Source organism: Nostoc sp. LEGE 12454 (assembly GCF_056620565.1).
Map to the genome: position 1 here is coordinate 230,686 of NZ_JBWQXL010000001.1, position 115,343 is coordinate 346,028.

Below are 115,343 nucleotides of genomic sequence, written 5' to 3' on the forward strand. Positions count from 1 at the left end.
TCAAAGCCGTTAAACCATAGACTTTTCTGGGCAAGTTGATATTTGCCCCAGCATCGAGCAGCGATCGCACAATTTCGGTGTAGCCTAAATTGGCAGCAAACATTAATGCCGTAGTGCCTTGGCGATCGCACGCGTCCACCCTCGCACCAGCAGCCAGTAGCGCATGTAGCCTCTTTATATCGCCACTTTTAGCAGCTTTGAGCAGCAAAGTATCGTTGTTTTCAGTCATGAATGAGATCCCACACACGGGGTTTTGTTCGTCTACCCTCAAAATTTAGTCTGAGATTGTTTATCCACTTTGGCAAGAGGGTGAAGGAAAATAGTTAGGGATATGCAAGGTCTCTTTATAATTTGTGCAACATTAAGCACAGAAAATAGAGTTATGCTAATTTTTATAAATATTTAATAATTAATTAGGCGAGAACACGATGAGTCTGGAACTTTCTACGTCGGTGAAATATTGGCTGAACTTCTTCCACCCGGTGCTCATGTGGGCGCTATTAGTACTCTCAATTTATGCTGCCTATTTGGGGCTGCAATTACAGCGTACCAGAAATGCTCAGGGAGAAGAAAAGAAAGAACTGATTAAAGGTAGATATAACGTCAGACACTACCAAATCGGTTCTATACTCCTAGCTTTGATGGTGGCAGGTGCGATCGGTGGGATGGCTGTCACTTACATCAATAATGGTAAGTTATTTGTCGCGCCTCACCTGCTGGCAGGACTTGGCATGACAAGTTTAATTGCATTTTCTGCTGCTTTGTCCCCTTATATGCAGAAAGGGGCAAATTGGGCGCGTGCAACTCACATTTTAATAAATTTCACCCTTTTGGGACTTTTTGCTTGGCAGGCTGTTACTGGGGTGCAAATTGTCCAAAGAATTCTCACTCAAGCATAGTCTGTAAGTTAATAGTCAGTTAACAGCCTGATAACTGTTAACTGACTATTGACTCAACGCTTTTGCTTAAAATTAGCAGGAAAAGGTATTTCCAAAGATTTATGAAAATCTTCCTGAACTTTGCGAGTTAAGCGGCGGGAGACTTGGCGGACAATTTGATTAAGTAAGCGATCGCCTGTAGATTGAATTATAGACTTGGGTAATCGCTGAATAAACCGGGGAAAGTGAAGATAAACTATTAAATCCAATTCCCATTCAACTCTTGTAACCTTACCAATGCTAGTGGAAACATCGGTTTCTTTTAACTCTAGAGATGCGCGATAGTCTACGTCATAACCAGGCGGTTGGTAGTCAGGAATGGGAATTGTACGGATGCGGTAAATACCCTCCTCTGGGGGCAATAATTCCAAACCTATTTTAGGTTCTACTTCATAACCAAAAGAACCAAAACGACCAATTGTTAAAGCATAGCCATTTTCCCCAAGTGATTGTACCTTCATGGGTTCAGCGCAGCGCGAAAACCATGAAGCATGAGCATTGAGATACTCAGCAACCTTCTCTACTGGGGCAGCCATTTCCATAAAATCTTGATAACGACCGTAAAATTTTGTCAGCGTCGCTACATTTGGTTCTGTTAATGTGTCCTCGGCTTCTTGGCTGGAGGCTACAGGTAAAACTGCTTCTGTTATTTCCCAGGATTTATATTCGCCTTTTCTTGAAAGCATAAATGCATTACTGTATATTTTGGCGTTAGTCTATATTAATGATTCCCCACACACCTGGGTCATTTCGCATTCAGATCCCATTTTGACCGAAACCTCATGAATCTGCGATCGACTCCATAGAATTACTAAAATAAAGAACTGAACAAGCACACAATAGTTTCCCAGGATAGCATTTATCATGAAAGCATTTGTAGCAGGGGCAACAGGTGAAACAGGTCGCCGGATTGTGCAAGAATTGATAGCGCGGAATATTCCCGTCCGAGCCTTGGTGCGGGATATAGAGAAAGCTAAGGGTATTCTGTCTCCTGAAGCCGTATTAGTGGTAGGCGATGTGTTACAACCAGAAAGTTTAACTGCTGCCTTGGGGGATAGCACAGTTCTGTTGGTTGCGACTGGGGCAAAACCTAGCTTTGATCCCACTGGCCCCTATAAAGTGGATTTTGAAGGGACTAAAAATTTAGTAGATGCTGCTAAGGCAAAGGGAATTGAGCATCTTATCTTAGTTTCTTCTTTGTGTACTTCCCGGCTTTTTCATCCGCTGAACTTATTTTGGCTAATTTTGTTGTGGAAAAAACAAGCTGAAGAGTATATTCAGAAAAGCGGTCTTACTTATACAATTGTCCGGCCTGGGGGGTTGAAAAATGAAGACAACTCCGACCGCATCGTGATGCAGAGTGCAGATACACTGTTTGATGGTAGCATCCCCAGACAAAAAGTCGCCCAAGTTGCTGTTGAGGCGCTGTTTGAAGCAGATGCACGCAATAAAATTGTCGAAATTGTTGCTAAACCTGAAGCAGTCTCAAAAAGCTTTAAGGAGCTATTTCAGCAGTGCTGATATTCCACAGGATTTTATTGCTTCTGTCTCTTAATTCTCATCCCCAAGATTATCGGCTCACATATTTATGGAAAAGTGATTCCTATGGCTCTGCCTACGCACTTTTTCAATTCGCCCCTTGATTTTGCTCCTTAAAGCGATCGCTCTATTTTCCCTGCAAGGGCTTGTTCCCAAATCGGCAGATCCTCCGGTCGGTCAACATCAGCTAAGGGTAACAAGTCCACGTATGACAAACTAAGTTTCTGGGCAATATCCACGGTTTTCTGGAATACTTGAGCAGTTCCCCACTCGATGTTAACGAATAGCTCCGGGATGGGTTGGCGCAAAGCAATTAAGTAATATCCACCATCGAGCGCAGGGCCAAGTACGAGGTCAAAAGCGTGTAACTTCTCAAAGGCTGTTGCTAAAATCTGAGCATTCACTCCAGGACAATCTGTACCAATGATAATTACTTTTTCTGCACCAGATTGAAAAGCATCAAAAAGCGATCGCGCCATCCGCGAACCTAGATCCCCTTCACCTTGAGACTGGTAAACCAAATCCAACCCCAGCCAATCTTGCATAAGTTGCGAATCGCCACCTGCAAAACGCACTTCCACAGATATGTCAATGGCTTTTTGCAATTCTTGAACCTTAAATATTGTATGCTCAGTCATTTCCCGTTGAAGATTGGCAGCACCAACACTTCCCAAAGCAGGAATCAATCGGGTTTTTGTCCTACCTGGTTCTGGATAACGGGTGAAAATAATCAGGTGCTGTTTTGGGCTTGCTGGTAAGTTCAGCACAAAATACCTTGTTTGAATGAACTAATAATATCTTAATAGCAATACTTATTGTCTTTAGCTATCGCATTATCTTTACCCATTCGCATTGCTCCTAAAATCGTAGAAACAATCACACAACGCTTAGTTTTACCGCCAGACTTAATCGATAGCGCGATCCGTCCTAAATCTTTAGCATTACCTCTGTAGTCAAATCTAACTTCTTGTACAGTACTGAGTGATGATTGAAAGTTTGTCTCAGAATCTAAGCGAACATTGGCATCTAAATTATTCCAGTTAGCGTTAGATGGGTTTACTGTAGCAGGATGAACCGCCCATTGAACGATACCGTTTTGTTCACGAAAGCTGGCTTGCCAAGTCAATTTATCCTTGGTGGCTTGCCTTTGAGCTTGGCGCATAGCATAATAGACTTCGTTTTGAGCAGTGTTGAGACGGCGAGTCTCCACAAAAGCTAGCCAGTTGGGTATTACCAGCGTAGCCAATATACCAATCAATACAATAACTATTAACAACTCTGGTAAGGTAAAACCACTGTTAGAGTGCTTATTTTTCAAGAGTGTTTTTGCATAAGCTAGCGATAGTAGATGCACCAGGCTATCCATTTTTTCTTCTGGTCGTTTTTCAGCTACCTAGGTGTTGAACAATGTTTCAGCTTTTTGGCTTCTTACTTTGCGCTGGTTAGTAATACTGTCGAGCAACCTAGGCATTAAAAGGATTATGAGAATTTTTAATAATAGTTTTAAAGTGAAAGTTATACGCTTAAGTCTTGAAGAGTCATTCAGAACATAATTCCATAAAAATTTAGCCGCAGTTAAACCTTTTTGTCGATTAAAGGGCTTTTGTAAGGCTTTGCATGTTAGGTATTTGTATAAATTTGCCAAACTTAGATTCCGAATATTATTAAGTTCTAAAGACCTTTCCTTATATGCTCTCTCAAGCACCTGCAAGCAAGCTTTCTCTTGCCTAACAAGATTGGAAGAAACTGAATTAGCACTTATACGATATAGAATTTGTGGAGATGGTACGCATATAAAATCAAATTTACAGGCCAATCGCAGCCACATATCCCAATCTTGAGCAGCACATAGATATTCATCAAATCCACCTAATTCGATTAAAGCTTCTCTACGAATTAAAGGATTGGAGCCATTCTCCAAAAAATTTGTCACTAATAAATTTTCATAAACGTCTCCATTGACTGTAACGTGTGTACCAGAGAGTACTATTTCACTATTTTCATCGATATAATCAGTCCAACTGTAAGCAACTTTTGCAGTAAGATTTTCTTGCAAAGACTTTAATTGGCACTGAAGCTTATCAGGTGTCCAAAGATCATCTGCATCTAAGAAACTAATAAATTCTCCAACTGCATGGTTTAACCCTCGGTTACGACTTACATTTCCGCCAGCATTAGGGTAAGAAAATACTCTTATTCTGGGATCTTTAATTTCTGTAATAACATCTAAAGTTGAGTCTTGTGAACCATCATTTATTATAATCAATTCAAAATCCTTAAAAGTTTGGTTTAAGACAGATTGAACTGTTTCAATAATGGTTTTTTCGCTATTATAAGCTGGTATAATTACAGAAATAAATATTGTAGTTAAAGTTGAGTTACTCATTTTCTATAGTTGTATTTTCTAAAAGTTTATCTATCCTCCATTTTAAAGAATAAAAAGGACTGAGCATACTAGCCCAGTAAAAATTAATTTCAAAAAGTGCAATTAAATTGCTTTTTAATTGACCTCGATACTTAATAATATGTTTTAATAATCGGTGTAAACTTCCCAATATAGTTTTGATCGCAACTATTGGTTTTTGCCAATTTTTAGCATTGATTAAGCGTAGCTGGAAAATACACAGACCACAACCACGCGCTAGCACTAGTAAGTAATCTTTTTCTAACCGCCAATGTGGAATTTGATGATTGATATGCATTGCAGGATTATACCAGATTTCCCAACCTGCTTTGTGTAAGTATAAGAGAGCTTCTGTATCATCTCCGCCAACCATCAATTTACTCAGTCTACCTTTAAAAACCAATTCTTCAGGAACACTTTCACACCAAGCTTGCTTACGAACAACCAACGCAGCACCTGGAGGAAGCCTTAAATTATCTGCATCAAATAAATATGGTTGTAGTCCATGTTCCCTGATAGCTAGAAAGGCTTGAATTCTTGTAAAATCTTTTGGGGGGCTTACTTCAAAATCACCGTGAATTTGACCACTCCAGGCACCAGATTGAGGATGCTCTTTCCCAAAATTATAAGACTGAAAAACCCAATCAGAGGCTGGGAGATTATCATCATCTATGAATGCAATAAACTCACCTCTAGCCTCCTTGATAGCCCGCATTCTTGCAAATGCTATTCCCTGTTGTTTTTCTTGAAAATACCTCAATTTAAAATTTTGATTAAATTTTTTTTGGTAATAATCAGCTACTTGATTAGTCTCATCTTTACTATTATTGTCAATAATAATAACTTCCCAATTTAGGCTTTCTATACCTGTCTGATTGAGTAGCAAATCTAAAACTTTAGGTAAACGTTTTGCGCCATTGTATGTAGGGATAGCTACCGTAAAATCCAATTTTTCCATATTCATATAAATTAAATAAAATACTAATTTCTAATTATATTTTTTAGTTAAATAGCCATTTTTCCAGAGATAAAAAGGACTAATAAAACTGCTTAAAAATAGTTGCATTTCGCAAGCAGCTACTAAATCAGTTTTCAGGACAGTTCGATATTTCAGTAAATGTAAAATAATTTTACGCAGGTCATTTATCAGATAAGCTAAAAAAGCAAATGGTCTATATATCTGTTTGACATTAACCATTCTAGTTACATAACGGCTAAGTCCAATACCTCGAAAAAATGGAATTAAATAATCTTTTTGCAAACGAAATTTTGGTATTTTGTGAAAAATTTCCATTTCTGGGTTATACCAAACTTCCCATCCTGCTTTTTGGATATAAGACAACATTTCTAAGTCTTCACTGGTAAGCATACTGCCTTTAACTCTCCCAGTTAAAATAGGCTTATCTGGTACACTTTCTAACCAGGCTTGTTTACGGACAACAAGTCCGGCAGATGGTGGTAGCAATTTTTTAGCCGCTTCATATAATAGTGGTAAATTACCTCGCTCTGTAATTGCCAAGAATGGAGCAATTCGCTGAAAATTTTCAGGTGGTTCTACTTCCCAGTCAGGATGAATTTGGCTGCCATAAGCTCCCGCTTTCGGATATTTGTCCCCAAAAGTATAAGCTGCTGATACCCAATTTGATACTGGGTAGTTGTCATCATCTAGAAAACCTATGAGTCTACCTTTCGCTTCTGCAACTGCCCTTTTTCGCGCATAAGCTGCACCTTGTTTTGGTTCAAAGCAATACTTTAAAGGGTAAGGGCATCGCCAATCTTGTTGATAGGTTTGAACAACTTTAGCTGTATTATCAGTGCTGTTATTGTCTACAACTATAATTTCCCAAGATAAATTTTCGGTGTGAAGTTGGTTTTGTAGTCGTTCTAGTAGTTCAGGCAAACGACTTTCACCGTTATAAGTTGGGATAGCTACAGTAAGATCAATATTTCCAATCATTTGACTAAAAGTATATTTTATTAAAGTTATTTTTTTGGTACTTAAAATACATCAAAAAACTGTACTTACTGTATGTTACAATTTTGCTCTTAAATTGCAGTTTTATGTACCGTATTTATATGGAATTTTTTATAGTTTTCGCTACAAAAAACTATTTAATTGTTGCAAGCAGTGTCTTTAGCTGTCCGCATTCCCCCAATGAGAGTTTCTACTATGACACAGCGTTTAAATGCACCAGCCTCAGTAGTTCCTGTTTTGGGCGCAGCTACCATGACTTTTAAAGGTGTATCAGCGTTATCACTACCGCTAGGTTTATCTGCCAAAACACCTATGTAGTCGAAGGTAATAGTACCAGTTCCTGGAGTAGTCTCAACTATGTTACCAGTAGCATTTTTTGTATTGGAAGCAGAAATATTGGTATACAATAGAACTTTTCCTGGATTAAAGGCCATATCCTCGCCTAAAGATTTCCACACAACACCTGAAGTTGGCATAACAGCACCCTGATAAACAAGGAACTTCGGAATGTTGTTTTCAACTTTAAAACTAACACTGTAGCTGAGTTTTTTGTTTTTAGCTTCGCGCTGTGCTTCTTGTAGTGCAGCAAAAACAGCGTCGTTAGCCTTATTTACTTGCTGTCGATTTACAAAGGCAACCCAACCAGGAGCTGCTATCGCTGCTAAAATTCCTACCAAGAGCATTACTACTATTAATTCTATCAGGCTAAAACCAGCATCCTTTTGGAAGTATGCAGATGTGTAGCGGAGTCTGTTCGCTGAACATTGCAGTTTTGGTGTTTCCACTAAAAATCGTTTAGGAATTTTGTTTAACCTCAATAAAGCTTCACTGTGCATACAATACCTTTGATTGATTAGCTAGAGGTTATTTAGTAAATAAAAATCCGTGGCCTTGCACTCGAATGCTTGAACTTGGAAAATAAGTTTTTGTGTTAGCAGTGTAAGCTAAGTTATTATTTTGCAGACGAGCAAGTGCATTACCTCTAATGTACACCTGTGCTAGTACTTCGTTGGCATCGACACAAGCAAAAAATCCACTTGTTTGACTGCCTACAAGGTTTGGACTAGTGCAAGGTGTGCTGCTAGGTGCAGTGGTACTAATATAATCAACCAAAGTTACGACTTGATTACTAGTAGAGTAATTAGCTAATGCACCTAATGCAGTTTGCCATTGATTCATTTTGTCTTTGAGTGTAGCACCGCTCTTACTTAGTGGTGGTGGATTAAATCCAGTATCACTTGCACTGCCTGTTGCATTAGCATAAGCTGCATTCACTGGGCCTCTAAGTTCAAACCTGCCAATCCGTGATTCTTGAGACCAGGTAGGGTTGTCCTTATTTGGATTTGTGATTAAGTAGTATGCTACCAATGAATAAGCAAAGCCATCATCTGTATTTGCGGCACTAGTCTGAGTTGTGGCAGTAATTCCAACACTATCAGGCTTAAGCTCACGTTTCCAAAAAACAAGTATTGGTGTGCAAACACTCGGATTGCTGCCGCTAGTAGGGCTACAGCTAGAAGCAGATTTCACTGGTGGTATTTGGTCTGCAATGCCTGAACTACTAATAGTAGTAGTATTTGTGTTTCGAGTAACACCATCAGCATCATAGATGTAAATAGCTTGCTCTAAGTCACGAGCAATATAATCTAGTGCTGCTTGGATTTCTTGCTCAGAAGTTGCCTTGGCTTGTTCTTTGCGATCGCCATCTAGAATATTAATCATAAAGGCCATTAAAGGCGTTATGATTAGTACTGCCATTATCATAGCTACTAGCAGCTCAATCAGGGTAAAGCCGCTAATTGTCTTATTTATTCCAGAGCGTTTTAATTGAGTACTCAGGATAAATTTTAGTGAATTTATCATGCTGCGGTTTCCCTTTTATTGAGAGATATTTAAGAATAGACTTCTTGCATAGATATTTATTTGCCTCACGCAGAGGCCTATGAGAAAGATGCTAAAATCGGAAGTTTTGCAAGAAGTCTAATTAAAATTTAATTGCAACCACCTGTGTAGCGCGCGCAAAGGTCGCTGTATTTAGGCACAGTGTCGTTGATATCTGTTGTTATTTCCACTAAAGGAGCTTTGCGCTGACCTGCGCCTCCGGTGAAAGTAGCTTGTGTCACATTTTTGTAATCACCCGACTCATTATTTCTAGAAAGAGTAGTGCTTTCTTTGAAAGCATCAGCTCTGTAAACCCGCACACCTAAAGCATATCCACTAGTAGCACTACTACTAGCTGAGTTGTAGCGAAAACCCTGTATAATCATGTCTGTAACACTGGTGTTTTCGCAGCTACCACTACTATCAAAATCAACGCAGTACAAAGATGTACCAGTTGGGGCTGTGCAGTAAGAGTTTGCTGTTATGCAAGTTAGAGTTCCTGTAGCTGTGGGAGCGGTATATGCTGTTAGGGTATCAGTTCCCGTAGAGGTGGGGGCGGCAATTTTCTTTGTCTTCACCGCATCAATGTATGATTTGGCAGCTTGTGTGGCTAATTCTATCCGTCTGGATTGTATACGAGTTGCTACTGACAAGGAAAGAACAGGTGCGATCGCAACTAGCAAAATGCTAACTACAAGTATCGCTACCAAAGATTCAATAATCGTGAAACCCCCTTCGTTATATCGTAGGTAGGATACAGATGTATTACCTACTTCAGTTGCCTGTAATCTTTGTTTGTTACCTTTTTTCCCTATCAACATGGCAATTTACCTAATATTTACAGGATTTACAGCGAGTCAGATGGTATATCTGATGGAGATGGGCAGCCGCTTGGGCGATATTCATCAGGAACTGCTTTTGCATAAGTTACTGTCACTCCTGTTGTAGGGATACCTGTCTGGTTACTAGCTTCCCCGGCACAAAGCAATGTTTTCACCCAGGTATCATCTCGACCAACTTCTCTAAAGAACTCATTTGGGCGACCTGTTGGAGGTGCTGTAAACCTTTGGGCAAACAAGTCTGGTTGCTCTGACAACAGACCAACATCAAATCCCCACTTTCTATTTGGTGCTGCATAGAAAGGTAAGAGACCACTAGCGTTTCGGGTTGGGTAAGTATCTAATGAGTAGTCAAAAATGCTGAGATTATCGTCTTTAGAAGCAGTAGCACTAGATTGTCTGTTTGTGAAAATGGGTGCAATTGGTGCAGTGGAGAAGCTACTCCGTTTTAATTGAATAAAGCTACCGCTGATTTTGGCTGTTCTGGTATCCCAGTTTTCCAAAAACCGCACAAAGTTTTGCAAACCTGATGAGATTTCATCTGTTCTACTGGGACTATTTCCTACTACAAAGGTGGCGTTAAATATAGTGTCACTTGCCTGCTGTAGCCAATTAGACTTAAAGTCATCTCCTGAGGCTACATCGAGTGCATCCGTTCTCAGGTTAGGGGGATTCTTTTTTGCATCATGAATTTCTAAGACTGGTACTAAGAGTGGTTGATTGTCCAAATCAGGACTACCATCACCGTTAGCATCAATGGGGGGGAAATAGAACAGTGGTTTGTCACTTGCGTATACTGCTTGGTCTATATCTCTTGGGTCAGTTGTACTACTTGTGGTTCTAAACCAGAGGGCGCGGGTGCTGCTTTCTGTTAAACCGTAATTAGTACCATAAGTACATCCATTATTGCTATAACCAGTACCAGTAGTATCCAAAGGGCAACCTACACCCATAGGTTTGTAAATACCAGGACTGCTTGTAACCAGGTTGTTGCTATTATCACGGGCAAATGCAACTCGACGGGGATAAAGGCGATCTGTAGCCAGAGCACTTTGCAGGGATAAATAAGTTGTACTTGTATCCCCAGACCCCAGTCGCTCTCTGATTTTCTTGTTACCAGTTCCAAATGAAGTATTCCAATTGATCGGAGTAGATACAGTACCACTTGAAGCGGTACCACCGGCAGCAAGTATGGCTTTACCCAAATGATAGGTTTTAAGATTTTTCTCTATTAAGCTTTCACCGGGGTCGGTTGTGTCCCCATCGCCATTCATATCTAAGTTAACTGTATCGTCTAGGTCAGAATCTCCATTAACATTAAACCCAACGACCCAATCATCAGGCGTACATTCTGAAACTAGTAACTTACGGCACATTTCCATAACATACAAGGGTTGACCAGTAACCTTGCGCTGAACTGGAGTCACTCCATTTACTAAGTAAGAGCCAAGAGAAATGTTAGGAGTAACGGTAGTGTCTAGTCTGGGATTACCATCACTTGTCCAAAAAGAACTGGTAGAATAGGCATTTTCCCAAAAACCATTTTTCAGGCGATTTCGTCTTCTATCATCTAAAGTGGCTAAGAAAGTGGATGAAAGTGTGGGACGGGCACTTAAGCCATCCTCTACAGTAATGCCAGTGTTATTGTTCAAATCGTAGTCTGCGTATCTCCGTACACCATCTACGAAACTGCCAGAAAGCAAGGTCATTGAATCGGCAATAATCGTTGCTGGTCTCCAAAGGTCGCCCCCTGTAGTAGGGCATCCGGTTCTTCCTGCACGACAGGCAAAGTCAGTATTGGGAGTACTGCGCTCATAAAAGTTGGTACTTGCTGATTCTTTTTCTGTAAATTCCTCAATTTCTGTAGTGCTTGTACTTGTACGGTGCAGATTGAAGTCTCCCTTAATATATGCGGGCAAATTTGTTACTAAAATCAAACCTTTTTCTTTAGCAATGTAAGTATTAGCACTAGTTCTTGCTAAAGTTCCCCCATTAATCAGACGAATACCATTTGGGCGACGAGTTGAGTCTAACCGAAAATCAGTTGGGCTGAGTAACTCTGATTCGCTGCTTGTATCACTTGCATCACGCAAGGCATCATCTCTAGAGGCATAAATAATGCCACTGTAAGGCAATAGATACTCGTTAGCTGTTATTGCTGTGGTGGCTATACCATTCGCAGTGGAACTTAAATCAATGTCTGTAACCCTAATTTCTAAAGGTTGACGCTGTTCTAAGTCTAAGTTGTATGTGGTTGGTGAGCCTGATGTACTTATCTGCTTAACTTCCCTAGCATCAAGAAAAGTTGCTTCTCTGATTGCACCGTGTTTAGGTTGATTACTGGGAGTAGCAACAAAACCATTTGGAGTAGTCAAAATTGAAATAGCACAAAGCGCTGTATCAATTGCTGAATAATCTGCTAGCTGCAAACCAGTACTAGGTACTGTAGTACCAGTTCCAATTTTGTCTAGAGCATCTTTTAAAGGTTTATTAACCCAACGCCCGTTGGGGAATTTCAAGTTGGCTTGTAGTTGTAGACGAGTTTTGTTACTCGTAAAAAATGTGCCTCTTCCATTTGCCGGGTAACTGTAAACAACGCCATTGTTTGACCTGCCGTCGGTAGTATCTACACCATATCCACCATCTTGATTAACTTTGTTTTTAGCTGTAGTTTCGTTTGAGGGATCGTAGTAGCTACTTACACAAGCGATCGGTTCTTGGTCAGTGCCATAGTCTACTTTGTAGTGATAAACAGCCGTGGCTCGCATTTGGAGATCGCCTTTGCGAACATTTCCAGGTGTTGACATCGGCATTGTGTCGGGCCAGACAACTGTAATATCACCCAGAACTGGTGCTGGTAAAAATGAACCAAGTGTACTAGAACCTCTTGGGTAAAACGGGCCAGTTATTAAGTTTGGAATATTACCAGAACCATCTACATAAATACCTGCACCAGTAACAATCCGCACACCACCCACGCTGTCTAAATCATTTATGGGATTTGCTGCGGCATTTTCTTCCCAAAAGCCATTACGGTCAGATAGACCTAAATCAGCAACTGCCTGTATTTGAGTGTTACGCCATCTTGCTGGTGGTTCTGAACCATATCTAGTCCAGTTAATCGCAGTGCCAGAATTGTTCAAAATTGGCTGTTCAGCCTCTGAACCAACATATTTTCCGTCTTTTAACCACAGAGCAGGGAGGTTATTGCCGACAAAAACGCGATCGCCTAATGAGGTTTGAACACCTTCTTTCTTTTGTAAATTTGGTTGTGTGGCTTCTAGCTTAGATGTATTTATAGAGGGAGGTGATGTTGCTACACCAGTGAACTCGTTACTGGATGTTAGTGGTTGCCTCCAAACCTGTGGAGGATCTAAACTAGCAGTAATTGCTGTGATGGTACTACCATATCCAGTTGTTGCATCTGAGCCAGTGGCGTCTGATACTTCTGCAAAGGGTACTCGACGGGTACGATTTTGCAAATAAATTTGTATTTCGTCGGAGAGGATATTTTTGGCTGTCGTAGCATCGTCAGTATTTAGTACTTTGACATCGACGTTGGTTTTCACATCTGTCGGATAACCACTTAATGCAACAGCCGCTTTAAGAGTGGTACCGTTAGTTGCACTATTGCAATCTGTGCATAAAGCGATCGCAGTAGTCTTCATTGCAGCAATGCGTTGATTGTATGCCGCATCGTTGAATCCAATACTACTACCACCAGTAGCGCTTGTAGATTTATTGGTGCTGTTAATCGCAGCAGTGCTGATACTCTTCCCAAAACCTTTGTATAGGTCAACGGTTACATTATTATTACTAGTTTGAGCGAGACTACCATTTCCGACGTTTCCCCCAACGCTAACTTGCCCGTTTTCTTGATTGTAAAAACAGGATGTTTTACTGCTAACTTGGCGGAAAGTTATATTACCGTCACTGTCAATAACCCCTACTAGCAAGTTGCCATTGGTGTGAACTCTTCCATTTAAAAGTAACTCTGTACTACCAACTATGACTTCTAAATCATTCTCAAAGAAAACAGCATTATTTGCTAGAGGAATGCGACTGCGATCTTGCTGAAACTCTAATGCTACAAAACTTTTGTTTCCTTTATAGGTTTCATATTGTGTAACGTCTAGGGTGCCTAAGTTAGTAATTGGCACGTTAACGGTATAAACAAAGAAGCTTTTACCCAGATTGCCACTATTTAACTTATACCAACTGGAATTGCCCACTAAGCTAGAAAAACCAGATGCATTACACTGCTGGTTTGATGCATCATTATCCATTGGTGGAGTTCTAGCATCTAGAGGTTTTCTTTCGCGATTAAACTGCCCTGTAGTAGAGTCTCTACTCGGTGAGCGAAAGAAGATTCCATAAAGAGTAAAAGTATCTTTTTTGCCGTTATTGTCTGTGTCAACGGCATATTTCCAAGCACTTTTTAGTGTTTCATCATACTCTACTGGTGTGGTGCTCGTTGGATTTTGAATGCCAGCAGTATTAGCAGTGCCATCAGGATTTAAAGGAAGTTCAAAAGCTAGCTTCAGACGAGTCTCATCCCCAAGTCTATATTTGTCTTTTTTAATAGCATCATATAAGGCGCTATCAGTAGGAGTTCCTCGTGGTAATGTTGGGTCTTCTATTAATGCATCTAATTTAGCTCTAGCACGATCAATCGCTGGCGTAGCAGCGTTAAGCACAGCCTCATTAACACGGACATTACTAGCGTTTTTAGAGCGCTCAAAAGACCGAAATAAAATTGCAGTTGTTAATAGTACAACTACCAAAGTTACCATCGCCACTGTTGGTAAAATAAAGCCAGAATTCACAGAGCTGCGTCTTCTTCGAGTGCCAGAGATACTTCGCAGTAGACAAATAATTTGCTTGTTAATTGTAGATAAAAACTGCTTGCTAGTTTGCCTAAAGGTTTTTTGAATTGCCTTGACTAACTGACGTTTTCGAGACATAGCTGCTTCCCGATCAAGTGGATTATAGCGGATTTTCTATTTTTCCAAAGTCTTCATTGATGCCTATAAATTATTTTTACAGACCGAAAATGAGACTATATTTATTTAACTGCTGTATTTGGTTTTACTAACTTCCAAATAAAGTAGCTATAAAAAAAGATAATTTATTAAAGTTATATCATTTATGAATTGTTCATTTGATCCGGTAAACACTGATTTTTTCAGAATTATTTAGTTCAAGTCTGATAAATAATAAAAGCATTAGTTCACAGTAGAATTGCGTAAATGTGTTTTATTTGAAGACAAATTTATGAAGATGTTGTCAGCAGAGTAGGCTTATAATACCCATCTGTTGAAGGAAAGATATCAGTTAGGCGCAAAATAATAAGATGTGCGGCTTAGATTCCCGACTTTTTAATTAAAGAAGTCGGGAATATTGTTGTTCACATTGCTTTGATTAATTACTAATTACTCATTAGTACACCTTGGCGTAAATCCTACTACCACCTTTAAAGACAAACAAGCTTCTGCCACAAGGTACGCAAAATTAGTACCCTGTCGCAGAAGCTACTAGGCATCATAGATGCAACACGCAGTTACATTAATGTTAAAAGGATGGTTATAAACCCCAAATATACGGGGTTTACTCACATCCGTGGGTTTCAAATCCTCAATTCTTCTTAGATTTTGTTTGTGTATCCAAGCCAGTTCGATCTTCTCCCTACAGCCCTTTGGGTATGTCCCGTTGAGTGAAGGGGAGACGCTAGGTGTTATGTAGCAATTTGTGGTACTGACACCTTCACCAGCATTTTTTTGCTAAAAGACAGACCGTTTTCATTTTTGTCAATGATAATCGTGTCTCCAGAGATAAAAGTATTTTCCAATAATTTGGTGGCGAGGGGGTTTTCTACTTCTCGCTGAATTGCCCGTTTGAGTGGACGCGCACCATAAACTGGGTCATAGCCTGATTCGACAAGGTGATCGCAAGCTGATTGGGATATCTCAAAGAAGATTTTTTGCTCGCGGAGGAGATTTTCTACGCGTTTGAGTTGAATGCGGATGATCTGCCGCATTTCTGTGCGATTTAGTGTGTGGAAGAGAATAATATCATCGACGCGGTTGAGAAATTCTGGACGGAAATGCGATCGCAAGGCTTCCATTACCCTAACCCGCATTGTTTCATATTTGGAATCATCACCAGATATATCCAAAATATGTTCGCTACCAATGTTACTGGTCATCACAATAACGCTGTTACGAAAATCTACCGTTCTTCCCTGAGAATCAGTAATTCTCCCATCATCCAACACCTGCAATAAAATATTGAACACATCGGGGTGCGCCTTTTCCACTTCATCCAACAACACCACTGAGTAGGGACGGCGGCGAATCGCCTCGGAAAGTTGACCGCCTTCTTCATATCCTATATATCCTGGAGGCGCTCCCACAAGGCGAGAAACTGAGTGTTTTTCCATATACTCAGACATATCCAAGCGCACCAATGCATCATCAGAATCAAAGAGAAACTGAGCTAAAGCACGGGCCAGTTCGGTTTTACCCACACCTGTAGGGCCCATGAACAAAAATGAACCAATGGGACGAGAGGGATCTTTCATCCCCGCACGGGCGCGGCGAATTGCTGCTGCTACTGCTTCTACAGCCTCTTCTTGCCCAATGACTCGTTGATGCAAATGACTTTCTAGTTGCAGCAATTTTTGCCGTTCCGATTCCAACAGGCGATTGACGGGAATTCCTGTCCACTTTGCGACGATTTCGGCAATGTCGGATTCAGTAACTTGTTCTCGTAGCAACGTGGAACCTTGATTTTGAATTTCTAAAAGGCTCGCTTCTTTGGCTTCGCGCTCATGCTGCACTCCTTCCAATTTGCCATACTTTAGTTGGGCAGCTTTATTTAGATCGTAGGCGCGTTCTGCCTGTTCAATTTGCACTCGCAGCGCATCTTCTTCTTTCTTTAAGGCGCTTATAGCCTCCAATATCTGCTTTTCACCTTGCCATTGCTCATTAAATATTTGCTGTTTTACCGTTAAATTGGCGATTTCTTGTTCAATGCGCTCTAAACGTTCTTTCGTTTGGGGAGTACCCTTTTCTTCGCCAGCTAATGACAGCTTTTCCATTTCTAACTGCATGAGGCGGCGATCGATGGTTTCCAATTCGGCTGGTTTGGAGGTAATCTCCATTTTCAACTGTGCTGCTGCTTCATCTACTAAGTCAATAGCTTTATCTGGTAAGAAGCGATCGCTAATATAACGTGCTGACAGAGTTGCTGCTGCTACCAAAGCCGAATCAGAAATTTTGACGTTGTGATGCACTTCGTAGCGTTCTTTCAACCCCCGCAGAATGGAAATAGTATTTTCCACAGTTGGCTGATCCACAAATACTTGCTGAAAACGGCGTTCTAGGGCAGCATCTTTCTCAATGTGTTTGCGGAACTCGTCGAGGGTAGTAGCGCCAATACAACGCAGTTCTCCCCGCGCCAGCATTGGTTTGAGCAGATTTCCCGCATCCATTGCCCCTTGTTGGCTGGAACCTGTACCGACTACGGTATGTAGTTCGTCAATAAACAAGACAATTTGACCGTTAGATTCCGTAACTTCTTTGAGGACAGCTTTCAAGCGTTCTTCAAATTCTCCTCGCAATTTTGCCCCAGCAATTAAACTACCGATGTCTAAAGAGATGAGTTGGCGGTTTTTCAGAGATTCGGGAACATCACCGTTTACCATCCGTTGTGCTAAAGCTTCTGCGATCGCTGTTTTACCTACTCCAGGTTCACCAATGAGTACGGGGTTATTTTTGCTACGACGAGACAATACTTGAATTACCCGTCGAATTTCATCATCCCGCCCAATTACCGGGTCGAGTTTTCCAGCTTTTGCCTGTTCTGTCAAATCTCTGCCAAATTTTTGTAAGGCGTCATAGCGGGATTCTGGGGTTTGATCTGTCACCTTTTGGCTACCGCGAATAGTTTTGATAGTAGCTTCGAGTTTAGGTGCATCCGCACTAAAGCCTTTGAGTATCTTTCGTCCAATGCGATCGTCTTCAGCAAAGGCCAAAAGTATGTGTTCCACGGAAATGTAGGAGTCTTTCATCCTAGCTCTAGCTTCCTCGGCTCGGTCTAGTAAAATATCTAAATTGCGGCTAAGGTAAAGCTGATCGCTTTTACCAACTTTGGGCTGGCGTTGGGTAAAGGCTTCTAGCTGCTGCTGCAAGCGGATTGGATCGACCTCAGATCGAGCCAGGATACGTATTGCTAGACTAGTGGGTTCTTCTAACAGGGCAATAATTAAATGTTCAACATCTAGTTGCTGTTGTTGATAAGCACGGACTATATCCTGAGATTTAACAATTGCTTCCCAGGCTTTATCAGTAAATTTATTGGGATCTGTAGGTTGCATCTTTAAAATTTTGGAATTTGGATTTTTAGTTTAAGGATTGGGGATTATTAAAGGGAGTAGGGAGTGGTTGTAACCCTACTCCTTAATACCCAGATAATTATCCAAACATTCTTAGCGGATATCCGCGTGTATCTCCAGTGGCAATTTTGGATTGGCAATTGATGATAGTTTAATCCATTGCCTATTTCCTAATTTAAAACGAAAACACTGTTATGAGCAGACTTTCCCCGATGGTGTTATTGGAGCGATATCTACGACGGGCAATTCGGCGTCGCTATTAGTGTTGCTCATCAAGGGCAGTATTGGGGTAATCCTAATAGGATTTACGTAGAGGAGATCCCCTAACCCACCTAAAAAGGGAAAAGTCTGGCGCCTCTGGGTTTACTGACACGAGACGACAGTGTACGGGAAGAATCAATCTCTCTCTAACTCAACTTTTTAAGACATCAGTGTGGATTTTTCTATAGCTGTCAAGCATAAATTGCTACCCAGATTTCCGGCTTCTTGCAGAAGTCGAGGATCTGAATCTAGCTTAAATAAATGACATTCCACCCTACCGGATAATTAATTTTTCGGAAATCCCTGATAAAAATTATTGACTCACAAGTTGTTCTTGTGATTCCTTTTTGACTCCCGATCCTTGAGTTCCCAGTTGAATCAGTTCAATTTTATACCCATCTGGATCTTCTACAAAAGCAATTACTGTCGAACCATGTTTCATCGCCCCTGGTTCGCGCACAACTTTACCGCCTTGATTGCGGATTTCTTCACACGTTGCGTAAATATCATCAACGCCAAGAGCAATGTGACCATAAGCATTCCCTAATTCGTACTTTTCTACCCCCCAGTTGTAGGTTAGTTCGATTACCGAGTTGTCGCTTTCGTCGCCGTAGCCAACAAAAGCTAGGGTAAATTCTCCCCCTGGAAAATCTTTTCGGCGCAGTAATTTCATTCCGAGAATTTCACAGTAGAACTTTAAGGATTCTTCAAGGTTGCCCACCCGCAGCATTGTGTGTAGTAATCGCATATTGACCTTTTCTCTGTAATTGATTTAGTGTTATTCTCTGCAAACATTTTACCTAGCTCAAAGTCTTAAGGGAAAAATGCCGTCACAGAAAGAATTAAAAGCCGAAAGGACAGGATAAACAATTAGCCATTTTTGGCATTGCTCCCTATCCCTATAATGGAAATCTTATTTAATCTCAGCCGAAAAAGTCTCTTAACCGCCTATGCTAGCGATTGGGTTAGGCAACTGGACTGGATGCGTAACACACTCGAATAAAGGATAAAGTACAGATGAGTAAATTTCTAGATACTGCCATTGAGGCGATCGCAGCCCGTGAAATTCTTGATTCACGCGGTAGACCGACAATTGAAGCCGAAGTGCATTTAGCTAACGGTGTTGTCGGACTGGCGCAAGTTCCCAGCGGTGCTTCTACTGGCACTTTTGAAGCCCACGAACTGCGTGATGGCGATAAAAGCCGTTATGGGGGCAAAGGCGTACTCAAGGCAGTACAAAACGTCAGAGAAGCACTTGCACCACAATTGTTAGGCTTGGATGTCCTCAATCAAGAACTGCTAGACCGCACAATGATTGCGATCGATGGTTCTGCTAACAAATCCAAGTTGGGGGCTAATGCGATTTTGGGGGTTTCCTTAGCAGCTGCTAAAGCTGGTGCTGAGTCTCTAGAAATTCCTCTATATCGCTATTTGGGTGGCCCTTTAGCGAATTTGCTCCCAGTGCCGTTGATGAATGTGATTAACGGTGGCGCACACGCCTCAAATAACGTGGATTTTCAAGAGTTTATGATTGTCCCAATTGGCGCAACTTCCTTCCGGGAAGCGTTGCGCTGGGGTGCAGAGGTATTTGCTACCCTCAGTCAAGTGTTAGATGAAAAGGGTTTGCTTACTGGTGTCGGCGATGAAGGCGGCTTCGCCCCTAACCTAGAATCTAATCAGGTGGCTTTGGAATTGCTAGTTGCTGCCATTCAGAAAGCTGGTTACAAGCCAGGGGAACAAGTCGCTTTGGCGTTGGATGTGGCGGCTAGCGAATTTTACAAGAATGGTCAGTATGTTTACGATGGTAAACCTCACGCCCCAGCTGAGTTTATTGATTATTTAGGACAACTAGTTGACCAATACCCAATTGTGTCAATTGAGGATGGTTTACACGAAGAAGATTGGCAAAGTTGGCAATTGCTGACCCAGAAGTTAGGTTCGCGGGTGCAGTTGGTAGGGGATGATTTGTTTGTGACTAACGTTACTCGCTTGCAAAGAGGCATCCAAGAAAAAGCCGCTAATGCCATTTTGATTAAACTCAATCAAATTGGTTCTCTTACCGAAACCTTGGAAACAATTGATTTGGCAACTCGCAATAGTATCCGTTCAGTAATTAGCCATCGTTCTGGTGAAACAGAAGACACAACGATCGCTGATTTAGCTGTAGCAACCCGTGCCGGTCAAATCAAAACAGGTTCTCTGTGTCGCAGCGAACGCGTAGCAAAATATAATCGCTTGCTGCGAATTGAAGACGAACTAGGCGATCGCGCCGTTTATGCTGGTGCTGTGGGGTTAGGGCCGAAGTAGAGTTAAAAGTTAAGAGTTAGGAGTTAGGAGTTTTTAATTCATAATTCATCACTTTTAACTCCTAACTGATTTACGGATAAAACCCCAACTTGGGCAAACCCAAGGTTTCATCCCAGCCCATCATCAGGTTTAGACACTGAATAGCTTGGCCCGCCTGTCCTTTAATTAGATTGTCAATTGCTGACATGACAATTACGCGACCTGTGCGTGGGTCAACTTCTACACCGATGTAACAAAGATTGCTGCCGTTAGCCCATTTGGTTTGCGGGTAGACGCCGCTACCGCAGACTCTTATCCAAGGAGAGTTGCGGTAGAAGGCTGAGAAAATTGTAATTAAGTCATCTCGCACTAGACCGGGATCGCTCATTGTGGCATATATCGTTGCCAAAATACCGCGTACCATTGGGACAAGATGCGGTGTAAATTGAATCATGAGTTCGTGACCAGCTAAGTCACTGCAAATTTGCTCAATTTCTGGGGTGTGACGGTGACGACCAATATTGAAAGCGGCTATGGAGTTGTCGGCTTCAGCTAGTAATAAGTTGGTTTGAGCCTGCCGTCCGCTGCTAGATGTGCCAGACTTGGCATCGATAATAGCTGTTTCCGGTCTGATTAAGCCTTGCTTTAAAAGTGGCGAAAGTGCAAGGAGACTAGCAGTGGGATAGGAACCAGGACAGCCAATAAGTTGAGCTTCAGCAATGCGATCGCGATAAAGTTCTGGTAATCCATAAACTGCTGTAGCTGCAATTGTGCGATCGCTTCTCTCTGTACCATACCAATTGGTATAAGTTGTCAAATCACTAAACCGATAGTCTGCACTCAAATCTAGTACTTTGCATCCTTTTTCCAACAGTTGGGGTGCGATTTGGCAAGCCAGACCATTTGGTAAAGACAGGAAAACTACTTCACAGCGGTGAGCAATTATTTCTGGTTCTACTGCCTCTATTAGCAGGTTAGTTGCATGAGCCAGATGCGGGTAGAGATCCCCAAAGGATTTCCCGATACTAGTCTCACCTCCTAAATAAACCATTTCCACTTCTGGGTGATCCATCAGTAGTCGTACTAACTGCACTCCACCATAGCCCGACGCGCCAACAATCCCAACGGGTACGCGTCTAAATTTGCCCATGATCTGAAATCCTTATCCCATGAATGGTTAATTCGTTCTCAGCTATCAACAATATCAGCGACCAGACGCGCAGCGCACAAAAGGTCTTAAACTCCTCTACTTTCTTCTGAGAAGATGGGGGAGCAAACAAATGATTATTATTCCTCATCTTCATCCTTTACTGTCGCTGCACTTTATCACCATTTTTAATAACAAAAATTTTTGCCCCCTTATCAAATCATTGCTAGTCTACTTCTCTGCCTTATAAAGGAGCTACAATCTAAAAGAAGAAATTGTTAAAAAAATTTACGTTTATAGCTGGAAATCTTCTGTGTCACAGCCTAATCCTACCCAAGCTTTTAAATTTGATTCGATTGATGCCGCTTTAGCAGACCTAAAAGCTGGTCGCGTCATTGTAGTGGTAGATGATGAAAATAGAGAAAATGAAGGCGACTTAATTTGTGCCGCCCAATTTGCCACACCCGACACGATCAATTTCATGGCGGTGGAAGCAAGAGGACTAATTTGTTTGGCAATGACAGGCGATCGCTTAGACGAGCTAGACTTACCCTTGATGGTAAGCAACATTACAGATACTAACCAAACTGCTTTCACTGTCAGTATTGATGCCGGGCCAGAATTAGGTGTCTCCACAGGCATTTCAGCAGAAGACCGCGCTCGGACTATCCAGGTTACTCTCAACCCAGCCACAAAACCTACCGATTTGCGTCGTCCTGGTCATATTTTTCCCATTCGGGCTAAGGTTGGAGGCGTACTCAAACGCGCAGGACATACAGAAGCTGCTGTGGACTTAGCGAGGCTAGCAGGGCTATACCCAGCGGGGGTAATTTGTGAAATTCAAAACTCCGATGGTTCAATGGCACGGTTGCAGCAGTTAGTTGAATACGCTAAACGTCACAATTTAAAAATTATTAGTATTGCGGATTTAATCAGCTATCGCCTACAGCACGATCGCCTAGTGTATCGTGAGGTTATTACCAAGCTGCCTAGTCAATTTGGTCAGTTTGAAATTTACGCCTATCGCCATACCCTGGATAATACAGAACACGTTGCAATTGTCAAAGGCGATCCAGCTAACTTCAAAGATGAGCCAGTGATGGTGCGGATGCACTCAGAATGCTTAACTGGTGACGCTTTGGGTTCTTTGCGCTGCGACTGTCGAATGCAGCTTGTAGCTGCACTCAAAATGATTGAGTCTGCTGGTCAAGGTGTAGTTGTATACCTGCGCCAAGAAGGACGGGGAATCGGCTTGATTAACAAGCTGAAAGCCTACTCGTTGCAAGATATGGGACTAGATACAGTAGAAGCAAATGAGCGTTTGGGATTTCCTGCCGACTTGCGAGACTACGGTATGGGGGCACAGATGCTCATGGATTTGGGCATTAAAAAGATTCGTTTGATTACCAATAATCCCCGCAAAATTGCTGGAGTTAAGGGCTATGGGTTAGAAGTAGTCGATCGGGTGCCATTGTTGATTGAAGCAACTGACTACAATTCTTATTATCTGGCGACAAAAGCGAAAAAGCTGGGTCACATGCTGTTACAGACTTATCTGGTGACAGTAGCAATCCACTGGCAAGATGACCCAGAAGCTGTGACGGAACGTTATGAACGCTTAGAAAAACTGCGACACTTAGCGAAAAGTAACGATCTATTGTTACAGGAAGAAGCGCGTCCTTTGGCAATCGCTATATTTGACGAGCCATCTTTAACTGTACACTTGGGTTTCGATCAGGCAAAAGTTGCCAGCTGTGATTGGTATCAGCAGAGTGGTCATCCTTATATACAGGCAATCTTCCAAATTCTGGACAACCTAGCAACTGTGCCTTACATCCAGAAACTAGAATTTCTGATTTCTTCTGGTTGCGATCCTTTGAGTAATTTACAAGTTCAACTAGATCGGCAGACATTCCCGGATGGTACATTGCCTTCATCGATTAGCGATCGCTTGGAGACGCAGCAAATTTACAGCTTTAGCAAATAGTCACAACCCTAAAAGCCAACTTTTTAAGGGGTTGGAGGATTTAATTGTGTGTAAGTCCTACATTCCTCCCGAACTTTTCAGCCGTTCTTTTATATGACAATGAGAGCAATTAAAATTATTGTTGAAAAACATAATGACGGTTACGTAGCATATCCCTTGGGTATCAAGGGGATTGTAGTTGGCGAAAGTGACAGCTATGAAGAAGCACTAGCTGGTGTTAAATCTGCTATCCACTGCCATATATAGATATTTGGCCAAGAGGTTTTAGAAGAGGAATGACCAGTCCTAAAAGCTTTTGTGGCGGATTCATCTGTAGGTGGCAGGGTGTCAGTCTTCGCAATACTGATTAAACTTGTAGTTAAACCCTTCGGCTTTGAGGTTGGCTGAAGTTTTGGTTAGAGCGATCGCTCTCCAAACTTCTACTGTTTACCTCATACTAATTCAATTAATGATTGCAACACATCCTTGGCTAAAGACGCGATGAATCGCGTCTCTACAAATGGTCTATTTGTCGCATTCTTTTTCCAAATTGGTATCAGAACACGAAACACCGAGTTCGGAACTCGAAGTGTCGAGATCAAAACGCCAGAGTTGAGTTCTTTAAAGAAGAGTGGGGATTAGAGAGTGAGGGAGTGAGGGAGAAGAATTAATAACCAATGCCCCATGCCTCATTCCCAATTAATAATGAGTTGCCGACTTGCGATGATGGACGGCTGTAACGCCATCAGTATCTAACAATTTGCCACTCTCGACAGTTGCATAAACCAGCCAGTGGTCGCCAGATTCCATCCGGTTTTGTACGGAACATTCGAGATATGCTAGAGCATCGGTAAGTATGGGAGAACCGCTTTCAGTTTCTTGAGCGGCAACATCAGCAAATCGGTCTTGTCCTGGGCCGAATGGTTTAAGGAAGTGCTTCATCAATCCCAAATGATTGCCTTCTTTAAGAATATTGAGGACAAATTTATTTCCTGTATGCGTCAGTGTTTCTACTGCGCGATCTTTGGCAACGGCGATAGTTAAACCGGGTGGACTAAAGCTGGCTTGAGATACCCAAGAAGCTAACATGGCACTGGAACGATCGCCTTCTTTGGCTGTGAGAACGCAAAGAGAACCGACAATCCGACCAACTGCTTGTTCTACATTTGTTGCAGGTTGACTTGGCGATCGCACTTTTCTCGCTTTCTTCAGTGCTTGGGCAAAGTCTGTTCCAGCTTCTTCACACAATTGTAAGGTGGCATCGTCGGGTTTGAATTTTACGCGGATTGTATCAAAACCAAATCGATAGCCAGCATCTTTTAATTTACTCTCAATTAAATCAACCGCTTCTCCACTCCAGCCAAAGGAACCAAAAGCACCAGCGAGTTTATTGTTAGTAGCGGTGGATAGCACAATTCCTAAAGCTGTTTGCACAGGTGTCGGTGCATGACCGCCAAGGGTAGGAGAACCGATGATGAAACCACCAGCTTTTTCCACAGCCGCCCGGATTTCTTCTGGTTCAGTAAACTCGCAGTTAATCGATTCTACGGCAACGCCAGCTTTTGTGATCCCACGAGCGATCGCTTGGGCTAATGTGGCTGTATTCCCATAAGCTGATGCATAAATCAACGCTACTGTCAAGTCAGCAGAAGTTTGCTGTTGACTCCATTCCCGATAAGCTTTGGTCAGGTCGATTAAGCCATAGCGTACCAAAGGCCCGTGTCCATTGGCATACATTCGCACGGGAAAATCAGCAAGTTTATCCAATGCTGTTTCAACTTGACGAGCGTGGGGAGCCATGAGGCAATCAAAATAATAGCGCCGATCCTCGTTATATACTTCCCACCCTTCATCAAATACCTGATCTCCACAAACGTGCGCCCCAAATAACTTATCTGTGTACAGAATTTCTGTTTGTGGATCGTAGGTACAAAGTTGATCTGCATAGCGAGGATTGGGGGTGGGAATAAATTGTAAATTATGCCCATTACCCAAATCTAGAGTTTCTTCGCCCCGCATGACAAGAATTTGCAAGTCTGGATTTTCCAGCGCCGCACGTAAATTTATCGCCCCTGGATTAGAACATACAAAGGTGATTTGCGGGGCAATTTCTAACAAAGCTTTTAAAGTTGCAGCACGGTTAGGATTTACGTGTCCTAAAATTACATAATCTAAATCTTCAAGATGGAAACGTTGTTGCAAAGCTTCTAAATAAATTTGCGTAAACGTTTCCCCTGGAGGATCGATTATGGCGGTTTTCTCGCTTTCGATTAAATAAGAATTAGCAGTTGTACCCTTAGCAAGAGCATATTCAATTTCAAATCTCAGCCTTGACCAACTGCGCGATCGTAGTATTCTCGTATCTGTAGCAATGGGGAAAACTTGAACGTCACGGGGTTTATTTTTTGACATAGGTAAAACAAGAGTTATGAGTTATGAGTTATGAGTTATGAGTTGAAGAAAGTCGTTAATCTAAATCTTTTAACTTCCGTTGTGCAGACGAGATTTTTTATTAAACTCGTTGCTACAACTCCTAATTTTTAACTTCTAACTCTTAACTCCTAACTCCTAAGTTTTTAGTAGTGGTTTCCGACTTTACGGTGATGCACAGCAGTCAAAGCTTCTGGTTTAGAAACCCGTCCAGCGTAGACTGTGCTGTATACTGCCCAGTGGTCGCCACAATCCATTCTACTGACGACTTCGCACTCCATGTAGGCGAGGGCGTCGTTAAGGATAGGCGCACCATTTTCGGCTGGCTGAGTTCTCACACCTTCAAAACGATCTGCGCCAGGAGCGAACCGTTTCAAAAAGTGCTTCATTAATGGTTGGAAATTGCCTTCTTCTAAAACGTTGAGAACAAAGCGATCGCCTACTTGCATGAGTGATTCAATTGCCCGATCTTTGGCGACTGCAATGGAGAATCCCAATGGTTTAAAGCTAGCTTGAGCAACCCAAGAAGCTAGCATGGCACTGGAAACATCGCCTTTTTTAGCAGTAATAATATATAACCCACCGCTGATTCTACCTAGTGCTTTATCTAAATCAGCACCAAGCGATTTCATAGCTTTGATGCTGCGATCGCGTGTTACCCATTGAGCTAAGTCTGTACCCGCTTCTTCACACAACTTGTACGTATTTTCCGTAGGCGTTTGTTTAATCCGAATTGCGGGAAAAACTGTTGTCAAACCTAAATTACGGAATTTACTCACCAAAGGATCTATTGGCTCATCATCGCCACCACCACTTTCAAACACACCGATAGCTTGCTTTTCTTTAGCTGATCCTAAAACTGTGCTAAGTGCAGCTTGGATGTTCGCAGCACCAGAAGCCGGAGGTAATCCAACGACTAGTCCAGCACAACGGCTAACTACTTCCCGCAGTTCTTGTAAATCGACTTCAGATCCCAAATCGACAATTTCCACGGCGACACCAGTTTTACCGATACCGTTGGCAATTGCTTGCGCGAGGCGATCGCTATATCCGTATTCAGAAACGTAAAATATCCCAATTGTTGTTTCTGCCTTGGTTTGGCTTTGGCTCCAAGTGCGGTAACGTCCAACTAGTTCTTCAACATTGTGAGATAATAATGGCCCGTGTCCTGTGGCGATCGTGTCGATGGTTTTCAGTTCTCCCATCCGCTTCAGGGCAGAAAGAACTGACCGAGCATTCGGCCCCATCAAGCAATCGTAGTAGTAATGAAAGTCTTCTTCGATCGCTGCTAAGTTTTCATCAAAGGTGCTATCTGAGCAATAGTGCAGCCCAAAAGCGTCGCAGGTATAGAGAGTTTTGGTTTTATGGTCAAAGCTGAAAATGGTATCCGGCCAATGTAAATTTGGAGCAATCACGAATTCAAATTCATGACCATTGCCCAAATCCAAGCGATCGCCATTTTTCACAATCCGCCGCTTAAATGGCTGATGTACCAAATCCTCAAGAAACTGAATCGCCACTTTAGAACCGACAACGGTTATTTCTGGAGCCATTTGCAGCAAATCTTTAACTAAACCGCTATGGTCTGGCTCCGTGTGGCTGATAATTAAATAATCAATCTCTGTTGGGTTGATTAATCCGGTGAGCGTATCAAAGTATAGTTGGCGAAACTTTTCGTGGGAGGTATCAACTAAGGCAGTCTGCTCCCCACGGATGAGAAACGAGTTATAAGTAGTACCGTTTTGCAGACCAAACTCAATATCGAAGCGATCGCGATCCCAATCCAAAGAGCGAATAGCCGTCGTCTCTTGAGCAATCTCTACAGTCTGTATGGTGAGCCGTTTTTCAGTTTTTTCGGTGAGTGCTACCATAACTCCCTCCTTGACACAATGAGTATTTCTTCCTCTTCTTTTATTGTTACACGGCTTTAATGTTAATTTTTATTAAAAAACCTATAGTTGACTTAAAAAAGTTAAAACTGTGAAACCACAGAGGCACAAAGAGGAAATTTGGCTAGCCTTGGAAATCGGAAATTCGCGGCTGCATTGGGCATTGTTTATTGGCGAGACACTCTACTCAACTTGGGATACCGACTATTTTACTGAGTCTGTCATACAACATCTAGCTGAATGTCAAACTCTAGATGAATTATTATTGGCAATTTCTCCACCCCATCTACAAAGTAATTTTCTCACAAATACTCCACCCTTTTACGCTTTTGTATCTCTGCCCCCGTGCCCTCTCTTCCTCGCCTCGGTAGTTCCCAGCCAAACTGCTATTTGGCAAACTTACCCAAAAACTCGCGTTATTACCTTAGACCAAGTATCACTAATAGGCGTGTATCCCACACTAGGAATTGACCGCGCTTTAGCTTTGTGGGGTGCGGGGAAAACTTGGGGTTTTCCGATGTTGGTAATTGATGCTGGGACGGCGCTAACTTTCACGGCTGCGGATGCTAATGAGTCTCTAGTTGGAGGTGCAATCTTGCCGGGGTTAGGCTTGCAATTTGCAACTCTTGGTCAACAAACAGGACAATTACCATTAGTAGAAATGCAAACTTTTCCGTCTCTACCACCACGTTTTGCTCTCAATACTAAAGAAGCAATTCAAAGCGGAGTAATTTACACATTATTAGCTGGAATCAAAGATTTTATTCAGGCGTGGTGGGATTTATTTGCTGAAGGTAAAATTGCGATTAAAGGGGGCGATCGCACTTTCTTGATTAACTATTTGCAAGCTTTATATCCTGAAATTGCAGAACATTTGATTGTAGAACCAAATTTAATTTTTTTGGGAATGCGCGAAATACTAATGGGTGATAGTACAGATGGAATAAAATGAAGAGAGAAGTTTACCCATAGTGAAGTTATGCCCAAAGCATCATCGCTTTATGTAATTATGCAACAACTCGCTGCCCTTTCTTTAGTGGATCTTTTCAAAGTTAAGGCAATAATCGATGCGTTGATTGAGGAAAAATCTTCTCCACTGTCCAATAGTTTGAGTGTTGGAAGCTATCAAAGAGCAATGTCTGTTTCTAGTGAAACGAGAGACATTGATATCGCTGCTGTATTCCCCCCTATGATTCCGGGGTCGAGTATAAGAGGTCAGATCAGATCCGCTATTATCTCAGGAAACTTAGAACACATTAATTTAGATGAATATCAAGTTGTCCAATTTTCTAAATCGGAAGCAAAAGGGGATGACTCTTTAGAAAAGGTAATAGAACTGGTTGACGAATGGATGGCTGATGAATCTAGATACGATGAGCAAACATACTTACAGATTGAGACAGCTTTGAACCAAAATCAGTTATCACTATAAAAACTTAGATGGGTAGAGCCATATTGCTAGACACTCATCCTTTGAGTCAAGTAACACATCCAAAAGTAAATCCAAAAGTTCAGCAGTGGTTGAAATCTTTACAGAAAACTGAAATTATTATACGTGTGCCAGAAATAGCCGATTATGAGCTTCGGCGTGAACTATTGAGACAAGGAAAACAAAAAAGTATCGATCGCCTCAATAAACTTAGTCAAATTTGTCTTATACCAATAACTCCCGAAACGATGCGAAAAGCAGCCGAATTATGGGCATGGGTAAGAAACCAGGGGAAACCTACAGCAAGCAATGAAAGTTTGGATGGTGATGTAATTCTTGCTGCTCAGGCAATTTTTCAATTAAAGAGTTTTAATCAGGTCATAGTTGTGACAACAAACTTGAAACACATATCACTGTTTGAGAGCGAAGGAATATGTGTAGTGGATTGGCAACAAACCCTGAATGAGCTAGTTTAATTCGTTGAAATTATGACTTTTTAAAATACCTTGAATAAACTCCTGAATTTCGGTTGCCACAACCTCAGCACAAGATTCTGGCAAGTCATTTCCGGCATGGGCAATCATTTTCAACTCGACTTTCGGCATTAGTTGAGCATAAACACGACTTCTGGCTAAAGCATCTGGTGTATCTTGTCCACCTTGTAAAATAAAAACTGGGATATCTATCATATAAAGCTGCTTTTGCAGTAATTCCGCCTCAATTTCTACTTGTCGCCGTTTGAAAAGTAACTGGCAACCTATAGGATACGGCAATAGCGATTGACGCAACTGCAAGTCTTGGGCAATTTTTTCATGCCAACCCAGGATTTTAGTCAAAGGACTGAGCGATCGCAAAAATTTAACTATTAGTGGTGGATAATTCAATAATCGCCGCATCTTCTGGCAATACTCTTCTTGTCCTGCTATCTCTACGCCCTCTGGTGCTAGCAATACCATACCATCAACTTTCTCTGGATACTTTAAAGCATAGCTAGCAGCAATCCAACCCCCAAGAGAATGCCCCACTAAATATACTTTTTCTAGCTTCACAGCTTGCAAAAATTCAGCTAGACACTCAACTTGTAAATCTATCGAATGGTGGATATTAGGATTTTCTGATTCACCAAACCCTAACAAATCGGGTGCAAAACAATGAAAATCTTGTGCAAGGGATTCCATCACAGATAACCATTGACTGCTCTCATTCCAAGCACCATGTAAAAAAATTATAGGAGTTTTTTCACCGACTTCACGCCAGAATAATAGCCCTTGAGAGAGCTTTCTCCGGGAGTTACGGAATAGTGTATCCATTTTATTTAGTAGTTAACTTTTAGCACCATAATAAAAAGTCATTAGTCATTAGTCATTGGTCATTATTAACTAGTTCTGGACAAATTACAAAGAGAGAAGTGTAAGTCAAGGCTTCCTGAGATTGTAACTTTGGCGGCAAATGACAAAGGACTAATGACTAATGACTAATGAAAAAATATTGTTATGCCAGTGTTGTCAAGCCATTCAAGTAGTCTTGCAACTGCCGAGTATGGTCATGAGACATCTTTTCTGAAGGTAGTAAACTGGGAGAAAAAGCTTGGATTTCCATTACTTCTAAAGTGTCTTGAATATCCATTGTCCCATGCACCTCGGCTTCAACCACAATACAAATTGAATGGATTCTGGGATCGCGGTCTGGTGCAGAGTAAACTCCTACTAAACGGTTAATTTTCACCAATTCTAGCCCGGTTTCCTCCATTAATTCCCGGCGCACTGTATTGGGAATATCTTCTCCCCAATCTACAATCCCTCCAGGCAATGACCAAAGACCATTGTCGCGCCGCCGGATCAGTACAATCCGACCATCGGGTAAAATTGGGATGATACTAGTGCCAGTAATGGGATGACGAAATATTATACCCAATACTGTTTGTCCAATACGCCATAAGCTACGTGTGGACTCTACAGCTGCCGGAAAAAAAGCAATAACGTTCAATCTTCAAAATTTTGTGTTGTATTCTATAGTTCCCTACCACTTACATAAGCTCAACTAATAAAAATTTTGTTGAGTTTTGTTTTATACAAAAATGTTTGTGGTTTGAGATTTTATTCTCACGATTTACGTAGAATATTATCAATTCTAACATCAAGTTTCATGAGAAGCACTGTATTTATATATACATGATATTTCTCGATCCAAGTAAATTTTCAGTTTATAGCTAGCATTAGTGTTGCTGAAATTAGCTGTTAATAATGATTTGTAGAACACATTAAAAAAATAATATGAATAATAAATCAAAATTCCAAATTCTGAATTCTGAATTTATAAGAGGCAATTAAGTAGGGCTTAAAGCCTACAATTAATTAAAGGCCACTAAATCAAAAATTAGACTCTATGCTTAAACTTAGCTATGCCTCCTGAATTATTTCTTGATAATATTAGTTAGTTTCAAGAACAACAACTAAAAAGCTAATTTACAATCAGTTGACAGATTGGAATCTCAGAAAAGATATTTTTCGTCTCACTGACGGGGATAATTCAGAATTTTTATTGACAAAGTTAGATATAATGCGATAGACTAGTACACTGTTTAAAGCGTATTCATTGCTGCACTAGGCTAAAATTATATCAATAACATTGGTAGCTAATATTGCCTACGTGATGCCTAGTTGCTACTTTTTTGTTGTTTATTTATAGAGGTGAACATGGCCAAGCGCCGTAACCCGAAAAAAGAAAAGGCGCTACGTAACCAGGCGTATGCCAGAAAGTTTCGTAAACGAACTACGACAGGAAGAATGCAGAGAAGGTTCCAACAAAGACCACCAAAGAGTGAGGAAGAAGAAGGCGCAGCAGCAGCTGACACTGAATAAGCTGTCTGCCTAAATCCTTATTATTTGGGTTATTTACCTTTTGGGGCGCACATTTATTTGTACGCCCTTATTTATTATTGGGTATGGGGCATTGGGCACAAGAGGCAGAGGGGCACAAGAGGCAGAGGGGCAGAGGGGAAAGACTTACTGCAACTTCTCCCCTGCTCCCCCTATTGGGCAATTTGGGCGCGGGCGGCTATTAGTGCTTTGTTTACCTGTACAAAGCCAGTACCTCCGTAACTGTTGCGGGCAGCAACAACTTGACGGGGGGATATCGCCTCATAAATATCTGCTGCAAATGCTGGATGTAGTTGTTGCCACTCTTCCAATTTCAAATCTTTCAGGAGTTTACCTGCGGCAATACTAGTTTTTACTACCTTACCCACAAGGTTGTAAGCTTCCCGAAAAGGAACGCCCCGTGCTGCCAGATAATCTGCTACATCGGTGGCATTAGAAAAATCCTCCGCCACAGCTGATGCTAACCGCTGAGTACGAAATTCTAACCCTTCCCTGAGCAAAATCGTCATTGCTTCTAGAGAAGCTTTGACTGTGTTAACGCTATCAAATAGACCTTCTTTATCTTCTTGTAAGTCTTTGTTATATGCCAGGGGTAGCCCTTTCATGATGACTAACATCGCCTGGAGATGACCGAATACACGTCCCGTTTTCCCCCGCACCAATTCTGGTACATCGGGGTTTTTCTTTTGGGGCATGATACTGGAACCAGTGGCACAGCTATCTTTGAGTGTGACAAAACGGAATTCTTCAGATGACCAAAGAATCACTTCTTCTGCAAGGCGGCTGAGGTGAACCATAATCAAGCTAGCAGCACACAAAAATTCGATCGCAAAATCGCGATCGCTCACTCCATCGAGGCTATTAGCATAAATATCGTCAAAATTCAACAGTTTGGCTGTGTAGTGGCGATCTATAGGGAAAGTAGTTCCTGCTAAAGCACCACATCCCAAAGGCGAAATATTCACGCGGCGAGAAACATCTCCTAAGCGTTCCCAGTCGCGTTGCGCCATTTGAAAGTATGCCAAGAGGTGATGAGCTAAACTCAAGGGTTGCGCGCGTTGGAGGTGGGTATAGCCAGGAATCAGGGTTTCAACGTGCTTTTCAGCTATATCCAGCAAAACACCTTGAAATTCTCGCAATTCGCTTTTGATTTGTTGAATTTGGTCGCGGAGGTAGAGTCTGGTATCAGTACCAACTTGGTCATTACGCGATCGCGCTGTATGCACCTTCTTACCTACATCGCCAACAATTTCTGTCAGTCGGCGTTCAACTGCAAAATGTACGTCTTCAGCATCAATACCAGGCTGAAATTTCCCCTGGCGGTACTCTTGGCGAATTTGTTCTAAACCCGCAACCAGTTGCTCTCCTTCTTCTGGGGAGATTATTCCCGTGTGAGCAAGCATTTTGGCATGAGCTTGAGAACCAGTGAGGTCATATTCGATTAATTCAATATCAAAACTTATACTGGCATTAAAACGAGCGATCGCTGGATGCAACGCTGATTCAAACCGCTGGCTCCAAGTTTCTTTTTTGGTCATAAATTATCAAAAGAGTGGGCGAGAGTTAAGAGTTAAGAGTGAGGAATTATAAGTTTTTGACTCCTAGCTTCTCACTCCTCACTTTCAACTCTTAACTTTTAAATTTAACCGTAGCTAGTTAGATTCCGAATCATATAGCCAATAACTAAACCAATCAACAATGCCCACACTTGACCTGTTTGTATAAAGTGGCTCCAAGCTTTTTGCATCTGACCCATAACGTTTGGATCGGTGATTGTTTGTGCTAATGCTGTCAAATTTACAGGCAAATGCCAAAGTAACTGAGATGTCAAATCGCTGTAATTGCTCATCTTTGGTGATTAAGAAGTTAGGGGTGGCAAATTTCAGCATCAGTTTATTATTTACATTAATTACTGATATTTACTGAAATATTGGATGTAACTTCAATGTCTTAACTCAAGATGCAGCCGATGCCAACCGCAATTTCTCGGCAGTCCGCAAAATCTGTCCCGCCAAAACTGCTGCACCAAAACCATTATCGATATTTACTACGCCTACTCCCGCTGCACAAGAGTTAAGCATTGTCAATAAAGGTGCTAAACCACCAAAACTTGCCCCATAACCAATGCTGGTTGGTACGGCAATCACGGGACAACTCGCTAAACCTGCGACAACGCTAGGTAAAGCGCCTTCCATCCCCGCTACGACAATCAACACCGATGCTGACTCAATCAGGTGGCGGTTACTTAGCAAACGGTGAATCCCCGCAACGCCAACATCCCAGAGGCGCTGTACCCGGAAACCAGAAAGTTCAGCAGTGACAGCCGCTTCTTCAGCAACGGGTAAATCGGCAGTACCAGCAGAAAGAATGCCAATTTCACCCGCAAATTGTGGTTCGATGGTAGGGGGAGCGATCGCACAAATTCGCGCGGATTCGTAATATCGCAAACCGCTAACTTTTGATTCCAGTGTGGTATAAACTGCTGGTTCAATGCGAGTTGCCATCACCACCGGATTGCGGAGGCGCATCACCTCGATAATTTGAGCAATTTGATCGGGAGTTTTACCAGGGCCCCAAATCACCTCTGGGAAACCAGTTCTTAGCTGGCGATGATGGTCGATTTTGGCAAACTCACCCACAGATTCATAAGTTAAGTCTTTGAGTGAGTCTAATGCCGTATCTGGCGTAACTTTACCATTCGCAACCGCTTCGAGGAGCGATCGCAATGTTTTTTCATTGGTCATGGGTCATTTGTCCTTTGTCATTTGTCATTTGTCATTTGTCATTTGTTCTTTGTGAATAACCAATGCCCAATGACTGACTAATCAATTACTTGAATTTCATAAATGTTCCAGAATGCACCACCAAGGGCAGAGAATCTAATACCTTCGAAACGATTACGTACAGCTGACAATGACAAGGGGTTAACTAGATAAATAAACGGTAAATTTTCCTGGGTAATCTTTTGAGTTTCGGCATAAATTTCTTTGCGCTTTGCTTCGTCTAATTCCCTTGCTCCTTTAATATAGAGCTGACCAATTTCCGCTTCCCAAGGAGCTACTTCCCAACCCTCAATCGGCTGTTGTCCTGGTTGGGGTTTCTGATTAAACATATGCAATCCACCTTCGGGATTCCAAACGTTAGCCCCATCATTTGGTTCTAAACCACCGGTGAGCCCCATTAGAGAAGCTTCCCAGTCGAGGGAGTTAGCAACTTTATCTGTGAAAGTATTCCATGCTATCGGCGTAAAATCGACTTGAATACCGATTTTGCTTAGGTCTTGTTTAATTTGCGAGCCCATTGCCTCACGAATTTTATTGCCAGCATTGGTGAGCAAAGTGAAGCGGACGCGATTTCCTTGAGCATCTACTAACTGATTTTTGTCATTGTACTTAAATCCTGTTTTTAGTAACAATTCCTTTGCTTTTTTTAAATTGTAATCATAAACTTTTAACCCTTCTTTTGGAGAAAGATAATAAGGACTTTGTACAGAAATTGGTGAATTTTGTGTAGTACCTAAACCACGAAAAGTGTTGTTAATCATTGTTTGGCGGTCAATTGCATAAGCTACAGCCTGCCGAAATGGCAGATTATTAAACCAACGCGATTTGACTGGATTGACTAATGGTTTCCCATTTCTTTTACCTTTATTAAGATTGAACCAAACAAACGATGTACCAGCAGCTGGGCCACCATTATAAATTTTGAAATTACCTTGTTTTTCTTGCACCTTTAGCAAAGAAAAGTAATCTGGTGAAACTCCCACAGTATCTAACCCAGCAGAACGAAATTGTAGCAAGGCGGTATCTGTTGATTCTACAATTTGCCAAACTATCCGTTCAATATAAGGTTGGGATTCTCCTTTAGTCCCTTTGCGCCAGTAGTAAGGATTGCGTCGGAACATCACACGTTGACTTGTGTCATAGCGCTCTAATTTGTAAGGGCCGTTGACAATAATTTGGTCGGGAGGAGTATCAACACCCCACTGTGACAGAAATATTGGCTTACCCTCTTGGTTTTTAGTTTTGACAGATTTTTCTAGGATGTGGGCGGGTAAGATTGGATATCCAGTAGAACTACGTAGGAATGGCGCAAATTGTTCTGGGACAATAAACTCAACCCGACGTTCATCGATTTTTTTAACGCTTGGTAGCTTGCGACTTTCGCCAATCCTTAAAACATCTCTGACATCAGTAGGAATTGCTTCATTAAGGTAGATGTCGTTGTAGGTAAACACTACATCATCTACAGTAAGTGGTTGCCCATCAGACCACTTCAACCCCTTGCGTAGAGTAAAAACAATTTTTAATTTATCATCAGAAAATTGCCAAGATTCTGCTAAAGCAGGCTCAACTTTACCTGTTTGGTAATTTTCCGTGATTAACCCCTCGTAAAGCAATCCCAGAAGAGTTGTTGTTGATGCATCTTGATTCAGAGGAAAGTTAAAAGTTTGGGGGTCACTGAGAATGCTACTTACCAATTGCGGCACTTGAGCAGCTGAACTTTTGAAATTAACTGGATTGCAGGCGGTAAGTGTAAGTGCTGTAGCTGAAGTCAAAATTATTGGCAACCAAAAATATTTAATTGCCAGAAATATTTTTTTAAAAAATTTCATAATTTCAAATTTATTTCCATCCTAATCAGTCTTCAATATCTTTATCAGGGACTAAAATAAAAGTTATTCTGAAGCAACTAGCAAGACGACAGCATAAGCACATATACCTTCTTCACGTCCAACAGGGCCTAGTTTTTCGTTAGTGGTAGCTTTGATACCGATTTGATTTGGTTCTAATTTTAAAACCGCCGCTAGTTTCTCGCGCATATTGTGAATATGCGGTTTTAATTTTGGACGTTCTGCTACTACCACCGAGTCCATATTTCCGATTTGCCAACCTCGATCGCGAATCAATTGATGTACTTGAGTTAATAGTACTAAACTATCTGCTCCCGCCCATTGGGGATCGCTAGGGGGAAAATAATGACCAATATCCCCCAAAGATAATGCTCCAAGCATGGCATCCATAATCGCGTGGGTCAGTACATCAGCGTCACTGTGCCCCAATAAACCCAGTTCATGAGGAATTTGAATTCCACCTAAAATCAAAGCGCGATCGCTCACCAGTTGGTGAATATCGTAGCCGTTACCAATACGAATTTTTGTCATTTGTTCAGTTGTTCAGTTGTCAGTTGTCAGTTGTCATTTGTCATTTGTCAAGAGTTAGAAATTATTCTCTTCTCCCTGCTCCCCTGCTCCTCTGCTCCTCTGCTCCCCTGCTCCCCTGCTCCCCTGCTCCCCTGCTCCCCTGCTCCTCTGCTCCTCTGCTCCCCTGCTCCCCTGCTCCCCCTGCTTCAATTTCTCCAGGAGATCGGGGCGGCGATCGCGGGTTTTTTGAATTTGTTGTTCGTAACGCCACTTTGCGATCGCTGCGTGATTCCCACTGAGCAAGACATCAGGCACTTTCAAACCACGAAAATTCGCAGGACGAGTATATTGGGGATAGTCCAATAACCCTTCCTCAAAACTTTCTGCTGTGAGGGATTCAGTTTTGGCCACGGTTCCTGGGATCAGCCGCACCACGCCATTAATCAAAGCCATTGCTGGAATTTCCCCACCAGTCAGAATAAAATCGCCTAAAGATACTTCACGAGTTACCAAATGTAGCACCCTCTCATCCACTCCCTCGTAATGCCCACAAATAACTACTAACTGGTCATAATTTGTCACCAATTCTTTCAAAAGAGGTTGATTAATTGCTTGACCCTGTGGACTCATCAAAATTACTTCTCTTCGGGGTAGAACCGGCAGCGACTCCACAGCGGCAAAAATAGGTTCTGGCTTCATTAGCATCCCAACACCGCCGCCGTAGGGTTCATCATCTACTTTTCGGTGCTTGTCAGTGGTAAAGTCCCGTGGATTAACCAGATGCACTTCGGCAATCTGTTTGGCTAAGGCTTTACCCAGCAGTCCAGAATTGAGAACAGAGTTAAAACAGTCAGGAAAAAGCGTAACTATATCAAAGCGCACAGTTATTCGTATTCGAGGACACTAATCTTAAATTTGAATGTCTAGCAAACACCAGCAAGCCAAGGTCGGGTCAAACTCCAGTTAAACTTTATCAATAGTATCTAAAACTACCAGACCTCTTGGATTTTAGATGGGATTAAAAGTTTTTCTAATTACTTAATTTATGTTTAAATGTTGTCACAACTACATTTAAATTAATAATCTTATCAAGTTAACAACTTCCAGGATGCATCGAGCCAGCCTCAGAAAAAAGCGTAGTCTTAACTGCTCGTCCCCAACTCTAAAAGGGGAATCTAGCCACTTAAAGACTATTTTGCCCTGCTGCAAGTGGACAGGTGAAAAACAAGGCGCTGGGTTTGAAGAATGGAAACAAACACGTTTAGACTGAGGTTTCGTCTGCGTTAAGCGAGAATTTGGAGAGTGGCTGACCCAGTTCCAAACTTCCAAAAAGTGTCCTCTCAAAAGTTGCAAAGCGCAAAAATTATCAGGCAACTGAACCTTGTTAAATTCACCTGAAGTTGTTGACAGGAGAAACAAAATGCCGCAATTACAAGCTAAATCGCTAGAAATGAGGACACCCCAAGCAACTAAAACCGCCGTTCTGGTTATCGGAGGTGCAGAAGATAAAGTTCATGGGCGCGAAATCCTACGAACTTTTTTTGGACGCGCCGGTGCTAGTAAGGCTTATATTACAATTATTCCATCTGCCTCTCGCGAACCTGCCATCATCGGTGGTCGGTATATTCGCATTTTTGAAGAAATGGGTGCCCAGAAGGTAGAGATTTTAGACATCCGCGAACGAGAACAGTGTGAAGCCTCCCAGATCAAAGCATCCTTAGAAGCCTGTAGTGGGGTATTTTTGACAGGAGGAGACCAGCTGCGTCTTTGTGGCGTATTGGCAGATACGCCAGCAATGGAAATTATTCGTCAGCGGGTGAGGGCGGGACAACTTACGTTAGCAGGCACCAGTGCAGGAGCGGCGGTGATGGGGCATCACATGATTGCTGGCGGCGGTAGTGGAGAGACGCCCAATCGTTCCCTAGTGGATATGGCAACGGGTTTGGGATTTATTCCGGAAGTAATCGTTGACCAACACTTTCACAACCGTAATCGGATGGGGCGACTGATTAGTGCGATCTCAGCTCATCCCGATCGCTTAGGTATTGGCATTGACGAAGATACTTGTGCAGTTTTTGAACGTGATGGTTGGCTACAAGTTATGGGCAAAGGCAGTGTCACCATTGTCGATCCCACTGAGTTGACCCATACCAACGAACCCCATGTCGGTGCTAATGAACCTTTAACCGTGCATAATTTACGTCTCCATATCCTCAGCTACGGCGATCGCTTCCACTTGTACCAGCGGACTGTATTGCCTGCTGTACACCGAATCTCCAGCTGACGGGATAGAGTATCTGAGGTTACACTGAGTTGACCGCACATTTATTATTTCTTACCGTAGAAAAATGATAAGAATACCATGTAAAAAGAAAAAACTGTTCATTAGAAACAGTTTAGCGGTCAATTCCAGTAAGAAACTAGAATTTTGGTTCCGAATCTCCATCTACCTATTCCCATGAGAATCCTCAAGATCCAGACATTACGCGGCCCAAACTATTGGAGCATTCGACGCCACAAACTGATCGTCATGCGCCTCGATTTAGAAACCCTTGGCGAGACGCCCTCGAATGAAATCCCTGGCTTTTATGAAGGATTAGTTGAGGCGCTGCCAAGTCTGGAGGGCCACTATTGTTCGCCTGGCTGTCGCGGTGGTTTTCTAATGCGAGTCAAAGAAGGCACTATGATCGGCCACATAGTGGAACACGTAGCCTTAGAACTCCAAGAATTAGCTGGTATGCATGTCGGCTTTGGTCGCACCCGCGAAACTGCCACACCCGGAATTTATCAAGTAGTAATCGAATATCTGAATGAGGAAGCGGGACGCTACGCTGGACGAGCCGCAGTACGGCTGTGCCAGAGTATCGTCGATCGAGGCCGTTATCCCAAAGCAGAACTAGAGCAAGATATCCAAGACCTGAAAGATTTTACCCGTGATGCTTCCTTGGGGCCTTCTACGGAAGCGATCGTCAAAGAAGCAGAAAAAAGAGGTATTCCCTGGATGTCGCTGGAAGCCCGCTTTTTGATTCAGCTAGGCTACGGCGTTAACCAGAAGCGGATGCAGGCCACAATGACTGATAACACCAGCATTCTGGGTGTAGAACTAGCTTGCGATAAAGAAGCCACTAAACGCATCCTCGCTGCTGCTGGTGCGCCAGTACCCAGAGGTACAGTAATTAACTTCTTAGACGACTTAGAACAAGCCATTGAATTCGTTGGCGGCTATCCCATCGTCATCAAGCCTCTGGATGGCAATCATGGACGTGGGATCACCATTGATATCAGAACTTGGGAAGAAGCTGAAGCCGGATATGAAGCTGCCAGACAAGTTTCCCGATCAATTATTGTCGAAAGATATTATGTTGGGCGCGACCACAGGGTACTGGTGGTAAATGGCAAAGTAGTAGCAGTAGCCGAACGTGTCCCGGCTCATGTCATTGGCAACGGCAGATCCACCATTGCCGAACTGATTGAAGAAACAAACCTTGACCCAAATCGCGGTGAAGGACATGATAACGTCCTGACCAAGATTGAACTAGACCGCACCAGCTACCAACTGTTAGAAAGGCAAGGTTACACCCTAAATAGCGTGCCACCCAAGGGCACTATTTGTTATCTCAGGGCAACAGCAAACTTGAGTACAGGTGGTAGTGCCGTCGACCGTACCGATGAAATTCACCCAGAAAATCTGTGGTTGGCACAACGAGTAGTCAAAATAATCGGTTTGGATATCGCTGGACTCGATATCGTCACCACAGATATTAGCCGTCCTCTGCGGGAAGTAGATGGCGTGATTGTTGAAGTTAACGCTGCTCCCGGTTTTCGGATGCACGTTGCCCCAAGTGTGGGTATTCCCCGCAACGTTGCTGGTGCAGTAATGGATATGCTGTTTCCTAACGAGCAATCCAGCCAAATTCCCATCCTCAGCATCACGGGTACTAATGGTAAAACCACAACTACTCGACTACTAGCACATATTTATAAACAGACTGGAAAAGTAGTAGGTTATACTACTACTGATGGAACATACATCGGTGATTACTTAGTAGAAGCTGGTGATAATACAGGCCCCCAAAGTGCTCACGTCATCCTCCAAGATCCCACAGTAGAAGTAGCAGTACTGGAAACAGCTCGCGGTGGCATTCTCCGCTCTGGATTGGGCTTTGAAGCCGCAAATGTGGGGGTGGTATTGAATGTAGCCGCCGATCATTTAGGAATCGGCGATATAGATACCATTGAGCAGTTAGCTAACCTCAAAAGTGTAGTAGCGGAAGCTGTGTTCCCTGATGGCTATGCGGTACTTAATGCCGACGATCGCCGCGTCGCTGCTATGTCAGAAAAAACTAAAGCTAATATTGCTTACTTCACCATGAACCCCGATTCGGAATTAGTGCGGAAGCACATTCAAAAGGGTGGAGTAGCAGCAGTATATGAAAATGGCTATTTGTCAATTGTTAAAGGTGATTGGACACACCGCATAGAAAGAGCTGAAAATATACCTTTAACAATGGGCGGACGTGCGCCGTTTATGATTGCCAACGCTTTAGCAGCAAGTTTGGCAGCGTTTGTGCAAAACGTCACAATTGAGCAGATTCGTGCTGGTTTGAAGACCTTCCGGGCTTCAGTTAGCCAAACGCCAGGACGAATGAATCTATTTAATTTAGGCAACTACCACGCTTTGGTGGACTATGCCCACAACGCAGCCAGTTATGAAGCTGTAGGTTCCTTTGTGCGGAACTGGACTACAGGACAACGGATTGGCGTAATTGGCGGGCCAGGCGATCGCCGCGACGAAGACTTTGTTACTTTGGGTAAATTAGCAGCACAAATTTTTGATTACATCATCATCAAAGAAGACGATGATACACGGGGACGCTTACGTGGTTCAGCTGCCCAGTTGATTATTCAAGGCATCACGGAAGTTAAGCCTGATAGCCGCTATGAATCAATTCTGGATGAAACCCAAGCAATCAATAAAGGCTTAGATATGGCTCCTGATAACAGTCTGGTGGTAATTTTGCCAGAAAGCGTTACTCGCGCAATTAAGTTAATTAAGCTGCGTGGTTTAGCGAAGGAAGAGACACATCAACCAAATCCCGGCACAACTACGATCGATTCCCAAAATGGGATCGCGCCTTCTTCTGTGGTGAATACCTTGCTGTAGCCAGAAATCAGGAGAAAGCAGCGTGTTGGCTCCTCCTGACTCTTTTAATTACTGTTTTTCTTCTTCCTGATTGGTTTCCTCGCTGGGAGTTTTCATCTCCTCCTTAAAACCTCGCAGGGTTTTGCCCAGTGCAGTTCCGAGTTCAGGAATTTTTTTTGGGCCGAAAATTAGAATAGCGACTATGCTAATTACAGCTATTTCTGGCCATCCCAGTCCAAACATATAAATTTCCTCTAAGGCATCTGTAATTAAATATAGACATTGATGGCTCACATCCCATAAGTTCGCCACTGATCGGCGCAACTAACTTCTCATTGGATTGGTAATTGGCAAACCTAACCAATCGCTTAATTCCTGAGCCAGCCATTCCAGTTCCGCTTCCGATTTAATTGCACCATCACTACCACCAAGTTGATATTTTTTTACTCCTACCCAAATATCCAATTGTGCAGGAACGGCAATTCTCGTACCTTCAGAATCTTTCGTAAAATGTTTGGGAATATAAACTAATTTATTAATACTTTGTCTTGGCGATGCACGGGGACGATAAAATTTCCAAGCAAACAACTCCCAAGTTAGGGAAATTTGTTCGGGATTCAGGCGTAAGCAGATGCGTCCAAAAAAATGAAAGAAAAATTTATACACCATCATCAAGCCAGCACCCCAAAATGGAAGTGAAAACAACGCAAAGGGGATGTTGACAGGAAAAGGTGCTGAAAGTGCGCCAATTGTCCAAAATAAAATAAATGAATTCCAGACGATCGCAAATAAACCTGTAAATACTATTGATGGATCGAAACCAGATGGTGGAACGATAATTTCTAGAGAATCCCCATTTTTGGTTAGTTGAATCTTACTCCCATCTGGTTTGCCAACAACCAAAGTAGGCAAGTTTGTCGGTTGTGGTTTATCTAAAGCTGCGTAGGCGGAGCCCGTCGTAGACATCGCTTGGTCAGCAGAACTCAAACGTCGTTCTAAACTAGGTTCAATCATCCACTTTAACCAATTGTTAAAGCTGGGACTGAGATTAGCCAGTTGTTCAAACTGAATGCGAAAATCTTTTTGGGGTAAATCGGCTGGATGAGTACCCGTCACCAAGTAAATTAAGGTTGCGCCTAAACTATAAAGGTCTGATGCTGCAACAGTGCGTCCGCCAAATTGCTCTGGTGGCATATAGCCATAGGTTCCTACTACAGTTCTTGTACCGATTTCGGTAGCCAAGACTGTCTGTACTGAGCCAAAATCTACCAAATAAACTTGACCGACACTATTGCCAGAACGCTCCCCCAATAAAATATTGCTAGGCTTAATATCACGGTGAATTACAGGCGGATGTAGTTCATGTAGGTAAACGAGAATCTCTAAAAGTGCTTTGGCTATCTGTTTGACTTCAGCTTCCGTAAAAGTCCGCCCAGTTTGCAAACATTGCTCTAAAGTTTGTGCAGGGATATAAGTCTGTACTAGAGCAAATCCTTTGATGGTTGGTAAATTTACCTCAAAATAGTTTAAATAGCCAGGAATTGAGGGATGTGCTAGGTTTTTTAAAGTTTCAGCTTCTCGCTCAAACAACTTGAGTGAATCCCACTCAAAGTCACTACTAAAAGAGAGTAATTTAATGACAACTAATTTTTGAGTTTGCAAATCACGAGCTAATAGCGTCCGCCGCCCTGCTTTTTTTCCTAATAGCTGCTGAACTTCGTAGCGATCGCTTAATATTTCGCCAATCATTATGGTTTCTTGTAATGCTACGGTTGAAAAGTTTTATAGCTGATAGCTTTTCAATATGGCAAATCGATATCTTTAGTATAATTGCGTAATTCTATGCCCTCCCAACTTTGGCCTTATATTACCCCAGGTATTCCCGATGACTTATTTGAGCATTTGCCAGGAATTCCCCTGAGCCAGCGAGAAGTTCGACTGCTATTGATTTCTCAACTGCGGCTAAAATCAGATTCTGTGTTGTGGGATATTGGCGCAGGGACAGGTACAATTCCGGTAGAGGTGGGGCTATTGTGTCCAGGCGGACAAATTATCGCTATCGAAAGGGACGAAGAAGTAGCTAGTCTGATTAAGCGTAACTGCGATCGCTTTGATGTGAAAAATGTCGAAGTTGTTGAAGGCAGCGCCCCAGAGTGTTTACATGACCTCAAAATTACCCCTCATCGCGTTTGTATTGAGGGAGGTCGCCCCATTCAGGAAATACTGCAAGCAGCTTGGCATTATTTACCACCATCCGGTCGGGTTGTAGCCACAGCTGCTAATCTAGAAAGTCTATATGCTATTTCCCAGAGCTTTTCCCTATTAAGAGCTAGAAATATCGAAGTCGTTCAGTCTGCGGTTAACCGCCTAGAGACACGCGGCTTTTCTCAAACCTTTACCGCCGTCGATCCCATTTTTATCCTCAGTGGTGAGAAACTGGATTAGGGAATGAGGCATGGAGCATGGGGCACTTGTACTGAGCCTTGTCAAAGTATGGAGCGGCAAAGAAAGGGGAAAAACAGAGATGAGAGAGCAGGGGAGCAGGGGACAGAGGATAAATTGCAATAAGTTTTTCCCCTCTGCTTCATCTGCCCCTTTGCACATCTGCCTCTTGTACCCAATGCCTAATGCCCCATGCCCAATGCCCAATGCCCAATGCCCCATTCCCAATATTTAATACTTCTATGCCTTGGTCTCGGATTATTAGTGGAATTGTTGCGATCGCTCTTGCTCTTTCCGCAACCCTTTTGGGGGGTTGGTACTTTACCATCATCTTTGCGGTCATCATCTTTTTGGGTCAACAGGAATATTTTAATTTGGTGCGAGCCAGAGGCATCGCTCCCGCCGCTAAAACCACTATGGGTGTCAGCCAAGTCTTGCTGGTGATTTGTACCCTTGATGGCAGTTTAGCTGACGCTGTGATGCCAATAGCTGGCACACTTATTTGTTTTTACCTGCTGTTTCAACCCAAATTTGCCACGATCGCTGATGTTTCCGCTTCTATTATGGGGCTGTTTTACGTCGGTTATTTACCAAGTTATTGGGTGCGGTTACGAGCAATTGATAGCGCTGCTTTTAGCAATCTCCCTTTCGGAGGTTACTGGCCCACAACCTGGGCAGATTTTTGGGAAAAGGCAAATTCCGCTTCTTTAGCACAAGGTTTTACAGCCACACTACTGACTTTTTTGTGTATTTGGGCAGCTGATATCGGTGCTTACACTATTGGCAAATTCTTTGGGAAAACCCGTTTGTCTGACATTAGCCCGAAAAAAACTGTTGAAGGTGCTGTCTTTGGTATTACTTCAAGTGTTGCCGTAGCCATAGCAGGAGCCTATTATCTCCACTTACCTAAATCCCCTTTCACAGGTTTAGCATTGGGTTTGCTGATTGGCATTGCTAGTCTTTTAGGGGATCTCACAGAATCTATGCTCAAGCGGGATGCTGGAGTTAAAGATTCTGGGCAATTAATCCCCGGTCATGGTGGTATTTTAGACCGTACCGATAGTTATATTTTCACAGCACCTTTGGTTTACTATTTTGTGACATTACTTTTGCCACTACTTAGTAAATAGGTGAGTTGGGTATTGGGTATTGGGCATTGGGCAGAAGGGGCAGAGGGGCAGAGGGGCAGAGGGGCAGAGGGGAAAACTTACTACAACTTATCTTATCCTCGGCTCCCCTGCTCCCCTGCTCCCCTACACCTCTGCACCCCTGCTCTTCCGAGGACGCCACATCATTTAAAATAGGATATTAATATTTTTTCATTTGTCATCATCAAGGGTTAACGTTAATCCGTCCACGACATACTAGCTTGCCTGGGATCAGCGTTAATTCTTGGATATCGACATCTGAGCCAAGATCGAGATTGTACTCATAATTGTCCTTTAATATATCTCCTTGGTCTGGCTTGATTGGGATATGTACCAGTTGCAACTCATGTCCACTGAGTAATTGTAAGCCCAGACAAATCTCTAGAGGCGTTGTTTCACTATTGGTTACTCTCAAACCTCGCAGTATAATTTGGTTGTTCCCAAGGATAATTTCTTGCCACTTGATTGGTTGTGACTGAGAATAATCTTTTCGTAAAACCTTAACCAAGAGATCGCTCAAAGCAGTCGATAATAAGTCTGATGAGAGAGAAGCATTCAGATCCTTCTCGTCTACAATCAAATCGCCAACCACTGGTACTGTTTCTAACAGTCGTAGAGGTTTCCCCTTGAGTACGGAACCGATATTTACCCGAATATTTTCTGCTATTAATTGAATTTGTGTAATTAGGAGACCTTGATAAACTGCATGAGTAGCAAAAACAGATACCGAAGGAATGCGTCCAGAGAAAAGTTGGCGATCGCTAGCTTTAATCTCCACTTCTAATGCCGATATTTGGCTGACCTGCGCTCTCAACCAAAGCTTGACAGCGGTTGTGAGTACTTGCGTAATTATGCGGATTTTATTTCCACTTGTTGTTTGGGGATTTTGCTCTGGCATTTAACCAATTTGTTTGGGAGTATTTGCTCAACAACCGAACCGAAATTAAATAAGCTTTAAATGTAACATTTATGCCTACTCGCTACAAAATGCAAATATCATTTAATTGATAACAGTAAATAAGCAATTTCCACATGGAGGTACGGTTACAAAAAATTCTTGCTCAATGGGGTATCGCCTCACGTCGTGAAGCCGAAGAAATGATTAGGCAGTCACGGGTGCGGATTAATGGGGTATTGGCACATTTAGGTCAAAAAGTCGATCCCGAAAAAGATGCGATCGCAATTGATGGTCAGCCTGTATCCGAAAAGCAGCGTCCGGCTTTAATATATCTATTGCTGCACAAACCTGCGGGAGTGGTTTCTACTTGCTACGACCCTCATCGCAGACCAACAGTCCTGGATCTACTACCGAAAGAATTACGGGAGGGTTCAGGTATTCACCCAGTTGGCCGTCTAGATGCAGACTCTACAGGAGCATTAATCCTGACAAATGACGGAGAACTGACATTTGGACTAACCCATCCACGTCACAGTATTTCCAAGACATATCATGTTTTGGTCAAAGGACATCCTCCAGAAACAGTACTACAGACGTGGCGTCAAGGTGTGATGTTGGAGGGTAGAAAAACCAGGGCCGCTAAGGTACGCCTAATAGAACGTCGTACCGAGGAAAGCGTTTTAGAAATAGTGTTGCAGGAGGGAAGAAATCGCCAAATTCGCCGTATAGCTCAACAGTTAGGATACCCAGTAATCAAGCTGCATCGGACTGCTATCGGCCCAATTCAATTACAAACTCCAAAGCAACCCTTTTTATCAGAGGGTAAATATCGTTCCCTCAAAGATCGTGAGATTCACTTTTTGCAAGATCAGATCGCGCAACCTAATTATTGATTCAGTGGAGTTAAGGAGTGTCAGTAGGCATGAAATGGCTAAGAAAGAAAAATAAGCACCAGCCATCACTTTCATTAGAGGAACAACGAGCCGAAAAGTTGGCAGAATTAGGCGCTCAACTTTGGGCATTGCGTCAAGAACAGGGTCTATCCCTAGAGCAAGTGGTTGCATTGACTCGGATTCCCCGGAGATTATTGCAGGCGATCGAAGAAGGTAATTTAAACGATCTACCAGAACCAGTCTATATTCAGGGTTTGATCAGACAATTTGCCGATGCACTAGGCTTGAATGGAGTAGAATTTTCTGGCACTTTTCCGATCAGTTCTGCACAAGTTAGTCCTCTAAGTAAGGGGAATAGTTCACCCCTGGCTCAACTACGTCCGATTCATCTTTACTTTCTTTACATATTCCTAATAGTATGCTCTGTAAATGGGTTATCTCAGTTATTAAATAACGCCTTACTACAAGCAAGTAATAGCCCAAACCAGCAATATCCAAAACAAAAGTCTGTTGTTAAACCAGAACTAGCTCAACTAAAAGAGTCAACACAGGTACAACCAGTCAGCGATACCCTAAGCGGTGTCCAAAAGAGACAGGTTGTACAGGTTGGTGTAACTTTGAAAGCCTCATCTTGGATTCGTATAGTAGCCGATGGCAAAACCGAGTTTGAGGGTATTTTGCCAGAGGGAACTCACCGAGTTTGGAAAGCCCAAGAGCAACTGACAGTGAAAACTGATAATGCTGGTGGGGTGTTGGTGAGCGTCAATCAAGAGAAAGCTAAGGAAATGGGAGAGCCAGGGAAAGAGGAAGAAGTTAGGATTGCTGCAAAACCTAAGTTTTGAAATATGGGTTATGGGGCAAAACAGTTCTGTTAGCGAAAGCGGGGCGTTTAGCCCGTTCTGAATGCTGAGTTAAGAAGTGAGATTCTTAACTCAGCACTCAGGACTCAGCACTCAGGACTCAGCACTCACTGCTCTTGCGGAGCGCGTCCATTGAGTTTAGTAAGAACTTTCAAGCGATCGCGCAATTCGTCTGTTATCGCTCCTGGTTGATAGCGCCACTCCCAGTTACCCTCAGCAATACTGGGAAAATTCATCCGCGCTTCGTTTCCTAATCCCAAAATATCTTGCAAAGGAATAATCGCTTGATTGGCTATAGAACTCAAAGCTAGGCGAATCAAATCCCAGTGAATGCCATCAGGGCTGATAGAACCTAAATAAAGCAACAAGTTTTGCTTTTCCTCGTCCTCAGCTGTATTGAACCAGCCTATAGTTGTATCATTATCGTGAGTCCCGGTATAAACTACAGCATTGTGCCGATAATTGAATGGTAAAAATGGATTAGTGGAATCAGCACTAAAGGCAAATTGCAAAATTTTCATCCCCGGAAATTCATACTTGTCTCGCAGCGCTTCGACCCCTGGTGTAATTACTCCCAAATCTTCTGCTAAGACGGGTAGCTTGCCCAACTTTTGCCTAATCACTTCAAAAAAGGCATCTCCAGGCGCTTCCACCCATTTACCATTGATGGCAGTTTGTTCACCTTGCGGCACAGCCCAATAAGCCTCGAAGCCCCGGAAGTGGTCAATGCGAATTATATCTACATAATCCAGCATTGCCTCAAAGCGCTGTACCCACCACTTAAAGTCTTGTTTTTGCAATTCCTCCCAGTTGTAAACCGGGTTGCCCCACAATTGACCGGTGGCGCTAAAGTAATCTGGTGGAACTCCTGCCATTTGGGCAGCAGCACCTGTCTCTTCGTCTAAGCAAAAAATGTTGGGATGCGCCCACACGTCGGCACTATCATGAGATACGTAGATGGGGATATCGCCAATAATGTTAATGCCGCGCATATTAGCGTAACTTTTTAGTTCTGACCACTGGCGAAAAAACTCAAATTGGACGAATTTGTAATAATAAATATCTCCGTTGAGCCGATGCTGTGCTTGCTCCAATGCTTGGGGATCGCGCTTGACAAATTCTGGCTTCCATGAGTGCCAGTTTGCATTCTCGTTGGCATCTTTCAGCGCCATAAATAAGGCGTAATTATCTAGCCAATAAGCTTTACTGTCGCAAAAACCTGCAAACTCTTTCTGCTGGATGGGCGTAGCATTGGTTCTAAAGTTGTCACAGGCTTTTTTGAGTAGCCCAATCTTAATCGGTACAACCTGCTCGAAATCTACCTTTTCTAACGGAAATTCTGGTAAATTAGCAAAGTCTTCTTCAGATAGCAAACCCTCTTCTAAGAGCTTTTCTGGGCTAATTAGCAGAGGACTTCCTGCCATTGCCGAGTAGCACATATACGGAGAATTGCCGTATCCAGTGGGGCCCAGTGGTAAAACTTGCCAATATTGTTGATGGCTCTCTTTAAGAAAATCAATGAAGTGATAGGCTTCTAAGCCTAAATCCCCAATGCCAAATCGACTGGGAAAGGAGGTAGGATGCAGCAAAATGCCACTGGATCTAGGAAAAGGCATAAGTAACCTGAATTATGAGAGGGAGCAATTGTCTGATGGAAACGCTAGGCGATCGCATCAAATTTATCACTGAACGGTATTTGCAGGGGAAATCAAGTAAACTCATTTTGTTTGTCATTTGTCCTTTGTCCTTTGTCCTTTGGGAATAACCAATGACTAATGACTAATGACCAATGACTACTGACTAATGACTAAATAACTATGACTTACCGAAATCCTACACCGACAGTTGATATCATCATTGAACTAGTAGATCGACCTCATCGGCCAATAGTGTTAATTGAAAGACATAATCTACCTTTAGGTTGGGCTATTCCTGGTGGTTTTGTAGATTATGGCGAAGCGGTGGAAGTGGCGGCGCGGCGAGAAGCTGAGGAAGAGACGGGTTTACAGGTAGAATTAGTTGAACAATTACTGGTATATTCTGACCCCGATCGCGATCCGCGTCAGCATACCATTAGTATTGTGTTTTTGGCGACAGCTACGGGGGAACCTGTGGCTGGAGATGATGCTAAGGGTGTAGGCATTTTTGAGTATTGGCGAGTGCCTGGTAATTTATGTTTTGACCACGATCGCATTTTGCGCGATTATTGGCGGTATCGGCATTATGGGATACGTCCGAGGTTGGGGTAAGAGGAACGAACCGCGAAGGACGCAAAGGGCGCAAAGGAAGAGAGGAGAGGAATACCTGTGACACAAAGTTTTTGTGATTATACTGTGTCAGTGGTATTTAAAGGTGCATTATGGACGCTGAGGAATTTTTGGAAAGATACGCAGCAGGGACACGGCAGTTTCATAAAGGAAATCGCCAAGGTATAGACCTTAAAGGTGCAGACCTAAGTGAGATAGACCTATTTAGTGCAAATTGGAATGGAGCAGATTTGAGTGAGGCAACCCTGATTAGGGCAAAACTTAATAGTACCAGCCTCAGTAGAGCATCTCTAACAAATGCAAATTTGAGTGGAATAGAAGGTTCTTCAATCAATCTTAGTTGGGCAGACCTAAGTGATGCAGACTTAAGTTATGCAAACTTGAGTAATGCAAATTTAAGTGGAGCAGACTTTACTAGAGCCAACTTTACTCAGGTAAAGCTAACTGAAGTAAACTTTTCCGGTGCAAATCTCCAGAAAGCTAAACTTCGAGGAGTTACTTTGGAGAAATGTAATTTATCAGAGGTCAATTTAGCTGAAGCAGATTTAGTCAGGGTTTCCTTAGAACGAGCAAGCCTTAATAAAGCGTGTCTACAAGGCGCAAATCTAGAAAGAGCTTGTCTTTTATATGCAAACCTAATGATGGCAAACCTTAATGGTGCAAACCTGAAAAAGGCAAATTTAACTGGGGCAAATATCTATGGGACGACCTTTAAAGATGCAGACCTAACTGGTGCGATAATGCCAGATGGAGAAGTCTACAAACCGATCGCAGCTAAAGCAGAAATCGGTAAACAGGAAACATCGTTAGAGAAAGTAATATCTATGACCCGTAAAGTAATTAATACTGATAACGCACCCGCACCAGTCGGGCCTTATAATCAAGCGATCGCAGCTTCAGGTCAATTTGTATTCATCGCTGGACAAATTGCCATCGATCCCCGCCTTGGTGATGTTGTGTACACTGATGATGTCAAAAAACAAACTGAGCAGGTATTAGCTAATCTTGAAGCCATTCTCACAGCAGCCGGAGCGACTTTTCAAGATGTAGTGAAAACCACTGTATTTCTAGCTGATATGAATGATTTTGCGGCGGTGAATGCCGTATATGCGAAATATTTCCCGGAAAATACAGCCCCAGCGCGGGCTTGTGTGCAGGTATCGCGCTTACCTAAAGATGTGTTGGTAGAGATTGATGCGATCGCTGTAATTAGCGGTTAGGAGAAATAGAACAATGAGCAAAATTATAACCGTTACATTTGATGGTTCTGTTTTGCGCCCAGATATTCCACCTGATTTAGAACCGAACAAACGCTATGTGATTACCATTGTTTCTGAGGATATTAGCTCATCTCAAATTAAAGCGACTGATGTGTGGGATGTTTTAGAAGATTTAACGGGGACAGTTGATGCACCCGAAGATTGGGCAAGTCAACATGACCATTACTTGTATGGCACACCAAAACGTCAGCCTGAAATTAACACATGACGGGTGAGCGAATATTTTTAGACACTGTTTTTATCCAAGCGTTACTGAATGTACGCGATCAATACCATCTGAAGGCAAAAATAGTGCTACCGCATATCCCAAATGCTGTAGAAGTATGGGTAACTGAAGCTGTTTTAATCGAAGTTGGTAATGCTTTGAGTGCTTTTAATCGCACAGCCGCAATACAGTTGATCGAGCAGTGCTATCAAACACCAAATATAAATATTGTGAGTGTAGACACACAACTGCTCAACCGTGCTTTACAACTTTATCAGTCCCGTCTAGACAAAACTTGGGGTTAACTGATTGTATTTCCTTTATTGTCATGCAAGACCGGGGCTTAATAATTGCAGTAACGGCCGATCAACACTTTGTTCAAGCAGGTTATCGGGCACTTTTGCTTGAAATACAAGCTTGACTGAATTATGGCTTAAAAAATTATAAATTCAAGGGCAGAGTTGGGAGTTGACAATTGTAAGTATTTTTGAGTGTTCCCCTCTGATGAATGCGATCGCTTCTATAACTTTGGGAATACTGAAATTAAGTACCCTAAAGGAGTATTAAAAATGGCAGAAAATCGTATCAGTGCCAGTTTAGCCCCAGCAGACAAAGAAGCGGTCATGCAGGCGATCGCTACAATTAGAGAAAAGTTACCGTTTTTGGTTGATTTGACCCCTGAAGATCGGCGAACAATGCTGAAGATGGGAGATAAAAGTCGGGCTTTTGTCAGCAAAGCCTTACAAGTGGCAACACAAAACCCTAACTTTTTGCCTCGTTACTTTGATTTAGAAGAAATGCGCCGGGACTTGGAAATATATGAGGACTTGTATCCGGTGCTGTTGTCTCTAACGCAACTGCAAGAATTGGTGGATGATACCTGTATAACTGCTGCTAGTGAAGCGTATGCAGCAGCATTAGCAGTTTATAGTTATGCCAAAGCTAGCGGTGATGTCGCAGGTTTAGATGCAGTCATTGATGAGATGGGACGCAGGTTTAACCGCCGTTCTAAGAAAAAGCAATCCGAAGTCCCAGTTAGCTAAAGCTTGAAACAGGCAACTATACCAGTTGTCAACTTAGTAAAATACACCTCATTTGTAGGGGCATAACAATGTTATGCCCTTTTTGCGTCTTGAATTCAGAGATTTTTGGAACCCGCGCAGGTGGTCACTGAGCTTGTCGAAGTGCGGGTTTTGTCTGTGTAGCCGCGACTTCTAGTCGCCAGGGCATTTTTGAGCCTCAGAAGGTCAACGTCGAGCCTCAGAAGGTCAAAGTTGAGCCTCAGAAGGTCAAAGTTGAGCCTCAGAAGGTCAAAGTTGAGCCTCAGAAGGTCAACATTGAGCCTCAGAAGGTCAACATTGAGCCTCGGAAGGTCAACGTCGAGCCTCAGAAGGTCAACGTCGAGCCTCAGAAGGTCAACATTGAGCCTCAGAAGGTCAACGTCGAGCCTCAGAAGGTCAAAATTGGAATTAAATTAAGGTTACACGTCAAAATTACCTAAAATAAGTTTAATAAATTCCGAAATACAGCATTTATATTTAGTAGTTATTCTATAAACATTAATATCCCGAAATTGAATCTTGTAATGAACCCACAAAACAAGCCCAAGAGTCTACAAGATATTCTTAAGCAGCGCCAACAATCAGGTTTTGTGGGTCGTGAAGACCAAGTAAACCAATTTCGCCAAAATTTAGCATTACCCCCAGAAGACGATCGCCGTCGTTTTCTGTATAACCTTTGGGGTCAAGGCGGAGTTGGTAAAAGTACCCTGCTGCGACAGTTTCGTAAAATTTCTGACGAAGCAAAAATGATTTCGGCTTACATCGATGAAGCTGAAAAAACTGTACCAGAAGTCATGGGTCGTCTAGCTGAGGAGTTAGAACGGCAAGGTAATAAACTAACGCAGTTTACAGAACGCTACAAAGTTTACCTTCAAAAGCGCCAAGAATTAGAAACCGATCCAGATGCTCCTCAAGGCTTTTCGGCTTTTGTGAGAAAAACTGTCTTTAAAACTGGTGTGCGTTTGGGGCGTCGAGTTCCCGTTGACGGTGCTGAATTTGACTTTGTAGATGAGGATGCTTTTGCTACCCAAGCCGGAGAATGGGCTTCTTATGTTGCAAAGAAAATAACGAATAAAGATGAGGTGCTATTAGTTCAAGAACCTGAAGAAGTGCTGACTCCGCTATTTTTGCAAGATATTTTTAAAATTGCAAAAGAAACTACTGTTATTTTGTTTTTTGATACCTATGAACGCACCGGGGAATTCTTAGATAACTGGCTACGAGAAATTTTGGAGGGTCGCCACGGTGAAGTATCTCTCAATATATTGATAGCGATCGCCGGTCGGCAGGAATTAGATAAAAATCATTGGGCACCTTACGAGGGGTTAATAGTTCGTTTACCTCTGGAACCCTTTACAGAACAAGAAGCCCAACAATATCTAACTCGGAAAGGCATTACGGACAATCGCATTATTGAAACGATTTTGCGCCTTTCTGGAAACTTACCCTTGCTAGTGGGAATGTTAGCAGATGCTCATCCCAATGACCCCAACCAGGTAATTGAGCCTAACAGTAGTGCTGTAGAACATTTTTTAAAATGGATTGATGACCCCAAGCGGCGACAAGTAGCGCTTGATGCTGCCATTCCTCGGTGTTTGAATCGGGATGTTATAGCCAAGTTGAGACCAGAACAAGAAGCAGATGAGCTATTTACTTGGTTGAAAGAAACATCCTTTGTCAATGAACGCTCTGATGGCTGGGCTTATCATGATGTCGTCAAAACCCAAATGTTACGCCACAAGCGCCTTTCATCGCCGCAGGGTTGGGCTGACATACATGGCAAGTTAGCAGACTATTATGAGAGCCTGCGGAACGATCTGCAATTGGACGAAGAGAATAAACAGCACGATCCAAGTTGGCAGAGCCACACATTAAACGTGTTGTACCACAATTTATGTCAGTCACCGCAAAGGAATTTATCTGTATCTCTGAATGAATTTCTTGCTGCACTCAAAAATCAACGCAAATTTGCCCAACAATATGCAGAAACGATGCTTCAGGCTGGTAAAGATGCGGATTCTGCTGAAGTTCAGCGTTGGGGTGAACAATTAGCAAATGGGTTAAAAGTTTATGAGGAGAACCTTTATATTGAACTTAACCCCAAATATGACTGGGCGATCGCACGTCGCGGTCAAACTTATCGGTTAATGAAGCGTTACCCAGAAGCCCTAGAATATTTTGACCGTGCAATCGAACTTAACCCCAAACTTGACTCGGCGATCGCCCATCGCGGTCAAACTTACCTGATGCTGAAGCTATATAATGAAGCTCTTGTAGATTTCAACCGCGCTATTGACTTACATTCTGACAGTAATTGGTATTTATATAATCGCGCTTTAGCCTACCAAGCCCTTAACCAACCAGATAAAGCATGGGCTGACCTAGCAATTGCCATCAACGTTGCTAAACAGCATTACGAAAAAGATGCTGAAGACTGGTCTAACACCTTTAATTTAGCCCTTTACTATTTAGCTGCTCAATATATTCAACCAGCAGAGCGGTTATATCGCTATGCCTTATCGAAAGGTGCTTCCTCAGAATCTGTTCGTAAAACTATCCAAGACCTAGATGACTTTTTAACCGTCTTCCCTGACCATGTGCAGGCTACATCCATACGACAGTTGTTGCAGTCTTCTCTAATTTAAAACTTATTTGCAGTATACGTAGGCCAACCCAGGCATCGCTCAACCCAATTACATACAAATATTAAGCGGAGCCTTTGAACCTCAACGTTGAGCCTTTTATCCTCAATGTTGAGCCTTTGAGGCTGAAATTAGAAATATATCTAGATCAATTGTTAAATTTACTACTGGTTTTCAGGAAAAATCTGATAAAACCTTATTGAAATATACGAACTCAGTACATCTACCAGCGTCATACAACAGCTATGAGCAATACCTCTGGATTTTCAGTTAGCAAACCTGTTGCATTATGGAATAAACCCATTAACGCTGACTTTAAAGAACTATTCAAATCACTAGGAAAAGGTGTGATAAATGGGGTCTTAGGTCAGTGGGGAGAGGTAGCCAAAGATGCAGTAGAAGCTACAGCAGCACTAGGTTTAGGATCGGCACCAGAGGAAGTTGCTTGGTTACTAATTTATCGTTCTTTGGTAGAAGCAATAGTTAGTTTAATAAAAGGAAATCAAGAGTTACTGTTTGAAAAACCAAACGACAGCGATCTTGAGCTATTGTGCGATCGCCTCAACCATTCCCTAGTAAGTATAGAATTGCATATTGACCAAGATTTTTTTAGCCGTCCCAAAGATTTACCGATTCTGGAAGCGGTTAAAACTGCTTTTGCCGACTGGTTAAAATACTTTAGCGTTAATCAAGCCCAGGCACTGACAATTAGTCATCGTCTTCCTACCTATTTTGTATATGCTCTACATGAAGAGTGGGCAAAACATCCAGAAAAATATGCTTGTTTAAAAGAAGAACTGAATACCCCCTTTACTCAAGCCAATGAACGGGAACAGTCATGGCAGCGTTATTTAGCTTGGCTACAAAAACAGGTTGAAGAACCGATGCTTTTAGAAGCTTTTGGTTTAAAACAGGTTTATGTTCCTTTACACGCCTACTATAAGCAGAAAGGTGAGGGCGAAAAGGAAGAAGAATTTGAACGTCGGCTGAGAGAAGATGAGAAATATCAGCGAGTTGTTCTTGACTTAGAAATTGAACTAGAAGCTTGGTTAGAAAAAAGCGATCGCAATGATGCGATTAGAGTGATTAGTGGTGGTCCAGGAAGTGGTAAATCTTCCTTTGCCAAAATATTTGCAGCTAACCAAGCAGAAAAAGGTAAAATTCCGGTTTTATTTATTCCTTTGCACCATTTTGAACCCTCGGATGACTTAGTTGAGGCAGTTGGTAAGTTTGTCCGAGACGATGGCTTTCTCCGACATAATCCCTTAGATAAAGATAAGGCTGATTCACGCTTACTCATTATCTTTGATGGTTTAGATGAGCTTGCCATGCAGGGTAAAATTGCCACCGAGATTGCTCAACAATTTGTGCGTGAAGTCCAAAGAAAAGTAGAGCGGTTTAATGTCCGCGAAACTTGCTTACAAGTATTAATCGGCGGACGGGAACTGGTAGTGCAAGCAAATATTAGCGACTTTCGCCAACCACAGCAAATCTTGCATATATTGCCTTATTTTGTGACTGAAGAGGAGAGAAGGAATTACATTGATGACCAAAACTTGTTGCAGCAAGATCAACGTCAGATTTGGTGGCAGAAATACGGCAATGCTAGCGGACGGGGATATGATTGCTTACCAAAAAAGTTAAACCAAGATAACCTTACAGAAATTACTGCCCAACCCTTACTGAATTACTTGGTAGCATTGAGTTTTGACCAGCAAAACAAATTTCCTACAGACGGCAACCTGAATGCAATTTATGCAAATTTGCTCACAGCAGTTTATCAGCGCGGTTGGGCTGGTTATCAACATCCGGCCATTCGTGGAATTGAAGAAAAAGACTTTGTTCGCATCCTCGAAGAAATTGCTTTAGCTTCCTGGCATGGAGATGGACGAACAACAACAGTCAGAGAGATTGAAGCCCATTGCGAACACAGCAGTTTAAAAAGTCTTCTAGAGAAGTTTCAGGAAAGTGCAAAGTTAGGCGTAACTCGTCTTTTGACTGCCTTTTATTTCCGTGAGAGTGGAGTTAAAGAACAAGAAAAAACTTTTGAATTTACTCACAAAAGTTTTGGTGAATATTTGACAGCAAAACGCATCGTGCGAGAAGTTAGACTCATTCATAAAAAGCTGAAGGATCGGCTGGATGATCCAGATGAAGGATGGGATGAGCGCGAGGCTTTAAAAAGGTGGGCAATTCTCTGCGGTGCATCTGCTATGGATGAATACCTTTTTAACTTTGTTGCAGATGAAATGCGTTTACAGAATGCATTGGATGTTGGCAATTGGCAGCAGACATTATGCCATCTGATTGGTTTTATGTTGCGTCATAGAATGCCGATGGAACGCTTGACTCCCAGACCTGATTTTCAAGAAGAAAATAGACAAGCACGAAATGCAGAAGAAGCGTTGTTGGCTGTCTTAAATGCTTGCGCGAGAGTGACAAAGACAGTTTCAAAGATTCAATGGCATACACCGGAAGCTTTCGGTATCTGGATTTCCCGCTTGCAAGGGCAAAGAATCGATACTTATACTGATGTGTTTTGCTTGAATTGCCTGAGCTTTTTGGATTTACAAGGTTGCACTTTAGTTTTGAAGGACTTTGTTGATGCGAATCTTGAACGGGCGAATCTTGAACGGGCGAATCTTGAACGGGCGAATCTTGTACGGGCGAATCTTGAAGGGGCGAATCTTGAAGGGGCGAATCTTGAAGGGGCGCATCTTGAAGGGGCGGATCTTGAAGGGGCGAATCTTGAAGGGGCGAATCTTGAACGGGCGAATCTTGTACAGGCGAATCTTGAAGGGGCGAATCTTGAAGGGGCGAATCTTGTACGGGCGCATCTTGAAGGGGTGCATCTTGAAGGGGTGCATCTTGAACGGGCGAATCTTGAAGGGGCGAATCTTGAAGGGGCGAATCTTGAAGGGGCGCATCTTGAAGGGGCGAATCTTGAAGGGGCGAATCTTGAAGGGGCGAATCTTGAAGGGGCGCATCTTGAAGGGGCGAATCTTGAATGGGCGAATCTTGAAGGGGCGAATCTTGAAGGGGCGCATCTTGAAGGGGCGAATCTTAAATGGACGGATCTTGAATGGGCGGATCTTGAAGGGGCGAATCTTGAAGAGGCAAGACTTAAACCAGCAAATTTTGAGGGCGAAAATTTAGCAGACTTGAATGAGGATTCTGGTTCAGATTCCGATGAGTAAGTTACAAACATTAAGAATTTGTAGACTGCATTACATTCTTAATGCATCATTTTAGATACTTTCTATACGTTACGCTGCTGCTAACGCACCCTAGCAAACCAGTACTCAACTCAATTGCATCCAGGCATCGCTAGTCAAATCTCTTGATACCCTGAAATAAGAATCTAAAAAAAAGTAAACCCACGCTTGGATGATTAAAAATGAAATCAACAAACGAAAGAGAACAGTTAATAAAAGATATCAACGTACTGCTACATCAAGCTTATGACAGTACTTTAGATGAAATTCACGCACTCTTAAAAAGAATCGATGATATAGAAGATGAAGAAGACTTAAAAGCCATTAAAGAAGCTAGAGAAGATATACGTATTAATGGCACTGTGTCTTGGGATGAAATTCAAAACGAAATCAGAAACGAAATAAACAAAGATGTTGCGTGAGTTACGAAGTTAAATTTTCCAAGGGTGCGAAAAAGCAGTTTAGGAAACTACCTCTAGACGTACAACAGCGCATACAAACTAAAATCAACGACTTGGCAATAGAACCTGGTCCAAACGGGGTAAAAAAATTACAAGGTGATGATAATTCCTATCGTCTTCGAGTAGGAGATTATCGAGTTATTTATGAAGTAATTGATGATGTTTTGATAGTAACTGTAATTAAAGTAGGACATCGTAGCGATATTTATAAAGATGAAAGTTAGCACAAGTCCGTCAAACAACTACCGCCAGAAAGTAAACAAATAGTATTATTACCCCTAGCAAAGGAACGTGAAGACCCTGCACTGCGTTGTTAGGCTGTGGGTAAGCGATCGCAAGATCCCGGTTCAATATCTGCTACTTTCGCTAAAACTGCATCGTATTTTTCTCGACTGCCTCGCTTTGCTAACTCCCCTAGATAAATTTCAGTTGTTAGTGCAGCGATTTTCTCCGCAACTGCTGTCGCCACAAACTGATCGATAGAAATCCCGTCTTGTTTAGCAAGTTCCTGCAAACTTTTGTACAAAGAGTCAGGAAATTGGACGCTGAGGTTGCTCATGGCAATGCTCCAATAGATTGCAAAAACTCCTATGTTATGCAGTTTTTGCATTTTGTATCCAAATATTTTTGAAACCCGCGCAGGTGGTCACTGAGCTTGTCGTTCGCGCAGCGTCTCGTAGAGAAGTGCGGGTTTTGTATTTCGACTCCGCTCAACACAAGTCTGTATAGCCGCGATTTCTAATCGCCAAGGCATTTTTGACCCTCAGAAGGTCAACATCGAGCCTCAGAAGGTCAACATCGAGCCTCGGAAGGTCAACATCGAGCCTCAAAAGGTCAACATCGAGCCTCAGAAGGTCAACGTCGAGCCTCAGAAGGTCAACATCGAGCCTCAGAAGGTCAACATCGAGCCTCAAAAGGTCAACGTCGAGCCTCAGAAGGTCAACGTCGAGCCTCAAAAGGTCAACATCGAGCCTCAGAAGGTCAACGTCGAGCTTCAGAAGGTCAACGCCTAAAAATTAACTCAAAAAAGTTAAGAAAATTCCGAAATACATTTTTTATATTTAGTAGTTCTGTCTATAAACATAGACGCTTCAAAATTAAATCTTATTATGAACGCACAAGATAAGCCCAAGAGTCTACAAGATATTGTTAAGCAACGTCAACAATCAAATTTTGTAGGTCGTGAAGACCAAATAAACCGATTTCGCCAAAATTTAGCATTACCGTTAGAAGACAATCGCCGTTGTTTTCTATTTAACGTTTCTGGTCAAGGCGGAGTTGGTAAAACTACTTTGCTGCGGCAGTTTCGTAAAATTGCTGACGATGCAAAAATGATTTCGACTTACACTGATGAAACTGAAAAAACTATACCAGAAGTCATGGGTCGTATAGTTGAGGAGTTAGAACAGCAAGGTTATAAACTAACGCAGTTTAGCGATCGCTACAAAGTTTACTGCCAAAAATGCCAAGAATTAGAAACAGATCCAGATGCTCCTCAAGGCTTTTCCGCTTTTGTCGGGAAAACTATGGTAAAAACTGGTGTGCGTCTAGCGCGTCATGTTCCTGTTGGCGGCGCTGTATTTGAGATTGTAGATGAGGATGCTTTGGCTACCCAAGTCGGAGAATGGGCATCTTATGTTGCAAAGAAAATAACGAATAAAGATGAAGTAAATTTAATTAAAAAACCTGAAGAAGTTCTGACCCCGCTATTTTTGCAAGATATTTCTAAAATTGCTGATAAAACTCCTGTTGTTCTGTTTTTCGATACCTCAGAACGCACCGGAGAATTCCTAGATAATTGGCTACGGGAAATTTTTGAGAACCAGTACGGTAAAGTATCTGCCAATATATTAATAATCATCGCCGGTCGCCAAGAATTGGATAAAAATGACTGGGCATCATACGAAGAATTAATAGTTCGTTTCCCTCTGGAACCCTTTACAGAAGAAGAAGCCCAACAATATCTAACTCGCAAAGGCATTACAGACAATCGCATTATTGAAGTGATTTTAAACGTTTCTGGAAACTTACCCCTGCTCATGGAAATGCTAGCAGATGCTCATCCCAATGACCCCAACCAGGTAATTGAGCCTAGCAGCAGTGCTGTAAAAAGCTTTTTAAAATGGATTGATGACCCCAAACGTCGACAAGTGGCGCTTGATGCTGCTATCCCTCGCTGCTTGAACCGGGATGTTATAGCCCAGTTAAGACCAGAACAAGAAGCTGATGAGCTATTTACTTGGCTAAAAGAAACATCCTTTCTCAAGGAACGTAGTAACGGCTGGGTTTATCATGATGTGGTCAAAACCCAAATGTTATGCCACAAACGCCATTCATCGCCGCAAGGTTGGGCTGACATACATGGTAAGTTGGCACAATATTATGACAGTCTACGAAACGATTTGCAATTGGATGAAGATAACAAACAACGCGATCCTAGCTGGCAAAGTCATACATTAAACGTCTTGTACCATAAATTATGTCAGTCACCGCAAAGAAATTTATCTGTAGCTCTTAATGAATTTCTTGCTCTCCTCAAAAATCAACCTATTTTTGCTCAACAATATGCAAAAACAATGCTTCAAGCTGGTAAAGATGGGGATTCTGCTGAAGTTCAGTATTGGGGTAAGCAATTAGCAAATGGCTTAAAAGCTTATGAAGAAAAACGCTATGAAGATGCTGCGTATAATCGCGCTTTAGTTTACTTAGCCCTTGACCAACCAGACAAAGCACGAACTTGCCTAGTGCCTGTCATCAAGCTTGCTACAGAACATTACAAAAAAAATGCTAAAGACTGGCGTAATGCCTTTAATTTAGCGCTTTACTGTTTGGCTGCTCAATACACTAAACAAGCAGACCACTTATATCGCTATGCTTTATTAAAGGGTGCTTCCTCAGAATCTATTAGTGAAGCTATCCAAGACCTAAATGACTTTTTAACTATCTTGCCTGACCATCTGCAAGCTACATTCATCCAACAGTTGTTGCAGTCTTCTCTAAGTAAGTCATATAATTTTCAACCTACCCCCCAGAAAACCCACGAGTCCCAACAGCAAACTGCTAATCAATTCTCTCCCTCATAGTGTAAGTCTACTTGAGTGAACTTACACTATGAGCCTGAGATTTCAAACTTTGGCGCAGAAACGAGTAAGCGCAATATCCCAGTTAACTTGTATTCGGGAGACTGGGCTAAATCTAATTGCATACAAATATTAAGCGATGCCTGCTGTGGGCTACGCCTACGCTACTACTAATTTACCTTTCTCATGACAAATCGTAGGCGTAGGCTAGTAAGAACCGCAGGCATTGCTTAAGTCAAAACTCTTGCAAACACTTGGGAAAAATTACCCCTGAAGGTAAAGACCCTGCACTGCTTTGTTAGGCTGTCGGTAATTGATCGTAAGATTCCGGTTCAATATCTGGTACTTTCGCTAAAACTGCGTCGTATTTTTCTCGACTGCCTTGCTTTGCTAACTCCCCTAGATAAATTTCAGTTGTTAGTGCAGCGATTTTTTCCGCAACTGCTGTCGCTACAAACTGATCGATAGAAATGCCGTCTTGTTTGGCAAGTTCCTGCAAACTTTTGTACAAAGAGTCAGGAAGCTGGACGCTCAGGTTGCTCATGACAATGCTCCGATAGATTGCAAAAACTCCGCAGGTATCATTGTGGAACTGTCATAGAGGCATAATACTGTCTCTCGCTTTAGGAATCAATGCTGTTTTGCGGTTCTAATCCCCATTTGAAAATGATTGCAATGGATTATTACCTTTGTGATGACAAGCAGCATTTCGTAGACGTAGCTTGCCGCAATGATGTATCCCTACGTTATCAGCCAGATAAAAACGGCATTTATCTAAACCCACTCAAATCCCTGTGTGGCTAAAAATTCTTTAGCTGGTTCCAAAATATCTTTTCTTAAAATCAGCTTGACTTTTGGAGAACTAAGATACAAACGAAAACGCTCAATAAAAAGTTCGTTAGCAGGTTCGATCTTCCTAATAGCACTCCAGGGAATCAACAACGGCGTAAGTCCCAAGCTAAACAACGGGAAAATACTCAGATAAATACCTTGAGGATTTGTACCAACATTTAAAATTCCTTTGTAATACGCCAAACCCACAGAACCGCTTTGCATTCGGGAGAAGTTTTGTGGCGGCGCTTCTTGGGTGCTGTAGAGTTTAGCGAGGCGATTCCAGTCATGACGGAATAGAAAAATCATGACTATCATGCTAAGTGAGAAATAAACGATGTATATCCACTGAAGGTTATGTGGCATTTATTTTTAATTCGTTGATGATTGACGCTTCAACTGTAAGCGATGTTCAACAACAAGCCTCAGTGCGTCTACGTACTCACCAATCAATCACATTTCCTTGAATCTTTCCAAATTATCGAAGCATTGCGGTTAAAAATTGCTGAATTTAAACCCTATTCATTCAAAAAACTGGCCTTAATTAAAGCCAGTTTTTTGATTTTATTGCTAACTTTTAGCAAAGCTTACGGCCGAGTAATTAACGGAACACACTTGAGAAGATATTATTAAGCTTTCTCATTCAAATGTCAAGATTTTATGAACTACTTCCCCAAAGTTTGCCATTAGATATCGCTACTTTCCTTAAATTCTCAGGCTGTGCTTCTAAATTTTTGTCGCCAAAATGCTGATTCATCAAGGCTGGAACCTGTGCAGCTTGAATTCGGCTATGGCGGGTTTTATCTGGCATTACTAAATTCGGCCCAGCTTTACAGTTCTTCATACAACCAGTGCCCTTGATTGTAACTTGGTCTTCTAAACCGCGATCGCTTAAAGCCGCCTCTAACGCCTGACAAACTGCTTTACCACCACGTTTCATACAATCAGACTTTTGACATACCAAAATCGTGGCCTTAGCCTTAGCTGGTTTGACTTTGACATTATCAATAGATGGGGGTTTTTGTGGTGCAGCGATGGTTTGAATTGTTGCTGTTTCAGAACGCGCCGCCATCACACGTTCAGCTTTCAGTGTAACTTTGTCTTTTTTTATATCGTATTCTTTATAACCAACAACTTGTAGCCAAGTACCTGCTGGTAGCCGCAAATCAAAAGCAGCCCGTAAGTGTTTAGCGAGTTTAACGTAGCATTCACCCTCATGAGTACTTAGCAGTAAACCTTTCAGCTTATAACCGTCTTTAATAACAAAATCTATAAATCTGCCCTCAAGGCAAAATTTTGATACTTCCATATTGTGAGATGCACCCATTTTTTAACCTCCTTTTAACTAGTACAAGCTATTAAGCGAGATATTCTCAGCAGTAGCAAAAAATTAGAACTGTTGATAGCGACTTTTCCAGCAACACTCAAGAGTCCAAATTTGGTCTTGACGAGAGGCTGTAAATCGCTGTACTACACTCCAAAGTTGAACAGCCGCAGTCGGATTGCTAATTTCAACTTTTAATGGCTGGTTAGCCGCACAACTACAGGGAATGTCTAACTCCTCTAAGCGTTGATAGACTTGCCACCGGTCTACCCAATTCACCTCTACAAGGTGGTTTATTTCTATTTCTGAACTATATGATTTCAAGAGAATTGCCCTCAAAGTGCAACAAACTTGTAGTAACTACGGCCATTTAACTTCCTGCTTTTTGAAAATCTTAGTAGTCTAGCCTCTTAAAACCAGCATACCTTAAGTGCAAACAATTCTCATTAATTTTGCAAAAAAAATAAAATTTTTGCGATCGTCCTATGAGGGAGATTAGGTGGATGACAAGGAGTATCAGGGTAAGGAGGCATTTACTACTCCATCTCCCCTCACTTACTTCCGGAGTTATACACACTTAACTTTTCATGTCAACAGTAATGAGAAAGATACACAACTTGATGAGCCTGCCATAATCCAGCAAACAATAAATTTAAGACTTTTAGTAAACAAAAATACAAAATATTGTGATGGCAAATTGGCTTGTTCTTATTGTGAAAATGTTAATATGTAAAGAATAAGCAGTTAAAATCTATAATTGCTAAATAGCGAGGAGAACAATGTCTGAAACGCAAACTTTGTTACGGAATTTTGGTCATGTATATGACAATCCTGTCTTGCTGGATCGCAGTGTAACTGCTCCAGTTACAGAAGGATTTAACGTTGTATTAGCTAGTTTCCAGGCACTGTACTTGCAGTACCAAAAGCATCATTTTGTAGTTGAAGGCTCAGAATTTTACTCTCTGCATGAGTTTTTTAACGAAAGCTACAACCAAGTACAAGACCACGTTCATGAAATTGGAGAACGTTTGGATGGACTGGGTGGTGTGCCAGTAGCTACCTTCAGCAAATTAGCAGAATTAACCTGTTTTGAGCAAGAATCTGAAGGCGTATATTCCTCTCGCCAAATGGTAGAAAACGATCTAGCTGCCGAACAAGCAATCATTGGCGTAATTCGTCGCCAAGCTGCTCAGGCAGAGAGTTTAGGCGATCGGGGCACGCGCTATCTGTACGAAAAGATTTTGTTGAAAACTGAGGAACGTGCGTATCATTTATCTCACTTCCTCGCTAAAGACAGCTTAACTTTAGGGTTTGTCCAAGCAGCTCAAAGCTAAAATTCTCATAATCTAGATTTGTCTACCGAGACTGAAAGAAAAAGTTGGCAGCAGCAACTATTAAAATATTATAAAAAATGGCAGAGAATGGTATCCCTATTTCTCTGCCATTTTTAATCTAAGTAAACATATTTCTATAATATTTAATGTTGAAAATATTTAGCAATTAGCTAGTTAAGATAAATTTTTATTTAAGTAATCTATTTGTACATAAATAAGCAGACAGATATACACAAAAATAAATCATCATTTATTGCAAGTTTCATCAGATTAAATAATAAAGATTCGCAAAAGCTTTAGAAATTTGAGCATCATAATTAAATAAAATTAGAAATACAAAATAATCATTACGCACAAGAGGCAGAGGGGAAAAACTTACTGCAACTTCTACTCGGTCACTGAGCGTAGCCGAAGTGCTGCTCCCCCCACTCCCCCACTCCTTCCTGTCATCAAACTTAGAAAACTTAATAATAAAAAGCACCAGAGGGGGTAAAGACCCTTAAAATGATCAGGATTTCTATTCTCGTATTCCAAGGCAACGACTATGCCCCGCCGTGACGACCTCCAGAAGATTCTACTGTTAGGTTCTGGTCCAATTGTGATCGGACAAGCCTGTGAGTTTGACTACTCTGGCACTCAAGCCTGCAAAGCGCTCCGAGAAGAAGGCTATGAAGTGGTTTTGGTCAACTCCAACCCTGCAACGATTATGACCGACCCGGAAACGGCCGATCGCACTTACATTGAGCCGCTAACTCCAGAATTGGTCGAAAAAGTCATCGAAAAAGAACGCCCCGATGCTCTACTACCAACGATGGGAGGACAAACCGCCCTCAACATCGCCGTTGCTTTAGCCAAAAATGGGGTGTTGGAAAAGTACGGCGTTGAGTTAATCGGCGCTAAACTCCCAGCGATCGAAAAAGCTGAAGATCGAAAACTTTTTGGTGAAGCAATGGCAAGGATCGGAGTAGCTGTGTGTCCTAGCGACACAGCCGAATCTTTAGAAGAAGCCAAAGCTGTTGCCCGCCAAATTGGTACTTATCCCCTAATTATTCGTCCAGCTTTCACAATGGGTGGAAGTGGCGGTGGCATTGCCTACAACCAAGAAGAATTTGAAGAAATGGCACAAGTAGGTATAGATGCCAGTCCTGTTTCGCAAATTCTCATTGACCAGTCTTTACTCGGCTGGAAAGAATATGAACTCGAAGTGATGCGTGACTTAGCAGATAACGTGGTGATTATCTGCTCGATCGAAAACCTTGACCCGATGGGCATTCACACCGGGGACTCTATTACCGTCGCTCCCGCGCAAACCCTCACTGATAAAGAATATCAAAGGCTGCGGGATATGGCAATTAAAATCATCCGTGAGATAGGTGTGGAAACTGGTGGTTCTAATATTCAATTTGCCGTCAATCCGCTGAATGGCGATGTGGTTGTAATTGAGATGAACCCGCGCGTTTCCCGCAGTTCGGCTTTATCTTCCAAAGCCACGGGTTTCCCCATTGCCAAAATGGCCGCAAAATTAGCTGTGGGCTACACCTTGGATGAAATTAAAAATGACATCACCAAGAAAACTCCCGCGTCCTTTGAGCCGACAATTGACTATGTGGTGACAAAAATCCCCCGCTTCGCCTTTGAAAAGTTCCCCGGCTCCGACCCAGTGCTGACAACCCAAATGAAATCTGTTGGGGAAGCAATGGCAATTGGGCGGACTTTCAACGAATCCTTCCAAAAGGCACTGCGATCGCTCGAAACCGGACGCGCTGGTTGGGGTTGCGATGGAGCCGAAAAATTACCCAGTGGCGAACAAATTCGCGCCCAATTGCGAACACCTAACCCCGATCGCATTTTCTCCGTGCGCCATGCCTTGCAACTAGGGATTAGTGCTGAGGAAATCTACGAACTGACTGGTATTGACCCGTGGTTCCTAGATAAATTTCAGCAACTGCTAGATGTCGAGAAATTCCTTAAGCGGACACCTTTGCAGCAATTGACAAAAGAGCAACTTTATGAGGTAAAGCGGGATGGATATAGCGATCGCCAGATTGGGTATGCCACCAAAACTACCGAAGACGAAGTTCGCGCCTACCGCAAGTCACTAGGGATTATCCCGGTTTATAAAACCGTAGATACCTGCGCTGCTGAGTTTGAAGCGTTTACTCCCTACTACTATTCTACCTACGAAGAAGAAACAGAGGTAATGCCCGCAACCAAGCCAAAAGTGTTGATTTTAGGTGGTGGCCCCAACCGCATTGGACAAGGAATTGAGTTTGACTATTGTTGTTGTCACGCCGCTTATGCCTTGAAGGATGCAGGTTATGAGACGATTATGGTTAACTCTAACCCAGAGACAGTTTCGACAGATTACGATACCAGCGATCGCCTTTACTTTGAGCCTTTAACAAAAGAAGATGTCCTTAACATCATCGAAACTGAAAATCCAGTCGGGATAATTATCCAGTTTGGCGGACAAACACCGCTCAAGTTGGCTATCCCATTACAAGAGTTTCTTAACAATGACACATCAGGACTGCTGACTAAAATCTGGGGTACATCGCCAGATTCCATCGACATGGCAGAAAACCGGGAGCGGTTTGAAAAGATTCTCCAACAGTTGAATATTTCCCAACCGCCCAATGGTATCGCACGGAGTTACGAAGATGCGCTGATTGTTGCTAAACGCATTGGCTATCCAGTGGTAGTGCGTCCCAGCTATGTGTTGGGGGGACGGGCGATGGAAATCGTTTATTCTGATGCTGAGTTGGAACGCTACATGACCTTTGCGGTACTAGTAGAACCAGAACATCCGATTTTGATTGATAAGTTTTTGGAAAATGCCATTGAAGTCGATGTAGATGCGATCGCCGACCATACAGGAAAAGTGGTGATTGGTGGTATCATGGAACACATCGAACAAGCGGGTATTCACTCAGGAGATTCTGCTTGTTCCTTACCTTCCATTTCCCTATCACCAGCAGTTCTCAATCAGATTCGTACTTGGACGATACAGCTAGCACAAGCATTGTCGGTCGTAGGGTTGATGAATATTCAATTTGCCGTTGTCGGTGCAAGCAGCTATTCTCCCCAAGTTTACATTCTAGAAGCTAATCCCCGCGCTTCTCGCACAGTACCATTTGTATCTAAAGCTACAGGCGTACAGCTAGCGAAACTAGCATCCTTAATTATGTCAGGTAAAACCTTAGAGGAGCTAAATTTTACAGAGGAAGTCATTCCTACACATATTGCTGTAAAAGAAGCTGTATTACCCTTTAATAAATTCCCAGGAACTGATACAATATTGGGCCCAGAAATGAGATCCACTGGTGAGGTGATGGGGATTGACAGCGACTTTGGCCGTGCATTTGCCAAAGCGGAAATGGGTGCTGGGGAGCGTTTACCGCTAACGGGAACTGTATTTGTATCAATGAGCGATCGCGATAAAGCTGCTGCAAGTGGTGTGGTGAAGGAATTTATCGATTTGGGCTTTACAGTGATGGCTACCCTTGGTACACGCCGAGTTCTTCTGGAACAGGGGCTAAAGATTGAATTAGTCTTAAAACTCCATGAAGGTCGTCCCCACGTGCTTGATGCGATCAAAAACAAGAAGATCCAACTTATTATCAACACACCATCAGGGGAAGAAGCCCAGACTGATGCTAGGTTAATCCGCCGCACAGCCTTAGCGTACAAAATTCCCATCATTACTACCATCGCCGGTGCAAAAGCTACCGTTGCCGCTATCCGTTCCTTACAAAATACGACTTTGGATGTAAAAACTATCCAAGAGTATTGCCCTCTCTAAGGAGTAGGGGAGCAGGGGAGAAGTTGCAGTAAGTCTTTCCCCTCTGCCCCTTTGCCTCTTGTACCCAATGCCCCATGCCCAATTCCCGATTCCCAATTGCCAGAAAAATTAAACAATTGTTAGAAGAGAATGAATATAGTTCTCATTGAGATACTTTAACAAATATGAGGAAAATTATTTGAATCAGATAATTTCTTAAATTGACTTTTAGTCAGCCTTAAGATAGAGACCAACATTGGATGAACTGGAAAAACCAGGAAATTTCATGTCGCCATCTAGCCAAAATCTTCTCATAAATGTTACAATTATTAATAGGACTTTCATAAAAAATGTTTAAAAAGCAACCTTTTATCTAACTGTAGATACTTGTGAAAAATAGAAAATAACTGTAGTTTTAGCAGTTAAGAAGCCTAAATTTGATTATTATGAGCAGCCGAGTTTCTCAGGCGCGTAAGTTGCAAACCATAGTACGGGTTCCCAGTCAGACTGGGTAGCACCCTAATAAATAAAGAAAGCATCTATCCCTTAATGACCCTACCGCCAACCCCATCATTACCAAAGAGTAGCGCCATGAAGACCGCTCAGACAGCCACAGACCTCGTGCGGACTTACCTGCGTGAGATTGGCCGTGTGCCACTTTTAACCCACGAGGAAGAGATTTTCTATGGTAAACAGGTGCAACGTTCCTGCGCTTTGCACGAATCAAGGGAATCTCTTGCCACCCAGCTAGGGCATCAACCGACTCTAGAAGAGTGGGCCAAAGCAACAAACCTAGAACCAGCAGAGTTGAACGAAGCGATCGCAGATGGTGAAATTGCCAAGCGTAAGATGGTAGAAGCCAATTTACGGCTGGTAGTCTCCGTTGCCAAAAAATACATCAAGCGCAACGTCGATTTACTGGACTTGATCCAAGAAGGTAGTATTGGTATGCAACGGGGTGTAGAAAAGTTTGACCCCACCAAAGGGTACAGATTTTCTACTTATGCCTATTGGTGGATTCGGCAAGCGATTACTCGTGCTATAGCCGAAAAAGCTCGTACCATTCGGCTGCCGATCCATATCACCGAAAAATTAAATAAGATTAAAAAGGCACAGCGCCAATTGTCTCAAAAGTTGGGACGCGCTCCGACGGCTGGGGAGCTAGCTCAAGAATTAGAATTGACGCCCAAACAAGTACGAGAGTATTTAGAAAAGGCGCGTTTGCCTCTTTCCTTGGATTTGCGGCTGGGTGATAACTACGACACCGAACTCGGAGAAATGCTGGAAGATCCAGGAGCTTCTCCCGAAGAGTTTGTTATGCAATCTTCCCTATCTTATGACTTAGATCGCCTGATGGGCGATCTCACGCCACAGCAGAGGGAAGTAATCACACTGCGCTTTGGCTTAACTGATGGGCAAGCTCTGACTCTGGCTAGAATTGGTGAAATATTGAACATCAGTCGAGAACGAGTCCGACAAATTGAGCGCGAAGCCTTAAGCAAACTTCGCAAGTCTAAAGCCAACATGGATGAATATTTGGCAAGTTAGAAGTTAGGAGTGATGAGTTTGTAATTAACTCCCCACTCCTCACCTATTTATTGGGGTGAGAAAATACGCTGACTTTGGTACGGTTACACCTACTTCCACTCTTACGCTAGGCTGTTACATTAGTTGACAGGAAGACAAAATAACTAAGTCAAATCCAAAACAAACATTTAATATTCAAATCACAAGCACCGCAGCTAATAGTGGTAGTTAAGGAGCTAAAAAATGAGTAACCCATCCAATCGCGTCTCAGAATTTTTTAATAGCGAAGCAGAAACTAACGATTTACTATGGCAGTACGTTAAATCCTTGAGTCCAGAGGCAGTTACCCAGCTATCCAAACCCACGTCTGCCGAAGTCTTTCAGGTAATGGAACGGAATATTACAGGACTATTAGGTAATCTACCTTCAGAACACTTTGGTGTTACTGTCACCACAAATCGGGAAAATCTAGGTAGGCTTCTGGCTTCTGCAATGATTAGTGGTTATTTCTTACGTAACGCTGAACAGAGAATGAATTTTGAAATGGCCTTACAAGGATCTGAAACCGACAACAGCGAAATTGACTAGAAATGTAAAATTTGGGAAATTGAATCAATAGTGTTGAACTGATAGCTAGTCATAGTTACGGCGATACGAATTGAAAATAAGTCTCTGCGAAATCTTTGCCGGTAATTCCCAATTATACATCAGCTAAGTTTTTTAAAATATCCAAAATAGTGACGAATTTAGGTTGAAATTTAAAGGCAGAGGAACGCGGAGTTTTTGATTCCGCTTCTCTGTGAACTCCTGTAATTTTATGTTGATTCAATCAATTATTGATGTCAGGCTAGTTAGGTATAACTTCCAAATCTATGCAGAATCCGGGAAAATTCTTCCCCTCTAGGCATCTGCGGTCTTAATAATAAGTTTTTAACCATCCACGATATTAGAGGTGTATTTATAGATGATTAATGCACATTTGTGGATAAACGAACAGTGCTAGATAACCTTTGCAATAAATAAATCTAAACTCGGCAGAGTTACAACTAGTCTGCCGAGTTTTGTTATTAATCAAGAGTCAAAATTCAGGAATTCTTTCTCTACTCCCCATTCTAATTATGACTGAAACCAGTTCTTTCCCACCCCATAAAATCATTGGTGTTGCAGTAATTTGGAATCACCAAAAGCAAATTTTAATTGACCGCCGTCGTCCAGAAGGAGCGATGGGTGGTTTGTGGGAATTTCCTGGCGGTAAAATAGAGCCAAGTGAAACTATCCAAGAGTGTATTCAACGGGAAATTTCTGAAGAACTGGGAATAGTAATTGAAGTGGGAGAGCATCTGATTACTATTGACCACAGCTATACAAACTTGCGCGTTACCCTCACAGTACATCACTGCCGCCATCTTACAGGTGTGCCCCAACCTTTAGAATCCGATGAAATTCGCTGGGTAACTTTGGAAGAACTGGAGCATTTTACTTTTCCGAAAGCAAATATTCAAATTATTGCTGCATTAAAAGGGACTGGGGAGTAGGAAAGAAGCAGAGGGAACAGGAGAGCAGGGGAGCAGAGGAGCAGAGGAGCAGAGGACGAATAATTAATAACCAATGCCCAATGCCCAATGACAAATGACAAATACTTCTGACAAATACTTCGGCTTCGCTCAGTACAAGTGACAAATGACTAATGACTAATGACTAATCCCGTAACAATCTATTAATTGCATCAGGTTGAGTCCCGCAATTTTCTACAATAGGCGCAGGGACTTTGATTTAAGGTGTCAGCAAATAAATGCCTAAAACCGTTGCCGATGTGATGAGCCGCGATCCTATTGTTGTCCGGGAGGAAACTCCACTCAAGGAAGCTATCCAAATTCTCGCAGAACGCCATATCAGCGGACTACCTGTTGTGGACGATCTCGGTAAATTGGTGGGCATTATCTCGGAAACCGATTTGATGTGGCAAGAAACTGGTGTTACTCCACCTGCGTACATTATGTTTCTTGATAGTGTTATCTATTTAAAAAATCCTGCTACGTATGACCGTGATTTACATAAGGCTCTAGGGCAAACCGTTGGGGAGGTGATGAGTAAAAACCCGATCGCTATTCCCCCTGATAAAACTTTAAAAGAAGCAGCTACAATCATGCACGATCGCAGCGTTCACCGCTTGCCAGTACTTGATAGTACAGGTCAAGTAATTGGTATCCTGACTCGTGGTGATATTATTCGGGCAATGGCTGCTAGTCAAGATTAGTCATTAGTCATTAGTCATGAGTTGTTGATACTTAACTGTTGACTTTTGACTCTTTTTATACATTTGAAAATCAAGGATAACTAAATGAGTATTACTCCGGAGTCTGTTAAGCAATTGCTCAGTTCTGAGGATTTAGGCGATCGCTTACGTGCAGTAAATCAAATCCGCGAATTGGAACCTGCGATTGGCTTTGAATTAATTCAAAGTGCTATTGGCGATCGCAATTCCCGTGTCCGTTACACAGCAGTGAGTCAAATGGATACACTTGGAACCCAAGATTTACAGTTATCCTTGGATATCTTGCGCGATCGCTTACTTCATGACTCCGAAGTAGATGTACAAGCAGCAGCAGCAGACTGTTTGGGCGCTTTAAAGTTAAGCGAAGCTTTTGAAGATTTACAGCAGCTTTATCATACAACTGGGGAATGGCTAATACAATTCAGTATTATTGCTACATTAGGAGAGTTGGGCGATCCGCGAGCCTTTGAACTACTCAAAGAGGCACTTTCATCAGAAAATGAATTAGTCCAAACTGCTGCTATTAGTTCTTTGGGTGACTTGGGAGATGTACAAGCAGTTCCTCTGTTGGCTCCTTATGCTACCAACCCAGATTGGCAAATTCGTTACAGACTTGTACAAGCCTTAGCTCGTTTGGGTAATCCAGAAGCCAAATCTATATTAGAAACTCTGGCTAATGATGAAGTAGATGCGATCGCAAATGAAGCGAAACAATCTTTGCAGTCAGTTTAAGTCTATCTAAGGTTAAGAAAATTCACCTTTAATATAGATTTGTCTGACGGGATAAAAAAATCGACCTGGTTGGTAAATTTTGCATTCCAGCCAGATCGAATAGAGAAATTAGAGTTACTTTTACTTGCTAAAAGTAACTTTTTTATATTTAGGACAGGACTATTGAAGGATACTTTTGCGACGGCGAGACATAACCATACCAGCGCCAACTAAACCTAAGCCTAGCATTGTAGTTGGCTCAGGAACGCTAACTGCTTCGAGAGTTAAGTGGTACTCGCTTGTTTTTCCATTAAGAGAAGCACCCAAATTGCCAACCCCAATAGTTTTTCCATTGAAATTAAATTTCCCCGTAATCCCATCCAATATTACGTCATTAATGTTAGTAGCTGATTTCCGAGTTCTGGTAACTACAGAATCATCTAGATCAAAGGTAAGAAGCGCAGTAGTACTACCCAAGGTTCGCGATCCGAAATTAATGAACGGAGTGTAAACGCCTGTAGAATATGTAGCTGTTGTGCTTGATATATTAGCTATCTTGGTTAAATTTAGAGTGTTAATGGTAATACCTGTGCCTGATAAGCTTGGTGAGAAGGCTGTAAAATCACCATCAGTATCAACACCATCAACATCAACAAATTTAATACTGGTAGTAGCTGGATTGATTCCATCACTAGGAACAATAGATGTACCAGTAAGACCAATACTCCCGTTCAGGGTTACAGCTTGAGCCGAACTAGCAGATGTGAAAATCCCAGCGGTAGTCAAGGGGATTGCAAAACTAGCTGCCAAAGTCGCGTTTACTAATTTAGATTTAAAATTAATCATGAGTGTTTGAGAGTCCTAATAATAACCTGGAATAGAGAAATTGATTGCTTAACTTTTACTATCAGTAATCTATTTAAAATACTGTCAGTGAAAGCGAAGCTTGCGTGATGTATTTCTTATCTCCATAAAATCACATAGACTTAGAACCTGCAATATTTACTGAGTGGTCTTCATCACATCTTCAACTAACAAATAGTCTTCATAAAATTTTAATTTCTTACATATCTGCGCTTCGTATATCTCTTACTCTCTAAGGTTTAAATTATAGGCAATAGCTCTGACTTTAATAAAAACTATTTACGTAACTACGTTGAAGTGTACTTTTATACTATTATTCTTAAACCAGATTTTAAATCAATGGAGTATCCAATGTATATAATCTTTCTAGTTGCCAATATTTAGTGAAACGGTTCCTCTCATAGAATAAATGGGAGGAACCGCTGTATTTGTTTACTATGGATAGTCTTTGCGCTCGAATTGAATGTTTGTAACAAACTAGCTAATTGCTAGCTATATAATGCTGTTCTCAAATCTGTCAGATTTTTCAAATGCTAAGAGCCAAATACCTGTGGCCAGGTTGTCACAACAAAAACTACAACTGCGGCGATCGCTAACAACCCTTGAATCAAATTTCCAACCAAAGACCCAACTACAATTCCTATACCTGCTTTAACCGCTAACCCAAATTCGCGTCGGTAAAGGTACTCACCAATAATTGCTCCCAAAAGCGGGCCTAGTAAAATTCCTAACAGTGGCCCCCCAAAAGGTAAAGTTGGCAATAATCCGAAAAATCCTACTACTAAACCGACAATTGCGCCAATTTGCCCCCACTTGCTAGCTCCAGCTTGTTTTGCTCCTACATAGCTAGCTAAAAAATCTACTCCGACACTGAGCAGTAAAACTATAACTGTCACAATTAGTGGAATTTTGATAGCTGCAAAGGAACTACTAACAATTCCCCAGATAATAATTGCAATTAAAATTAAGCTGCTACCGGGAATGGCTGGAACTACAGCACCAATAATACCCACAACCATTACAGCAACTAATAGCCAATAAATAATTTGCATAGATCAATTGTAAATTTCCAAATTTTCTCATAGGGTTACACATCTGCCATTGCTGTCAACTTAACGCGAAATGGAGGTTATAAACCGAGTCTACACAAACAAAACCCACCTCCGTGGGTTTTAAAACTTTGATTTCACCTTAGTCCGCGGAAGCGGACAGCCCCAAATTCCATTCGCCAAGGCTTAAGTTGACACGTATGCACATCTGCGCGCTCCTACTGTTTATTCTATCTGGGTAAGATAGCGAAAAATGCCTAGTACAATGTAGTGCAAGTTTGCCTAATGCTTCTAAACTGCTATTTAAAAGCTCAAAACCTATGACAAGAAAAATATTAACTGGACTAAGTTCTGAAGCCTACGAACACCCCTTCGATCGCAAAGCCTTGGCTTCTTTGCAAAATATGCCAGGTGTCTCACTACTACTCAAAAAAATCAACGAATACGGTATCGATCGCTTACTCAGACTGCAAAGTCTTGGTAGTGAAATCAGAATTTCGCCCCGTAATTTTCCCGAATTACATCAAGCATTTGTAGAAACCTGCCAAATTCTTGATGTTGCTCCCCTTCCTGAATTGTATCTATTTCGAGGCACAGGTCACATTGAAACCTACATTGTTGGGGTAGAAAAACCCCTTGTCGGTATCAATTTAGATGCAATGGAGTGGCTTGGCGTAGATGAGTTGCTTTACGTTTTCGGACACGAAGTTGCTCGAATCAAAAGTAAGCACATGATTTATCACCAAATGGCAATTGTTATGCCAACTTTGAAAAATTTGTTGAGCAGTACCACACTGGGAGTCGGTGGCTTGGTAGCTGGTGGAATGGAACTAGGTTTGTATAATTGGCGGATGATGGCTAGGTTCACTGCCGATCGGGCTGCTTTGCTTGCTTGTCAGGATATTGACGTAGCAACTACTACACTGATGAAACTCGCGGGTTTACCAGATGAGTACTTGACTACTGCTGTAATTGAAGATTTTCTCGTCCAAGCCCGTGAGTTTGCATCCAATAACTTTGATAGCGTGGATAAAGTTACTAAAATATTAAGCTATACAGAGCCTGGGCTTTCTTGGGTAGTTATGCGGGCTGGCGAATTATTAAAATGGGTTGATTCAGGAGCTTATGATAATTTAATTCAACAGACAAATTTAAAGACACCGGAAGAACCAGAAGAAAAAGAAGGAAAGACACCAGAAGAAAAGGAAGGTTGGAATTTTTTAACTTCTTGGTGATTGAATTTTAAGTTTTATATTTTAATTTTATTTTTAAATTTAAAATACGCTTGTGACACTCAATGAGTTGCTAATATCGATTAGCTGCAAGCTTGCTCCCAAGCAAGGGGCTTAAGCCCCTTGTATCACTAAAATTGGCTGGCTTCTAAACTAGCTGCAACCTAAGTACTAAGAGTAACGGCTAACTTATCAGCAATTCCCGCAATCCAGTTTTCATCTTGTTTGGTGTAACTGCGAGGAGCATTTGCTCCCAAAATTAATGCACCTTGGTTGCCAATAGGTTGACAAATTACACCTTGAGTATTTTCTGGTAAATAATCAAATTCAAGCCTACCTGGATATATTTTTAGAGCAACTAGATAAATCGGTTTTTGTTTTTCGAGTACCTGTTTTAAGATTACTCCTGGCACAACTTCAGATTTAGTACCCAGAATGCCGCGACGCAACAAAACTTTACCTTGATAATAAACCACCAGCGATCGCGTTACTGTATTAGTCAACAATAAATGAGATGCCCAGGCTAGCTCTGTTTTTACGGCTTCAGGTAAATCTGCTGCAAGTACAAAACCTTCTTCTCCAATTAGTTCTACAGTATCAGGCGATCGCGGCTGAACTTGCTGCCAAATTAAACCCGTCAAAATTAACACCGCACTCAGAATTACGCCCACCACATCACCACGCGATTGAGACTGGGTTAATTCCGGTGTTAATAAACGGTTAATCAGTAAAAGCACAGCGCCTAGCCCACCCACGACAATGGGTAGACGCCGCAAAACTCGATTAGGATCAGGTTTAGTCATTAGAAATTGGGAATTGGGAATTGAGCATTGAGTATGCACAAGAGACAAGGGAGAGACTTATTCAATAATTCCCCTTATCCCCTTCCCTCCTCTGCCCCTCTGCTCTCCTGCTCCCCTGCTCCCTCATGTCTCACTCCTCCCCTGGTTCAATAATCCGCTGGAAAAGATAACCAGTACCCCGCGCGGTGAGAATCAATTCTGGGTTACTAGGATCGTCTTCTAATTTTGCCCGCAAACGTGATATATGCACATCTACTACGCGGGTATCCACATGACGTTCTGGTGTATAACCCCATACTTCCTGCAAAATTTCCGAACGAGAAAAAGCTTCTCCAGAGCGACTGACTAACAACTCTAACAAGCTGAACTCCATACCCGTCAATCGAATGCGCTCATCACCTTTGTAGACTTGTCGCTTATTCGTATCGATTTTAATATTCGCGACATGAATTACCCCAGAACTGGGAATTCCAGAAGCACCATTTTTATCTACTCGTCGCAGCACCGAGCGAATCCGGGCTTCTAGCTCCTTGGGGGAAAATGGTTTAACTACATAGTCATCAGCACCCAATTCTAATCCGGTGATGCGATCGGCAACATCACCCAAGGCTGTTAGCATAATAATGGGGACATCTGATTCTTTTCGTAATTCTTGACATACACCATAGCCGTCTAGCTTTGGCATCATTACATCTAAAACTACCAGGTCAGGCTCAGTTTTGCGAAAAGTTTCCAAAGCTTCTTCTCCGTCGCCAGCCGTCACTACATCGTAGCCAATCATGGAAAGGCGTGTTTCCAAAATCCGGCGAATGCTGGCTTCGTCGTCTACCACCAAGATTTTTTCTTTATGGCTTTCCAAGTTTCTCTAGGCTCCTTGACTAAAAATTTACATGATTAATTTTTAATACCATAATATTAAGATATCATTCCATGAATTGATTTGGAAAAAGCTCTAAATACCACTATTATTAGTTTTTAGTTTTTTTCAAGAATTAAGTAAATATTAAGATTATTTAATAAGATTTAAGAATGGCAAAGCCAAAAACCTTTTTTGTTTGTAATGAATGTGGAGCAGAATCGCCCCAATGGTTTGGTAAGTGTCCAGCTTGCGGCACTTACAACTCTCTAGAAGAACAAATTTCTATTCAATCCTCAGTAGATGTGCCCAGTCGGGGGGGAGTGAGTGGTTGGCAATCAACTCAAACTAATGGCAAATCTCACGCTAAACCAGCTAAAGCGCGAGCCTCTTTAACATTCGATCAAATTACCGATCGCCAAATCGCCCGTTGGGAGTCTGGTTATGAAGAATTGGATCGGGTGCTTGGAGGTGGGGTTGTCCCTGGCTCTATGGTGCTGATTGGGGGCGATCCGGGTATCGGTAAATCAACTTTATTGTTGCAAGTCTCTAATCAATTAGCACAAAAATATCGCATCCTTTACGTAACTGGTGAAGAATCGGGACAGCAGGTAAAGTTACGAGCTTCCCGTTTGGGAGTATCAAAACCCCTAAGTGTGGTTAATGACGGGAAAGTTGAAGTAGTAATAGATCCTACACTACCCATAGACCCTGACAGTATAGGTGCAGATTTATATGTATTGCCAGAAACAGATTTAGAAGAAATTTTACGAGAAATAGACTCTCTCAAGCCAAACGTGGCGGTGATTGATAGTATCCAAACAGTGTTTTTTCCAGCGCTGACTTCTGCACCAGGTTCGGTAGCTCAGGTACGAGAATGTACCGCAGCACTGATGAAAGTGGCGAAGCACGAAGATGTCACTATGCTGATTGTCGGACACGTCACCAAAGAAGGAGCGATCGCTGGGCCAAAAGTTTTAGAACATTTAGTCGATACAGTGTTGTATTTTGAAGGCGATCGCTTTGCTTCCCATCGATTATTACGGACAGTCAAAAACCGCTTCGGCGCAACTCACGAAATCGGCATCTTTGAAATGGTGACAGATGGATTGCGAGAAGTCTCCAACCCCTCAGAGCTATTTTTAGGCAACCGTGACGATCCGGCGCCAGGTACTGCCATTGTCGTTGCTTGCGAAGGCACTCGCCCGATTGTTGTGGAATTGCAAGCTTTGGTGAGTCCCACCAGCTACCCTTCACCTCGGCGTGCTGGAACTGGCGTAGACTACAACCGCCTAGTGCAAATTCTCGCCGTCTTAGAAAAACGGGTGGGAATTCCCATGTCAAAATTAGATTCTTACGTTGCTTCTGCGGGTGGGTTGAATGTGGAAGAACCAGCGGTAGATTTGGGAATTGCGATCGCGATCGTTGCCAGTTTCCGCGATCGCATCGTCGATCCCGGTACAGTATTAATCGGTGAAGTTGGGCTAGGCGGACAAGTGCGATCGGTTTCCCAAATGGAACTGCGGTTGAAAGAAGCTGCTAAGTTGGGATTTAAACGAGCGATCGTGCCAAAAGGAACAAAGTTTCCCGACTTAAATATTGAGATATTGCCAGTATCCAAAGTCATAGATGCAATTATCGCCGCCATCCCCCATCAAGAATTGACAGCCGACGATTTAGAACCCGATGAAGAAGAGTAACTATTGGAGACTGGGAAATTGTTTCAAAATTTGGCAGGGTTCAAAGCAAACTCCATAATTTTTACGAGTGAAAACCTAATCCTGAATCCTTTTTACACACTAAAGGAAAACTGATGATGACAGCCCTCAGCCAAGACTACCAAATCACTTGGGAAAAACTACCTGATGATTACAAACTCCCAGACGATCCAGTGGACAACATCAACCAACCAGTCTTAGCTGCGGCACTCACCGAAAGCCTACAATTAGCCGGAAAAATTTCAGCTAACGCCCTAACAACAACTAATTATGGCATTTGTGCCACTCTAAACAACAAAATGGTAATTAAAGCTCCTGATTGGGCTTTCATTGCCAAAATTAATGTTAGTAGAGAAGAAGTAATACGCAGTTACACACCTCAATTACAAGGTGACATTCCCGTAATTGTGATGGAATTTGTCTCCGATACACAGGAGACAGAATATTCTATCAAAGCGACATATCCCCCAGGAAAATGGTTTTTCTACGAGCGCATCTTAAAAGTACCAAACTACATTATTTTTGAGCCAGACAGCGGCAGTTTTGAGATGTATCGCTTACACAACACAGAACAGTATATTTTGCAAGAGCCTGATGAAAATCAACGCTACTGGATAGCAGAAATGAATCTTTACCTTGGGGTGTGGCAAGGTACTCGTGAAAATCGCCCAGGAAAGTGGTTACGGTGGTGGGATGAACAAGGAAACCTTTTGCTTTGGGGTTCTGAGTTAGCCGAACAGGAAGGCCAACGCGCTGAACAAGAACGACAACGCGCTGAACGACTAGCAGCACAATTGCGGGCGGCGGGGATTGAGCCAGAAGTATGATGAAATGTTTTAGGAAAAATTGAAGAATAAAAAATATGGCTTCTTCTCCCCACTATATTCCTCAATCCGATCCGCCGCTTCCTCCTTGGGAAACTCTACCAACGATGTATGATTTACCAAGTGATAACCCAGAGGAATCAGGCTTGCCAGACGATTTTCACTTTTTACAGCCCTTACTTTTATACTTAACTTTTCAGCCGATTAACTGGAATTCCGAACTAGTTTACAGTGCGGCTGACCTTAATCTCTACTATGATTTACAGCATCCTTTGTGGTACAAGCGCCCAGATTGGTTTGGTGTAGTAGGTGTAGGAAAGTTATACAAAGGGCAAGACTTACGGTTAAGTTATGTAACTTGGCAAGAGCCAGCAAATCCTTTCGTGGTTGTTGAGTTATTATCTCCAGGTACGGAAGACGAAGATTTAGGCACAAGAAGAGAAAGTGCAGCAGATAAACCTCCTAGCAAATGGGAAGTTTATGAACGAATTTTGCGGATTCCTTACTATGTTGTTTTTAGTCGCTATACTAATGAACTTCGGGCTTTTCAGTTGATCGGCGGTCACTATGAACCGATGAATTTGACTGATGGATACCTACTAATGCCAGAGATAGATTTAAGTTTAGGCTTATGGAAAGGTTCATTTCGAGATATTGAAAGGTTGTGGTTAAGGTGGTTCACTTTGACAGGAGAATTAATTCCCGCACCCACAGAGGAAGCCGCTGCTGCAACTGAACGAGCTATCATTGCCGAACAAGAAACTGCTCAAGCCAAACGAAAAGTAGAACAATTAACAGAACGTTTGCGTCAGTTAGGTGTGAATCCTGATGAACTAGATGAATTCTTGTAGCTTCACGAGTCTTTTCTGACACGCAGCATCATTGTCTACTTTTGAGGAATTACCTGCACTAAAAATTTTGATAGCCGATGCCGAAGCAGCTATCTGATAACGATATTAGCTCCCATAAAGATTAATTTTTGAGAGCGATCGCATATTTAGCAGTTTAAATACATATAATATTTCTTTCAGCAAGTCTATAGCAACCTCATTTTTTATGAAAAACATGATGTCACGCTATATCCTTACTGTTCCTCAACCCAGTTTCAATTGGGTAACTATGGGGAAAATAAGGTTCAGCAGCAAATCTAAAAGGCGATGCCCTGAACATTTGCAGATATTACCGCAGACACTAATTATGTTGCGGCGGCTAAAATACTTAAGTATTAGTAGTACGATCAAACTACTCAGGTTAAAATTGTCTATTTGATAACACAAGACCATCAGAAAATTGTAGAAAAGTGTATTTCCTTGGCTCGATAGTGGTGCTAACCTCAATTTAAAGGATGTTATCAGCCTTTATCTGCTAGAGTTTCTGACTTTCAGCAAATTAGATAATTTATCAATAACAAAATCGCTAGGAGTGCGATGATGATGTCACAGTCCCCTATGACAAGACCAGAAATAGCTGCTGGAACTCTAATCGATAACCGCTATATAATCCAAAAACTTCTAGGACAGGGAGGATTGGGACGAACTTACTTAGCATTTGACACTCGTCGGTTTAATGAAGCCTGTGTTCTCAAAGAATTTGCACCCATTGGCACAGGCGAAAGTGGACTGGAACAATATCGTAACTTATTTAAAAGAGAGGCAAAAATTCTTCATCAATTGCAACATCCTCAAATTCCCAAATTTTTGGCTTGCTTTGAAGGAGATGGTCGGCTATTCCTAGTACAAGAGTATGTTGACGGTAAAACATATTCAAGACTGCTAGGAGAACTGCAACGTCAAGGAAGAAATTTTTCTGAAGACGAAGTTATACAGTGGCTAAAGAATCTGCTGCCTGTTTTGGAATATGTTCATCAGCACAACATTATCCATCGAGATATTTCTCCAGACAACATCATGTTACCCGATGGCAAGGATCTGCCAGTGCTGATTGATTTCGGGGTAGGCAAGCAAATTGCTGACATGAACGAGGGGAGAAGTTCCAACCAACAGGTAACGTTTGTTGGCAAAATGTCCCTTGTAGGCAAAGTGGGATATGCTCCCCGCGAACAGATTAGTTTGGGTTTATGTTCACCCTCTAGTGACCTTTATGCTTTAGGTGTAACTGCTATTGTATTACTTACAGCTAGAGATCCATCTTTACTAATGGATCAATACTCACTTGAATGGAACTGGCGTGATTATACCTATGTTACTGATGGGTTTGCTCAAGTACTTGATTGTATGTTAGAAGATAGGCCTAATAAGCGATACCAAACAGCCAGCGAAGTTCTTCGAGATTTAGAGCGTATTGGAGAACCAGAAATGGCAATGTTTTCTGCAATCATGGTTGATGATTTACCGGCTACAGTATTTAACCCTGAATTTCAGGCTATGTCGGCGCGATCGCAGTCATATAACCAACCTGAAGAAACTATTTTTAATTCACCTACTAGTGCACAAACTGGGCAAAGAATTGAACAACAATCTTCACTCCAACCAGCATTTATCAAACATTGTCAGCAAGAATTAGCCTACCACATCGGCCCAATGGCAAATCTGATTATAGAAGAAATACTAGCTCACAATCCTTATATTTCAGCCGATCAATTTATTGAACTTGTAACTAAGGAAATTCCTAACTTTCAAGCAGCTTTTGAATTCAAAAAAAGCTTATTTTCATAGAAATTTAGACATCATTAAATTGAGGAATAATTTTTAATTTCTTAACTAATTCTGTAAGTTGAAGTCAAGAGAACTCATAAAAGTAACAAAGTTTTTTGGCAAAGCTACACGCAACCTCTTCTACAGAACGTCATGACGTTAGCGTAGCGGTAGCTAGTCCATGTACCCGTGCGGGGAAGCAAGCTAAATGCAGCGTCTCGTAGAGAGGCTCATTACGAATTATTGTAATCGCTTGTACCTCCTTGAGTACGTTTGATTCTTTTCATCGCCATTTCTAAACTTAACTGCATCCGTTTAAAGGCTTTAGCTAAATTACCGATTTCATCATTAGACATCTGCTCAAATTCAACTTCCATGTGTCCCGTACTAACTTCTTCGGCTATGCGAGTCATGCGTTTGAGAGGTCTGACAACTTGTCGATTTAAGAACAAGTTGACTAACAGGATAGTCGCTATAAATATAGCTGATACAATCAAGATAATTAGTAAGGAAGACTGATTTGCTTTTTTGATGACATTATTGGCAGGTACTGATATAATCTGAGCGCCAACAATTTCATTAAGTTTCCACCCAAATCCATTAGCAGCACCATAAAGACTAATCATACTTTGAGGTGCTGCTTCAGGTACACTATGACAGACCAGACAGCTTTGTTCAGACACTGCTAAGGGACGAGCAATATAAAAGATATCCCCACCAGGAATTGAGCGAAATCCACTAACTTCTTTAAGGTCTGATTTATTTCTGAACTGTTCTACAATTTCCGTTTCAAAACCGTCAGCCTTATCCCGAAGATTTGTGGGATTGAGAGTTGCTTCTTTATAAAAGAAATCACGGTAGTCTGTTGTTTGCCGTAAAATTTCAAATACTTCTCGTGCTGAGTATGCAGGAACGGTTTGCGGCAAGAATTCAGTAGCCAATTTATCAACTAGCTCTGGATTCACTTGCGCACTGGTATATTTACGAACAGAACTCATTGTTTGCATGAGTATGAGACCAGTGGAGCTAATATCTTGTTTAGCATTTTCCCTCAGCAGAGAAGAAAGAGTAAATCCACTCAAGCTCAGACCAAATGTCAAAATTACCAGTAGCAAAATTGTAAATTTTTGTTTCAAATTGAGATTCTTTAGCATAATTTTAGATTACTTACAAGTCAAATTATTATGAACATATATGTCTAAAGTTACTGTTTACTCTAGCATGAGCAATCAACTTTCATATTTTCGTATAAAGGCATAGTTTAGGCAAAACTATGAGGGTATATTCAAACTTTATACTATTAGTAATTATTCAGGTTAATAAAAATGCTATGTAAGTAACTAATTTTCAAAAAGCTACAACAGCAATTCAAATGGAATTCCCAAAAATTCGTGTTGGCTGTTCTGATACCGTGCCAAAATAAATACCAGCAACTGTCAAATATTACTAATGGTGTGGAATGCAGGAAAGTCTTTATTCGGGGGACGCTACATTATTGAAAGCCAACTAGGTGAAGGCGGAATTGGCATTACTTATCTTGCCAGAAATCAACGAAATCAACAGCGAGTGATTAAAACCCTCAAAGAAGAAATCCTGAATCACCCCGCCTGGATACTCCACCGAAACAAGTTAAGGCAAGACTTTCGTGATGAAGCAGTTCGGCTGGCTGTGTGCCACCATCCTCATATAGTACAGATAGAAACCATCTTTGATGAAGGGAATTTGCCCTGCATGGTGATGGATTACATCGAAGGGGAAGACTTAGCACAGCGCTTGAGGCGAATAGGGGTGCTATCAGAGCCAGAAGCACTACTTTACATCCGGCAAATTGGCGATGCTTTGACCCTAATCCATTCTAAAGGACTGTTGCATCGGGATCTCAAACCACGCAACATCATGATCCGCATTGATAAATTAGAAGCAGTGCTGATAGACTTTGGCATCGCTAGAGAATTTATTCCTAATACGATCCAAAGGCATACAGTGTATCGTACTCCTGGTTTTGCCCCACCTGAACAGTATGAATCAGAAGCGCCGCGAGGAGAATACATTGATATTTACGCCCTAGCTGCTACTTTGTATAACTTGCTTACCGCAGTTGTACCGACTAGTGCAGATGATAGACGTCACAATATTAATTTAGAACCACCACAATATTTTAATCCCAACATCAGCAACAGGGTAAATCAAGCTATTATGTGCGGCATGGATCTGGAGTCAACTTATCGTCCCCAGTCTGTGCAGGAGTGGTTGGATTTATTGGGCCCTGATACTGGGGAAAATGTAACCAAAACATTATCTACTTTAGCGATAAAGCCTAGACTGCAACTACCTGTACCTGTTGTATTAGATCGGCAGAACTGGCAATGCGTACAGACCCTCAAAGGTCATTCTAGTATGGTTCATGCGATCGCCATTAGCCCAGACGGGCAATTTCTTGCTAGTGGCAGTAATGACAAGACCATCAAACTTTGGCAAGTGGGCACTGGCAAGCTAGTGCGTCAACTGGGTCGCTGGTCTTCTAGTCATTCCAGTATGGTTAATTCCGTCGCCTTTAGCCCAATCTCTTCAAACCTTTCTTATCAAGGCGAATCTGGCAAATCTGCGAAAGTTACAGACCTGAACCGAGGAATCTTAGCTAGCGGGAGTTGGGATAATACAATCAAATTGTGGGATGTCAACACGGGTAAAGAAATTCGTACTCTTACTGGTCATACTAATTGGGTGAATTCCGTTACTTTTAGTCCAGATGGCAAGTTTTTGGCTAGTGGTAGCGCTGACTGCACAATCAAACTGTGGCAGGTACACACAGGCATAGAAATCCAAACTTTCACAGGTCATTCCGACCCAGTTTCGTCAGTCGCCTACTCTCCGAGAACGCCTGCAACTAATAGCCAGGATAGACAACTAGTGGCTAGTGGCAGTAATGATTACACTATTAAATTGTGGCAAGTATATACAGGCAGAAACATTTACACACTCACAGGTCATTCTTTCTTTGTCAACTGTATCGCCTTCAGCAAAAATGGGGAAATTATTGCCAGTGGCAGTGGTGACAACACGATTAAACTCTGGCATGTAAATACAGGCAGAGAAATTCGTACTCTCATTGGTCATTCTGATTCAGTTTGGTCAGTCGCCTTTAGCCAGGATGGACAATTTCTCGCTAGTGGCAGTTGGGACAACACTATCAAACTGTGGCACATACACAGTGGTAGAGAAATCAGCACACTTACAGGCCATTCCAATTATGTTAGATGTGTCGCCTTCAGTCCCGATGGCCAAACCCTAGTTAGCGGTAGTGATGACGACACTATTAAAATTTGGCGAAGGGGATAGTAAATAATTCGTAATTTTTCTATAAATCTACAGATAGAACTGCGATCGCCCCAAATTTGTGACAATAATGACGGCAACCGTTATTTTTGAACAAAAATAAATTATATGGGCTTTGGTATTGGTGATTTATTTTGGATATTTCTCCTTCTGACTTCTTTGCAACCCCTTTGGCAAAAACGTCAAATAGAATATCGGCGCTTGCGTGCTTTACAACAATTCCAGCAGGAACGCAAAAGTCGGGTGATTTTACTAATTCACCGTCAAGAGTCCATTAGCTTTTTGGGAATTCCCGTATCTCGCTACATTACTATTGAAGACTCAGAACAAATATTGCGAGCAATTCGCCTCACACCGCCGGATGTAGCAATTGATTTAATTTTGCACACTCCTGGCGGTTTGGTTTTAGCTACGGAACAAATCGCCAGAGCGTTAATTCGCCACCAAGCAAAAGTCACAGTTTTTGTACCCCACTATGCTATGAGTGGCGGTACAATGCTTGCCCTCGCCTCTGATGAAATTATTATGGATGCTAACGCTGTCTTGGGTCCAGTTGATCCCCAACTGGGTAATTACCCCGCAGCCAGTATCTTGAAAGTAGTTGAAGATAAACCCATTGGTGAGATTGATGACCAAACCCTAATTATGGCCGATCTCTCACGCAAAGCAATACAGCAGGTACAGAGGTTTGTGCGAACTTTGCTAAAAGACAGTATACCCAAACAAAAAGTTCTGCCAGAAAATATCGAACCGATTATCGAAGCCTTGACAACTGGACGCGTCACCCACGACTATCCCATCACTATTGAAGAAGCAACAGAAATGGGGCTGCCCGTAACCGTCGGACTGCCCCATTCTATTTACGATCTCATGGATCTGTACCCACAGCCACAAGGAGGACGACCCAGCGTGCAGTACATTCCTATGCCTTACAATGACCGCCGTCCAATTCTACCTACACCCAAGGGCAGACCCTTAGAAGAACCAAATCAGATCGCTTGAGCGGCTTTGGGATAGGAGTTTTTTCTGGCAACTAGGGTGTAGCTGTTGGTGTAGCTGTCGGTGTAGCTGTCGGTGTCGCTGTCGGTGTAGCTGTCGGTGTAGCTGTCGGTGTCGCTGTTGGCGTTGCTGTCGGTGTAGCTGTTGGTGTTGCTGTTGGCGTTGCTGTCGGTGTCGCTGTTGGCGTTGCCGTCGGCGTAGCTGTTGGCGTAGCTGTTGGCGTAGCTGTCGGTGTCGCTGTCGGTTTAGTTGTCGGTTTAGTTGTTGGTTTAGTTGTCGGCTGGCTGAAGAGTGTCTTTGCTTCTTCATTCAGCTTTTGGCGGAGTGCTAAATTAGCAATTCCAGTTTCTTGCAACTGATATTTCTTCTGATACTCCTTCACCACTTCTTCCGTGCGGGAACCATAAAAATGATCGCGCGGCAGGGGAGGATTTGGCTTCACTACTGCATTCAAATTTCTGTGTAGAATTTGAACGATGTTAGCAGCAAAATCTTGGGTTTTTGGTCCTGCTATACCATCAACTGGTTTTAGCTTATAACCAGTCTGAAATTCTCGAATTGCCTTTTTAGTTTCCGCATCTGTCAAAGCGGTATTTGTTACCTTGACGTTATAGCCTAATCCCCGCAATACTTGACGGAATTGCTGGGGCGTATAACTTTTTTGAGGGGCTGCAAAACCTGTGTCTGCAATTACCAAACTAGCAGTCATCAGGCAAGTAACAGCAAAGGTTGCGCTTGATTTTCCAAACCCACACCACATACTTAAAAACTCCTTTGGGTCAAATCAGCAGGATCATAAACGTTAACAGCTGCATTTTAAGTTTGTTTAATAACTTTTTTCACGATTATTTAATGAATTTTGAACAAATTGTGATTTTTTTTTGTTAAATTTAGCTAGATATTTAAACAATAATTTCTGTCATCCATCAAAAGAAGTATCTTGTATTAGCAAAGATACAGCGGTTATCATTCTGAAGCGAATATACCCTTTTAACCCTAAATTACGTTAGAAAATCACATCTGTGCATTGAGCGTCAACTGAAGGTGAAAGGCAGTCTCTTTACCTGTGGCTGTGCTGCAATGAGGAGTATTTTCAGCCTATGGTTGGAAAAGAGGTTTTCAAGGAGTTTTGTTTTGGACTGAAGTTGACACCCATGACAGATGTGTACTTCTACTGGGGTCTACTTGACTGGAAATTGCTGTAATTGGTTAGAAAGGGCAAAAAATTAATAAATGAAAAAGTTTATTTTTTAAACACCTCAACAGGTATCATATATTACAAAAAATGAAAAATATAAAATCATCTAAGCAGCGTAATCTTTGGGTTGAAAGATTTATGGCAATTGCTGCCGCAGTAAATTTAGGTTTAGTTGTGTTTGATTTAAGTTACGTACCTTGGCGAGATTTCTACTTGCGAAAACTTCCCCAAATTACTAAGATTTATGACCCAATCAAAGGTATTGAAAGTCATCGAGACACAAAAAGTTATCTAGAAACAGTAGATGCATTAGAAGAACAAGTTAGGCAAACAGGGTTACAGTCGCCTCAGGTAAATAACAGGCTAATACAAATAAGTCGTCTTAGCAGCGAGATGATTGACAGTAACCCGTTTGCGGGAGCTAATAAGAGTGGGACGCTAGAAAAAATCAAACAAAGGATGCGATCGCACATCCGCAAAGAATCTGCAAAACAGTCCTTCGCTACTTTTTGGAGTCAGCCGCATCTATCACAAAATGGCTGGCTTGAAGAAATTAATTTTTTTAACAAAAGCATCCGCCCTTTGATCGCCAGTAACTACTACCGCCAAATCGGGGAAAATGGCGATTTTATTGATAAATTTTGGATTATTGACTTACCTTTTGTGATTTTATTTGGCGTAGAATTGCTGGGGCGCACCTTCTTGCTCAAACGCCAACATCCTGGTTTTAGCTGGTTAGAAGCACTATTATGGCGTTGGTACGATTTATTTTTACTACTGCCATTTTGGCGAGGGTTGCGAATCATACCTGTATTAATTCGCCTCGATCAAGCGCGGTTATTGAATCTGCATCCAGTACGAAAGCAAATTAATCAGGGGATTGTCGCCAATTTTGCCGAAGAACTTACAGAAATTGTCGTGGTGAGAGTGATTAATCAGGTTCAGGGTTCAATTCAGCGGGGTGAATTAACGACCTGGCTCTCACAACAAGAAAATTTACGTCCCTACATAGATATTAATAATGTGAATGAAGTGGAGGCGATCGCAAGTCTTTTGGTAAAAACAATTGTCTACCAAGTGCTACCTGATATTCAACCTGCGATCGTTGCTATTCTCCGCCACAACATCGAAACCGTTTTTCATCAAGTCCCTGTCTACCGCAACCTCCAGAACCTCCCTGGCGTGGGACAGGCTCAAACCCAGTTAAGCGAACAACTGGCGACTCAAATCACAACTAATCTTTATAAAACTTTAGTTAGCGCTGTTGAAGACCCTGTAGGAGCAAAACTCACCAGTCAGCTAGTAGAAAGCTTCACCAAGGTATTGGGATCTCAAATCAAGGAAAAACATGTACTCTCAGAAATTCAGAGTTTACTTTTTGACTTCTTAGAGGAAATCAAACTTAACTACGTCCAGCGTTTATCCCAAGAAGACATAGACCAAATTATCGAGCAAACCCGGCAGCTACGAACACAAGTATCAGTTCCCGTAGTAGTAGATAAAGGCGCTACTTTCCCAAAAATACGGGAAGGATAGGGAGAACTGAGGCGCAGGGGAGCAGGGGAAATGAGTGGACAACAAGAACAACCAATGCCCACTTGCCCTGAGCGTTCGCGCAGCGTCTCCGTTAGGAGAAGCCGAAGGGATGCCCCATGCCCAATGCTCAATGCCCAATACACGACTATAAAAGAAATGCGCTAAACTCGAATTAGGCGAATCATCATTTGGTTCGTCACAAGACTTCTTGGAAGATATACCTATCGCAGGAAGTGGGTCGATGCCCACTTTTTTTATTGAATTCTCTCATGGCTCATCCTTTAGTTCCACAAATTATTGATTTGGCGACACCAGTGGCAGAAGAACTGGGATTGGAAGTGGTTGGCGTGGTTTTTCATACCAACCAAAGTCCACCAGTGTTGCGGGTAGACATTCGCAATCCTGAGCAAGATACTGGGTTGAACGATTGTGAGAGGATGAGCCGTGCTTTAGAAGCCTCCTTAGATGCTGCGGAAATCGTTCCAGATACATACGTCTTGGAAGTGTCTAGTCCTGGTATTTCGCGGCAACTGGTAACAGACAGGGAGTTTATTTCCTTTAAAGGATTTCCTGTCATTATCTCCACAACGCCCCCCTACGACGGACAACAAGAGTGGATTGGTCTGTTGATTCGTCGGGATGAGACAGCACTTTACTTAAACCAAAAAGGTCGTGTAGTCGAAATTCCCCGCTCCCTAATTACTAAGGTGCAGTTAGAGGAGCGCCGATAAACAAAGGGCTATGGCTCAAGAGTTAGAGACTAGAGCACCTTAGCTCAAGGCTAAAGATTAGGAACTAAGGGCTAAAGGTTAGGGGCTAGAGGTTAGAGATTAGTTTAAAGCTATTCTCTAATCCCTGGCTCTAGTGCGTAGTTTTCAGTCCCTAGTCTCCAGTCCCCACTCAGTAGAGACGCGATTAATCGCGTTTCTCCCCACTCCCTAATTTTTAAAGGAGATTGCTTATGTCAATGGTTACTTTACCTGGATTAAAAGAATTAATTGAAAGTATAAGTCGCGAACGGAATTTACCCCGGCTTGCAGTTCAATCAGCTATTAGAGAAGCACTACTCAAAGGCTATGAACGCTATCGCCGCGCCCAAAATTTAGAACGCAAACAGTTTGACGAAGATTATTTTGAAAATTTTGAAGTAGAACTCGATATTGAAGGAGAAGGATTTCGCGTTCTTTCCACCAAAACTATTGTCGAAGAAGTAGATAACACAGACCACCAAATTTCCCTAGACGAAGTTCAACAAGTCGCTCCCGAAGCGCAGTTAGGTGACTCTGTAGTGCTGGATGTTACTCCCGACCAAGGAGAATTTGGTCGGATGGCGGCAATGCAAACTAAGCAAGTATTGGCGCAAAAATTACGGGATCAACAGCGCCAGATGGTGCAAGAAGAGTTCCAAGATTTAGAAGGAACTGTTCTCCAAGCAAGAGTCCTGCGGTTTGAGCGGCAATCAGTGGTTCTAGCAGTTAGCAGCGGCTTTGGTCAGCCAGAAGTAGAAGCCGAATTACCGAAGCGAGAACAGTTGCCCAACGATAATTATCGAGCAAATGCCACCTTCAAGGTATATCTGAAAAAAGTCTCCCAAGGTCAGCAACGAGGACCACAGTTGCTTGTGTCTCGTGCTGATGCTGGTTTGGTAGTTTATCTTTTCGCCAACGAAGTCCCAGAAATTGAAGATGAAGTGGTACGGATTGTTGCCGTAGCTAGGGAGGCAAACCCCCCTTCCCGTTATGTCGGCCCCCGGACTAAAATAGCAGTAGATACTCTCGATCGCGATGTAGACCCAGTAGGCGCTTGTATTGGAGCTAGGGGATCGCGAATTCAAGTGGTAGTCAACGAATTACGCGGTGAAAAAATAGATGTAATTCGCTGGTCGCCAGATCCAGCAACATACATTGCTAATGCCTTAAGTCCAGCACGGGTAGATGAAGTACGCTTGATGGACCCAGAATCACGGCAAACTCACGTACTTGTAGCTGAAGATCAATTGAGTTTGGCTATTGGCAAAGAAGGACAAAACGTTCGTTTGGCAGCCCGTCTGACTGGTTGGAAAATAGACATTAAAGACAAAGCTAAGTATGACTATGCAGCAGAGGATACCAAATTTGCAGCCGTCAGAACAAAATATCAATCAGAGGAATCAGAAGAAGACGACTCGGACTTTGAAGAAGAATTCGAGGATGAAAATCAGAACGAATTAGAAGAGGAAGATAGTTTTGACAATAACGATGATGAATAATTGATTAATTTTGTAAAGTTTTGATACTGTGAGATGGTAGTCTCAGTCTCAAAAGCTACTTGGTATAAGTAAAAAATAGTAATAATAAACTTATTTTTACTTCCATTATCCTGGACTGAGATCGCAAAGAACCGATGAAACCAAATTATCGGCGCTGTATTAGCTGCCGGAAAGTAGGCTCAAAAGATCAGTTTTGGCGGATTGTCCGCGTCTTTCCCGATGGAAAGGTACAATTGGATCAGGGCATGGGGCGTTCTGCCTATATTTGTCCAGAAACGAGTTGCTTACAAGCGGCTCAAAAAAAAAATCGACTAGGGCGATCGCTACATGCATCAGTGCCAGAAGCACTGTACCAAAGCTTGTCGCAACGTCTAGCCCGCAGTAATACCCAAAACCAAATTTAGTTGGAACAACTTTGTAACGTCATCATTAGAAAAATTGTGTCGAAAGCCGAAGTCGCGCTTTCATCACACTCTCTATCGATCGTTAAGGTTAGTGCCAAAATAGTAAATGGGTGTAAAAGGCATTCGGCTCTCCAATAACGAGGGACGAGGCAACATTCCCAGAACAAGATGTAATCGATTGTGTTGTGGAAGACTCAGAATCAACAAAACAAGAAACTACAAAATGGCAACCTGGTAGCGCTCAGGCGCAGTTCGGCGTCAAGGGTTCCTATAAAAATCTTTTATTTAAGAAATTTTTATGGGTATCCCTCAACCATCATTCCTGGTGGGGATGCCATTATTAAACCGAAACATCTCTCTTTCCTGATTGGAGGCACCGGCAAAAACTGAACGGCAGTCTAAAAACAGTAATCCAAGGATGGAGATGTCGCAAACCAGGCAACCATCCGCTAAAACTGTAAATTAAAGGGGAAGAGTGGATGAACAACGGCAAAGTTAGAATTTATGAATTATCAAAGGAATTGAATTTGGATAACAAAGAGCTACTAGCAATTTGCGACCAGCTCGATATTGCGGTCAAAAGCCATAGCAGCACGATTTCAGAAACCGAGGCAGAAAACATCCGGGCGGCAGCAGAAAAGCTTGCAGCTACGAATGTGTCAGCCAAAAAGGAACTAGGTACAACCAGCCATAAGCCAAATTCACCACCCAACGGCGGACGTAACCGACCTGCTGCACCCCACAAACAGCAAATTTTGGAAATACGCAAACCCAAAATATTGAGAAATACTACTCCCAACGCCCCAGAGGCGTCACTTGCTAACAATACCCAAGCTGCCTTGTCTGAAGCTAATCCTCCCTCTCCTCCACGGCCTTTCGCTACACCAGTCTCACCCCTGAAACCGGCAGCACCAACTCGACCTGTGCCCCGGACTCAATCTGAGACTCAAGAGCAACCTCCGATCGCTGACTTGGAACAAACGCCTAATCCAAATCCGGCACCGGAAAAAATAGCATCCCAAAAACCGGAAAAAACAGTTTCACCGAGACCAAAATCGGAAAAACCGATCAAACCGCAACTAGTTGCTCCTCCAGCCAGACCTGAGGCAGAAGTTGCCCAGGTGGTGGCAGATGAGGCGCCAGTATCTCAGGCAGATAAACCGATCCTCAAGCGCGACCAACGGCTACGACCAGCAGAAGGCGATCGCGAACAAATTAAGCCGAGAGTCGCTAAACTGCCAACAGACCAGTCCCCACCAGGTGCGCCACAAAGGACAAGTCGTCCCACTCCTGCACCCAGCAGACCAGAGCAGAGAGGCAATAGACCATCTGCACCATCACAACTCGGAGACGGACAAAGACCCAGACCGGCACGTCCAGGTGAAGCAGTAGCAGCCGCAATGCCGATCGCTACTCCACCCAGACAGATGTCAGGCATAGCGGGCAAATCTCAAGGATTGGGTGATGAACCAGTCACACCGGATCTCCTCGATTTGAAACGCCCGAGTCCGCCTCGACCGACCAAAGGCGGCAAAAAGTGGGTAGAAGAGGAAATAATTGACGAAGTTAAAGAAAAGGCAAAAGCTGGCGTCAAAGGCAAGCGAATCAAACCCATACTTGATGATGAGTTTGAAGAAGATTTGCTGGATGATGACGATATAGATTCACCAGCCACAGTCCAAGTCAGCCTTTCCATTGCTCGTCCTCCCAAACCGAAAGCGACTCGACCTGTACAGATGCCAGGTGCAACCCTTGCTAGCGCCCCAACTGCAAGAGCCAGAAAGTCTGGTTCCAGGTCTGGTTCCAAATCTGGTGGGCGCGACCATCACCAAAACCGTCGCCAAGAAGCCGAGACAAAACGCGATCGCCCCGAAAAAGTGACGATCACAGGGCCATTGACAGTACAAGAACTGTCTGACGTATTAGGCGTTGCCGATACAGAGATTGTCAAAATCCTGTTCCTGAAAGGTATGGCGGTGAGTATCACTCAAAATCTAGATATTCCCACAATTACCCTGGTAGGAAAAGAACTAGAAATAGAAGTTGAAACCGTCGAACGAGAAGCAGAAGCTCGGAAAATCACGGAAATGGTCGGTGCAGAAGACCAAGAATATCTCCACCGCCGTCCGCCAGTCGTGACAATTATGGGTCACGTAGACCACGGTAAAACAACCCTGCTCGACTCAATCCGCAAAACCAAAGTGGCTGCGGGCGAAGCTGGCGGGATCACTCAACACATCGGTGCATACCATGTGGATGTCGAACATGAGGGCAAACCACAGCAGATAGTCTTCCTGGATACTCCTGGTCACGAAGCCTTTACAGCTATGCGGGCACGAGGAGCGCGGGTAACAGATATTGCCGTCTTAGTAGTCGCTGCTGATGATGGTGTGCGTCCCCAAACCATTGAAGCCATTAGCCACGCCCAAGCAGCGGGAGTACCAATTGTAGTTGCAATCAACAAAATTGATAAAGAAGGGGCACAGCCAGAGCGGGTTAAACAAGAACTTACCCAGTATGGTCTGACATCAGAAGACTGGGGCGGTGAAACAATCATGGTTCCTGTGAGCGCCATCAGAGGTGAAAATCTGGATACGCTCTTAGAGATGATTCTCTTAGTAGCAGAGGTTGCAGAACTATCTGCTAACCCCGATCGTACCGCCAAAGGAACTGTCATTGAAGCACATCTGGATAAAGCTAAGGGAGCAGTTGCTACCTTGCTAATTCAGAACGGTACCCTACATGTGGGAGATATTTTAGTAGCTGGCTCGGCCTTTGGTAAAGTCCGGGCGATGGTAGATGACAGAGGTAAGAGAGTAGACATTGCTTCTCCTTCCTTTGCTGTCGAGGTACTAGGTTTAAGTGATGTGCCGGCAGCCGGCGACGAGTTCGAGGTCTTCCAGAACGAAAAAGAAGCCAGAGCACTCGCTAGCGATCGCGCCGACAGACAACGCTTATCCCGTTTGTTACAGGGTCGTGTTACCCTTACAACCCTGTCGGCTCAAGCACAAGAAGGCGAGTTGAAAGAACTCAACTTGATCTTGAAAGGAGACGTACAAGGTTCGGTAGAAGCCATTGTGGGAGCGCTCAAGCAAATCCCGCAAAACGAAGTCCAAATTCGGATGTTGTTGGCTACTGCTGGGGAAATCACCGAGACAGATATCGATTTAGCTGCTGCCAGTAACGCTGTAATTATCGGCTTCAACACCACCTTTGCCAGTGGCGCTAGACAAGCCGCCGATGAAGCAGGTGTCGATGTCCGGGAATATAACGTCATCTACAAACTCCTAGAAGATATCCAAGATGCCTTGGAAGGTCTTTTGGAACCAGAGTTGGTGGAAGAACCCTTGGGTCAAACCGAAGTCCGTGCCGTCTTCCCAGTCGGTCGCGGTGCGGTTGCTGGTTGCTACGTTCAATCTGGCAAGCTAGTTCGCAACTGCAAAGTCAGAGTACGACGCGGCGGTAAGGTGATCTTTGAAGGCGTCCTTGATTCCCTAAAACGGATGAAAGAAGATGCCCGTGAGGTCAACGCCGGTTATGAATGCGGTGTCGGCATAGATAAATTCAATGATTGGGTTGAAGGTGACATCATCGAATCCTATCAGATGGTTACGAAGCGCCGCACTCTCACCTTAACAAGGTAGTGTTAAGGGTAAAATGGTTAGAAGTTAGGAGTGATAAATTAGGAGCTGGGAGTTAAAGGCTGCTAATTCCTAACTCCTAACTCTTAACTTACAACTTTTTATAATATGCATTCATTTCGCTCTGAACCTATTTTGTGGATTCACGTCGCTGGATTAGCGACGTTGCCTGTTTTTTTAGTACTCTGCTTATTGTTCTTGTCTGTAGGCGAGCCATTTTTACCAGTTTGGATGGAGCTATTGTTAGTTGCCGCCATTGGTGTTCTCCCCCTGCTATGGATGCAGTTGCGTCGCCCTTTTTATATATTTGCTCTTTTAGGAATAGCCCAAAAACCAGAAAATCTGACTGAGCGGCAGCGAAAAATTCTCTGTTTAATTAATACAAAATTAAATCGTATCCTGGCATTGGTGGCAGCAGTATTGTCGGTTGGGATACTGTGGTATCTTTACCAAATTGCCCCATTAGTAGCAAATTCAGCGAAATTTCTCCCACAATGGCGCAGTCTTGCACTAGTGCTGGCGGGATTAGCATTTTTGGGTGGCAATCTATTTTTACAAATACCTGTGAGTGTAATGCGAGTTTTGGTGACTAATGACACAGAATTCGCTGGCATAGAACCATTATCTTTAGAAAAGATTAAGCAAGATTTCACAATTTTAGGGGTGCGAGTTAATCAAATCGTGCCTCGATTATTACAATCCTTGTTTAAGATCAATACAGATTCGTAGCAGCCCGTAAAGTATATTATTTAACTTTAAAGGGCTACAAATAAGTAGCAGAGGAGCAGGGGGAACAGGGGAGGCAGGGGGAGATGAATTAATAATCAATGCCCAATGCCCAATTCCCAATGCCCAATGCCCAATTACCCTTGAACTTAAAACAAAGGAATTAGGAACTATGGCTCAAATTCCAGCTTCTAGCGATCGCCAATTTTCTGCCGATACTGAAATTTGGTATAGCCTCAAATGTGCGATCTCCACTAGTTCAGGTTTTCAACGCTGGCAACTAGAACGCGATGCTCAATTAGAGGGAATTCGCTTGGAACATCAGGTACAACGGTATTTAAGAGAAACTTTAGAAACTTTAGCTTACTAAATACCAAATAAATCTTGTAGGTTTGTTTGCAAGCGGCGGAGTTGACGGTATGCACCCTGCAAGCGATCGCCATCAACTTCCACTTCATTTGTGGGATAATTTTTAATAATTTCAATCAGCGACACTTGCTCGTCTTGATTCGCAGAAAGTACCAAAGCGGCTCGTAAAGCTTGCCGATTTGCTCTTTGAGACGGTGTAGAAATAACTTGACTAATTCGATCCAAAATAATATTACCAATCTGGCTATTTAGCACTCTATCTAAAAATACAGGGTTTACCTTCACAGGCTTTGTTAAATACTGACGAATGGCTTTGGGGTCTTGTCGTGCCAAAGCTAAATTAACTCTTAGTGAACCTGAGAGTTCACCTGTTTGGGCAAAGGTGGATAGTTCCTCTACAGAAAGTGATTCACGGAAAATACCATACTTCAGGACTACTCGTTCTGCCGCAAAGGCAGGAGTGGACAAAAACAGAAGACAGATAATGCCTACTAAAACTAAGACGCGACGCAGCCCTAAAAAATTAAAATGCATTTTTCCCGATTTCTAATAGGTTTGTTTTTTTCTGCGATCGTATTCCAACAGAATTAGTTGCAGCATCTAGCTTTAGGGAATACTGAAAATCGCCTCATCCCCATAGTGCCCCTAAGAAAATTTTCTGAATCACACAATATAACTAATGTATAAGTTCTGTAACCTCTCTAGGGAATTTAGCTGAATCAGTGCTAATCATCCAGTATAGTTTTGCATGGGTTTTAGAGCAGCTACAACGCTGTTATCTTTAACCTTATTCGACATACCGTAATTCAGCACATCACAGCACAGACGGAAAAAATGAAATATCGGGGTTCTCAAATTTCTCTGGCGAAAAATTTTCGCCTTCTTTCCAGCAGTCATCTCAGATATACTTTGCGCGTAGGAGCCGGGCTAACGGCAATACTTGTTGTTTCTAGTGGGTCAATACTACTACCTAGTGAGGTTAATGCTGGTGCGACTCATCCAGAAAATATCGCCCCAACTCGCACAGCCCAAGCTCCTGCAACTGCCGCAGCGATTTATGTTAATCCAACAACTGGTGCAGATAGGGCTGGTGCTGGTGCAACCTCGGCAGCACCCTACAAAAGCATCAGTTTCGCTCTCAGTCAAGCCCAAGCAGGTGCTGTTATTCAATTAGCACCTGGTACCTATAACCAGGAAAGTGGTGAAACCTTCCCGCTTTTACTTAAACCAGGGGTGACACTGCGGGGTGATGAAGCTACAAAAGGTCAGGCGATATTGATTACAGGTGGAGGCTTCTACACTAGTCGCACCTTTGCTAGACAAGACATTACCATCCTGGCCGAGCAAGATACCACGATCGCTGGTGTCAGCGTCACCAACCCAAATAGCCGAGGTACGGCTGTGTGGGTGGAGTCAACTAATCCTACTATCAAAAACAGTACTTTTACTAACAGTGTTAGAGAGGGTGTTTTTGTCACGGGTACAGGCAATCCCAGAGTCGAAGGTAATCTCTTTGTGCAAAACAAAGGGAATGGGATTTCAATTGCTAGAGCTGCCCAAGGAGAAATTCGGAGTAACTTATTTCAGGATACTGGTTTTGGTCTTGCGATCGGTGGCACTTCCACACCTCTAATTGTGGAAAATCAAATCATCGAAAACCAAGACGGTCTTTTTATCTCAGAGTCAGCGAAGCCTGTATTGCGTAAGAATGTCATTCAGAACAATAAGCGGGATGGAGTAGTAGCGACTGTCAACGCTTTACCCGATCTTGGCACCAACGAAAATCCTGGTGGCAACCTTATCCGCAATAACACTCGCTATGATGTGAACAACGCCACTAAAACCGGTCAAATTGCCGCTGTTGGCAACGATATCGATCAGAAAAAGATTTTCGGCTCAGTAAATTTCGTTGCCGGAGCTGTTGATGTACCCCCTGGAGGGCCTGTCGCATTTAAAGATGTGCCAGCAACTTACTGGGCAAAAACCTACATCGAAGCCTTAGCCTCCCAAAATATTATTGCGGGCTTTCCTGATGGCAGCTTTAAACCCAATGAACCTGTAACCCGCGCTCAATTCGCCACTATTGTCACTAAAGCCCTAACACCAGCAGCTAAACGCCCAGCAATTAAATTTAAGGATGTAGCAAGCAATTTCTGGGCTTACGCTGCCATTCAATCTGCTTACCAGAGTCAATTTGTTTCTGGTTATCCCGATGGCACTTTTAAGCCACAGCAGCAAATTCCTAGAGTGCAGGCGTTAGTCGCTTTAGCTAATGGTTTGGGCTTAACTGCGAGTAATCAAAATATCCTTTCCTTTTACACCGATGCTGCCCAGATTCCTAATTATGCGATCGCTCCTGTTGCTGCGGCAACTGCACGGCAACTAGTAATAAACTATCCCACAGTGAAGCAACTAAATCCTAATCGTCAGGCAACTAGAGCCGAGGTTGCTGCCTTTGTTTACCAAGCACTTGTCAATGCTGGACGTGCCCAACCCATTCCTTCATCCTATTTGGTAACAGCCCAGTAAATGTCTAGTTAGCAAATTGGAAGCGCCAGACTAATAATTTGTTAGTCTGGCGCTTCCAATTAATGTGAGTTTTATTAATTTTGGGGGTTTTTAAACATAAAATTTGGGGTCTTTAAATATGGCTGACCCCATTTGAATGTTATTGGGTTTATGGTCAGGGTCTTTATATTGGCTGACCCCGTTTCAATGATTTCCATTTTCTCAGAAATTTTTGCTTTTTAAGATTTCCTAATAATTTTTTTATTTTTTATTTTTTGATATTTTAATATTCATCAAAGCATTAATAAATTTGAAGAATATAAAGATATATCAAAAGAAAGGAGTCAAAAATTAACCAGCTAAAATTTCTACCTTCAGGAATTAGGATTTTTACCTGATTGAGGGCGTTGTTGTCGACGCTGTTCCCAGCGCCAAAGGAAAACCATTAAGGCAACTATTCCTACTTGGAGAGCTAAATTAGGCAAAGCACTCTCAACATTGCGTCCGGCAAGTACTTGGAAGAAAAAGACGAATGCACCGAGCGAACCAGAAGCAGCGAAAGCAATGTAAAAAAATTGTCGTAAACCGCGATAAGGAGCGGCTATTTCTGCTTTGAGGCTGGCATACTGTTCACGATTAAGGCGATTTTTGGGATTTTGATCTACCATGATTAAATCATGTTATACTCTTAGATTGTGTACGCCGATGTGGCTCAGTGGTAGAGCAGCTGATTCGTAATCAGCAGGCCGTGGGTTCAAATCCCATCATCGGCTTTGATAAAAGTATTGCTCAATAGTCAAGTTTGACACAAATCATGTACAGTGACTAATTATTTGTCGTCGGTGACAGATTAATGTCGCTGTGACAAATTATTGTCATCAAATCTAGATTATTACTAATGATGGTGATTATGTGACAGTGCCAGGAATCTGACTTTTCACGTTATGTGGAAAAGCCAACGATTGACCTAACCCCCTTCCCGACGCGGGAAGGGATAAAATTCAAAGTCTCTCTCCTTTTAGGAGAGAGATTTAGAGAGAGGTTTTCCAGATACCGTGAAAAGTCGGGCCAGGAATTCAGGTATTTACTACTAATTTGGGAGCGATCGCCTTCATCGCTAGAGATAACCAAAAACTATAATGAATGCATAAATAAAGCAATTTAGACAAGGTTAGGAGAATCTAAATAATGCAGGCTGATAGCATTTCAGAGCAAAGGTTACTTAAAAAAATTCGCCAGCTACCTCCTGAAAAAGTTTTGCTAGTTGAAGATTTTATTGATTCTTTGGATCGGCAAAATACAGACCATAGCCTTACCTTTGCAGCAGCAAAACTTTCTGAACCAGTTCTGCTAAAAATCTGGGATAACCCTGATGATGCAGCTTATGACACACTATAAATTTGGTGATGTTAGCTATTTTGGATTGATATGCGATCGCTCCTTCAAATCAAAGCCTTTAGTTATCACTCAAACTCAGTTTCGCAGAAAGCTTTTAACAAATCGATACAATTAGCGATCGCTCCTAAATGAGCAATTTCATATCCATGAGTATTTTGGGTAGGAAATGCCAAACAAGCAGCACGCCCAACATGACCAAATTTCATGGCAATCGAAGCATCGCTGCCAAATCCACTCAGAGTTGTGAATTGTATCGGCATATCGAGTTGCTTGGCACTATAGCGCAGTTGTCCATTTAGCCCTTCGTCATATATCCCATAAGCATCTTGAGATAAAAGTACAGGACTTTCCCCATCTTTAACAGGATATTCCTCAGATAAGGGACAAATTTCTAAAGCAATCAAGGCATCCAAACGCTGATTTTGGGTGAAAAATAGCGCCCCAATTGCTCCCACTTCTTCTTTCGCTGAAGCTACTAAATAAACATCAACTACTGGCTGCTTCAGGTTTTCAGCCAAAGCTAGCAAAATCGCAACAGAAGCTTTGTTATCCAAAGTATAACCAGCAATATGATCCTTTAACCGAATTGGACGCTTGCGATGTTTGCCAATCACCATTCTAGTTCCAGGTCGAATGCCAGCCGCTTCTAATTCAGCAGATGTCAGCTTCGTTTCAATCCAGGCATTTTCCCACTTAACAGTAGTATCTTCCTGCTGCACTTTTTGGGGTGATTCATGGGAAACGTGGCGAGAACCAAAGCTGAGAATACCGTTGATAATCTCGTTATCTCCCAGTAAATCGACAACGCCTTCGCCATAAACCCACGGGAAAGAACCGCCAAGTTTGCTGACTTTGACACGACCTTCATCACCAAGAGTCTTGACAATTGCGCCAATTTCGTCTTTATGTGCTGTAATCGCGATCGCTCCGTCTGGATTTTTCCCTGGAATCTTGGCAATAATATTATCGGCGCGATCGCACCAGACTTCCACACCCAGCGCCGCAAATCGTTTCATCAACAATTGGTTAATCTCAGCTTCTGCACCGCTTGGAGAATGGTGCATAACTAATTCTTCAATAATTTGAAATAAGCGATCGTAATCCCACATCAATACAGTTAGTTTAGTTTTCGACTGTTATATGAGACAATTGTGCATCAACAACCCGACCTGCTGACTTTTTTTGTTGACGTTTCAACACTCCTACCGCACCAAAAGCACCAAGGGCTAAAATCCCCAAGTTTATCGCAGGTTCAGGAACGGACTTAGCGTCAATCGCCGCCAGGGCTGTATCTGCTATCACCTTATGAGCAGCAGTGGTAGGGTGGAAACCGTCCCAGACAAGAAACTTGTTGTCACCTGGGTTACATATATCTGGCCTAGATAAACAGGACTCGGTTACATTCGTAAAACCTAATGCACTTGCCTGATTAAATAAAGAATAAGTATCAATAGAGATGATGTTGAGATTCGGGTTTTGATTCAAAGCGTTCACAGTTTGTGCTAAACCCAAGTTAAACTCACTAGTCGATTTACTGAGGGTTGTAGGGTTGCGACCGTTGATTTTAGCTGCTGGTAGCTGTCCCAAATCTGGCAAGTTAAACACCAAAATATTTTTTGCGCCGACTCCTACCAAAGTATTCAACGCCAGGGATATATTACTGATTGGCGTCTTCGAGTCTTCTGGGTTCAGAAAAAAGAAATCATTAGCACCTCCCCACAATGTGTAAAGTGCATCTGGGTCAGCAGTTTGATTATTTGCTTGCAGATTTCCAGCAAAACCAAGGACTTGTTTGAGTACTCCCGGTAAATTTTGATTGGGAACGACAGCGTTATCTAAACCAGAGCTAGCACCACCGAAAGCGAAGTTTATCCCTTGAGTAGGAGGTGTGGAAGGAATAGTAGTCAATAAAGTGGGCTTTAATCCTAGCTGATCTCCGAGATAATCTATCCAGACCGGCCCATCGGAAAAACGTCCATTAAAGTTAGGTGGACTTGCAGGGTATGTTTTACCCGTAGCATTATATATATTGCCTGTATCAGAAAGACTATCACCAAATACATAAAGCCGATCAAAACTCGCAACTGAGGCTTTGGTCGGCAACATGAAAGAAAATAGAACAAATCCTGCTGCTACAGCTTGTTTTTTCATATTTGTTTTACCTGCGATCTTTTTAATTTGTTTAAAAACAATGAAAGGGCGATAATCTGACAACTTACTCTTTTGAGATACTTCCAAACTAAGTACCTCTATTGACTTAATTTACGTTGTTTTACTTAACTATGCCTCAAAAATTCATCAAACACAGGTAAAAACGCTTAAAACACTTAGATTTACATTTTCTTGATGAAAAATATGTATATTACAAAGAAATAGCAAAATTTATATCCTAAAGGACGGAATTGCCTACTTTTATGCTGATGGTGGACTAACCGCAACTAAATTAGGTAGACCGTCGTAGACATAGCTTTAACTTTGCTTTAATTTCAAAGCCTCAGTAGCCGATACACCCTCACCCTGACTGCCGAAATACCACAAAGCCGTAGCAGCCTCAGCACGAGTTACTGGTTTTTTGGGTTGAAACAGAGTCGTATAACCAAACACCCGACGAATATTCGATTGTTCGCCATTCTGATAATCAGCCAACACTGCTCTTAAAGCCTTAGAGTCAATTTTCGCTGCGTCTTGAAAACCCCAGGTTTGTTTGACCGCATCTAAGTTAGCAGAGGGTAAAGCTTGGCGAGTATCTAAGGGTAATTTCCACAGCAGCAACTGTTCCCGCGTTAGAGGTGCATCAGGACGAAACAAAACTACTGTAGAATCTCCAGACAAAGGACTAGGAATTAAACCAGCTTCAGCTAATCCCTGAATTGCTGGGAAATCAGGGTCTTTTGCTGACACATCACTAAAGGCTGGTTGAGTATTTTCTGATGCCAAACGAATCTGTTTAGCTGGATTATTGCTATACACAGCATTGTTAGCAGCAATTAGCCAACGGGCATATTCCCGATGTGTAACGGTTTTACTGGGTTCAAACTGATTAGTTGTGGTAGTGGAATTGCTCTTAGTTGTCTTTGCTTCTATAGATAAAACACCTAATGCAGCCAAGTCTTGGATATGTTGCTGCCATTCTTGTGGTGCCTTATTCAGATCGTTAAATACCTGAGATTTAGGAGTGGCTGTAGAGATTGTTTGGTTATTAGCTGTGCTTGGTGGCTGTGCTGCCAAGTTTGTCGGTGGTATTGGACCAATGAACTGTGAATTTCCCGGTTGAGGAACGGCGTTAGCAGTTTCGTTAGGATTTGTAGTTGAAGTAGGTTGTGCTGTTGCAGTACTATTCGGTACGTAATCAATCAGTAATTCAGTCGCTGTTTGGGGTTGATTAGGTGTGGCGTTAGTAACTACTGATTTGGGCTGAATGGAAACCTTCAACAACAAATCGTTGCGACGTGCCTCAAAAGTGCTTCCTGTATCATCTGTCGGCTGTTGTAAAATCTGCCAGTTATTTGTTTGAAAGTGGCTGCGATAAAAACTAGCAATAAAATTACTGGGGTCAGAACTTAACCAACGAGTTGAGATTTTGTTTTCTGAGCCGCTAGCAGGTGTAACTTCCTGTAGCTTGGCATTGGAATATAGTGGGATATCTTTAGGAAAATCAGCTGGTAACTGAACAGTTGATTCGTTTTGCTGTGCTTGCGGTTGGTTACTCTGAGATTCTCCAAAGACAACTGGATTGCTTTGCAGTTTCGGATCTGCCGCCAAAGATTCCTCAAGGTTTTTGGCGACTGGACTATTAGCACAGGCTGTTAACGAAGTGAGTATAACAGCCCAAATTAGAAATACAGCTGGACGTTTACAGGGAAGCACAGGAAATCACAAATTGAGTTTCAATTCCTACCCTAGCGCAGACTGTCCATTAAATGGGAATGAGGCATGGGACATGGTTATTCTCCTTTATTCCCCTGCTCTCTTCTGACTATCCATATCACTAAAAGACACTACCGACTTACTACGTCTTCTTCCTAAATGTCTATTTAAGTGATGATATCTCTAAAAATGAGTAAACGGTAGCAAAAGCTACCGTATTGTCTTCGTTTTACAGCCATTAGGTTTTGATAATTCCTATGCTTATTTATAGAGTTCCCTAAAATTCTGGAAAACTAACATTTTTGGAAAAAAACATAAATACACCTGAAATCCTTGCTAGATAATAGTTTTATAATTTGAAAGTTCGTAGTCAGGACTTTAGTATTTAGATGAGGACTAGAGCCACCGACTACAAACCAATCGATACTAGATTGTGAACCAATCTTTTAGAAAGTTATCTAAACATCCAAGTTGTAGAGCAGATAACTGATTGATAACTGGTCAAAAAACAGTTTAGCTAGCAAAAGCTGGAATCTACTTCCAGATGCACTGGTTGTAATGCGATGCCTACGGCGGGCAAAGCCTACGCCAAGCAACTGAAGTGATAGACTTGGAATAAAGCTCCCCTTAGCCTCACCCAAAGAGGGGAATAGATCGAGTTCACTAACACTGGCTGACAATCGATTCTGAAAATTATTCATCTGACGATGGTAATGTGAGTCAGGCAATAGCTGAAAAATGCCAGTGTTAAACAATTCCAATAACTTAGCGTAAGTTCGTTATTCTTGGCGACTGGGGTAATCGGTAAAGCAGTCAAGTGTCGCAGCAGTTTCCTTAGTATCTCTAAATTGATTTTCTGGAGAAAGTGCTACTTGTGCTGTAGTCAAGAATTTCTTGACAGCCTCAAAAGCAGTGAGTGCTTTCTCTAAAAGTGCGATAGCCTCTATGTTATCCAAAACTTTCCCTCAATCAACCCATCCCCTGTTATTCTTGGATAGGGCTGTGGTTCATTTTAGGAAAGCTGGAAGGTGCGCTTCGCAAGTTATAGAAATAGTACAGAGTTGGCTTTGGCTGTTTGTCCCAATCCTAGTTAATAATTGGCTAGAAGCGAAAAAGACACGTCATCAAATGCACTGGCGGTTGAGAAACCCTCTACAAACTTGGTCTGAACAGTTAACAGCTTCCTGATAGATTAGATACAATTAGCATCTGTGTTTACTTGGGCGATCTGCTCAACTTGATATCGTGCTGCACTAGCCGATTTGGCATACTACTAAGCCTTTCAGCTGCTGGCTCTGGCGAAAATTTTTGATTCAGGGCAAATTAAGACTTATATTCAAGGGGCTTGGGTGTTTCTTGGAGATGAAGTTCACCAAAAGGGAGCAAAAGGCTGAAAAAGACATGTTTGATGTCAAAAACGCAGATCGGATAGGAGTATGAAAATCTAAAATAGATATTAAGAAGAAAAAACAACGACCATCGACAACCGTCAGTCCTTTTTACTTTCTGTAAAGCGTCACCGGGTTGTTACCAGTGCTGAAACACGATTACATGCAAGTTTCCCAGGATCAGCCTATTTATTCTGAGGCTCCACTCCAGCTGTTACTATTTGTCGATGGACGTCCCAAGTCCCGTCAACAGGTGCAGCGAATACGTGCTTACCTAAAAGAGTTGCAGGCTGAGTATAGTTTTGAACTTCAAACTATTGATGTTGGTCAACAACCTTACTTAGCAGAACACTTTAAATTGGTAGCAACGCCAGCTTTAATTAAAATTCACCCGGAACCACGGCAGGTTTTGGCTGGAAGTAATATCATAGCGCAATTGAAAAACTGGTGGCCTCGCTGGCAAGCCGCTGTAGACGCCTATTTGAAATTACAGGAAGACTTACAAGAACGGATAGACGATAATGCTAGGGTGACATCACCCAAATCCACTATCCGTTCAGTTGCTGTTTCTGCCGAACTGATCCGACTCTCAGACGAAATTTTTCGCTTAAAACAGGAAAAAGATAACCTCCAAGAGCAACTCCAGTTTAAAGATCGGGTGATTTCCATGCTGGCACACGATCTCCGCAATCCCTTAACTGCCGCCGCGATCGCCATCGAAACTCTCCAATCTAACTACAATTTAGAAACAGGCCAATTTCAGCGCCTCAAACCATCCTTAACGGCGCATCTATTAAAACAAGCCCGTAATCAAACTAAGATCATCGATCGGATGATTGCCGACCTTTTGCAGGTAGGTCGTGGCAAAGATACTGAGTTTCCAATTTTACCACAAAAAGTACAACTAGGTAAACTGTGCTTAGATGTACTAGAAGAATTGTGCGATCGCTACACCGCCAAATCCCAAGAGGTCGAAACAGATATTCCCAACGACTTACCTTATGTATATGCTGACCCAGAACGCATCCGGCAAGTGCTGGTGAATCTGTTGGATAATGCCATCAAATACACCCCAGAAGGTGGCAAGATTAGCATTGCCGGATTGCACCGCACTACCCAAAAAGTTCAGTTTAGTATTGGCGATACCGGGCCTGGTATTCCTGTAGAGAATCGCGATCGGATCTTTGAAAACCACTTCCGCCTGCAACGGGATGAAGGTACAGAAGGTTACGGCATTGGTCTTTGTTTATGCCAACGCATCGTTCTAGCACACTATGGCCAAATTTGGGTGGATTCTGCCCCCAATAACGGAGCATGGTTTCACTTCACACTCCCAGTTTATCCTTCTTAGGTATTGACAAATGACAAATGACAATTTAAGAACTTGAGACAAAGCGATCGCGTCCCCCGGCCTTTGCTTGGTAGAGTGCTTTATCTGCCAGCACGATCAACTCTGAAGGTGAAGATTCCCAAGTCGGGACAACAGTTGCCACACCCATACTGAGAGTGACGTGCTGGCTGACCGCAGAACCGTCATGAACAATTTGCAAATCTTTAATTCCCGCTTGAATGGCGGCGGCAACGTGAAGTGCGCCAGATGCAGGAGTGTATGGCATAATCACAGCAAATTCTTCGCCACCATAACGCGCTACTAAATCCTGATGTTTTTGTGCCTTAAGGCTTAAGACAGCACCCACCTTTTGTAAACATACATCCCCTGCCGGATGGCCATATTTATCATTATAAAATTTAAAAAAGTCGATATCACACAAAATCATTGACAAGGGAAATCCCTCTTGTGCGAGATTAATCCATTGAGTATTGAGATAATCGTCAAAGCGGCGACGATTAGCCAACTCAGTTAAGCCATCTACATTGGCAAGGTGATGCAAAGCTTCGTTTGCCGCCTCTAACTGTTTGTATACTTGTGCTTGCTGTAGCAGTCGGCGCAACCGCTGGCGTAATACAGGCCAGTGAATTGGCTTAGTAACATAATCAGTTGCTCCCGCTTCAAAAGCACGGTTTACAGATTCCTCATCGTCCAAGCATGTGATCATCAAGATGGGAGTGCGCTCCCATATCTTGGAGATGACTGTATTGTTAAGAGTCGAGTCAGTATCAAAAGTGGCAAGGGCTGAGATTAAATTATTCCTGGCAATTTGGAGCAAGTGCTTACAGCAGGTAAAGCCATCCATCACAGGCATTACAGCATCTAGCAAAACTATATCCGGTTTGATAGTCTCGTAAGCATCTAAACATTGCTTACCATCATTAACCTCGACCACTCGATAACCTTCTTGTTCCATTGCTTTACGCAACAATACCCGGATGGTCTTGTCATCATCAGCCACTAGAATCAGTGGTGGTTGCTTAGAAACAGAAAATGGGCTTATGCCTGACATGAGTTGCCTTCCACTTGCGGAACTATCCTGAAAAAGGCTGTGCAACTCAATCGCATGGGGGCGATCGCTATTTTCATCAATGCCAGGATTTGCGGCAAAGGCGTGTCTGGCTTCACAATCAACTGTTTTTTGACAATGGACTGCCCAATGTTGTTGGGCCAAGCAAGCGGTAGATAAATAAGTTGCATAGACAATCTGTAATTGGAACACGAAGGTAATTGCTACCTTTTTGTTCAGCGATGGTTATGGGAGAAAATGTTACTTTTATATTTCCCTATTGTTAAAGTCAAATTACGATTTTTTTGAGAATTACAAATACACACCTTAATTCTTTAGTTGCGTAGTTAGTTGAGAAACTTAGCAATCCAGAGCAAGGCAATTGCCAAAGTTCCCTCAGAAGATAGTTAATACTAAATACTAATATCACCTAACTGAAATTTTTTAGTCTATTCGACAAGGCTTGCTGAGGTTTAGTACAATTACATAAGATTGGGATTTAACTTAGTTTAAAGCTTTATTTTCAAGTCACTCTATAACAATTTAGTTCTCGCCATAAACCCCAGAACCATAGTTTTGTAGTTCGTACTAAATTCTGTTTTAACGGACTATAACCTTTTATCAGTCGTTTTTAGACAAATGAGTGCTATTAGACTCAGAATTCATTCTGAGGCGGATGAAAATCAAATCGCGCTGCAAGTCTTTCGGAGTTAATAAATGAAGTTAATTTTTTATTTAATTAGCTTCAGTATATCTAGTTATCTAAAAAATGAACTGTTTTTTTTGAAAATTAGCAATTTATTAGCTAAAATTAGATGTTACTACCATATACTAAATTAAAATTAATATTTTGCACAACTAATCCTCTAACTGCTTTACAGACAGCACAGAAAAGTGCTATCTTTTTGACTACCCAAACAAGGAAAAGTTCTTACAAAAATAACCTAAACCTATTGACATTCGCTAAATCTTTAAAATGCCAGACTCATTAATGTATCAGCAGGATAATTTTGTTGTTCTCGAAACAAATCAACCAGAACAATTCATGACACCATCAGAGTTATTAGAAAAGCTCAAAACAACTCTTCAACAACTCATAATTCAAGATTTGCCGCCTGACTTGCAAAAATTTGATACTGTGGAAGCTCAAGCACAATATTTACTCGATACTAGCTGCAAATTAGATATTAGCCCTGGGCAATATTTACAGTGGTACGCAGTTCGTTTAGAAAAGTAAGTTTTTGGTTAAGTGCTTAAGAGAAGCCCAAAAATTTTAAGATTTTATATCTAAGTAAAACTTGCTGCCCAAATTCCCGACTTCTTGAAGAAGTTGGGAATGCAAATCGCGGGGTAATTCCAAAAAGAATAATTACTAATTCATAATTCATAGTTACGACACTGTACAGTAGACCACACACTCATCAAAAATTTAGCGGTCAACAAGAGAATGCAGAGTACAGTAGCTACAACTAATTGTAATTATGAATTATTAATTATGTTGATTGTTGTAAACAGATGGGTGACAACAAGTCATCAAGGAATGAAGTTTGGGTAACGAGAATTTTTGCTCTTGGCTATTAACTAGTGACTAGTGATTCTTTTTGAATATTGATTAGCGCTAGCTCAATTGTATTTTCAGATGGCTGCGTTATTTGAATTTCCAATCCAGGACCAAAATAATTGGTCATTTTTTCATGCTTTTTTTGCCACACATCAATTGGTATTAGCGGTGAATCAAATTCTAAAATTAGGGCATAGCTTCCATTAACTTCTGTTTCTCGTAACCCTGTGACTGTTGGACGTTCCTGGTCATTGGGACTCAAACCCAGAAAAGAAAGTGTTGTATCTAGATGAGCATCTTGACCGTAGCAATATCGGGTAATGTCTTTGCGAATTTTATTTTGCGTATCAGTTGCTTGCTGCTGGCGCAGTATCAATGCTGACGGTGACGTAGTTTGGGTAAATGGTACTGGCTTAAGTTCATTAGCTTTTAGCGCCAGTCCTCCCAATAATAGAGGAATCCCGTAAAAAAATCCGACAAGATTGAGTGTGGCATTATTATCAGCATAGGCGACGAAACCAATGATGGTTAATATGCCACCGATAGTTAGACCGAGTGTTCCTAGCGAGATTTGGCGTAGCATGAGCTTAAATTACGTATAAAGTCTGAATATCTTAGTTTTATTATCATCGGCGATGAGCAACAAATTACGAAAGAACATCGTCTCCAGGCGCTAGTATTAAATCATTGCCATATTAAGGCGGTTAGAAACCGCACGCCAGTTGCTAAAGAGCCGGAAGGGAACACACCAAGAGCGAACAAGTCAGGCATTTTTGCCCAAAGCACAAGCTTCGTTTAAACGAGACTTTACCCATTTTTGGCTTTGTGATTTTCAAACACTCAATTTTTCCTTAGTCTACTATTTGCGCAGCATCTCGTAGGGAAGGCAGGTAGCTCTAAGTTGACTACTAACGGCGTATAGTGTGCCAGAATATTAGATTTTGAGTTAACTTTAAATTTAAAGGTAGTTAAAGATAGGAAAAAAATAATGGATTTACAGACTATAAAAGAACGGATTGTCGCAGTTCAAAGTAAACGCGATTACCTATTAAGCTTACTGGAGCAACCAAACCTGGGAACTTTGAGAATTGACGTAAATCAGGCTTTGGAAGAACTGGATGAACTAATTGATGAATTTACACGCACTATTCCGGTAGAGTAGAAGTTATCAAAAATTACGTCGGTTTAACCTCAACTTCAGGCTAGACCGACGTTATTCACTAGTATCATGTCTTCAAATCCCCAGAATTTAACTAAGCTTGAGTTGACGAAGCAATAATTACTCCATCATTTATCCTGCCAGTGAACCATCTCCTGCACGATGACCCAGCTGCCTAACTAAGGCAATAAGTTCGCTTGTCGGTACATCTTTCTTACAAACGTCATCAAAGCTAGACATTGCCTTTGTCCCGTGAAAATTGACATCTTCCACTGAGGAGTAAGCAAGTATCTGGGTATTTGGAGATATAGCTTTAATGTGACTAGACGCACTCCAGCCATCCATGACAGGCATCTGTAAATCTAGAACAATTACGTCAGGATGGCAACGTTTAACCATTTCTATAGCTTCTTCACCATTACTGGCTAAACCTACTACTTGAATATTTTCCTGACATGAAAAAACCAATTGCAAGGTTAAACGAGTCAGTTCGTGATCGTCAACTACTAAAACACGCAAGGTAGAAAGCTCGCAGGATAACATTAACATTGAGGGGAAAGACAAATTTATTCAGAGTAACCTCTCCAGTTTATGAGAACAAGTGCCAGCACTAACTCTATCCTATGGTTGAATAATACCAATTCAATTAATGATTGCAACGTATCCTTGGTTCAAGACGCGATGAATCGCGTCTCTACAAGATGTTCTATTTGTTACATTCTTTTTTAAAATTGGTATAATTTGTGTGAACCTATGATGATAAAGAACTTAGACAACTGCTCAAAAATTCAATTTTTGGAAAAAAACTAAGTTGATCTAGTTGTCAAGGTATAAGTAACTTATTTTTTAATCAATCAGGTTGGGAGGACACCAGTTGAGCGTAATGCCATGTTCATGAGAATTTTTTGTGAATTAGCTTCTGGAGAATCATCATAAGGACGCCGTTGAATGTAAGTACCATCAGCTTGTAATTCCCAAGCTTGGCGATTATCTGCGAGCATAATTCCCATAATTTCTTGCAAATCTTTAGCAATATCTGGGTCTTTTACTGGGGTAATTACTTCGACTCGGCGATCTAGGTTGCGGCGCATCCAGTCAGCACTGCCGATATAAATTTCCTCCTGTGTATTGTTATGAAAATAATAAACTCGAGAGTGTTCTAAAAAGCGACCGACAATACTGATGATGCGAATATTTTCACTAATGTCTTTGATTCCTGGGCGTAAACAACAAACACCCCTAACAATTAAGTCGATTTGCACTCCGGCGCGGGAAGCTTCATATAAAGTGGCGATAATTTCTGGATCGACTAGGGAATTCATTTTGGCAACAATCCGTCCAGAAAATCCATTTTGAACATTTTCGATTTCGCGGTAAATTAATGCCAAAAAGCGATCGCGCATATTCACAGGGGCAACCAGCAACTGTCGATAAGATTTTTGCAGGGAATATCCGGTTAAGAAATTAAATAAATCTGTAATGTCAGCACCCAATTCTTCACGGCAACTAAACAATCCCAAATCTGTATACAGTCGTGCCGTTTTCTGGTTGTAGTTACCTGTGCCAATATGCACGTAGCGACGTATCCGGTCTTTTTCGCGCCGTACCACCATGACGGTTTTACTATGGGTTTTTAGCCCGACTAAACCATAGACGACATGAACTCCAACTCTTTCTAGTCGTTTTGCCCAGTAAATATTATTCTCCTCATCAAATCGCGCCTTTAATTCCACTAGCACAGATACCTGCTTGCCATTTTCAGCAGCGGCAATTAAGGCGTTGACGATGGGCGAGTCACCAGAAGTCCGGTAAAGGGTCATCTTAATG

103 protein-coding genes and 1 tRNA gene (2 of these 104 only partly in view) are annotated in these 115,343 nt (G+C 42.3%); 52 read left to right on the forward strand and 52 right to left on the reverse strand.

Translation table 11 applies throughout. The annotated features are described in order from the left end of the window. Window positions 1–229, reverse strand: partial view of an ankyrin repeat domain-containing protein gene (locus AC1F2U_RS01005; protein WP_480259443.1) — the 5' end (the start) only. The gene continues 1,055 nt to the left of window position 1, outside the view; the window shows 229 of its 1,284 coding nt (coding positions 1–229); it begins with the start codon at window positions 227–229; its stop codon lies beyond the left edge, outside the window. Between the two features lie 199 nt (window positions 230–428). Between AC1F2U_RS01005 and AC1F2U_RS01010 the strand changes: the two genes are divergently transcribed. After that, window positions 429–899 (forward strand): DUF4079 domain-containing protein, encoded by a 471-nt coding sequence (locus AC1F2U_RS01010; protein ID WP_480259444.1) that lies wholly within the window; start codon window positions 429–431, stop codon window positions 897–899. Window positions 900–952: 53 nt separating this feature from the next. Here AC1F2U_RS01010 and AC1F2U_RS01015 read toward each other — a convergent pair whose 3' ends face one another. Continuing rightward, the gene (locus AC1F2U_RS01015; protein ID WP_480259445.1) at window positions 953–1,624 is read right to left on the reverse strand and encodes a DUF1997 domain-containing protein; all 672 of its coding nucleotides are present in this window, start codon (window positions 1,622–1,624) and stop codon (window positions 953–955) included. A gap of 178 nt (window positions 1,625–1,802) precedes the next feature. Between AC1F2U_RS01015 and AC1F2U_RS01020 the strand changes: the two genes are divergently transcribed. Continuing rightward, window positions 1,803–2,459: an NAD(P)H-binding protein gene (locus AC1F2U_RS01020; RefSeq protein WP_480259446.1), complete on the forward strand. Its 657-nt coding sequence runs from the start codon at window positions 1,803–1,805 to the stop codon at window positions 2,457–2,459. A 131-nt stretch (window positions 2,460–2,590) separates the two neighbouring features. Here AC1F2U_RS01020 and AC1F2U_RS01025 read toward each other — a convergent pair whose 3' ends face one another. From AC1F2U_RS01025 to gloA, 11 genes are all read right to left on the reverse strand, one after another. Beyond that, window positions 2,591–3,244: a TIGR04282 family arsenosugar biosynthesis glycosyltransferase gene (locus AC1F2U_RS01025; RefSeq protein ID WP_480259447.1), complete on the reverse strand. Its 654-nt coding sequence runs from the start codon at window positions 3,242–3,244 to the stop codon at window positions 2,591–2,593. A gap of 32 nt (window positions 3,245–3,276) precedes the next feature. Next, window positions 3,277–3,843 (reverse strand): pilus assembly FimT family protein, encoded by a 567-nt coding sequence (locus AC1F2U_RS01030; protein WP_480259448.1) that lies wholly within the window; start codon window positions 3,841–3,843, stop codon window positions 3,277–3,279. Window positions 3,844–3,870: 27 nt separating this feature from the next. Then, entirely contained in the window at window positions 3,871–4,863 is a 993-nt protein-coding gene (locus AC1F2U_RS01035; RefSeq protein WP_480259449.1) for a glycosyltransferase, read from the reverse strand. Further along, window positions 4,856–5,845 (reverse strand): hormogonium polysaccharide biosynthesis glycosyltransferase HpsE, encoded by a 990-nt coding sequence (hpsE, locus tag AC1F2U_RS01040; RefSeq protein ID WP_480259450.1) that lies wholly within the window; start codon window positions 5,843–5,845, stop codon window positions 4,856–4,858. Before hpsE (AC1F2U_RS01040) ends, AC1F2U_RS01035 begins: the two co-directional genes overlap by 8 nt. A gap of 24 nt (window positions 5,846–5,869) precedes the next feature. Continuing rightward, entirely contained in the window at window positions 5,870–6,838 is a 969-nt protein-coding gene (hpsE, locus tag AC1F2U_RS01045) for a hormogonium polysaccharide biosynthesis glycosyltransferase HpsE (protein WP_480259451.1), read from the reverse strand. 155 nt (window positions 6,839–6,993) lie between these two features. After that, window positions 6,994–7,692 (reverse strand): prepilin-type N-terminal cleavage/methylation domain-containing protein, encoded by a 699-nt coding sequence (locus AC1F2U_RS01050; RefSeq protein WP_480259452.1) that lies wholly within the window; start codon window positions 7,690–7,692, stop codon window positions 6,994–6,996. 28 nt (window positions 7,693–7,720) lie between these two features. After that, window positions 7,721–8,719, reverse strand: a complete 999-nt coding sequence (gene hpsC / locus AC1F2U_RS01055; protein WP_480259453.1) for a hormogonium polysaccharide secretion pseudopilin HpsC — start codon at window positions 8,717–8,719, stop codon at window positions 7,721–7,723. A gap of 128 nt (window positions 8,720–8,847) precedes the next feature. Beyond that, the gene (hpsB, locus tag AC1F2U_RS01060; RefSeq protein WP_480259454.1) at window positions 8,848–9,558 is read right to left on the reverse strand and encodes a hormogonium polysaccharide secretion pseudopilin HpsB; all 711 of its coding nucleotides are present in this window, start codon (window positions 9,556–9,558) and stop codon (window positions 8,848–8,850) included. A 26-nt stretch (window positions 9,559–9,584) separates the two neighbouring features. After that, on the reverse strand, window positions 9,585–14,540 hold the full coding sequence (gene hpsA / locus AC1F2U_RS01065; protein ID WP_480259455.1) for a hormogonium polysaccharide biosynthesis protein HpsA: 4,956 nt from the start codon (window positions 14,538–14,540) through the stop codon (window positions 9,585–9,587). 770 nt (window positions 14,541–15,310) lie between these two features. Next, window positions 15,311–17,953 carry an ATP-dependent chaperone ClpB gene (gene clpB, locus AC1F2U_RS01070; RefSeq protein WP_480259456.1) on the reverse strand — a complete coding sequence of 881 codons (2,643 nt, stop codon included), beginning with the start codon at window positions 17,951–17,953 and terminating at the stop codon, window positions 15,311–15,313. A gap of 592 nt (window positions 17,954–18,545) precedes the next feature. Then, on the reverse strand, window positions 18,546–18,980 hold the full coding sequence (gene gloA, locus AC1F2U_RS01075) for a lactoylglutathione lyase (RefSeq protein ID WP_480259457.1): 435 nt from the start codon (window positions 18,978–18,980) through the stop codon (window positions 18,546–18,548). A 269-nt stretch (window positions 18,981–19,249) separates the two neighbouring features. On the opposite strand from gloA, the gene eno reads away from it, so the two are divergent. After that, entirely contained in the window at window positions 19,250–20,539 is a 1,290-nt protein-coding gene (eno, locus tag AC1F2U_RS01080) for a phosphopyruvate hydratase (RefSeq protein ID WP_480259458.1), read from the forward strand. A 70-nt stretch (window positions 20,540–20,609) separates the two neighbouring features. On the opposite strand, the gene argC is transcribed toward eno, so the two are convergent. Then, on the reverse strand, window positions 20,610–21,668 hold the full coding sequence (argC, locus tag AC1F2U_RS01085; RefSeq protein ID WP_480259459.1) for an N-acetyl-gamma-glutamyl-phosphate reductase: 1,059 nt from the start codon (window positions 21,666–21,668) through the stop codon (window positions 20,610–20,612). A gap of 310 nt (window positions 21,669–21,978) precedes the next feature. Here argC and ribBA point away from each other — a divergent pair, with 310 nt between their 5' ends. Together ribBA and AC1F2U_RS01095 are read left to right on the forward strand one after the other, a co-directional pair. Further along, complete coding sequence (gene ribBA, locus AC1F2U_RS01090) at window positions 21,979–23,652, forward strand: bifunctional 3,4-dihydroxy-2-butanone-4-phosphate synthase/GTP cyclohydrolase II (protein WP_480259460.1); 1,674 nt, start codon at window positions 21,979–21,981, stop codon at window positions 23,650–23,652. Between the two features lie 93 nt (window positions 23,653–23,745). Continuing rightward, entirely contained in the window at window positions 23,746–23,898 is a 153-nt protein-coding gene (locus tag AC1F2U_RS01095; protein ID WP_480259461.1) for a hypothetical protein, read from the forward strand. Between the two features lie 432 nt (window positions 23,899–24,330). Here the strand turns inward: AC1F2U_RS01095 and AC1F2U_RS01100 are convergent, their stop codons facing one another. Together AC1F2U_RS01100 and AC1F2U_RS01105 are read right to left on the reverse strand one after the other, a co-directional pair. After that, on the reverse strand, window positions 24,331–26,043 hold the full coding sequence (locus AC1F2U_RS01100; protein WP_480259462.1) for a diflavin flavoprotein: 1,713 nt from the start codon (window positions 26,041–26,043) through the stop codon (window positions 24,331–24,333). 164 nt (window positions 26,044–26,207) lie between these two features. Next, window positions 26,208–27,932 (reverse strand): diflavin flavoprotein, encoded by a 1,725-nt coding sequence (locus AC1F2U_RS01105; RefSeq protein WP_480259463.1) that lies wholly within the window; start codon window positions 27,930–27,932, stop codon window positions 26,208–26,210. 109 nt (window positions 27,933–28,041) lie between these two features. Between AC1F2U_RS01105 and AC1F2U_RS01110 the strand changes: the two genes are divergently transcribed. The 3 genes from AC1F2U_RS01110 to AC1F2U_RS01120 are packed head-to-tail and all read left to right on the forward strand — an operon-like array spanning window position 28,042 to window position 29,855. Next, window positions 28,042–28,902 (forward strand): pantothenate kinase, encoded by an 861-nt coding sequence (locus AC1F2U_RS01110; RefSeq protein ID WP_480259464.1) that lies wholly within the window; start codon window positions 28,042–28,044, stop codon window positions 28,900–28,902. 27 nt (window positions 28,903–28,929) lie between these two features. Next, on the forward strand, window positions 28,930–29,382 hold the full coding sequence (locus AC1F2U_RS01115; protein WP_480259465.1) for a hypothetical protein: 453 nt from the start codon (window positions 28,930–28,932) through the stop codon (window positions 29,380–29,382). A gap of 8 nt (window positions 29,383–29,390) precedes the next feature. Further along, a complete protein-coding gene (locus tag AC1F2U_RS01120; protein WP_480259466.1) occupies window positions 29,391–29,855 on the forward strand; it encodes a type II toxin-antitoxin system VapC family toxin in 465 nt (154 codons plus the stop codon). Here AC1F2U_RS01120 and AC1F2U_RS01125 read toward each other — a convergent pair. Beyond that, on the reverse strand, window positions 29,847–30,689 hold the full coding sequence (locus tag AC1F2U_RS01125) for an alpha/beta fold hydrolase (RefSeq protein ID WP_480259467.1): 843 nt from the start codon (window positions 30,687–30,689) through the stop codon (window positions 29,847–29,849). The genes AC1F2U_RS01120 and AC1F2U_RS01125 overlap by 9 nt on opposite strands. 181 nt (window positions 30,690–30,870) lie before the next feature. Continuing rightward, window positions 30,871–31,365, reverse strand: a complete 495-nt coding sequence (locus AC1F2U_RS01130; RefSeq protein WP_480259468.1) for an NUDIX hydrolase — start codon at window positions 31,363–31,365, stop codon at window positions 30,871–30,873. A gap of 710 nt (window positions 31,366–32,075) precedes the next feature. Here AC1F2U_RS01130 and AC1F2U_RS01135 point away from each other — a divergent pair. Continuing rightward, complete coding sequence (locus tag AC1F2U_RS01135; protein WP_167407613.1) at window positions 32,076–32,240, forward strand: hypothetical protein; 165 nt, start codon at window positions 32,076–32,078, stop codon at window positions 32,238–32,240. Window positions 32,241–32,410: 170 nt separating this feature from the next. On the opposite strand, the gene argH is transcribed toward AC1F2U_RS01135, so the two are convergent. The 6 genes from argH to trmD all read right to left on the reverse strand — a co-directional run bounded on the left by argH (window position 32,411) and on the right by trmD (window position 38,283). Beyond that, entirely contained in the window at window positions 32,411–33,796 is a 1,386-nt protein-coding gene (argH, locus tag AC1F2U_RS01140) for an argininosuccinate lyase (RefSeq protein ID WP_480259469.1), read from the reverse strand. A gap of 104 nt (window positions 33,797–33,900) precedes the next feature. Beyond that, window positions 33,901–34,107, reverse strand: a complete 207-nt coding sequence (locus tag AC1F2U_RS01145) for a hypothetical protein (protein ID WP_094348493.1) — start codon at window positions 34,105–34,107, stop codon at window positions 33,901–33,903. Between the two features lie 106 nt (window positions 34,108–34,213). Then, on the reverse strand, window positions 34,214–35,002 hold the full coding sequence (larB, locus tag AC1F2U_RS01150; RefSeq protein ID WP_480259470.1) for a nickel pincer cofactor biosynthesis protein LarB: 789 nt from the start codon (window positions 35,000–35,002) through the stop codon (window positions 34,214–34,216). Between the two features lie 77 nt (window positions 35,003–35,079). Next, window positions 35,080–36,873 (reverse strand): ABC transporter substrate-binding protein, encoded by a 1,794-nt coding sequence (locus AC1F2U_RS01155; RefSeq protein WP_480259471.1) that lies wholly within the window; start codon window positions 36,871–36,873, stop codon window positions 35,080–35,082. Between the two features lie 63 nt (window positions 36,874–36,936). Continuing rightward, window positions 36,937–37,422 (reverse strand): 2-C-methyl-D-erythritol 2,4-cyclodiphosphate synthase, encoded by a 486-nt coding sequence (ispF, locus tag AC1F2U_RS01160; protein WP_480259472.1) that lies wholly within the window; start codon window positions 37,420–37,422, stop codon window positions 36,937–36,939. 54 nt (window positions 37,423–37,476) lie between these two features. Then, window positions 37,477–38,283 carry a tRNA (guanosine(37)-N1)-methyltransferase TrmD gene (gene trmD, locus AC1F2U_RS01165; RefSeq protein WP_480259473.1) on the reverse strand — a complete coding sequence of 269 codons (807 nt, stop codon included), beginning with the start codon at window positions 38,281–38,283 and terminating at the stop codon, window positions 37,477–37,479. A 538-nt stretch (window positions 38,284–38,821) separates the two neighbouring features. Between trmD and AC1F2U_RS01170 the strand changes: the two genes are divergently transcribed. Continuing rightward, window positions 38,822–39,685, forward strand: coding sequence for a cyanophycinase (locus tag AC1F2U_RS01170; protein WP_179068376.1), 864 nt, complete (start codon window positions 38,822–38,824; stop codon window positions 39,683–39,685). A 174-nt stretch (window positions 39,686–39,859) separates the two neighbouring features. Then, the gene (gene cphA / locus AC1F2U_RS01175) at window positions 39,860–42,565 is read left to right on the forward strand and encodes a cyanophycin synthetase (RefSeq protein WP_480259474.1); all 2,706 of its coding nucleotides are present in this window, start codon (window positions 39,860–39,862) and stop codon (window positions 42,563–42,565) included. A 48-nt stretch (window positions 42,566–42,613) separates the two neighbouring features. Here the strand turns inward: cphA and tatA are convergent, their stop codons facing one another. Continuing rightward, the gene (gene tatA, locus AC1F2U_RS01180; RefSeq protein WP_094348761.1) at window positions 42,614–42,787 is read right to left on the reverse strand and encodes a twin-arginine translocase TatA/TatE family subunit; all 174 of its coding nucleotides are present in this window, start codon (window positions 42,785–42,787) and stop codon (window positions 42,614–42,616) included. An 81-nt stretch (window positions 42,788–42,868) separates the two neighbouring features. Next, window positions 42,869–44,293 (reverse strand): serine/threonine protein kinase, encoded by a 1,425-nt coding sequence (locus tag AC1F2U_RS01185; RefSeq protein ID WP_480259475.1) that lies wholly within the window; start codon window positions 44,291–44,293, stop codon window positions 42,869–42,871. A 93-nt stretch (window positions 44,294–44,386) separates the two neighbouring features. Here AC1F2U_RS01185 and cbiT point away from each other — a divergent pair, with 93 nt between their 5' ends. Further along, window positions 44,387–44,989 (forward strand): precorrin-6Y C5,15-methyltransferase subunit CbiT, encoded by a 603-nt coding sequence (gene cbiT, locus AC1F2U_RS01190; RefSeq protein ID WP_335007852.1) that lies wholly within the window; start codon window positions 44,387–44,389, stop codon window positions 44,987–44,989. Between the two features lie 239 nt (window positions 44,990–45,228). Further along, window positions 45,229–46,116, forward strand: coding sequence for a phosphatidate cytidylyltransferase (locus tag AC1F2U_RS01195; RefSeq protein WP_480259636.1), 888 nt, complete (start codon window positions 45,229–45,231; stop codon window positions 46,114–46,116). Window positions 46,117–46,318: 202 nt separating this feature from the next. Here the strand turns inward: AC1F2U_RS01195 and AC1F2U_RS01200 are convergent, their stop codons facing one another. Then, the gene (locus tag AC1F2U_RS01200; RefSeq protein WP_480259476.1) at window positions 46,319–47,032 is read right to left on the reverse strand and encodes an LmeA family phospholipid-binding protein; all 714 of its coding nucleotides are present in this window, start codon (window positions 47,030–47,032) and stop codon (window positions 46,319–46,321) included. Window positions 47,033–47,166: 134 nt separating this feature from the next. On the opposite strand from AC1F2U_RS01200, the gene AC1F2U_RS01205 reads away from it, so the two are divergent. Then, complete coding sequence (locus tag AC1F2U_RS01205; RefSeq protein WP_480259477.1) at window positions 47,167–47,925, forward strand: pseudouridine synthase; 759 nt, start codon at window positions 47,167–47,169, stop codon at window positions 47,923–47,925. A gap of 29 nt (window positions 47,926–47,954) precedes the next feature. Then, window positions 47,955–48,767 carry a helix-turn-helix domain-containing protein gene (locus AC1F2U_RS01210; protein WP_480259478.1) on the forward strand — a complete coding sequence of 271 codons (813 nt, stop codon included), beginning with the start codon at window positions 47,955–47,957 and terminating at the stop codon, window positions 48,765–48,767. A gap of 125 nt (window positions 48,768–48,892) precedes the next feature. Here the strand turns inward: AC1F2U_RS01210 and malQ are convergent, their stop codons facing one another. Further along, window positions 48,893–50,401 (reverse strand): 4-alpha-glucanotransferase, encoded by a 1,509-nt coding sequence (malQ, locus tag AC1F2U_RS01215; RefSeq protein ID WP_480259479.1) that lies wholly within the window; start codon window positions 50,399–50,401, stop codon window positions 48,893–48,895. Beyond that, complete coding sequence (locus AC1F2U_RS01220; protein ID WP_480259480.1) at window positions 50,388–50,519, reverse strand: hypothetical protein; 132 nt, start codon at window positions 50,517–50,519, stop codon at window positions 50,388–50,390. The genes malQ and AC1F2U_RS01220 overlap by 14 nt, the downstream gene beginning before the upstream one ends. An 83-nt stretch (window positions 50,520–50,602) precedes the next feature. Between AC1F2U_RS01220 and AC1F2U_RS01225 the strand changes: the two genes are divergently transcribed. The 9 genes from AC1F2U_RS01225 (at window position 50,603) to AC1F2U_RS01265 (ending at window position 60,140) form a co-directional block, all read left to right on the forward strand. Continuing rightward, entirely contained in the window at window positions 50,603–51,034 is a 432-nt protein-coding gene (locus AC1F2U_RS01225; RefSeq protein WP_480259481.1) for an NUDIX domain-containing protein, read from the forward strand. A gap of 110 nt (window positions 51,035–51,144) precedes the next feature. Beyond that, window positions 51,145–52,272, forward strand: coding sequence for a Rid family detoxifying hydrolase (locus tag AC1F2U_RS01230; RefSeq protein WP_480259482.1), 1,128 nt, complete (start codon window positions 51,145–51,147; stop codon window positions 52,270–52,272). Between the two features lie 13 nt (window positions 52,273–52,285). Beyond that, window positions 52,286–52,540 carry a hypothetical protein gene (locus AC1F2U_RS01235; RefSeq protein WP_480259483.1) on the forward strand — a complete coding sequence of 85 codons (255 nt, stop codon included), beginning with the start codon at window positions 52,286–52,288 and terminating at the stop codon, window positions 52,538–52,540. After that, window positions 52,537–52,842 (forward strand): type II toxin-antitoxin system VapC family toxin, encoded by a 306-nt coding sequence (locus tag AC1F2U_RS01240; protein ID WP_480259484.1) that lies wholly within the window; start codon window positions 52,537–52,539, stop codon window positions 52,840–52,842. Before AC1F2U_RS01235 ends, AC1F2U_RS01240 begins: the two co-directional genes overlap by 4 nt. Before the next feature lie 264 nt (window positions 52,843–53,106). After that, complete coding sequence (locus AC1F2U_RS01245) at window positions 53,107–53,580, forward strand: hypothetical protein (protein ID WP_480259485.1); 474 nt, start codon at window positions 53,107–53,109, stop codon at window positions 53,578–53,580. A 542-nt stretch (window positions 53,581–54,122) separates the two neighbouring features. Beyond that, window positions 54,123–56,243 carry a tetratricopeptide repeat protein gene (locus AC1F2U_RS01250; protein ID WP_480259486.1) on the forward strand — a complete coding sequence of 707 codons (2,121 nt, stop codon included), beginning with the start codon at window positions 54,123–54,125 and terminating at the stop codon, window positions 56,241–56,243. Window positions 56,244–56,485: 242 nt separating this feature from the next. Beyond that, window positions 56,486–59,437 carry a pentapeptide repeat-containing protein gene (locus tag AC1F2U_RS01255; RefSeq protein WP_480259487.1) on the forward strand — a complete coding sequence of 984 codons (2,952 nt, stop codon included), beginning with the start codon at window positions 56,486–56,488 and terminating at the stop codon, window positions 59,435–59,437. 200 nt (window positions 59,438–59,637) lie between these two features. Then, complete coding sequence (locus AC1F2U_RS01260; RefSeq protein ID WP_480259488.1) at window positions 59,638–59,877, forward strand: hypothetical protein; 240 nt, start codon at window positions 59,638–59,640, stop codon at window positions 59,875–59,877. Continuing rightward, complete coding sequence (locus tag AC1F2U_RS01265) at window positions 59,874–60,140, forward strand: type II toxin-antitoxin system RelE family toxin (RefSeq protein ID WP_480259489.1); 267 nt, start codon at window positions 59,874–59,876, stop codon at window positions 60,138–60,140. The genes AC1F2U_RS01260 and AC1F2U_RS01265 overlap by 4 nt, the downstream gene beginning before the upstream one ends. 89 nt (window positions 60,141–60,229) lie before the next feature. Here AC1F2U_RS01265 and AC1F2U_RS01270 read toward each other — a convergent pair whose 3' ends face one another. Together AC1F2U_RS01270 and AC1F2U_RS01275 are read right to left on the reverse strand one after the other, a co-directional pair. Further along, on the reverse strand, window positions 60,230–60,475 hold the full coding sequence (locus AC1F2U_RS01270) for a toxin-antitoxin system HicB family antitoxin (RefSeq protein ID WP_480259490.1): 246 nt from the start codon (window positions 60,473–60,475) through the stop codon (window positions 60,230–60,232). A 151-nt stretch (window positions 60,476–60,626) separates the two neighbouring features. After that, on the reverse strand, window positions 60,627–60,872 hold the full coding sequence (locus tag AC1F2U_RS01275; RefSeq protein WP_480259491.1) for a hypothetical protein: 246 nt from the start codon (window positions 60,870–60,872) through the stop codon (window positions 60,627–60,629). Window positions 60,873–61,025: 153 nt separating this feature from the next. Here AC1F2U_RS01275 and AC1F2U_RS01280 point away from each other — a divergent pair, with 153 nt between their 5' ends. After that, entirely contained in the window at window positions 61,026–62,999 is a 1,974-nt protein-coding gene (locus tag AC1F2U_RS01280) for a hypothetical protein (RefSeq protein WP_480259492.1), read from the forward strand. Window positions 63,000–63,294: 295 nt separating this feature from the next. On the opposite strand, the gene AC1F2U_RS01285 is transcribed toward AC1F2U_RS01280, so the two are convergent. The 4 genes from AC1F2U_RS01285 to AC1F2U_RS01300 all read right to left on the reverse strand — a co-directional run bounded on the left by AC1F2U_RS01285 (window position 63,295) and on the right by AC1F2U_RS01300 (window position 65,475). Next, complete coding sequence (locus AC1F2U_RS01285) at window positions 63,295–63,540, reverse strand: toxin-antitoxin system HicB family antitoxin (protein ID WP_480259493.1); 246 nt, start codon at window positions 63,538–63,540, stop codon at window positions 63,295–63,297. 230 nt (window positions 63,541–63,770) lie between these two features. Further along, window positions 63,771–64,136: a hypothetical protein gene (locus AC1F2U_RS01290; protein WP_480259494.1), complete on the reverse strand. Its 366-nt coding sequence runs from the start codon at window positions 64,134–64,136 to the stop codon at window positions 63,771–63,773. 349 nt (window positions 64,137–64,485) lie between these two features. Then, window positions 64,486–65,154, reverse strand: coding sequence for a (2Fe-2S) ferredoxin domain-containing protein (locus AC1F2U_RS01295; RefSeq protein ID WP_480259495.1), 669 nt, complete (start codon window positions 65,152–65,154; stop codon window positions 64,486–64,488). A gap of 63 nt (window positions 65,155–65,217) precedes the next feature. Beyond that, window positions 65,218–65,475 carry an Asr1405/Asl0597 family protein gene (locus AC1F2U_RS01300; RefSeq protein WP_322637486.1) on the reverse strand — a complete coding sequence of 86 codons (258 nt, stop codon included), beginning with the start codon at window positions 65,473–65,475 and terminating at the stop codon, window positions 65,218–65,220. A gap of 455 nt (window positions 65,476–65,930) precedes the next feature. On the opposite strand from AC1F2U_RS01300, the gene dpsA reads away from it, so the two are divergent. The 7 genes from dpsA to nblB all read left to right on the forward strand — a co-directional run bounded on the left by dpsA (window position 65,931) and on the right by nblB (window position 74,800). After that, a complete protein-coding gene (gene dpsA / locus AC1F2U_RS01305) occupies window positions 65,931–66,485 on the forward strand; it encodes a DNA starvation/stress protection protein DpsA (RefSeq protein ID WP_322669776.1) in 555 nt (184 codons plus the stop codon). A gap of 544 nt (window positions 66,486–67,029) precedes the next feature. Next, window positions 67,030–70,287, forward strand: coding sequence for a carbamoyl-phosphate synthase large subunit (gene carB / locus AC1F2U_RS01310; protein WP_480259496.1), 3,258 nt, complete (start codon window positions 67,030–67,032; stop codon window positions 70,285–70,287). Window positions 70,288–70,857: 570 nt separating this feature from the next. Beyond that, window positions 70,858–71,814, forward strand: coding sequence for an RNA polymerase sigma factor, RpoD/SigA family (locus AC1F2U_RS01315; protein WP_104909800.1), 957 nt, complete (start codon window positions 70,858–70,860; stop codon window positions 71,812–71,814). Between the two features lie 222 nt (window positions 71,815–72,036). After that, on the forward strand, window positions 72,037–72,381 hold the full coding sequence (locus tag AC1F2U_RS01320) for a DUF760 domain-containing protein (RefSeq protein WP_480259497.1): 345 nt from the start codon (window positions 72,037–72,039) through the stop codon (window positions 72,379–72,381). A gap of 530 nt (window positions 72,382–72,911) precedes the next feature. Further along, window positions 72,912–73,328, forward strand: a complete 417-nt coding sequence (gene mutT, locus AC1F2U_RS01325; RefSeq protein WP_480259498.1) for an 8-oxo-dGTP diphosphatase MutT — start codon at window positions 72,912–72,914, stop codon at window positions 73,326–73,328. Between the two features lie 257 nt (window positions 73,329–73,585). Continuing rightward, window positions 73,586–74,050, forward strand: a complete 465-nt coding sequence (locus AC1F2U_RS01330; RefSeq protein ID WP_480259499.1) for a CBS domain-containing protein — start codon at window positions 73,586–73,588, stop codon at window positions 74,048–74,050. Between the two features lie 84 nt (window positions 74,051–74,134). Then, window positions 74,135–74,800: a phycobilisome degradation protein NblB gene (nblB, locus tag AC1F2U_RS01335; RefSeq protein WP_480259500.1), complete on the forward strand. Its 666-nt coding sequence runs from the start codon at window positions 74,135–74,137 to the stop codon at window positions 74,798–74,800. Between the two features lie 159 nt (window positions 74,801–74,959). On the opposite strand, the gene AC1F2U_RS01340 is transcribed toward nblB, so the two are convergent. Beyond that, complete coding sequence (locus AC1F2U_RS01340; protein ID WP_480259501.1) at window positions 74,960–75,625, reverse strand: PEP-CTERM sorting domain-containing protein; 666 nt, start codon at window positions 75,623–75,625, stop codon at window positions 74,960–74,962. Window positions 75,626–76,176: 551 nt separating this feature from the next. Then, entirely contained in the window at window positions 76,177–76,695 is a 519-nt protein-coding gene (locus AC1F2U_RS01345) for a DUF456 domain-containing protein (RefSeq protein WP_480259502.1), read from the reverse strand. A gap of 317 nt (window positions 76,696–77,012) precedes the next feature. Between AC1F2U_RS01345 and AC1F2U_RS01350 the strand changes: the two genes are divergently transcribed. Then, window positions 77,013–77,927, forward strand: a complete 915-nt coding sequence (locus AC1F2U_RS01350) for a M48 family metallopeptidase (RefSeq protein ID WP_480259503.1) — start codon at window positions 77,013–77,015, stop codon at window positions 77,925–77,927. Between the two features lie 161 nt (window positions 77,928–78,088). Here AC1F2U_RS01350 and AC1F2U_RS01355 read toward each other — a convergent pair whose 3' ends face one another. Both AC1F2U_RS01355 and rpaB read right to left on the reverse strand, forming a co-directional pair. Further along, the gene (locus AC1F2U_RS01355) at window positions 78,089–78,727 is read right to left on the reverse strand and encodes a cofactor assembly of complex C subunit B (RefSeq protein WP_480259504.1); all 639 of its coding nucleotides are present in this window, start codon (window positions 78,725–78,727) and stop codon (window positions 78,089–78,091) included. A gap of 130 nt (window positions 78,728–78,857) precedes the next feature. After that, a complete protein-coding gene (rpaB, locus tag AC1F2U_RS01360) occupies window positions 78,858–79,586 on the reverse strand; it encodes a response regulator transcription factor RpaB (RefSeq protein WP_012412029.1) in 729 nt (242 codons plus the stop codon). Window positions 79,587–79,756: 170 nt separating this feature from the next. Here rpaB and radA point away from each other — a divergent pair, with 170 nt between their 5' ends. The 4 genes from radA (at window position 79,757) to AC1F2U_RS01380 (ending at window position 84,800) form a co-directional block, all read left to right on the forward strand. Further along, window positions 79,757–81,283 (forward strand): DNA repair protein RadA, encoded by a 1,527-nt coding sequence (gene radA / locus AC1F2U_RS01365; RefSeq protein WP_480259505.1) that lies wholly within the window; start codon window positions 79,757–79,759, stop codon window positions 81,281–81,283. 116 nt (window positions 81,284–81,399) lie between these two features. Continuing rightward, window positions 81,400–82,128, forward strand: a complete 729-nt coding sequence (locus tag AC1F2U_RS01370; RefSeq protein ID WP_480259637.1) for a Uma2 family endonuclease — start codon at window positions 81,400–81,402, stop codon at window positions 82,126–82,128. A gap of 35 nt (window positions 82,129–82,163) precedes the next feature. Further along, window positions 82,164–82,976: a Uma2 family endonuclease gene (locus tag AC1F2U_RS01375; protein ID WP_480259506.1), complete on the forward strand. Its 813-nt coding sequence runs from the start codon at window positions 82,164–82,166 to the stop codon at window positions 82,974–82,976. A gap of 582 nt (window positions 82,977–83,558) precedes the next feature. Further along, complete coding sequence (locus AC1F2U_RS01380; protein WP_480259507.1) at window positions 83,559–84,800, forward strand: protein kinase domain-containing protein; 1,242 nt, start codon at window positions 83,559–83,561, stop codon at window positions 84,798–84,800. A 212-nt stretch (window positions 84,801–85,012) separates the two neighbouring features. On the opposite strand, the gene AC1F2U_RS01385 is transcribed toward AC1F2U_RS01380, so the two are convergent. After that, window positions 85,013–85,933, reverse strand: coding sequence for a Tll0287-like domain-containing protein (locus AC1F2U_RS01385; RefSeq protein ID WP_480259508.1), 921 nt, complete (start codon window positions 85,931–85,933; stop codon window positions 85,013–85,015). Between the two features lie 295 nt (window positions 85,934–86,228). On the opposite strand from AC1F2U_RS01385, the gene AC1F2U_RS01390 reads away from it, so the two are divergent. Both AC1F2U_RS01390 and AC1F2U_RS01395 read left to right on the forward strand, forming a co-directional pair. After that, on the forward strand, window positions 86,229–88,118 hold the full coding sequence (locus AC1F2U_RS01390) for a protein kinase domain-containing protein (RefSeq protein WP_480259509.1): 1,890 nt from the start codon (window positions 86,229–86,231) through the stop codon (window positions 88,116–88,118). Between the two features lie 105 nt (window positions 88,119–88,223). Beyond that, window positions 88,224–89,117, forward strand: coding sequence for an SDH family Clp fold serine proteinase (locus AC1F2U_RS01395; protein WP_480259510.1), 894 nt, complete (start codon window positions 88,224–88,226; stop codon window positions 89,115–89,117). A 31-nt stretch (window positions 89,118–89,148) separates the two neighbouring features. Here the strand turns inward: AC1F2U_RS01395 and AC1F2U_RS01400 are convergent, their stop codons facing one another. Further along, on the reverse strand, window positions 89,149–89,874 hold the full coding sequence (locus AC1F2U_RS01400) for a peptidoglycan-binding domain-containing protein (RefSeq protein WP_480259511.1): 726 nt from the start codon (window positions 89,872–89,874) through the stop codon (window positions 89,149–89,151). A gap of 525 nt (window positions 89,875–90,399) precedes the next feature. Between AC1F2U_RS01400 and AC1F2U_RS01405 the strand changes: the two genes are divergently transcribed. From AC1F2U_RS01405 to AC1F2U_RS01435, 7 genes are all read left to right on the forward strand, one after another. Further along, window positions 90,400–91,848, forward strand: coding sequence for a hypothetical protein (locus AC1F2U_RS01405; protein WP_480259512.1), 1,449 nt, complete (start codon window positions 90,400–90,402; stop codon window positions 91,846–91,848). A 269-nt stretch (window positions 91,849–92,117) separates the two neighbouring features. Then, a complete protein-coding gene (gene rimP / locus AC1F2U_RS01410; protein ID WP_289796851.1) occupies window positions 92,118–92,579 on the forward strand; it encodes a ribosome maturation factor RimP in 462 nt (153 codons plus the stop codon). 230 nt (window positions 92,580–92,809) lie between these two features. Next, the gene (gene nusA / locus AC1F2U_RS01415; protein ID WP_335007920.1) at window positions 92,810–94,096 is read left to right on the forward strand and encodes a transcription termination factor NusA; all 1,287 of its coding nucleotides are present in this window, start codon (window positions 92,810–92,812) and stop codon (window positions 94,094–94,096) included. Between the two features lie 134 nt (window positions 94,097–94,230). Further along, window positions 94,231–94,500, forward strand: a complete 270-nt coding sequence (locus AC1F2U_RS01420; protein WP_292734233.1) for a YlxR family protein — start codon at window positions 94,231–94,233, stop codon at window positions 94,498–94,500. A gap of 479 nt (window positions 94,501–94,979) precedes the next feature. After that, window positions 94,980–98,144 carry a translation initiation factor IF-2 gene (gene infB / locus AC1F2U_RS01425; RefSeq protein ID WP_480259513.1) on the forward strand — a complete coding sequence of 1,055 codons (3,165 nt, stop codon included), beginning with the start codon at window positions 94,980–94,982 and terminating at the stop codon, window positions 98,142–98,144. 105 nt (window positions 98,145–98,249) lie between these two features. After that, window positions 98,250–98,870, forward strand: coding sequence for a low-complexity tail membrane protein (locus AC1F2U_RS01430; RefSeq protein WP_414513217.1), 621 nt, complete (start codon window positions 98,250–98,252; stop codon window positions 98,868–98,870). Between the two features lie 169 nt (window positions 98,871–99,039). Then, window positions 99,040–99,237, forward strand: a complete 198-nt coding sequence (locus tag AC1F2U_RS01435; protein ID WP_322660560.1) for a hypothetical protein — start codon at window positions 99,040–99,042, stop codon at window positions 99,235–99,237. Here the strand turns inward: AC1F2U_RS01435 and AC1F2U_RS01440 are convergent. Further along, entirely contained in the window at window positions 99,234–99,770 is a 537-nt protein-coding gene (locus AC1F2U_RS01440; RefSeq protein WP_480259514.1) for an alpha/beta hydrolase, read from the reverse strand. The two genes, AC1F2U_RS01435 and AC1F2U_RS01440, sit on opposite strands and share 4 nt — an antisense overlap. A 300-nt stretch (window positions 99,771–100,070) precedes the next feature. Here AC1F2U_RS01440 and AC1F2U_RS01445 point away from each other — a divergent pair, with 300 nt between their 5' ends. After that, window positions 100,071–101,765 (forward strand): DUF1565 domain-containing protein, encoded by a 1,695-nt coding sequence (locus AC1F2U_RS01445; protein WP_480259515.1) that lies wholly within the window; start codon window positions 100,071–100,073, stop codon window positions 101,763–101,765. Window positions 101,766–102,118: 353 nt separating this feature from the next. Here AC1F2U_RS01445 and AC1F2U_RS01450 read toward each other — a convergent pair whose 3' ends face one another. Then, on the reverse strand, window positions 102,119–102,412 hold the full coding sequence (locus AC1F2U_RS01450; RefSeq protein ID WP_480259516.1) for a DUF3493 domain-containing protein: 294 nt from the start codon (window positions 102,410–102,412) through the stop codon (window positions 102,119–102,121). Between the two features lie 33 nt (window positions 102,413–102,445). Here AC1F2U_RS01450 and AC1F2U_RS01455 point away from each other — a divergent pair. Beyond that, window positions 102,446–102,517 (forward strand) — tRNA-Thr (locus AC1F2U_RS01455). 415 nt (window positions 102,518–102,932) lie between these two features. After that, window positions 102,933–103,142: a toxin-antitoxin system, antitoxin component, Xre family protein gene (locus AC1F2U_RS01460; protein WP_480259517.1), complete on the forward strand. Its 210-nt coding sequence runs from the start codon at window positions 102,933–102,935 to the stop codon at window positions 103,140–103,142. A 65-nt stretch (window positions 103,143–103,207) separates the two neighbouring features. On the opposite strand, the gene AC1F2U_RS01465 is transcribed toward AC1F2U_RS01460, so the two are convergent. The 5 genes from AC1F2U_RS01465 to AC1F2U_RS01485 form a co-directional block, all read right to left on the reverse strand. After that, on the reverse strand, window positions 103,208–104,251 hold the full coding sequence (locus AC1F2U_RS01465; protein WP_480259518.1) for a M42 family metallopeptidase: 1,044 nt from the start codon (window positions 104,249–104,251) through the stop codon (window positions 103,208–103,210). A 13-nt stretch (window positions 104,252–104,264) separates the two neighbouring features. Further along, window positions 104,265–105,293 carry an SGNH/GDSL hydrolase family protein gene (locus AC1F2U_RS01470; protein WP_480259519.1) on the reverse strand — a complete coding sequence of 343 codons (1,029 nt, stop codon included), beginning with the start codon at window positions 105,291–105,293 and terminating at the stop codon, window positions 104,265–104,267. 318 nt (window positions 105,294–105,611) lie between these two features. After that, window positions 105,612–107,009, reverse strand: a complete 1,398-nt coding sequence (locus tag AC1F2U_RS01475) for an S-layer homology domain-containing protein (RefSeq protein ID WP_480259520.1) — start codon at window positions 107,007–107,009, stop codon at window positions 105,612–105,614. 458 nt (window positions 107,010–107,467) lie between these two features. Next, window positions 107,468–107,710: a hypothetical protein gene (locus AC1F2U_RS01480; protein WP_480259521.1), complete on the reverse strand. Its 243-nt coding sequence runs from the start codon at window positions 107,708–107,710 to the stop codon at window positions 107,468–107,470. Between the two features lie 78 nt (window positions 107,711–107,788). Further along, a complete protein-coding gene (locus AC1F2U_RS01485) occupies window positions 107,789–107,965 on the reverse strand; it encodes a hypothetical protein (RefSeq protein WP_480259522.1) in 177 nt (58 codons plus the stop codon). A 577-nt stretch (window positions 107,966–108,542) separates the two neighbouring features. Here AC1F2U_RS01485 and AC1F2U_RS01490 point away from each other — a divergent pair. Next, the gene (locus AC1F2U_RS01490) at window positions 108,543–109,748 is read left to right on the forward strand and encodes a histidine kinase (RefSeq protein WP_480259523.1); all 1,206 of its coding nucleotides are present in this window, start codon (window positions 108,543–108,545) and stop codon (window positions 109,746–109,748) included. 25 nt (window positions 109,749–109,773) lie between these two features. On the opposite strand, the gene AC1F2U_RS01495 is transcribed toward AC1F2U_RS01490, so the two are convergent. Further along, window positions 109,774–110,799, reverse strand: coding sequence for a PleD family two-component system response regulator (locus tag AC1F2U_RS01495; protein ID WP_322737812.1), 1,026 nt, complete (start codon window positions 110,797–110,799; stop codon window positions 109,774–109,776). A gap of 973 nt (window positions 110,800–111,772) precedes the next feature. On the opposite strand from AC1F2U_RS01495, the gene AC1F2U_RS01500 reads away from it, so the two are divergent. Continuing rightward, window positions 111,773–112,033, forward strand: a complete 261-nt coding sequence (locus tag AC1F2U_RS01500; RefSeq protein WP_334815565.1) for a CRR7 family NDH-1 assembly protein — start codon at window positions 111,773–111,775, stop codon at window positions 112,031–112,033. 340 nt (window positions 112,034–112,373) lie between these two features. Here the strand turns inward: AC1F2U_RS01500 and AC1F2U_RS01505 are convergent, their stop codons facing one another. Continuing rightward, a complete protein-coding gene (locus AC1F2U_RS01505) occupies window positions 112,374–112,940 on the reverse strand; it encodes a DUF2854 domain-containing protein (RefSeq protein ID WP_480259524.1) in 567 nt (188 codons plus the stop codon). A gap of 405 nt (window positions 112,941–113,345) precedes the next feature. Between AC1F2U_RS01505 and AC1F2U_RS01510 the strand changes: the two genes are divergently transcribed. After that, a complete protein-coding gene (locus tag AC1F2U_RS01510) occupies window positions 113,346–113,519 on the forward strand; it encodes a hypothetical protein (protein WP_094348556.1) in 174 nt (57 codons plus the stop codon). 129 nt (window positions 113,520–113,648) lie between these two features. On the opposite strand, the gene AC1F2U_RS01515 is transcribed toward AC1F2U_RS01510, so the two are convergent. Then, window positions 113,649–114,065 (reverse strand): response regulator, encoded by a 417-nt coding sequence (locus AC1F2U_RS01515; RefSeq protein ID WP_480259525.1) that lies wholly within the window; start codon window positions 114,063–114,065, stop codon window positions 113,649–113,651. Window positions 114,066–114,370: 305 nt separating this feature from the next. Continuing rightward, window positions 114,371–115,343, reverse strand: the 3' end of a protein-coding gene (gene ppk1 / locus AC1F2U_RS01520) for a polyphosphate kinase 1 (RefSeq protein WP_480259526.1). 1,199 nt of this gene lie beyond the right edge of the window; the window shows 973 of its 2,172 coding nt (coding positions 1,200–2,172); the start codon falls outside the window, past its right edge — the gene reads right to left on this strand; it ends in the stop codon at window positions 114,371–114,373.

Coding starts and splice junctions, on each gene's coding strand:
- infB (WP_480259513.1), top strand. CDS start 94,980: ATGAACAACGGCAAAGTTAGAATTTATGAATTATCAAAGGAATTGAAT.
- AC1F2U_RS01500 (WP_334815565.1), top strand. CDS start 111,773: ATGCCAGACTCATTAATGTATCAGCAGGATAATTTTGTTGTTCTCGAA.
- AC1F2U_RS01405 (WP_480259512.1), top strand. CDS start 90,400: ATGAAAAATATAAAATCATCTAAGCAGCGTAATCTTTGGGTTGAAAGA.
- AC1F2U_RS01440 (WP_480259514.1), bottom strand. CDS start 99,770: ATGCATTTTAATTTTTTAGGGCTGCGTCGCGTCTTAGTTTTAGTAGGC.
- rimP (WP_289796851.1), top strand. CDS start 92,118: ATGGCTCATCCTTTAGTTCCACAAATTATTGATTTGGCGACACCAGTG.
- radA (WP_480259505.1), top strand. CDS start 79,757: ATGGCAAAGCCAAAAACCTTTTTTGTTTGTAATGAATGTGGAGCAGAA.
- malQ (WP_480259479.1), bottom strand. CDS start 50,401: ATGCCTTTTCCTAGATCCAGTGGCATTTTGCTGCATCCTACCTCCTTT.
- AC1F2U_RS01395 (WP_480259510.1), top strand. CDS start 88,224: ATGGGCTTTGGTATTGGTGATTTATTTTGGATATTTCTCCTTCTGACT.
- clpB (WP_480259456.1), bottom strand. CDS start 17,953: ATGCAACCTACAGATCCCAATAAATTTACTGATAAAGCCTGGGAAGCA.
- AC1F2U_RS01220 (WP_480259480.1), bottom strand. CDS start 50,519: ATGACAAACAAAATGAGTTTACTTGATTTCCCCTGCAAATACCGTTCA.
- AC1F2U_RS01505 (WP_480259524.1), bottom strand. CDS start 112,940: ATGCTACGCCAAATCTCGCTAGGAACACTCGGTCTAACTATCGGTGGC.
- cbiT (WP_335007852.1), top strand. CDS start 44,387: ATGCCCTCCCAACTTTGGCCTTATATTACCCCAGGTATTCCCGATGAC.
- AC1F2U_RS01315 (WP_104909800.1), top strand. CDS start 70,858: ATGAAGACCGCTCAGACAGCCACAGACCTCGTGCGGACTTACCTGCGT.
- nusA (WP_335007920.1), top strand. CDS start 92,810: ATGTCAATGGTTACTTTACCTGGATTAAAAGAATTAATTGAAAGTATA.
- nblB (WP_480259500.1), top strand. CDS start 74,135: ATGAGTATTACTCCGGAGTCTGTTAAGCAATTGCTCAGTTCTGAGGAT.
- AC1F2U_RS01390 (WP_480259509.1), top strand. CDS start 86,229: ATGGTGTGGAATGCAGGAAAGTCTTTATTCGGGGGACGCTACATTATT.
- AC1F2U_RS01170 (WP_179068376.1), top strand. CDS start 38,822: ATGCCGCAATTACAAGCTAAATCGCTAGAAATGAGGACACCCCAAGCA.
- AC1F2U_RS01480 (WP_480259521.1), bottom strand. CDS start 107,710: ATGAATAATTTTCAGAATCGATTGTCAGCCAGTGTTAGTGAACTCGAT.
- AC1F2U_RS01465 (WP_480259518.1), bottom strand. CDS start 104,251: ATGTGGGATTACGATCGCTTATTTCAAATTATTGAAGAATTAGTTATG.
- mutT (WP_480259498.1), top strand. CDS start 72,912: ATGACTGAAACCAGTTCTTTCCCACCCCATAAAATCATTGGTGTTGCA.
- AC1F2U_RS01435 (WP_322660560.1), top strand. CDS start 99,040: ATGGCTCAAATTCCAGCTTCTAGCGATCGCCAATTTTCTGCCGATACT.
- eno (WP_480259458.1), top strand. CDS start 19,250: ATGAGTAAATTTCTAGATACTGCCATTGAGGCGATCGCAGCCCGTGAA.
- hpsC (WP_480259453.1), bottom strand. CDS start 8,719: ATGATAAATTCACTAAAATTTATCCTGAGTACTCAATTAAAACGCTCT.
- AC1F2U_RS01330 (WP_480259499.1), top strand. CDS start 73,586: ATGCCTAAAACCGTTGCCGATGTGATGAGCCGCGATCCTATTGTTGTC.
- hpsE (WP_480259450.1), bottom strand. CDS start 5,845: ATGAATATGGAAAAATTGGATTTTACGGTAGCTATCCCTACATACAAT.
- AC1F2U_RS01030 (WP_480259448.1), bottom strand. CDS start 3,843: ATGGATAGCCTGGTGCATCTACTATCGCTAGCTTATGCAAAAACACTC.
- AC1F2U_RS01230 (WP_480259482.1), top strand. CDS start 51,145: ATGGACGCTGAGGAATTTTTGGAAAGATACGCAGCAGGGACACGGCAG.
- AC1F2U_RS01295 (WP_480259495.1), bottom strand. CDS start 65,154: ATGGGTGCATCTCACAATATGGAAGTATCAAAATTTTGCCTTGAGGGC.
- cphA (WP_480259474.1), top strand. CDS start 39,860: ATGAGAATCCTCAAGATCCAGACATTACGCGGCCCAAACTATTGGAGC.
- AC1F2U_RS01355 (WP_480259504.1), bottom strand. CDS start 78,727: ATGACTAAACCTGATCCTAATCGAGTTTTGCGGCGTCTACCCATTGTC.
- AC1F2U_RS01350 (WP_480259503.1), top strand. CDS start 77,013: ATGACAAGAAAAATATTAACTGGACTAAGTTCTGAAGCCTACGAACAC.
- AC1F2U_RS01380 (WP_480259507.1), top strand. CDS start 83,559: ATGTCACAGTCCCCTATGACAAGACCAGAAATAGCTGCTGGAACTCTA.
- AC1F2U_RS01245 (WP_480259485.1), top strand. CDS start 53,107: ATGGCAGAAAATCGTATCAGTGCCAGTTTAGCCCCAGCAGACAAAGAA.
- AC1F2U_RS01255 (WP_480259487.1), top strand. CDS start 56,486: ATGAGCAATACCTCTGGATTTTCAGTTAGCAAACCTGTTGCATTATGG.
- AC1F2U_RS01290 (WP_480259494.1), bottom strand. CDS start 64,136: ATGATTTTTCTATTCCGTCATGACTGGAATCGCCTCGCTAAACTCTAC.
- AC1F2U_RS01200 (WP_480259476.1), bottom strand. CDS start 47,032: ATGCCAGAGCAAAATCCCCAAACAACAAGTGGAAATAAAATCCGCATA.
- AC1F2U_RS01250 (WP_480259486.1), top strand. CDS start 54,123: ATGAACCCACAAAACAAGCCCAAGAGTCTACAAGATATTCTTAAGCAG.
- AC1F2U_RS01270 (WP_480259490.1), bottom strand. CDS start 60,475: ATGAGCAACCTCAGCGTCCAATTTCCTGACTCTTTGTACAAAAGTTTG.
- AC1F2U_RS01370 (WP_480259637.1), top strand. CDS start 81,400: ATGACAGCCCTCAGCCAAGACTACCAAATCACTTGGGAAAAACTACCT.
- AC1F2U_RS01125 (WP_480259467.1), bottom strand. CDS start 30,689: ATGGATACACTATTCCGTAACTCCCGGAGAAAGCTCTCTCAAGGGCTA.
- AC1F2U_RS01035 (WP_480259449.1), bottom strand. CDS start 4,863: ATGAGTAACTCAACTTTAACTACAATATTTATTTCTGTAATTATACCA.
- AC1F2U_RS01225 (WP_480259481.1), top strand. CDS start 50,603: ATGACTTACCGAAATCCTACACCGACAGTTGATATCATCATTGAACTA.
- AC1F2U_RS01205 (WP_480259477.1), top strand. CDS start 47,167: ATGGAGGTACGGTTACAAAAAATTCTTGCTCAATGGGGTATCGCCTCA.
- AC1F2U_RS01210 (WP_480259478.1), top strand. CDS start 47,955: ATGAAATGGCTAAGAAAGAAAAATAAGCACCAGCCATCACTTTCATTA.
- AC1F2U_RS01185 (WP_480259475.1), bottom strand. CDS start 44,293: ATGATTGGCGAAATATTAAGCGATCGCTACGAAGTTCAGCAGCTATTA.
- AC1F2U_RS01445 (WP_480259515.1), top strand. CDS start 100,071: ATGAAATATCGGGGTTCTCAAATTTCTCTGGCGAAAAATTTTCGCCTT.
- AC1F2U_RS01495 (WP_322737812.1), bottom strand. CDS start 110,799: ATGTCAGGCATAAGCCCATTTTCTGTTTCTAAGCAACCACCACTGATT.
- AC1F2U_RS01385 (WP_480259508.1), bottom strand. CDS start 85,933: ATGCTAAAGAATCTCAATTTGAAACAAAAATTTACAATTTTGCTACTG.
- AC1F2U_RS01320 (WP_480259497.1), top strand. CDS start 72,037: ATGAGTAACCCATCCAATCGCGTCTCAGAATTTTTTAATAGCGAAGCA.
- AC1F2U_RS01240 (WP_480259484.1), top strand. CDS start 52,537: ATGACGGGTGAGCGAATATTTTTAGACACTGTTTTTATCCAAGCGTTA.
- AC1F2U_RS01015 (WP_480259445.1), bottom strand. CDS start 1,624: ATGCTTTCAAGAAAAGGCGAATATAAATCCTGGGAAATAACAGAAGCA.
- AC1F2U_RS01375 (WP_480259506.1), top strand. CDS start 82,164: ATGGCTTCTTCTCCCCACTATATTCCTCAATCCGATCCGCCGCTTCCT.
- dpsA (WP_322669776.1), top strand. CDS start 65,931: ATGTCTGAAACGCAAACTTTGTTACGGAATTTTGGTCATGTATATGAC.
- AC1F2U_RS01105 (WP_480259463.1), bottom strand. CDS start 27,932: ATGGTAGCACTCACCGAAAAAACTGAAAAACGGCTCACCATACAGACT.
- AC1F2U_RS01460 (WP_480259517.1), top strand. CDS start 102,933: ATGCAGGCTGATAGCATTTCAGAGCAAAGGTTACTTAAAAAAATTCGC.
- AC1F2U_RS01450 (WP_480259516.1), bottom strand. CDS start 102,412: ATGGTAGATCAAAATCCCAAAAATCGCCTTAATCGTGAACAGTATGCC.
- AC1F2U_RS01470 (WP_480259519.1), bottom strand. CDS start 105,293: ATGAAAAAACAAGCTGTAGCAGCAGGATTTGTTCTATTTTCTTTCATG.
- AC1F2U_RS01115 (WP_480259465.1), top strand. CDS start 28,930: ATGCCCAAAGCATCATCGCTTTATGTAATTATGCAACAACTCGCTGCC.
- AC1F2U_RS01135 (WP_167407613.1), top strand. CDS start 32,076: ATGGCCAAGCGCCGTAACCCGAAAAAAGAAAAGGCGCTACGTAACCAG.
- AC1F2U_RS01345 (WP_480259502.1), bottom strand. CDS start 76,695: ATGCAAATTATTTATTGGCTATTAGTTGCTGTAATGGTTGTGGGTATT.
- AC1F2U_RS01155 (WP_480259471.1), bottom strand. CDS start 36,873: ATGAAATTTTTTAAAAAAATATTTCTGGCAATTAAATATTTTTGGTTG.
- argH (WP_480259469.1), bottom strand. CDS start 33,796: ATGACCAAAAAAGAAACTTGGAGCCAGCGGTTTGAATCAGCGTTGCAT.
- AC1F2U_RS01420 (WP_292734233.1), top strand. CDS start 94,231: ATGAAACCAAATTATCGGCGCTGTATTAGCTGCCGGAAAGTAGGCTCA.
- ispF (WP_480259472.1), bottom strand. CDS start 37,422: ATGACAAAAATTCGTATTGGTAACGGCTACGATATTCACCAACTGGTG.
- carB (WP_480259496.1), top strand. CDS start 67,030: ATGCCCCGCCGTGACGACCTCCAGAAGATTCTACTGTTAGGTTCTGGT.
- AC1F2U_RS01120 (WP_480259466.1), top strand. CDS start 29,391: ATGGGTAGAGCCATATTGCTAGACACTCATCCTTTGAGTCAAGTAACA.
- AC1F2U_RS01145 (WP_094348493.1), bottom strand. CDS start 34,107: ATGAGCAATTACAGCGATTTGACATCTCAGTTACTTTGGCATTTGCCT.
- AC1F2U_RS01400 (WP_480259511.1), bottom strand. CDS start 89,874: ATGTGGTGTGGGTTTGGAAAATCAAGCGCAACCTTTGCTGTTACTTGC.
- AC1F2U_RS01280 (WP_480259492.1), top strand. CDS start 61,026: ATGAACGCACAAGATAAGCCCAAGAGTCTACAAGATATTGTTAAGCAA.
- AC1F2U_RS01260 (WP_480259488.1), top strand. CDS start 59,638: ATGAAATCAACAAACGAAAGAGAACAGTTAATAAAAGATATCAACGTA.
- AC1F2U_RS01285 (WP_480259493.1), bottom strand. CDS start 63,540: ATGAGCAACCTGAGCGTCCAGCTTCCTGACTCTTTGTACAAAAGTTTG.
- AC1F2U_RS01020 (WP_480259446.1), top strand. CDS start 1,803: ATGAAAGCATTTGTAGCAGGGGCAACAGGTGAAACAGGTCGCCGGATT.
- AC1F2U_RS01235 (WP_480259483.1), top strand. CDS start 52,286: ATGAGCAAAATTATAACCGTTACATTTGATGGTTCTGTTTTGCGCCCA.
- AC1F2U_RS01510 (WP_094348556.1), top strand. CDS start 113,346: ATGGATTTACAGACTATAAAAGAACGGATTGTCGCAGTTCAAAGTAAA.
- hpsB (WP_480259454.1), bottom strand. CDS start 9,558: ATGTTGATAGGGAAAAAAGGTAACAAACAAAGATTACAGGCAACTGAA.
- AC1F2U_RS01010 (WP_480259444.1), top strand. CDS start 429: ATGAGTCTGGAACTTTCTACGTCGGTGAAATATTGGCTGAACTTCTTC.
- tatA (WP_094348761.1), bottom strand. CDS start 42,787: ATGTTTGGACTGGGATGGCCAGAAATAGCTGTAATTAGCATAGTCGCT.
- larB (WP_480259470.1), bottom strand. CDS start 35,002: ATGACCAATGAAAAAACATTGCGATCGCTCCTCGAAGCGGTTGCGAAT.
- AC1F2U_RS01340 (WP_480259501.1), bottom strand. CDS start 75,625: ATGATTAATTTTAAATCTAAATTAGTAAACGCGACTTTGGCAGCTAGT.
- AC1F2U_RS01050 (WP_480259452.1), bottom strand. CDS start 7,692: ATGCACAGTGAAGCTTTATTGAGGTTAAACAAAATTCCTAAACGATTT.
- AC1F2U_RS01430 (WP_414513217.1), top strand. CDS start 98,250: ATGCATTCATTTCGCTCTGAACCTATTTTGTGGATTCACGTCGCTGGA.
- AC1F2U_RS01095 (WP_480259461.1), top strand. CDS start 23,746: ATGACAATGAGAGCAATTAAAATTATTGTTGAAAAACATAATGACGGT.
- AC1F2U_RS01515 (WP_480259525.1), bottom strand. CDS start 114,065: ATGTTAATGTTATCCTGCGAGCTTTCTACCTTGCGTGTTTTAGTAGTT.
- hpsA (WP_480259455.1), bottom strand. CDS start 14,540: ATGTCTCGAAAACGTCAGTTAGTCAAGGCAATTCAAAAAACCTTTAGG.
- hpsE (WP_480259451.1), bottom strand. CDS start 6,838: ATGATTGGAAATATTGATCTTACTGTAGCTATCCCAACTTATAACGGT.
- AC1F2U_RS01100 (WP_480259462.1), bottom strand. CDS start 26,043: ATGTCAAAAAATAAACCCCGTGACGTTCAAGTTTTCCCCATTGCTACA.
- gloA (WP_480259457.1), bottom strand. CDS start 18,980: ATGCGATTACTACACACAATGCTGCGGGTGGGCAACCTTGAAGAATCC.
- argC (WP_480259459.1), bottom strand. CDS start 21,668: ATGGGCAAATTTAGACGCGTACCCGTTGGGATTGTTGGCGCGTCGGGC.
- AC1F2U_RS01195 (WP_480259636.1), top strand. CDS start 45,229: ATGCCTTGGTCTCGGATTATTAGTGGAATTGTTGCGATCGCTCTTGCT.